Raw genomic sequence first — 115,343 nt, 5'->3', positions numbered from 1 at the left:
GTGAATGTTTTTGGTACATTAGGAGATTTAATTGAATCGAAATATAAGCGACAAGCTGATGTAAAAGATAGTGGTGTGATAATGCCTGGACATGGTGGATTGTTAGATCGTTTAGATAGTATTATTTTTGCGGCACCATTTATTTATTTATTCTTAAGAATTTTAAAATATGTTTCATAAAGAAGGCTATAAAATAATACTCATAAGTTTTACTCTAGTAGTCGTTTCTGTTTTACTAGTAGACCGCTATATTTCTATTTCATGGCTCAAAATTCTATTAGAAATTGGACTATTAGTCTTTTTAGTACTTATCCTTCAATTTTTTAGAAATCCAAAACGCCACTCAGCTTTAAATGATAAGCATGTTTTATCTCCAGTTGATGGAAAAGTAGTAGTTATTGAAGAAGTGGAAGAAACCGAATACTTTAAAGACAAGCGCATACAAGTAAGTGTATTTATGTCTCCAATAAATGTGCACGTTACACGTTATCCTATTGGTGGAAATGTACTGTACAGTAAATACCATCCTGGAAAATATTTAGTAGCGTGGCATCCAAAATCAAGTACAGAAAACGAACGTACAACTATTGTTGTTGAAAACGCAAAATATGGTAGAGTTCTTTTTAGACAAATTGCTGGAGCATTAGCAAAACGGATAGTTAACTATGCAAAGGAAGGTGAAAGTGCAAAGCAAGGATCAGATCAAGGATTTATTAAATTTGGCTCCAGAGTTGATTTATTTTTACCTTTAGACACCAATATTAAAGTAACACTAAATCAAAAAGTTCGTGGTGGCGAAAGTATAATTGCTGAAATGTAATGACTTCTAAAGAGTTACATATTAAATTTGAAGACGCTGTTAATCGCATCAATGCGCATAAAGAGCCTTTTCCTGCCGATATTTTATTAAAACTTTATGCATATTATAAAAAGGCTACCAATGATTACAGCAGACCAAAAAGCAGAGAACCTCTAATTAATGCGTTTAAAACAAACGCACTTTTTCAAGCGGAAAACATAAGCCAAGACCAAGCTAAACAACAATATATTGACTTGGTTAACAATTACTTTTTGTATAGAAAATAAATATATAACTAAGTGTTTTACTTTATAGGATTGCCACATCGTAAACACCTTGCACTAACGATTTTTTATTTAACTTTAATAACATGGAATTTCAAATAAAATCAATTAGAGCATTTATAGGTGCCAAAAACTTTGAAGAGTCCAGAAACTTCTATTTGGATTTTGGTTTTGAAGAAATAAAAACCTCTCCTAAAATGTCTTACTTTAAGCTAGGTGCCTTTGGGTTTTATTTACAAGACGCTTATGTAAAAGATTGGGTAGATAACTCCATGCTATTTTTAGAAGTTGACAATCTACAACAACACCTTGATAAGATAACAAGTTTACAACTAGACAAAAAACAGAAAAATGTACGTGTAACCAATATTAGCTATAACGATTGGGGTAATGAGTTTTTTATGTACGACCCTTCTGGTGTGTTATGGCACATTGGTGAGTTTAAGAAGTAATCCGTCTTGACTTTCTCAAAAAAATAGTCGAAATTCGTTTAACAAAGAACTGAGTTAAAAAACAAGCAGTTTTAAACTAATTTAGAAACAAAATTTTCATCATAAGGCAATCCGCTTTTTGCAATTGCAAAAGCCTGTTTTAGTAACTTATTTGCAACAGCTATTAGTGCTAACTTTTTACTCTTCCCCTTTGCTACAATTCGTTCATACATTGCTCTACATGCCTTGTTATGTTTGCAAGCCAAAAAAGCACATAGAAATAATAAATTCCTGAGTTTTTTATTGCCTACTTTACTTATCCTACTGCGTCCTCTAACACTGCTCCCTGATTCCCGTATTGTTGGTGTAATACCTACATAACTGCAAAGCTGTGAGGCGCTTCAAACTTTTTAAAACCTTCGGTTACAACGATTAAAAACAAGGCGGTCTTTGTGCCCATTCCTGGAATGCTCTTTAGCAAGGTTAATTGCTGTTGCTGATCTTGTTTTACCAGTTCCAGTAATATTAACTCTATTCCTTTAATCTCCTTATCCAAGTGTTTTAAATCACGCTGCAATGACTTATAGGCATACTTTGATGGAATCCCTAATGTCTCTTCCCCATGAAGCTTGTTCTTGGTCTGTGTACGCTGTTTTATGTAATTGTCTAACAATCTAAAAAGCTGTAAGCATTCTGCATGAACATCTGTAAAGGCTGCGTACATTGGTAATTCGTTCATCGTGACATACTCACAAATGGACTTGGCATCACTCTTATCTGTTTTTACTTTTGCTAGTTTCATCTGGATGAAGCGTTTTACTGACAAGGGATTTACTACGGATACTGATACACCCTTTTTATATAAAAACTGTGACAATCGATAATGGTAATAGCCTGTAGCTTCCATGACTACCAAAACATCATTTGATAGACTTTTTAAAAAAGTCTAGGAATCCTTGCTCGTCATTTTTAAACTGAGCATGTCCACTTAATGAACCGTAAACATCAAAGACATCTTTACTAATGTCAACTCCATAAATTTCTTTATATTTATTCATAAGAACTGATTTTTGGAAAGAACAGGCTACTGACGTTTCAACAACTTAAAATCGAGATCTATAGTCTCACAGAACTGAACGAAATCTTAGTAGAAAAAGAGAGAGGATTACCAATGTTGTCGAAGTCTAGGCTTCACCGTGTATACTAATCTTATTTCTCTCTTTTGTTCTTTCTGATTTTAAACTCTAAAATTAATAGATTGTAAACTTAAGACCTGTATAAAACATTAAAACGATTCCATACACACCATTATGCCCAATTAAAAAATGAACAGACTAACACGAATTACTTCAATTTTAATTCATTTACAATCTAAAAAGATAGTAACTGCAAAGGAAATTGCAGATAGATTTGAAATTAGTTTAAGAACCGTTTACCGAGATATTAAAACACTACAAGAATCGGGAGTTCCAATTGGTTCAGAAAATGGTATAGGATATTTTATTGTTGAAGGATATTCACTACCTCCAATAATGATAACAGAAGAAGAAGCAAATGCCTTAATTGTATCTGAAAAATTAATCTTAAACCAAGGAGATTCTTCGCTTAAAAAAGATTTCAATTCATTACTCTTCAAGATAAAGTCCGTACTAAGAAACGCTGAAAAAGACAATATTACTAAACTCGATAACCGAGTGATACCATCTACCACAAAAGAAACGTTTGAAAGCAACTCATTATCAGTAATTCAAAAAGCAATTACAAATACCTTAGTTGTACAAATTAAATATCACTCTTTTTATAAAGATGAAATTACCCTAAGAGAAATAGAGCCATTAGGAATTTATTTTACAGAAAAAGCATGGGTTGTAGTTGCGTACTGTAGATTAAGGAACGAAGTCAGAGAGTTTAGGTTAGACCGAGTTATAGAATCAAACACAACCTCACAAAACTTTGATTATCAGGAAGATTTTAATCTTTCAAATTATTTTAGTGAATTAACCAACCTTAGTTGACATAGGGCTGTCACTCTCCTTATTTACTTTTGTCTCAAATTAAAATTAACAAACGATATGAGACAATTATTAATCATGCTAACGCTAATCCTATTAATTAGTTGCGGCAGTCAAAACAAAGTAAAAATGAGTGAAAAGACAGAACAAAAAACAACATCAACGTATCCATTAGCAAGTAATTATGTAAATAGTCCTTTAAGGAATCGAATGGTTTTAGAATTAAATCAGCCAACTTCGAAGGTGTATGATTTAGTTGGCGACCCTGCTAATATGCCTAAGTTTAGTGCTGGTTTAGAAAAAGTAGAAACCGAAGTAAAAAACGAGAAATGCATTTCATACACTTGCCACTTTAAACCAATGGCAGAAGGTGAAAAAGGTATAATTCATACCGAAAAAGTAGTTTGGCAAGAAACAGATTTAGGTTGGGCTTCAACAAAAAAAGAGGCAACCGAATTTGGATTTACTGAAAGTTTTTCTCTAACCACGCTAGAAGCAAAAGGTGATAAAACAATACTAACTTGGGATATGCATTTTAATCATGAAAATCAAGAAATGTTAGAAATGAATAAAACTACTTTAGTAGATGTTTTTGGCGATATGGCGAAACAATTAATCGCAAAATTTGATGGAAAAATTATTGAGAATTACATGGAAAAATCAAAGCAAGAATAAATGAGTATGGCTCTTAAAAATATATATTCTAAAGAGTTTTTTAACAACCTCTCCGATTGCCTCGGAGAGGTTGTTCCTAATTTTAATAAGACCGTATTTTTGAATCAAATTTTCAGTACCGAATGGGATAAAATGGAACTGAAACAAAGAATGCGACATATCGCTCTCGTTCTTGGTGATTTTTTTCCGAAAAAGTTTCACAAATCTGCTAGATATATAAAATTACTGATTAATAAGTTAGAACAAAAAGGTTTTAAGGAGACAAGTATAGAATTTATGTTTCTTCCTGATTTTATAGAAATATATGGCATAAATGATTTCGATACATCGATTGCACTTATTGAAACAGTTACACAGTTTACAAGTTGTGAATTTGCTGTCAGACCTTTTATTATTAAACATCAAAATGAAATGTTAAAACAAATGCTTGATTGGTCTAATCATAAGAACCATAAGGTTAGACGACTTGCCTCTGAAGGGTGTAGACCTAGGCTTCCTTGGGCAATGACAATTCCTTCTCTAAAGAAAAATCCAGTACCCATAATATCCATTCTTGAAAACCTAAAAAACGATGATTCTGAATATGTAAGGAGAAGTGTAGCAAACAACCTAAACGACATTTCAAAAGACAATCCTCAAACTGTAATTGACCTTGTAAAAAAGTGGAAAGGAAAAACAAAAGAAACCGATGCTTTAACAAAGCACGCTTCTCGTACTCTTTTAAAACAAGGGAATTCGGAACTAATGGAACTATTTGGTTTTGGAGCTATTGATAAAATCAAAATAATTGACTTTAGGCTTCTCACTCCAATAGTTAAAGTCGGAAAATATTTAGAGTTTTCTTTCCAACTTATAAATACTGATAAGGAAAATTCAACAATCAGACTTGAATATGGGGTATATTATCAAAAAGCTAATGGCTCGTTATCAAAAAAAGTATTTAAAATTACTGAGAAAAAATATTTAACGAAATCAACATCCATAATAAATAGAAAACAATCATTTAAAATAATTACCACTCGTAAATTTCATCTTGGAAAACATCAAGTATCCCTTATTGTAAACGGAAAGGAATTTGAAAAAATAGATTTCAAACTAACAGAATAAAAAATAAAAGGGCATAACAAAGAACTGAGTTAAAAAACAAGCAATTTTAAGCTAATTTAGAAACAAAGTTTTCATCATAAGGCAAGCCATTTTTTGGAAAGTCGCCAAATTTTTAAATTTGACGATTTCCAATAAAAAAGATAATTAGTAAAATTTAAAAATTTGGCTTGTGTTTCATCCGAAAACTTATCGCTTATTTTCAGCGCTACTTTTCATATACGAGACCGTTAAACGAACTCATTAATTCAAACTAGCCAAACTCGCTTTAATCGTTTCAATTTTGGCTAAAGCATCTGCTTCTTTTTTCTTTTCACTCGCGACAACTTGTTCTGGTGCTCCAGCAACAAAGCGCTCATTAGAAAGCTTCTTTTGTACAGATTTTAAAAAGCCCTCGGTATAATTAAGTTCTTCTGTAAGTTTTGCTTTTTCAGCTTCAACATCAATACTTCCTTGCATTGGCACAAAATATTCATTAGATTTTGCTCTAAAGGTCAATGCGCCATCAATTGCCGTATCTGTATAATTTAATGCAGAAATATTACCGAGTTTACTTATTACCACATCAAAGCTAGTAGCTGCTTTTTCGTTATTCAATACAAACAGTTCAATCGCATCTTTAAACGCAATATTTTTTTGCTTTCTAATGGTACGAATACCCGAAATAACTTCTGATGCAAAATCAAACTCTTCTATTATCTTATTATTTACAGGCTTACTTTTTGGCCATGTAGCAACTATTAATGCTTCCTCTGGAGAACGCTTAGCAATAAACTGCCAAATTTCTTCCGTTAAGAAAGGCATAAATGGATGCAATATTTTTAAGTTATTTTCTAAAATAGCAATTACTGCATCAAATGTTGTTTTATCGATTGGTTGTTGGTAAGCTGGTTTTACCATTTCCAATAACCACGAACAGAAATCGTTCCAGATAAGTTTATAGGTTTCCATTAAAGCATCACTTAAACGATATTTGCTAAAGTGGTCTTCAATAACAGCTAGTGTTTGTTGAAATTTATTTTTGTACCAATCAATTGCTATTTTAGCATATTCTGGTTGCTCAATATCTGCTACTTCCCAACCATCTATTAATCTAAAAGCATTCCATATCTTATTTGCAAAGGCTTTACCTTGTTGGCATTTTTCTTCGTCAAACAATAAATCGTTCCCAGCCCCTGAACTTAATAACAACATGCCAACTCTTATACCATCTGCGCCATAGGTTTCAATAAGTTTTAAAGCATCAGGAGAGTTTCCTAACTGCTTAGACATTTTACGTCCTTGCTTATCGCGCACAATTCCTGTAAAATAGACATTATTGAAAGGCTTTTCGTTTTTATATTCGTAACCAGAAATAATCATACGTGCTACCCAAAAGAAAATAATATCTGGACCTGTTACCAGGTCGTTTGTTGGGTAGTAATAATTTATGTCTTTGTTATCCGGATTTCTAATACCATCAAACACACTTATTGGCCATAACCATGATGAAAACCAAGTGTCTAATGCGTCTTTCTCTTGAGTTAAATCGTTTAAAGAAAGTGCTTTGTTTCCAGATTTTTCTTGTGCTAGCTGTAATGCCTCTTCTTTAGACTCAGCAACTACAAAATCTTCTTGACCATCTCCAAAATAATATGCTGGAATTTGTTGTCCCCAAAGTAATTGACGAGAAATATTCCAATCGCGAATATTTGTCATCCAATGTCTATACGTATTTTCAATTTTCTTTGGAAAAAACTTAATATCTCCAGTTTCTAATACTGCTGAAATCGCAGGTTTTACAAGGTCTTCCATTTTTAAGAACCATTGGTCGCTTAAGCGTGGTTCTATAATAGCTTTTGTACGTTCACTAATCCCAATTCTATTGTTGTAGTCTTCAATTTTTGTTAAACAACCTAAGCTTTCTAATTCCTTAACAATCTCCTTTCTTGCTTCAAAACGATCTTTACCTTCGTAATGCAATCCATAGCTATTAAGCGTAGCATCTTCATTAAAAATATCAATAACCTCTAGATTATGCTTATCACCTATTTCTTTATCATTTACATCATGAGCAGGTGTAACTTTTAAACATCCAGTACCAAATTCAATATCAACATAATCATCTTCAATTATTGGAATTTCTCTATTACAAATTGGTACAATTACCTTTTTCCCTTTAAGATGTATATATCTTTCATCGTTTGGATTAATACAAATTGCTGTATCACCTAAGATTGTTTCTGGACGTGTTGTAGCAATAGTAACAACATCGTTAGAATCTTTTATCTTATAAGCAACTTGATATAATTTTCCTTGCTTTTCGATATACTCAACTTCTTCATCGGACAAAGTTGTTTTAGCTTCAGGGTCCCAATTTACCATTCGGTAACCACGATAAATTAAGCCTTTATTAAACAAATCAACAAAAACCTTAATAACGGCTTCGCTCATATCATCATCCATCGTAAACTTTGTACGATCCCAATCACAAGAGCATCCTAATTTTTTAAGCTGCTCTAATATAACGCCTCCATATTCATGTGTCCAATCCCAAGCATGCTTTAAAAATTCATCTCGTGATAAATCATTTTTATCAATTCCTTGTTCCTTAAGTTTTGCAACAACTTTTGCTTCGGTTGCAATAGACGCGTGGTCTGTACCAGGAATCCAACAGGCATTTTTTCCTAATAAACGTGCACGTCTAATTAATACATCTTGCAATGTATTATTAAGCATATGTCCCATATGCAATACTCCAGTAACATTTGGTGGAGGAATTACAATAGTATATGGCTCTCTTTCATCTGGTTCTGAATGAAAATAATTGTGTTTCATCCAGTAATCGTACCACTTATTTTCTACATTATTTGCATCATATTGCGATGGTATAGACATACTTTGGAATAATTTTTGAATACTAATGTGCAAAAGTACTTATATTTTGTTTTCTGAGAAATTAAATGCCTTAATAAAATCTTTAAGGATAGGTAGAATGCATAACCAAGAATGCATTACATCTAATATTTTTGTAGATTTCTCAAAATGTATGTAAGTTTACAATGATTAAAAACTCAAATAATGAAAAAATTAATAGTCTTATTATTCGTAGGAATGATTGGTTTTGCAGTATCTGCACAGGAAAAAGTTGCTAAAATCAAGTTTAAAACTGAAACCATAGATTATGGTACAATTGAAAAAGGAGCAGATGGTGTTCGTGTATTTGAATTTACAAATACTGGAGATGCACCACTAGTTATAACGAAAGTTAAATCTACTTGTGGTTGTACCGTACCAAAAAAACCTGAAGCACCAATTATGCCAGGAGAAACTGGTGAAATTGAAGTGAAATATGACACAAAAAGATTAGGTGTTATCATGAAAACTATTTTAGTTACTTCTAATGCTGAAACATCAAGTGTTGCTTTAAAAATTAAAGGAAACGTTATAGACCCTAGTAAAAGCAGTGTTCTTGAGAAAAAAAGTAAAAGTGTTCTAGAGCAAGAATAATAAAATCTTTAAATATATATTAAAAAATCCTCCATTTTGGGGGATTTTTTTTAGAACATACTTTCTAATTGAAACGAAAACTTCATTTGCACACCAGCTCTATCAATAATTAATTTTATACGCTTACCATTTGGACCATAAAAAAGTTGCATTATTTCTTGAATAGAATAAAGATGCGCGTCTTTATTATTGATTCTTAATATTATATCGTCTAACTTTAAACCTACTTTTTCTGCAGGAGAATCTTTTCGCAACTCAATTATAGCAAATGACGGTGCCAACGCATATTTGTATGAACTAGAAAAATTGATAATACTTCCTCCAGCACTATTATTAGTTGTTCCATAAGGCATTTTAGCTTGATTCGATTTCAACTCCTTTACAACTCTAACACCACTATGTTCAAGTGAAATCCCGCTTTTATTATAATTAAAAGAATCTTTAAAGTTACTATTCTTACGCAAAGTTATTTTCCTGTTTGGGTAATCAAATATCACATTAAAACGCTTTAAAATCTCACCTCCCAAACTCCCATTTCTTTCTTTAAATTTTCTAGCGACACTAATTGAAGTAGAATCTGGAAAAGCAGTATTCACCCCTTCTAAAGTAAAGGTACCAATAGAGAATTTATTGATTTTTGTGCGTTTACCATAAACGCTTCCACTAAGGCCTCTTCCCAAGAAATCATGAAAAAACTTTTCAGGTATTTTTATGTTTTCCTCAGTATCATCAAACAACCAAAGAGCATCACTACCTCCAGAATCTATTAAAAGTTTAACTGGAACAGGCTTACTATTTCCGTTAATAGTTACACTACCATCAATAAATGGCTTATTACTTGAAAACTCTAAATTAAAAGTTTGACAGGATTTACACTTTTTAGGAATATAAAATTCAGGGTTATGAAGAATTATATGTTTTTTTGTGTAGTTTATTTCTACTATAAAATCTTTAAACAAATCGTACCCAATAATACCATGAATTGGTATTCCAAGCTGAGGCGTAAAATTTAGCGAAGGATCGAAAATTGCATACACATCCTGCCCAATACTAACTGCTTCTCCTATTCTAAAAATATTATCTTTTGATTTAAGTGCCTCAACAGAATTGCCTTCACCTAATCCTCTTAAAAAAAATTGCTCCGTTTGATTAATCTTCAATTCATCCGAAAGGTTTACAAAATTGAAAATAATAGGCTTACTAACACCTGTGTCTAACAAAAAAGATAACTTAACTCCATTAACTTCTACAGGGATAATGATAAGGTTGCTTATCATTTTAAAGCTAATCTTATCCTTCACTATATCTTGTAATACAAATTTACCTTGGGCATACCCAGATAAATTTAATATAAACAATATTAAAAATATTAAACCCCTTTTTTTCATGCAATTTATTATAGGCTACTTACAATTTACGAATCTTTTTCACAAAATACTTTCTAAAGCTCTATTTTTTAAATAAACTTTAGGATTATTTTTTGCAACTTTACAGCTCCATAAAAACACACATAATGCCAAGTATATCTAACAAAGGAAAAAAAATGCCTCAATCACCAATTAGAAAATTGGTGCCATTTGCCGAAAATGCATATAAACAAGGAAAAACTGTCTATCATTTAAATATTGGACAACCAGATATTAAAACACCTCAAGTAGCTTTAGATGCTGTAAAAGTACATTCATTAGATATTTTAGCTTATACACGTTCTGAAGGCTCTGAAGGTTATAGAATAAAAATAGCAGATTACTATGCAAAAAATAATATTTATGTAAATCATGATGACATTATAGTAACTACTGGAGGAAGTGAAGCTTTGCTTTTTGCTTTTGGAAGTATTATGGATACTGACGACGAAATTATTATACCTGAGCCTTTTTATGCCAATTATAATGGCTTTTCTACTGCTTCTGGAGTAAAAGTTGTTCCTGTGATTTCAAAAATTGAAGATAATTTTGCATTACCTCCAATTGAAGAATTTGAGAAGCTTATCACACCAAAAACAAAAGCAATTTTAATTTGCAACCCTGGAAATCCAACAGGTTATTTATATTCTAAAGAAGAAATTAAAAAACTAGCTGCAATAGTAAAAAAACACGATTTATTTTTAATTGCAGACGAAGTATATCGTGAATTTGCTTATGATGGTGCAACGCACTATTCTATTTTGCAAGAAAACGATCTTGATCAACATGCAATTGTAATTGACTCTGTCTCTAAACGCTACAGTATGTGTGGTGCAAGAATAGGCTGTCTTGTTTCAAAAAACAAGGAGGTTGTGCAAACCGCTTTAAAGTTTGCTCAAGCTCGTTTATCTCCTCCAACTTTAGCTCAAATTGCTAGCGAGGCTGCTTTATCAACACCTCAAAGTTATTTTGATGAAGTTATTAGCGAATATGTAGAAAGACGTAACACCCTAATTGAAGAGTTACAAAAAATAGAAGGTGTGAAAGTTGCAAGACCAAAAGGTGCTTTTTATTGTATTGCTGAATTACCAATAAATGATGCCGATGCTTTTGCACAATGGCTTTTAGAAAAATTTGACGTTAATGGTGAAACTGTTATGGTTGCTCCAGCGCCAGGGTTTTACTCAACTCCTGGAGTTGGTCTTAATCAAATAAGAATTGCTTACGTTTTAAATAAAGAAAGCTTAATTAAAGCAGTAAATATTTTAAAAGAGGCTTTAAAGGTTTACAAAAATTAGTGAACATACAAAAAAACATATCACTAAAACCATACAATACCTTTGGTATAGATGTTTGTTCAAAACACTTTATTTCGATAAATAATATTGAAGAGTTACTAGAAGTTTTAAAGTCACAAGACTATCAAAGCAGATTAATTTTAGGAGGTGGAAGCAATATGCTACTTACCGAGGATATTGAATCTCTAGTGCTTCATATAAATTTAAAAGGAATTGATTTAGTTTCTAAAACAGAATCTACGGTTCTTGTTAAGGCATATGCTGGAGAAAATTGGCATGAATTTGTTCTTTGGTGTATTGATAATGATTTTGGTGGTATTGAAAATTTGTCATTAATACCAGGAAATGTTGGTACGGCTCCCATCCAAAATATTGGTGCTTATGGTGTGGAGTTAAAAGATGTTTTTGAGTCTTGCGAAGCTTTACACATCGCATCTGGTAAAATAAAAACGTTTACAAAAGAAGACTGCCAATTTGATTATAGAAATTCTGTATTTAAAAATGAACTAAAAGGGCAATACATTATTTTGAGTGTAACCTTTAAACTTAGCACTCAAAATCATGCTATTAAAACCGATTATGGTGCGATAGGTAACGAATTAGAAAAACAAAACATTACCAAACCAACCATAAAAGATGTCTCTAAGGCTGTTATTGCAATAAGGTCATCTAAACTTCCAGACCCAAAAGAAATTGGAAATAGTGGTAGTTTTTTTAAAAACCCAATAGTTTCAAAAACTCAGTTTGACATACTTAAACAAAATTTTCCTGAAATACCAAGTTATAGTGTTTCGGCGGAGTTAGTTAAAATTCCTGCAGGATGGTTAATAGAACAGGCTGGCTTTAAAGGTAAAACGTTTGAGAATTATGGTGTTCATAAAAATCAAGCATTAGTTTTGGTAAATTATGGTAATGCTAATGGAAATGACATATTAAACTTATCTAAACTCATTCAAAAAACTATAAAACGTATTTTTGACATTAATTTAGAAGCTGAAGTAAATATTTTTTAACATTTAGCGTTACACAAAATAGAGTTTCAAGAAAACAGTTTACACTTTTAATTAACCAGTATAATTGCTATCTTGTTTTTATAAATATATTTTCCACATTTGGTTTCACAATTAGAACTACATATTGTTAGTCTTTTAAAGGAAGGAGATAAAAGAGCCATTCCTATTATTTATGAGAATTATTCAGGTTCTTTACTTGGTGTGATTCAAAAAATAATAAAGGATGAAGCCATGGCACAGGACGTTCTTCAAGAAACGTTCATAAAAGTTTGGAGGTACGCAAAAAAATATGATGAAAAAAAAGCCAAATTGTTTACTTGGCTTTATCGTATTGCTAGAAACACAGCTATTGATAAATTACGAAGTCATAATCTAAAATTTGAAAAAGAAATCCAAATTGCCGATTCGAACGTATATAAGATATCAACAGCAGGATTAAATCAAGATGCAATTGATTTACAAAAGCATGTTGCAACATTGGATACAAAGTACCAAATAGTGTTAAAAGCCTTATTTTTTGAAGGTATGACACAGCAGGAAGCAAGCAATGAGCTAGATATTCCGTTAGGCACTATAAAATCCAGATTAAAAATTGGATTAAGAGAGTTAAAAAAAATCTATAGTCCATAAATTATTACAGTCATGGAAAAAAAAGTACAAAAATTTTTAGCATCTGGTTTACTGGATAAGTACTTGATTGGAGCCACTACAGCTTCAGAAACTGTAGCAGTAGAATCATTTATACTTAAACATCCTGAGGTTAAAGAAGAGTATGATTTGTTGCAAGAACGACTAGAACTAGCAGCAAAAACTCAAGCTGTTAGACCTCCTTCATATACATTAGATGTTATTTTAGATGCCATTAACGAAAAACCTGTAATTCATTTACAGCCTCAACGTAAAGTATCTGCATGGTTTAGTATAGCTGCAAGTGTCGCTGCGCTAATATTTGCTGGAACTGCTTACAAACTTTATGATAAAAATCAGGATTTGTTAAACGAGAATAATACTATTGCTGAAGAAATTTTCGATTTAAGAGACGACATTCAAGAAAACAACAGCAAGCTTGATGATGTTATGAGACAATTCATGAAGCTAAACAATCCTGAAACCGAGAAGTATGTATTAAGAGGAAATGATAGAGCTGAAGACTTAAAAACAGTAGCATACATCAACCCTATTGAGAAATCATCTTTGATAGATGTTGTGTCACTTCCAGAAATTTCGCAAGAGCAATCATACCAGTTATGGGCGCAAATGCAAGACAAAATGGTGAATTTAGGTATTCTTGATATTGAAGACCGTAAACTTAAATCGGTACCTTATATTGAGGATGCATTGAGTTTAAATATTACTATTGAACCTAAAGGTGGAAATAGCAATGCTTCTTTAGAAAATTCAGTAGCCGAAATTTCTCTAAAACAAAAAAACAACAATTAACACTTATAGTACACTTAGTAATAAAAAAGAGCCTTTATAATAAAGGCTCTTTTTTATGTTTTAATTGTCGTTAGTTGCAATTCCGTATTTCCAAATTAATGTACCTAAAATACCACCAGCAATTGGCGCTACTATAAAAAGCCAAAGCTGTTGTAATGCCATTCCACCTGCAAAAATTGCTGGTCCTAAACTACGAGCAGGATTCACAGAAGTACCTGTAATTGGAATCACTACCATGTGTATTAAAACCAATGTTAAACCAATGGCTAAACCTGCCATTGTTGCATTACCAAGCTTAGATGTAACCGCGTGAATTACAATTAAGAAAATAGCTGTAAAAACAAGTTCTGCAATAAATGCTGCTTGCATCGAATAGTTACCTAGATAACCTTCTCCCCAGCCATTTGAACCAAAAGCCCATTCACCTGCTTCAAACCCAGATTGTCCATTTAGCAAAGTAGATAATACTAGAATCGCTAAAACAGCTCCAATACACTGCCCAATAACATAACCAACAGTATCTTTTACCGAAAGTTTCCCAGCAACCATCATTCCAACCGAAATAGCTGGATTAATATGGCATCCAGATATAGGCCCAATGGCATAAGCCATAACAACCACTGCTAAACCAAAAGCGAGAGAAATTCCTAATAATCCAAGCCCAGAAACAGCTCCAACAGAGCCTCCTGCTATAGCTGCTGCACCGCAACCAAATAAGGTGAGACAAAACGTTCCAAATAATTCTGAAATAATGTTTTTCATAATAGTTAATTTAATTAGTTAGTTAACAATAAATATAAGCAATTAAAAATAAGACACTTAACTATAATATTTGTCACATTTAAACACTAATCACTTGTTTTTTATAATAATTTACTAGAATGAATTATCTTTGCACAAACATTTTTATTCATGAAACTTCTTTTAATCACATTAGTCTTACTAGGCATAGCAATTGCTGGAATTGCCATTAAACTTTGGGCAAAAAAAGATGGAGAATTTGCAGGAACTTGCGCGAGCCAAAACCCTATGCTAAATAAAGATGGAGAAGCTTGTGGTTTTTGTGGAAAAACGCCTGATCAGTTTAAAGATTGTAATGAAACTACGCACTCTTAAGCAATAATGATTGTGTTAGATGTCTTATTTTACACATTTATTATTGTAGTTCTTATTCAGTTGTTTTTTTATGGTGTATTATTTTCTAAATTTTCTTTTCACAAATATCAAAACAAAAAACAAAAAAATATTGCTGTTTCTATATTAGTTTGCGCTAAAAATGAAGCAGAAAACCTAAAAGAATTTATTCCTTTAATTTTAAAACAAAATTATCCAACATTTGAACTTGTATTAATTAATGACAATTCAAATGATGACACCTTAGACATCATGAAGTCTTTTCAATTGGTTCATGATAATATTAAGATTGTAGATGTAAAACCTATTGAGGCTTTCTGGGGAAATAAAAAGTACGCGCTAACCCTTGGTATAAAAGCTTCATCTAACAACTTTCTTCTTTTTACTGATGCCGATTGCAAGCCACTTTCTAATAACTGGATAAAAGAAATGAGCAGTCATTTCACTAATAAAAAAACAATTGTATTAGGGTATGGTGCTTATAATAAAACAAAAGGCCTTGTTAATAAGCTTATTCGATTTGAGACCTTGTTAACAGCTATTCAGTATTTTTCTTATACAAAAATAGGTATGCCATATATGGCAGTTGGAAGGAATTTGGCGTACAGAAAAGAAACATTTTTTGAAGCTAGAGGGTTTATGAATCACATGAGTGTTCGTTCTGGTGATGATGATTTGTTTGTAAATCAAGTTGCAAATGCTTCAAACACTGCAATATGCATTTCAAAAGATAGTTTTACTGAATCTATCCCTGAAAGTTCTTTATCTGAATGGTTTGTACAAAAAAAGCGACATGTTTCTACATCGAAATTTTATAAACTAAAACACAAATTTCTTTTAGGTTTATTTTATCTGTCGCAATTTCTTTTTTGGCTACTAAGCATAATTCTTCTAATAATCCTTTTTAAGTGGAAAGTTGTTTTGAGCTTATTTATATTAAGATTTATTGTACAGTTTGTAGTTGTGGGATTATCAGCAAAAAAGCTTAACGAAAAAGACCTCGTGATTTTACTTCCCTTTCTTGAATTATTTTTAATTGTCTCACAATTAATTATCTTTATATCTAATATCACATCAAAACAAGGTCGTTGGAAATAAAAGATGCTATTAAAAAAGCAAAAGAAAACAATCAAGTAGCTTTCAATTTTTTGTTAGACACGTTTTGGAATGACGTTTATGGGTTTTTGCTCAAACGAACTCAAAACGAAAATGATGCCGAAGATATTACTATCCAAACTTTCTCGAAAGCCTTCGACAAAATAGGCACTTTTAATGAAAAATATAAGTTTAAAACATGGCTTATAACAATTGCCAAAAACATTCATATAGATTTTCTTAGAGTAAAAAAAACATCTATTATTAATGAAAGAAGTCATGACCATAATGATCGTGTTAAAGATATTATTGATGAATCACCTACTCCAGAAGATAATATTATTACAGAACAAAACTTGGCAAAATTACTTCGTGATATAAAAAAATTAAAACCTCATTACCAAGAAGTTATTAATTTACGATATTTTCAAGAACTTAGTTATCAAGAAATATCCAATACGCTTAATGAGCCTATGAACAATATAAAAGTTAAACTACTTAGAGCTAAAAAATTATTAGCAGAAATTATTCAGAAGAAAAAATGAAATTTAGTATTAAAAACCTAGGCCCTGGGTTGTTATTCGCAGGAGCTGCTATTGGTGTATCTCATTTAGTACAATCTACTAGAGCTGGTGCCGATTTTGGTTTAGGCTTACTTTGGGCTTTATTGTTGGTAAATCTTTTCAAATATCCTTTCTTTCAATTTGGCCCTAGATATGCTGCGGCAACTGGAGAAAGTCTTCTTGATGGTTACAAAAAAATGGGGAATGGAATTTTGATAGCCTATTTTATTTTAACGTTTGCTACAATGTTTACAATACAAACAGCTGTAACTATTGTAACAGCAGGATTGGCTTCTTCCCTATTTGGCGAACTTGGTTTTGATTCTGAATTTGCCGTAAAAATATGGACTATCGTTGTTCTTATTGTTTGTTTGGCATTACTCATTTTTGGAAAATACAAACTACTAGATAGACTAATAAAGATTATTATTATTATCTTATCCATTAGTACAATTGCTGCTGTTATAGTTGCCCTATCAAGTAACCAAGCTCCAATTTCATTTACACAAATATTACCAGAAGGTACAATTGAAAAATTGTTCTTAATTGCATTTATGGGTTGGATGCCAGCACCTTTAGATATTTCGGTTTGGCATTCTCTTTGGGCTGTAGAAAAAAGAAAAGATGATAAAGAATTTAATGCTAAATCTGCTTTGTTCGATTTTAATGTAGGTTATATTGGCACTGTTATATTAGGCATTTGCTTTGTGTTATTAGGTTGCTTGGTAATGTTTGGCTCAGGAGAATCATTTAGTAACGCAGCTGGCGTATTTTCAGGACAGTTAATAGATATGTACACCTCAAGCCTAGGTGAATGGGCTTATATAATTATTGGCATTGCTGCTTTTACTACCATGTTTAGTACCACACTTACATGTCTAGACGCCTCTCCTCGAGCTATGGATAGAACTATAGAACTATTATTTAATAGAAACTTTAAACTTGGCTATATCATCTGGATATTCATTCTTGCTGTTGGCACCATAGTCATATTTTTTGTTTTTGCTTCTGAAATGGGCTTGCTGGTAGAAGTTGCAACCGTTTTGTCGTTTTTAACGGCTCCTTTTTATGCCATTGTCAACTATAAACTTATTAGCAGCAAGTATACTCCTGAAGCATCAAGGCCTTCATTAAAAATGCATATATTAAGCTGGCTTGGAATTATCTTTTTAATTGGTTTTAGCATTTATTATCTAACAACTTTATAAACTGTTTTTAAATCAATACTTCGTATCTTTGCAATCATATTTATTAAAACATGAGTACCGAATCAATTACTACTGAACGTCAACCAAAACCAAAATGGCTTAGGGTTAAATTACCTACAGGTAAAAAATACGCCGAATTAAGAGGGCTAGTAGATAAGTATAAATTAAATACTATTTGTACTTCAGGAAGCTGTCCAAATATGGGAGAATGCTGGGGAGAAGGCACTGCAACCTTTATGATTCTTGGTAATATTTGTACACGCTCCTGTGGTTTTTGTGGTGTAAAAACTGGAAGACCAGAATCTGTTGATTGGGATGAACCCGAAAAAGTGGCTCGTTCTATAAAAATTATGAACATTAAGCATGCTGTTTTAACAAGTGTAGATCGAGATGACTTAAAAGATATGGGAAGCATCATGTGGGCCGAAACTGTAAAAGCTGTAAGACGCATGAACCCAGAAACAACAATAGAAACGTTAATTCCAGATTTTCAAGGCATTGATCAACATTTAGATAGAATTCTAGAAGTATCTCCTGAAGTTATTTCGCATAATATGGAAACTGTTCGTCGCTTAACTAGAGAGGTTCGTATTCAGGCAAAATATGATAGAAGCCTAAGTGTTTTAAAATATTTAAAAGACAACGGACAACGAAGAACAAAAACTGGAATTATGCTTGGTCTTGGTGAAGAGCGTGACGAAGTTATAGAAACTCTTCATGAATTGAAAGAAGCAAAAGTAGATGTTGTCACCATTGGACAATACTTACAGCCTAGTAAAAAACATTTACCAGTAAAACAATTTATTACCCCTGATCAATTTCAAGAATATAAAGAAATAGGATTAAACCTCGGTTTTCGTCATGTAGAGAGCAGTGCTTTGGTTAGATCTTCCTACAAAGCTCAAAAACACATTAATTAAACATGATTAACATTGCCATAAACGGTTTTGGTAGAATTGGAAGACGTGTTTTTAGATTACTGCTAAACAATCCTAACATCCAAATAGTTGCAATTAATGATCTTGCTGATAGCAAAACACTTAGTCATTTGCTTAAATATGATAGTATACATGGTGTTTTACCAAATAGCATTTCTTCGGATAATCAAAATATTATTATAGATGGCAAAAAAGTAAATTTACAAAACCATAATCACCCAAAACTTATTAATTGGAAACCTTTTGACGTTGATTTTGTTATTGAAGCTACAGGGAAATTTAAATCTTTAAACGATTTAAACCATCATATTTATAATGGTGCTTCAAAAGTTATTTTATCTGTTCCTCCAACTGACGATTCCATCAAAACAGTAGTTTTAGGTGTTAATGAAGATATTCTATGCAAAAATGATGTGATAATTTCTAATGCATCATGTACTACTAATAATGCAGCTCCAATGATTGACATCATTAATAAGCTATGTGGTATTAAGCAAGCTTACATTACTACTATACACTCTTATACCACAGACCAAAGTCTACACGATCAACCTCATAGGGATTTAAGACGTGCTAGAGCAGCTGGACAATCCATTGTACCTACTACAACTGGAGCTGCAAAAGCTTTAACTAAAATTTTTCCGGATTTATCCGAAGTTATTGGAGGTTGTGGTATTAGAGTGCCAGTTGCAAATGGCTCATTAACCGATATAACCTTTAATGTGAAAAATAATGTTACTGTAGATCAAGTTAATAATACCTTTAAAAAAGCTTCTGAATCTAACTACAAAGGTATTTTAGAATATACTGAAGACCCAATTGTATCAATAGATATAGTAGGCAATCCTTATTCTTGTATTTTTGATTCTCAAATGACTTCTGTAATAGGAAATATGGTTAAAATCATTGGTTGGTACGATAATGAGACTGGATATTCAAGCAGAATTATTGATTTAATTTCTAAATTAGAAGAAAGTTAGTTTATCGTCTAAAAGCATATTTTTTCACAAAAAGTGTATTTTATCGAATAAAATGTTATATTTGTCGATAAAATGATCTAAAAATGTCCCAAATCAAATATTACATATTTGTTTTTTTAGTCTTATTAATAACAAGTTCTCATTCTCAAGATAGAATAGAGGACGATGTTGCTTTAGATCAAAATAGAATTGATTTTTTCATAAATGAAGCTGATAAAGAAACTCAGCAATCTAATTATTATAAAGCCATTACCACTCTTCAAAAAGGGCTAGTTATTGCAGAAAAAATAGAGAGTGAAAAAGATCAAGGCATTATACAATCTAAGATAGCAAACTTACAATATAATTTAGAAAACTACCAAGAAGCGGGATTTACCATTATCAAGGCAATGAATATTCAAAGTAGGATAGATGATAAGGTCAATCTTGCCGTTTCTAGATATACCTGCGGTATTATTTACTTAGCTCAAAAAGATTACACGAATGCTTTAGATTATTTTAAATCTGCTAAAACAATTTTTGAAGAAGAAAATATTAATGAGCTAGTAGCAAAAGTTACTTTAAATGAAGCAAAAACCTATATGGCTCAAAATAATTTAACCGAAGCCAATGCTTTGGTTGATAAAGCAATTATTTTATCAAAAAAATATAACTTACCAGTTATACAAAGTTCTGCTTTAATAAAAAGTGGAAATATTGCTTATAAAGAAGGTAAATACCAGAGAGCTTTAGCACAAACTATTGAAGGCTCAAATCTTGCTAAAACCACAGGGAATTTGAGCGTTTTAAACGAAAGCTATAAGGCTTTAAGTGATATTTATGAAAAAACTGGTAATTACAAATTAGCAAATACAAACCTGCATCTTTTTATAAAACTTAGCGACTCAATCTTAAGTATTAAAGAAGAACACCTCACAGCAGAAAAAGAAACTCTTGATGCAGATAAGGACACCTTAATACAAACACAAGCTGATCAAATTAAAGAAAAGAATGAATCAGATAGCTTAAACAAGCTAACTACTATTTTAAGTGTTGGTTTGATTACAATACTGTCATTACTTACTTTATCACTATACAAAAACAACAATATTAGATTAAAAACTAATAACATGTTGTATCGTAAAAATGAAGAATTATTAACAGAAAAAGAAAGAGCTGAAATTGCAGCAAAAACCAAAACAAATTTCTTATCTACTGTAACACATGAGTTAAGAACGCCTCTATATGCTGTTACAGGTTTGACAAATATGCTGTTGGAAGAAAACCCAAGAAAAGAGCAAATACAACATTTAAAGTCGCTTAAATTTTCTGGTGATTATTTATTAACCTTTATTAATGATATTCTTCAAATAAATAAAATTGAAGCCAACAAAGTAGAGTTAGATCCTGAAGTTTTCAATCTAAAAAATAAAGTAGAAAATGTTATTGCTGCATTAAATAATTCGGCTCTAGACAACAATATATTTATTCATTTTGAGTATGACAAAAAGCTACCTGAAATATATAATGGCGACCAATTAAAAATCTCTCAAATCCTTATTAATCTTATTGGTAATGCTATCAAATTCACTAAAGATGGAGATATATGGGTAAGATTAACACAATTAGGTGTTAAAGGTAAAACCCATTCTATTCGCCTTGAAATAGAAGATAACGGAATTGGAATCACTAAAGAAAAGCAAGACAGTATGTTTGAAAGTTTCTCTCAAGGATCTGTTCAAATTAATAGAAAATATGGAGGAACCGGACTTGGTCTTTCAATTGTAAAAGGTTTAGTTAAAATATTAAAAGGTAAAATTTATTTAAAAAGCGAACTGGGGAAAGGAACAAGCTTTTTTGTAGAAATACCTTTAGAAGAAAGTAAAGAAGTAACAAATGTTAAAAGTAAAGATTACGCAAAAGATTTAAATAACTTAGATTTAGAAAACGTGAGAATTTTAGTAGTAGAAGACAACAAAATTAACCAAATGATTACTAAAAAAATCTTGAATAAGATGAATTTAGTTTGTGATTTGGTTGACAACGGTGAAGACGCTGTTGAAAAAGTAAAGGAAGTGAATTACAATGTCGTTCTTATGGACATTCACATGCCAGGAATTAGTGGTTTAGAAGCCACCAAACAAATACGTGAGTTTGACAAAGAGCTTACCATTTTTGCCCTTACAGCTGTAACGCTAGAGGACAAAATGCAGGAATTTGAAGAAGCAGGTTTTGACGATATTATATCAAAGCCATTTAAGCAAGAAGATTTTGAGAAAAAATTATATGAAGCGTTAAAAGAAAACGAAACGTCTGCTTCAGCTTAATATTCTGAGCAAAAATCCAATAGTATTTTATTGAATTTTTCGTGCTCAAAAATCTTGGTTTCAATTGGTAGGTAATAAAGTCTATTTCCAGACAATTTATCTCCAAGTTTCGTAAAATCTTTTTCTGTAGTAACAATTATTTCTTTTTCATTTAAAGTTTCAATATCTACATTAGTAAATACATGATGATCTTTAAAGTTAATATGCTCAAACCTGTAAGCCTCGTCATTTAAGAAATTAACCAACGGAACTGCATTCGCAATCCCAGTTACAAGAGTAAAACTAACATCTTTCAATCCATCCAAATTTATACTCTCATTGCTAGAATAGATAACACTAGAGTAATCAATAGTGCTAAAAAAGACATCTTGAGCAGGTCTTTTTAGGCTACTAATAATATTACTTCGCTCCTCAATAGTTATATCATTTGGGCATTTTGTGACTACGATAATATCGGCTCTATTAGCTCCAGATTTTGGCTCTCGCAAATCGCCAGTTGGCAAAGAGATATCATCAATATATAATTTATAATAAGAAGTTAATAAAATATTAAATCCAGCTTTAACTTTTCTATGCTGAAACGCATCATCCAATAGGATAATATCAGGTTTCTTTAAACTTCTTAATTTTGAAATACCTTGCTGTCTATTAGCATCAACACTTACTATAATATCCTTAAATTTCGAATAAAATTGATATGGCTCATCACCTATTGTTTCCACTGTAGAAGTTTTGTCAGCAATTAAGAATCCATTAGTTGAACGCTTGTAACCTCTACTTAAGGTTGCTAGCTGATATTTATTCTTTAAAAGTCTTACTAAATATTCTATCATTGGTGTTTTTCCTGTACCACCAACACTCAAATTTCCAACACAAATTATTGGAAAATCGTAACTTTTAGATTTAAAAACACCTTTATCGTACAAAACATTTCGCAACCATGTAACTCCATAGTAAACAGGAACAATTGGTAATAATATGTTTCTTAATATTTTCACGATAACCTAATCAAAATGATTTACAAAAGAGTGCCAAGATAATAATTAAATCATTGAAGATTACACAAGACTATTTGAAAACAATGAAAGTCAACTTGTGAAAGTAATTATTTATCTTTGAACTAAACATAATTTTTTATGATTGTACAAGACGTTATTAATCACTTAGAAGAATTAGCTCCTTTATCTTATGCCGAAGATTTTGACAATGTTGGCTTATTGGTTGGTGATAAAAATAATAAAGTTTCAGGCATTCTTGTAACATTAGACGCTCTTGAAACAGTAATAGATGAAGCTATTGAAAAAAACTGCAACCTTATTGTGAGCTTTCATCCTATAATTTTTAAAGGGTTAAAAACACTAACAGGAAAATCCTATGTAGAACGTGTTGTGATTAAAGCCATAAAAAATAACATTTCAATTTTTGCAACTCATACAGCTTTAGACAATGCATTACAGGGAGTAAACGATAAAATTTGTGAGCAACTTGGGCTTATAAATAGAGAAATACTTATACCTCAAGTAGGCACCATAAAAAAACTAACCACGTATGTCCCAAAAAATAATGTTGGAAAAGTAAGAGAAGCGTTATTTAATGTTGGAGCTGGTGCAATTGGTAATTATAACAATTGTAGTTTTAATGTTAGCGGTATTGGTACCTTTAATGGAAATGAAAACTCCAATCCAACAATTGGAGAAAAAGGAGTTACTCAGCAGGAAGAAGAAATAAAACTCACAGTTACTTTTCAAAAACATCTAGAATCAAAAGTTTTACAAACGCTTTTTAAAAATCACCCATACGAAGAAGTTGCTTATGAAGTAACAACGCTGGAAAATAAAAATCAACATATTGGTATGGGAATGATAGGCGAATTCGAAAATGCTATGACAGAAACTAGCTTTCTGGAGCATTTAAAATCAACAATGCAAACAGAATGTGTTCGTCATTCTTCCTTATTAAATAAACCCATAAAAAAAGTGGCTGTACTAGGAGGCTCAGGAAGTTTTGCTATTAGTGCAGCAAAGTCAGCAGGTGCAGACGCTTTTGTGACAGCCGATTTAAAATATCATGACTTTTTTACTGCCGAAAACATGCTGCTTTTAACAGATATTGGACACTACGAAAGTGAACAATACACAAAAAACCTTTTAGTAGCGTATCTTACAAAAAAAATTCCTAATTTTGCAATCGTTTTATCAAACACAAATACCAATCCTGTAAAGTATTTATAAGCATGGCTAAAAAGAAAGAAGTTACTGTAGAAGAGCGATTAAGAGCGCTATACGATTTACAATTAATCGATTCTCGCGTTGACGAAATTAGAAATGTAAGAGGAGAACTTCCTTTAGAAGTACGTGATTTAGAAGATGAAGTTGAAGGATTAAAAACTAGACTTCAAAAATTAGATGACAGTCTTTTGGATATAAGTGAGCAAATTAAGTCTAAAAAGAACTTAATTGAAGAAGCAAAAGCACTTATAAAAAAGTACTCTGAACAACAAAAAAATGTTAGAAATAACAGAGAATATAATTCTTTAACTAAAGAAACTGAATTTCAAGAATTAGAAATTCAATTGGCTGAAAAGCATATTAAAGAATTTAATGCTCAAATTGAGCAGAAAAAAGAAGTTATAGACGAAACTAAATCTCGTTTAAAAGAAAGAGAAACACATTTAAAACACAAAAAAGGTGAATTAGATGCCATTCTTTCTGAAACTGAAAAAGAAGAGCAAGCACTTTTAAAGAAAAGTGAAGAATACAAAACTTCAATTGAAGAAAGATTAGTTCTTGCGTATTCAAGAATTCGTGAAAATGTAAAAAACGGATTAGCTGTTGTTGCCATTGAAAGAGGTGCCTCAGGAGGTTCTTTCTTTACAATTCCGCCTCAAGTTCAAGCAGAAATTGCTTCTCGCAAAAAAATAATCACGGACGAACATAGTGGTCGTATTCTAGTTGACGAAGTTTTAGCAAATGAGCAAAAAGCAAAAATGGAAAAAATGTTTTCTAAATTATAATTAGAATTCAAAAAAACATAGAAAAAGCCTTTAACAGATTGTTAAAGGCTTTTTTATTGTGTAATTATTTTAGTTACTTAACGACATAGTTAAAAACAAAAAAAATGAAATCATTAATTCTCTCGTTTTCAATTGCATTATTATTTAGTTGCCAGAATAATGCGCAGCAAAAAACAGTAGCAACATCTAATAAAAGTAAAATAGAACAAGGGTTAATGACAGCTGACCCTATAGAAGTTCCTTTACAAGATGGTTTAGCAAGAGCCTATTTTGCTAGTGGCTGTTTTTGGTGTGTTGAAGCAGTTTATGAAAGCGTAAAAGGAGTTAAAGAATCTATTTCTGGTTATTCTGGTGGACACACATTAAATCCAACGTATGAGTCCAGTAATACAGGAAAAACTGGTCATGCCGAAGCTGTTGAGATTATTTACGACCCAAAAATTGTAAGTTTTGCTATATTAGTTGATGTGTATTTTGGCTCTCAAAATGTCACTCAAGTTAATGGACAAGGACCAGATATTGGCTCACAATATCGTTCCATTATTTTTTATCAAAATGAAGATCAAAAGCAAGTTATTATTCAAAAGAAAGAAGCTTTAGCAAAAAAACTCGATAAACGCATTGCTGCCGAAATTATGCCTTTTCAAAAATTTTGGGTTGGCGAAGATTATCATCAAGATTACGAACGTCTAAATCCAGACAACCCCTATATACAACGTATTTCTATACCAAGATTAAATCGTTTTAAGCAAAAGTTTCCTCACTTATTAAAAGAGAAACATTAAATTCCTTTGGAAACAGGAACCTTTTTCAACTATTGCGGAAGCTATTTTAAACATTGACTTTCTCATAAAAAAACGATAACTTCGTTTAACGTCGGATATAAGTCATTAAAACGGCGCATATCCGTAAAAACAATGGTATGTAATTGCCTGCGGCACGTAGAATCGCGTTTTGCAAACGCTTCCTTTCTACTAATTACATACCATCGTCCACTGTTAATTGCACCTCGCCAAATTAATTGTATATTTATTCGAGTCTACGAGAACTCCTCACGAAACTACACACATCAGCGTGTATAGCGAATGAGGCGCAATTATGGCTCTCCGTGAGGCGCGCCTCACTACGCCATACACAGTGGACGTTAAACGAACTTCTCAAATTTTTCTCGCCTTTAACTCAAAAATTAAAGGATATAATTGGTCTTTAGTGGTATACATTCCTGATTCGGTTTTAACCAAATCTGGTAATACATTATATGGACTTTCATTGTATTCGTTTAAATGGTCTATATGTAAGCCAGCTTCTGTAAGCACATTAATGACCTCACTCAATCCATGATTCCATCCATATTCTTTACTAATCATTTTTGAATCCTGATTAGCATAAGTACCTTCATACTCTTCATAAATCACCTCATCTTGCATGTAGCCATATTTCATTTCTTGTTTACCATTTGCGTAATCAAACATCCACACAATTGGGTGAAATTCTACCATATAAAAAACGCCTCCTGGTTTAAGTCTTTCGGCAATCATTTTACCCCAAGGTTTTAAATCTGGCAGCCAACCAATAACACCATAGCTTGTAAAAACGATATCAAAAGTTTCCTTGACGTATATATATGTTTCCAAAACATTACAGCAAATAAATTCAGCGTCTAAGTTTAATTCACCATTAAGTTGTTTCGCCAATTTTATGCCTTCATCACTTAAATCCACTCCAACACACTTCGCTCCTAACCTACTCCAACTTAAGGTGTCTTGACCAAAATGACATTGTAAATGCAACATAGATTTATTTTTCACATCTCCCAAAGCATTTAATTCATAAGGCATTAAAGAAGAATTCCCTTTTTTAAAGGCCTCTATATCATACATAGCACTTTTAGCATGAACTTTAACCTTTTCATTCCACGTATCTTTATTAACTTCGAAATATTTTTTATAAGTTGTCATTAGCCAAAATTGAGCTTCTAAAATAAGATTTCTAAATTAATTGTGTTTAGTTTCTTATTTTTGATGAAAATCCAACCACATGAAACATCTATACTAAATTTCTAATATTTAATAAAAATATTATAGATGTTACATGTGACCGTTGAAAAACAATAAATACTATCACATGAAAAAGTTATTCCTCCTTTCGTTTCTAATTATATTTTCTTCCTGCAAACAAGCTGAAGAAAAAAAAGAACCTGTTGCTAAAAAATTAACCGTCGCAGAAAAAATTGCCAATGCGCATGGCTATGAAAACTGGGATAGTGTAAAAACCTTCGCATTTACCTTTGGAGGTACTTTAGAGGATCCAAACAGTGGTCGTTCATGGGTATGGAATCCTAAAACGAATGATATTAAATTAACTCGTAATGATGAAGTTTTAGAGTACAATAGAAGTAATATGGATTCTGTGGCCTTAAAAGCCGATAGAGGGTTTATTAATGATAAGTTTTGGGCTTTAATTCCATTTCAATTGATTTGGGATGAAGGCACAACAATTTCGGAGCCTGAAAAAGCTACATCTCCTGTAAAACAAGAAGAGCTTAATAAATTGATAATTACCTATTCCAGCGAAGGTGGTTATACACCTGGAGATGCGTACGACATTTATTTTGACGACGATTATATTATTAGAGAGTGGAGTTTTAGGAGAGGTAACGCTCCAGAACCAACCATTTCAAATACTTTTGAAAACTATAGTGATTATAATGGTATTAAAGTCGCTCAAGACCATAAAAGAAGCGCAAGTGATAGAAATCTTTTAATCAGAAATGTTAAGGTCGAATTAGACGAATAATTAACGCTATAACCAAGTGAAAAATCTTTCAAATTTTCCTATTTTTGGGTAAAACCAAAATATTTTACTTTGTTCAACTATAAACTAGGTCTTGAATATGCTAAGCAACAAGATCAAAATGATTCACTTGCTTCTTATAGAAATCAATTTCACGTTCCTAAAGATAAAGAAGGGAATAATTGGTTGTATTTTACCGGAAATTCTCTCGGTTTACAGCCAAAATCAACAAAAAAATATATAAATCAAGAGCTAGAAGATTGGGCGAATTTAGGTGTAGAAGGTCACTTTGAAGCAAAAAATCCTTGGATGCCATATCATGAGTATTTAACCAATTCTATGGCAAAAATTGTCGGTGCGAAACCAATTGAAGTGGTCATTATGAATACCCTTACCACAAATCTCCATTTGTTAATGGTATCCTTTTATCAACCAACAAAAACCAAATACAAAATAGTGATTGAAAGTGATGCATTTCCATCAGATAGGTATGCTGTACAAACACAATTAGAGTTTCATGGTTTTGATGCTAACGAAGGATTGATTGAATGGAAACCCAGACAAGGTGAAGAATTATTACGAATAGAAGATTTAGAAAATATTCTTGAAGACCAAGGAGATGAAATAGCATTGCTTTTAATTGGAGGTGTCAACTATTATACAGGACAATATCTTAACTTAAAACGCATTGCAGAACTTGGTCATTCTAAAAACTGTATGGTTGGAATTGACCTCGCTCATGGTGCTGGAAATATTCAACCTGAGTTACATGATTCAGGTGTTGATTTTGCTGCTTGGTGCACTTATAAATACTTAAACTCTGGTCCTGGAAGCTTAGCTGGTTTATTTGTACATGAAAAACATGCACATAATAAAAATTTAAAGCGCTTTGCAGGTTGGTGGAGCCATAACAAATCGACACGATTTAATATGCGTCAACCACTCGATATTATTCCTGGTGCCGAAGGTTGGCAATTAAGTAATCCTCCTATTCTATCTATGGCTGCTATTAAAGCATCGCTAGATATGTTTAATGATGTTGGAATGGATGCTTTAAGAGAAAAGTCTAAAAAGCTTACTGGTTATTTTGAGTTCTTGATTAATGAACTGAAAAATGATAAAATAAAGATTATTACGCCTTCAAATCCAGACGAACGAGGTTGTCAATTATCAATACAAGTTAAAGATGCTGATAAAAGTTTACATCAAAAACTAACTGATACTCATATCATTACAGATTGGCGAGAACCAAATGTGATAAGATGTGCTCCAGTACCTTTATACAATAGTTTTGAAGATGTTTACAGAATGGTTGAAAAATTAAAGAAAATATTAAACTGAGTTGTCATTCCGCACTTGATGCGGAATCCATCATAATTAAAAACTAAAAGTAGATTCCTGCCTTCGCAGGAATGACAAAAATGAAAGAAAAAAAACAAAACATACTCATTATTGGAGCTGGACTATGCGGAAGTTTACTAGCACTTCGTTTAGGTCAAAGAGGTTATAATGTAACCGTTTACGAAATGCGTCCAGATTTACGAAAAGTAGACATCTCTGCGGGACGTTCGATTAATTTAGCGTTTTCAGATCGTGGTAATAAAGCTATGAAATTGGTAGGTATTGAAAATAAAGTAAAAGCACTCTGCATTCCAATGAATGGTCGTATGCTTCACGATAAAGAAGGCAATACTTTCATGTCTAATTATAGTGGTAGAGATCATGAATACATCAATTCCATCTCTCGAGGAGAACTCAATGGTTTATTGCTCACTGAAGCCGAAAAACATAAAAATGTCACTATCCATTTTAATAGAAAATGTAAATCGGTTGATTTTGAAAAAACCACAGCGTTGTTTAAAGATTATGATGGTAATTCAGAATTTGTAGAAGATGCTGATATCATCATTGCAACAGATGGTGCTGGTTCAGCAATGCGCAAAAGTTACTACTTAGGTAAAAAGTTTTTATTTAGTTTTTCGCAAGACTATCTAACACATGGTTACAAAGAGTTAAGTATTCTACCAGCAAAAGAAGGCGGTTATAAAACTTATAAAAATGCATTGCATATTTGGCCAAGAGGCGATTTTATGCTTATTGCCTTGCCTAATTTAGATGGAAGTTTTACAGTCACGCTATTTTTGAGCCATGATGAAGGTGCGTATAATTTCAACAATCTCACAACTCATAAAATCGTAACAGAATTCTTTAAAAAAGAATTTCCAGATGCTTTAGAACTCATGCCTAATTTAGTTGACGACTTCTTTGAAAACCCAACAGCAGCCTTAGGCACTGTAAAATGTTCGCCTTGGCATTATAAAGGAAATACTCTTTTAATGGGAGATGCAGCACATGCCATTGTGCCTTTTTATGGTCAAGGTATGAATGCCTCATTTGAAGACGTCGTAGAATTTGACAAAGTGCTTGACCAAGGTCTAGATAATTGGGAAGACATTTTTACGACCTACGAAAAATCACGTAAAAAAGATACTGATGCCATTGCAGATTTAGCCATCGATAATTTTCATGAAATGAAAGACCATGTATCCAACGCAATATTTCAAGAAAAACGTAAATTAGAAATGGCTTTAGAAAAGAATTTTCCTAATGAATATTCTTCAAAGTATTCATTAGTGACTTTTAATGAAGATATAAACTACAGAGACGCTTTGTTAAGAGGTCGTGCACAAGATAAAGCCATATTGAATATGCTTTCAGATGGTGAGATTGATACTAATGGTGATTTAAAAAGTATATTAGAAAAAGTAAAACAACAAACCGAAGCAATTCTAGAAGATGATAGAATTGCTGGATTAAAATAAAAACTATGAGTGACAAAGTAACACCAAGAGGGGCCTATCCACATAATAGAAGAGCTGGAGATTTTATTTTCATATCAGGCACAAGCTCTCGTCGTGCAGACAACACTATTGCAGGAGTTGATATTATTGACGACATGGGAACAAAACGCTTGAATATTGAAGTTCAAACTCGTGAAGTTTTGCAAAATATTGAAAAGAACTTAAAAAGTGCTGGTGCATCCATGAGTGATGTAGTAGATGTAACTTCTTTTCTTGTTAATATGAATGACTTTGCAGGTTACAATAAAGCCTATGCTGAATTTTTTAATGCTGAAACTGGACCAGCTAGAACTACGGTTGCGGTACACCAATTACCTCATCCCGACTTAGTGGTTGAGATTAAGGTAATGGCATATAAAAAAGACTAATGAACATCCAAAACTACATAAACGGCAATTTTCACAATCCAATACAAAATGATTGGTTAGACAACTACAATCCGTCAAATGGAGAAGTGTATAGTCAAATTCCAAATTCAACCAAAGAGGACATTGAACTAGCTTATCAAAGTGCCAAAACTGCTTTTAAGCAGTGGAGTCAAACCACTCTGGAAGAACGAAGTAGAATCATGCTCAAAATTTCAGAGCTTATCGAAACTAATCTTGATAGATTAGCTGAAGCAGAAAGCAAAGACAATGGGAAACCTATTTGGTTAGCCAGAGCAATAGATATACCAAGAGCATCAAGTAATTTTCGTTTTTTTGCTAATGCCATAACGCAATTTGCTAGTGAAAGTCATGAAAGTGTTGGTCACCAAGCCATAAATTACACCTTACGTCAACCCATTGGTGTCGTAGGTTGTATTAGTCCTTGGAACCTACCACTCTATTTATTTACTTGGAAAATCGCACCAGCTATTGCAGCAGGAAACTGTGTGGTTGCCAAACCTAGTGAAGTCACACCAATGACAGCTTATTTATTAGGTAAAATTTGTAATGAGGCAGGCTTACCAAAAGGTGTATTGAACATTGTTCATGGTTTAGGAACATCTACAGGGCAAGCTATTGTGGAACATCCAGACATTAAAGCCATTAGTTTTACAGGTGGCACTACAACTGGTGCGCATATTGCAAAAGTCGCAGCTCCAATGTTTAAAAAACTATCTCTAGAGCTTGGTGGTAAAAATCCAAACATCATATTTGCCGATTGCGATTATGACAATATGCTTAAAACAACTGTTCGCTCTTCGTTTGCTAATCAAGGACAAATCTGCTTGTGTGGCAGCCGAATTTTTGTTGAAAAATCTATTTATGAACAATTTAAAGCCGATTTTGTTCAGCGAGTTAAAAACATGAACGTTGGGCATCCATCAAATGAAAAAACAAAAATCGGAGCATTGGTTTCTAAAGCTCATTTGGATAAAGTGTTGAGTTATGTTGACATTGCAAAAGAAGAAGGTGGAACAGTATTATGTGGTGGAAACAAAGTAACCGTTGAAGGTTATGAAAATGGTTACTATATGGAGCCAACAATTATTGAAATTCAAACTAATGAATGTCGTGTGAATCAGGAAGAAATATTTGGTCCTGTTGTTACCATAATGCCTTTTAATAACGAAGACGAAGTATTGCAAATGGCAAATAAAGTCAAGTATGGTTTGTCGGCCACATTATGGAGTAATGATCTAAAGCGAACTATGAGAATGACCAATCAATTACAAGTAGGAATCGTTTGGGTAAACACGTGGCTGATGCGAGATTTACGTACACCTTTTGGTGGTGTAAAAGATTCTGGAGTTGGTCGTGAAGGTGGTTTTGAAGCGCTTCGGTTTTTTACTGAGGCTAAGAATGTTTGTATAAAATATTAAAAGCCCACCCCAACCCTCCCTAAGGGAGGGAGTAGTGAGCTAAAATTAAAATAAAGTCTAATAAACTCATTAACCCTGTTAAGAGTTCCTCCCCTTTGGGGAGGTTAGGAGGGGCTTATTATGAATCTAGAACTCAACAATAAATACGCTTTAGTATGCGGTAGCACAGCAGGAATTGGTAAAGCAACTGCTTTGGCTTTAGCTGCTGAAGGTGTTCAAGTAACACTAGTTGCTAGGAACGAAAACAAACTTAAATTAGTTCTTGCTGAATTACCTAAGCAACGATCTCACGATTATATCGTCGCCGATTTTTCAAATCCAGATGAATTAAAAAGCAAAGTTTCAGAATATATAATTAATAATCATGGTTTTCATATATTGGTAAACAATACTGGAGGACCTAAAGGAGGGCCTGTATTTTCAGCAGATCTATCTGAGTTTGAATCGGCCTTTACACAACACTTAAAGTGTAATCATATATTAGCACAAGCAGTCGTTCCATTTATGAAAAGTGAAGGCTTTGGGCGCATTATTAATGTCATATCAACTTCTGTAAAACAGCCTTTAGATGGTCTTGGTGTAAGTAATACAATTCGTGGTGCTGTAGCCAATTGGAGTAAAACACTTGCCAACGAATTGGGTCAATATGGAATAACAGTAAACAATGTGCTTCCAGGAGCCACTGGAACTGAACGATTAACAGAAATTATTAAAAATAAATCTGCTAAAACTGGCAACACTGAAGAAGCTGCCGCCAGCACTATGAAAAATGCTATTCCAGCAAAACGATTTGCAAAACCTGAAGAATTAGCAGATGCCATTACTTTTTTAGCAAGTGAACGTGCTGCTTATATAAATGGAATTAACCTTCCTGTTGATGGTGGACGAACAAAATCTTTGTAACTTTATATCATTCTTTTTAAAATCATAAAATCATGAGTAAATTATATCCTCCAATAAATTTTAAAGCATGGATTGATGAAAATAGACATCTTTTAAAACCACCAGTTGGAAACAAAGTCGTTTGGAAAGATGGCGATTTCATAGTTATGGTAGTTGGTGGACCTAATAGCAGAAAAGATTACCATTATAATGAAACACCAGAATTTTTCTACCAAGTTGAAGGTGACATTACCTTAAAGGTTATTGATAAAGGCACACCCAAAGATATTCATATTAAAGAAGGGGAAATATTCTTGCTACCTCCAAAAATTCCGCATTCACCTCAACGAGGAGCTAATACTGTTGGATTAGTCATTGAATATCCAAGAGAAAAAGGCATGCAAGATGCTCTACTTTGGTTTTGTGAAAATTGCACGACTAAACTTTATGAAGAAGATTTCACACTCGATAATATTGAAACTGATATGCCTGCTATTTTTGATAAATATTATGGTGATAAAGACAAAAGGTCTTGCCCTAATTGTGGAGAGGTAATGCAGCCTCCAAAAAAAGTACAGATAGAAGAATAATTTATGAAACGTAAACTTCGCATAAACGGTCATTCTCACCTTCTTCCATATCCTGAAGAAATTCCTCAGTTTATGAAAGACAAAGGTATTTTCTGGGTAGATAAAGACCGAAAATTTATGCTTCAAAAAGATTGGAATCGCCCAATAACAGATTCTAGTTTCTTTCTAAATGAGAAACTTGCTTGGATGGAGCGTTTTAAAATTGATCATGCAGTAGTACTTAACTTATCACAATTATATGGTAATGGTTTGCGTGTGGAAGAAATGAAACAAGCTTTACGTTTTCAAAATGATTTTAACGCAAGGATACAACATGAAAATCCAAGCAAATTTACTTGTGGTTTTGTAGTACATCCTGGTTTTGTTAAAGGGGCTTGTTGGGAAATTGAACGTTGCGTTGAAGAGTTGGGTATGCAACTCTTATGCTTACCAACCCACTATATGGATACCATTGGTACTTGGCGTTGTATTTTCGATGAAGAAAATGAGCCTATTTTTGAATTAGCAAGCAAATACAATCTTGCTGTAGAAATTCATCCTTATGATGGTGAAAAATTTATAAAACTAGAAAACACCTCTTGGCGTTTTCATTTAATTTGGATGTTAGCTCAATGTGCCGATGCCTATCATTTTTTAACATTAAATGGCTACCAAGACAAATTTCCAAACATGCGTACTTGTTTTGCTCATGGTGGACAATTAGCACAAATTAATTTAGGAAGACGTATTCAAGGTTTTGATGGCAGACCAGATTTATTTGAAGGCAAAAGTCACCCAAGAAAAGCTGTAGGTCATAAAAATATCTTTTTTGACACTTTAGTACATGATACTGGAGGACTTGAATTATTGATAAAAAATCAAGGCTCTAAACAAGTCCTTATGGGATTAGATGATCCTTATCCTTTAGGTGAAATGGAAAGTGAGAAACAATCATCCTACCCTGGGAAAATATTAGATTTAGCAATTCAACAGGATATTATTAATGAAAATGAGCGTGATGCTATTTGGGAAGACAATGTTGTACAATGGTTGTGTGGTGATGATGAAGCTGCCAAACAAAAGTTATTAAATAGAATATTAAGTTAATGAATTTCTTACCAGATAAGATTGATGACTATGTAGTAGCTCATAGTCAAGATGAGCCAGAATTATTACAAGAACTTAGTCGAGAAACATACCAAAAAATATTGCAACCACGAATGTTAAGTGGACATTATCAAGGTCGTGTATTAAGTATGATTTCAAAGTTAGTGAATCCAAAAAACATACTAGAAATAGGCACTTATACTGGTTATTCTGCTTTATGTTTGGCAGAAGGCATGCAAGATTCTGGAGAGTTACACACAATTGATATAAATGAAGAATTATTTGATTTTCAGCGTAAATATTTTGACAAATCTGGATATGGCTCTCAAATTCATCAACACTTAGGTGATGCGCTTGAAGTTATCCCTACACTAAACAAAACATTTGATTTAGTTTTTATTGATGCAGATAAAGAAAACTACACGAATTATTTTCACACCATTATTGACAAAATAAACATTGGAGGAATCATACTTTCTGATAATGTCCTTTGGAGTGGTAAAGTTTTAGACACAGTATTCAAAAAAGAAGACACCTCTACTCCAGCTCTAATAGACTACAATAAGGTTTTAAGGAAAGATTCTAGAGTAGAAACAGTAATGCTACCTATACGAGATGGTTTAACAATCAGTAGAAAAAAATGATAGTTGAATAGTAATTGTATTTAAATTCAAAAAAAAATATCAAAGACTGTAACATTCTTTTTAAAAGGTGCTCATTATATAAAACCAACAATTTGTATAATGAAAAAATCTATATTTTCTCTTTTCACTTTTCTACTTATAGCTTGCAATAATAGTAATGATAGTATAGTAGAAAAAAAGACCCATAATTCACTTAAACCAGCTTCAGAGTTTTATTCAAAAGAGCGTGCTCAAGTATTAGTCGTTGGTACTTTTCATTTTAACTATCCAGGTTTAGATAAAATTAAAACTGAAGAAAGTGATAAAATTGATGTGCTAAAAGAACCTAAAAAAACAGAGGTTACCGAACTTGTTGAATACATTAAAAAGTTTAAACCTACTAAAATTGCTATTGAGGCGCATCCTGGATATAATTGGAATACTAAATTTAAAGAATATAAATCAGGAAAGCATAGAGAAAAGCGTGATGAACGATATCAGCTTGCAATGCGTATAGCAAATGATGTAAATATTGATACTCTTTATACTGTAGATGCCACTGCACTTAGTAACGATTTATGGAAACAAGACTCAACTTACTATAAATCATTAACTAATAAAATTGACAGAGATCTTGAGGATCCTTATTGGGAAATGGCTAAGCAATATTTTGACTATAGAGAAAAGCAAATGAAGAAAACTAAAATATTGGATGTTATAAAAAACATGAACACTCGAGAAGGTCATAATACTAATTTTGGTTTGTATTTAACTGGTTCTTTTGCAACAGGAGAAGGACAAGGTGCAGATAATTTTTCAATGTGGTGGTACAATCGCAATGCACGAATATTTGCAAATATTGTTAATATAACTGAGAGTCCAAATGATAGGATTTTAGTAATTTTTGGAAATGGACATGCTGCTATATTGCGTCAGTTTTTTGAGGCTTCTCCGCAATATGATTTTGTTGAACTTAGTAGTTTGGAAGAAAACTAAAGTTTGCGTTTTACAGAACCTGTAAAATCATCAATACCTTCTTTTACTTTGGTAATTTCCTCATTAATACTACTAGCTACATCGGTATCAATACCATGTTTATCTGCACTTTTAGCAATTTCATGTTTAATATCGTTAGTAGCATCTTTAAGAGTACGCATACCTTTACCAAGACCTCGTGCAATTTCAGGAATTTTATCAGCACCAAATACCATCACCACTATAAATAGGATGAATGCAATTTCAGCTCCACTAATAAATAAAAAGGTTGCTTGTTGTAACATGGTACAAATATAATGAGTATGTATAAAAAAACCGACTTAAAAAAGTCGGTTTTAATATTATATTAAAAACTTTAACTAGTTTTTGCTCTTAAATTGATCAAACTTACTTTGCTTCACTTCTTTAGGCCAAGAGTTATTAGACGTATCAATATCCGCAGTTTCTAAATCTGGATCTACTTTAATAGATACTATTTCTTTCTCAGAAGCTATAGATTTACTTACTTCTTTATCGTTATGTCTCCAAATTTCAGCAGGATATGTTTCTCGTTTAGATGTTCCATCAGCATATTCATATTCAACAATAATTGGCATTACTAAGCCTCCTGGTTTATTAAAAGTTACATTATAAATGTACTTAGGAGATTTAATTTTTTTACGTTCTTCAGCAGTAAAATTATCCATTAAGTACTCTTTTAAAGTTGGTGCATTCTCTAAAGTAGATTTATTTTTTAAAGCTTCGTTAAATTCTTCACTTCCTTCTTCAACCATATATACTAATGGTGGTAAATCTTCTACCTTCATACCATTTCTACTAGCAATATTTTCAACAATATTTTTTGGTGCATCGGTAACATACATTTTTTTAACCTCTTTAATACCAATATCTGTATAATCTGTAGTATAGAACCAACCTCTCCAGAACCAATCTAGATCCATTGCAGATGCATCTTCCATTGTTCTAAAGAAATCTTCAGGTGTTGGGTGCTTAAACTTCCAACGGTTTGAATATTCTTTAAATGCATAATCAAACAACTCACGTCCCATAATAGTTTCACGCAAAATATTTAATCCTGTCGCAGGTTTAGCATAAGCATTATTACCAAACTGATAAGTATTTAATCCTTTACTCATAATAGGCGCCAAATAATCTTGATCTGTACTCATATAAGGTACAATTTTATCTGCAGGACCACGTCTTGCTGGAAAATCAGTATCACCTTCAGCTAGTGCATCTGGATATAATTTAGCAAAATCACGTTCTGCAACATACTGTACAAAAGTATTTAAGCCTTCGTCCATCCATGTCCATTGACGCTCATCACTATTAACAATCATAGGAAAAAAGTTATGACCTACTTCATGTATAATTACTCCTTGCATACCATATCTTACTCTCTTAGGAATATTTCCATCTGCATCAGGACGTCCAAAATTGTAACAAATCATAGGATACTCCATTCCCATAGGCGCACTTACCGAAATTGCTTTATGATAAGGATAATCAAAGGTCATTCTTGAATAAGAAATTAGCGTACTAGCAACAGTTTTAGTTGACCAATCTCCCCAAAGAGGGTTTGCTTCTGGTGGATAAAGTGATACTGCCATTACATTTTTATTCCCAATTTTAACAGCCATCATATCCCAAATATGCAGACGAGAAGAAGTCCAACCAAAATCACGTACATTTTCAGCATATAATTTCCAAGTCTTTGTTTCTTTGCTTTTCTTTTTTGCTGCAGCTTCAGCTTCTTTTTGAGTGACAATTTCTACTGGTTCATCAAAAGATTTTTTTGCTTTTTCAAAACGGCTCAACATGTCTTTACTAAACACTTCATTTCTATTCATTAATCTACCAGTACCATCTAAAATATGGTCAGCAGGAACAGTAATATTTACTTCAAAATTCCCGAATGGTAATGCAAATTCATCACGTCCAAAAAACTGAGAATTTTGCCAACCTTCAACATCATTATATACAGCCATTCTAGGATAGAATTGTGCCATTACATAAATTCTGTTATCTGTTTCAGGAAAATACTCATATCCCGAACGTCCACCGTCCTTTGTATGATCATTAATATTGTACCACCATTTTATTTGGAAAGAAAATTTATCTCCAGTATTCATTGCTTTTGGCAATTCTACACGCATCATAGTACCATTTATCATATGTGGCAATGGCTTACCATTAACATCACTAACCTGTTCTATATTAAAACCTCCATCAAAAGATTCTTCCATATAGTTTTTAGAAAAATTAGCAGCTGGCTGAAGTTTTTGAGTGCCACCACTTTCAATTAAAGGTGTTTTTGAATCTTTAGCCCTCATGTTTTGGTCTAATTGTACCCATAAAAACTTTAATTGATCTGGCGAATTATTTGTGTAAGTAATCGTTTCGAAACCTGATAATTTAGCGTTATCATCATCCAATTTAATATTCATTTTATAATCAGCTTGTTGCTGATAATACGCAGGACCTGGAGCTCCAGATCCTGTTCTGAACATATTAGGAGTCGCAAATTCATCATACAATTGTCTAAATTTGTTGATGTTCACGTGACCTGGTTTACGCTCAGGTTTTTCTTGTTCTTGCTCTTGCGCAAAAGCTCCTACAGATACGAATAAAGCAGAAAGTAGGAAACATTTAAGTTTTTTCATTAGTAAATATTTAATTATTTTAAAAAGATTAGAAATTATAAACCCTTAGTCTAGTTGTAGAAAACATGTACTTGATATGGCATTATAAATTACTATAGTTGGTTACAAATTCTAATTGCTGAAATTAACAAATTTTAAGTAATTTTTAACCTTTTAATTAAAGTTTAACACTCCTTTATCATTTTGCTGTATGAGTATAAAACTCTTATTTTTAGAATTGATTTTTGTCTTGACCAAATTTTGTTGTTCATCGAAAACATCAAAGAGAACTTGGTTAACAATTTCGAAATTGCTTATAGCAGAAACGTCTGTTATTTCTAAATAGCAAAATAGAATATCATCATCATATTCTTTCCCTATAAATTCAAATTGTTGCAACTTGTTGTTTATTGTTATTTGTAGCTTACTACTTAAATATTTTTTAATATGAATATCAATTTGAGTCTCATCTTTACCTATATCTAACGTAATGTTTTCGTCATACCTTTCACGTAACATTTTTTCAAAATCGTCAATAAAAATTCTTGTTACTATTTGTACAGATTGTTGATCTTTCACATATTCAACTTCAGTTACACTTACATAATACTTATGCGTTACTGTAAATGACATTAAAGGTATTATTATTAAAAAAACCAATAATCTATTTATTTTCATAGCTATTTTCTTTTGAGTGTAGTTAACAAATGTACTTATTTTGTTTTATCATTTGTTAGTATTTGCAGTTCAAAAAGTGTTCCAAAAAGGAATTACTCGTCTTTTGTTTTTAAATTGGCTTTATAGCTAACTATTTTTTCTGCCAAAAATTCAAAAACTTCAATATCGCTTTTGTCTTTACAACGTTTTTCAAAATTTTCATCATCTGAACAGAAATAGAAAAAGTCTGCTCGCAAAGATTCGTCTAAAGGATAAGTCACAAAAAAATCTTTTGATAAATTCGCTTTTATTTTTTCTAAAAGAACATCACTATACTCTTTTCTTACACGCTCTTTAAGTTTTTTTGTTCTTCCAGTAATGCCGTTTAAAATTTTATTTAGGTTTAATCCAACACCTAAACCTATAGTTACATATTTTCCCGCATCAGCTTCGTGTAGCCTACGTTCACTTTGAGTTTTTGGTTTTCCAGTATAACCAGGTATTCCTAGATCATAAAAATTTAGTGGTCTTTCTGCATCCGAATTTTTTATATCAGAATCCAAACTTCCTGTAAGTATTTTGCCTACAAGAACTTCCCCCAGTTCATTAACCTTATCTTCTAAAAAAACCATCACTCTTTTTTTAGTAATAATTTCTGGTGATATAAAGACCGCTTTTAAATTATACTGTACTGATGAAAATACTAAAGTGTCTGATAATCTTACTTCAATAGTAAATGCTCCAAGTTTATTTGTAGTAGCAAATTTATTTGCTGATTTATTTATTACATGAATATTTTCCACATCAGAACCTCCTGCAACAACGCCTTCTATTTCAACTGTTTGCGAATATATTGAAAAAGAAATGAGACCAAATAAAACAACTAAAAAACTGACTTTAGTTTTTACCATATTTAACTTTTAAAAACTGTTTCTCTTGTTCTTTCATAAAGGTTATAAACTCAAGTTCTTTATTTGAATTAAGTAAAGAGTAGTCAAAACTATTCTCTTCAACATAGTAGACAAATTCTATTATATCTTTATCCTTAAGACTAAGCATATCAGCAAGATGTTCCTTAGAATAAATCTCTAGAATTCTTCTCTTTTTATAATTAGGAACTTCTTCTTTAGTTTTTTTTGATTTAAAAATTGGTATTAATAGCTTACCAAAAACATTTACAACATCAATTCCATTAACAAGTTTGTTTTCGTTCATGGCTATATTTTCAATTTCACTAAGGTGGTCGGCTGTAAATTCAAATTTATCAAGATTCCCCAAACCAAAATACAATGCATCTAAGTTAGGATTCATTAATTCAATATTACTAGTATCAAAAGCTAAATCACCTGTTAAATTATATGGCAAAATAAGGACTTGATCAAGTTTATTAATCTGTTCAATCAAAAACACACTAATCTGATTTGCATCAATCATTTGTTGAGTTATTACAACCGCAAAATCTTTAAATTGTAATGCTGAAAACTCAATACGATCATTTAAAGCTACTTCAATAGTAAACTTTCCTTCCTTATCCGTAACCGTTCCTTTTCCTGAAGAACTATTAAACACTGTTACGCCTTCTTTATCATTTCTATCAACATAAATAGTGCCTTTTACCTCAATACGATTGTCATTTTGAGAAAAAACAACTGTGCTTGTTAAGCATATTAGCAGTAAGACAATTAGGTTAGTTTTCATGTGTTAAAGGAAGTGATTACTTATCTTAATTAAATGTAAATAGCTTTTAAACTTTTGTTAAATAATGCATTTACATAAATTTACGACATTATTTAGCCAAATGAAAAAAATTCTTATAGCCAGCACTTCAACCGTACATGGAAGCGGTTTTTTAGATTATTTATTGTCAGATTTAAAAGAGCTTTTTAAAGACACTACCGAAATACTATTTATTCCGTATGCAAGACCAGGTGGTGTTTCTCATAAAGATTATACTAGAAAAGCTCAAGATGCTTTTGTCAAAATAAATAAAACCGTAAAAGGTATACATGAGTTTGCAAACCCTGAGGATGCTATAAATAATGCAAAAGGTATTTTTGTTGGTGGTGGTAATACATTTGTATTAGTTAATCAGCTATATAAAAATAGCTTAATAACACCGCTCCAAAAAGCAGTTATAAATGGCACACCTTACTTAGGAACTAGCGCAGGAAGCAATATTTGTGGCTTAACTATAAATACCACTAATGATATGCCTATTGTATATCCTCCAAGCTTCAAAGCATTAGGATTAGTGCCTTTTAATATAAATCCGCACTATTTAGATCCTGATCCATCAAGTACTCACATGGGAGAAACTAGAGAAACAAGGATTCAAGAGTTTCATCAATTCAATACACAACCTGTTATTGGTTTAAGAGAAGGTAGCTTTTTAAAAGTTACAAATGAAGATATTATTTTAAAAGGGAATTTATCGGCAAGAATATTTTTGCATGAAAAACTACCTTACGAAATAGCTACAAATTCTAGTCTTAATTTTTTGAAGTAAATAAATCTATAAAAAAAGCTTCACATAATTGTGAAGCTTTTTTGAGCGGGAGACCGGGTTCGAACCGGCGACATTCAGCTTGGAAGGCTGACGCTCTACCAACTGAGCTACTCCCGCAATATTGAGGTCAAATATATATAATCTATTTGTTTAGTTAAAGCAAAAATTACAATTTCTTCGTAAAATGATATCCTAAAATTTTAAACCCTAAATTGTAATAAAATTTATGAGAAGGATGATTAGTTACATAGGTATTTAGCTCTATTTCTTCACATCCTTTGTTTTTTACATACTTATAAATCCATTTAAAAAATAAATCTCCAAGACCTTTACCTCTATACTTTTCGTCAATAAAAAGATGATCTATCTCAACACTTTTACCCGAATAATGCCTTGTACAAAACCACATACCACATATGCCAATTAACTCATTACCATTATAAATTCCAGCGCACTCATAATTTTGTGTAAACATTTCCGAAAAACGTTTTTGTAAAACGTCATTTGTAAACTTTCTATTAGTAAATTTTTGCATCAATGGTAGTATAGCATGAATATTATTCGCCGATACCAATTTAAAATCGTAAGACATGATTTGATTTATTTAAAAGTCAATCAAATATAATTTTAAAAACGTGACATTTTTTAATTTATGTGTCAATTAATTATAGAGCATTAGACTAATTATTTAAATTTCTATAAACTTTTGTAAATTTAAAACACTAAAAAAAAACACTAACATGAGAGGAGGAAATCGTAAAGTAAGATTATTAATTGGAGCAGGAATAGTACTGTTTGCTGTCATCAAATATTGTTCAAGTGCTGAGACTAATCCTTATACTGGCGAAAAACAACATATTGCTTTAAATGAAGAACAAGAAATAGCCATGGGTTTACAAGCAGCTCCACAAATGGCACAACAACACGGAGGTTTATATCCAAACGAGAACTACCAAGCATTTGTAGACCAAGTTGGAAACCGTTTAGTAGATAATAGTATTGCTAAACAAACTGGTTATAAGTACGACTTCCATTTATTAGCCGACAAAAACACCATTAATGCTTTTGCCCTTCCTGGAGGTCAAATCTTTATTACTTATGCTCTTTTTTCTAAGCTTGAAAATGAAGACCAATTGGCTGGTGTTTTAGGTCATGAAATTGGTCATGTAGTTGGTAGGCATTCTGCAGAAAGAATGGCAAACCAAGGCTTAATGCAAGGTATTCTAAATGGTGTTGCAGTAGGCATAGATCCAAATACAGCGCAAGGTGCTGCTGCTATCGCACAAATGGTTAACATGAGTTATGGTAGAGATGATGAATTACAAAGCGATGATCTAGGTGTGAAATTTATGATGAAATCTAACTATAACCCTGAAGAAATGATAGGCGTTATGGAAATACTAAAAGCAGCCGCAGGACCAAATAGAACTCCAGAGCGTATGAGTACTCATCCTGACCCAGAAAATCGCGTAGAAAAAATTAAGGAAGCGATTGAAAAATACAAAAATCAATAGCACAAATGTTATAGCATTTTATTAATAAATCCTGCTAATTAGCAGGATTTTGTTTTTATCTTTGACTTGTAATTTTCGCGAAATGAACAAAAAAGTAATCTTGATGATTTTGGATGGTTGGGGAAAATCCCCAGATCCAAAAGTATCAGCCATTGAACATGCCGACACACCCTTTATAGATAATCTTTATACAAAATATCCAAGTGCAAGTTTACGTACTGACGGATTACATGTTGGTTTACCAGAAGGTCAAATGGGAAATAGCGAAGTAGGACATATGAATCTTGGCGCTGGACGTATTGTATATCAAGATTTAGTTAAAGTAAATCTAGCTGTAAAAAACAAAACACTACAAAACGAACCAACTCTAGTTGAAGCTTTTAATTATGCAAAAAAACATAATAAAAAAGTTCATTTTTTAGGACTTGTTAGTGATGGAGGTGTACATTCTCATATTAATCATTTATTTGGACTTATAGATGCTGCCAATGAATTTGGTTTAGAGAATACATTTGTTCATGCTTTTACTGATGGTCGTGATGTAGACCCAAAATCTGGTTATGGTTTTATTACTGAACTAGAAAAACATATTGAGAATACACCAACCAAACTTGCATCTGTCACTGGGCGTTATTATGCCATGGATAGAGACAAACGTTGGGAACGTATTAAACTGGCTTACGATGCTTTAGTTAACGGAAAAGGAGAACATTCAGAAAATATTCCTAAGTCAATTCGTAAAAGTTATGAAAACGATATTACTGATGAATTTCTAAGACCAATTATTAAAGTAGATAATAACAACGAGCCAATTTCTACTATTTCAGAAAAGGATGTTATTATTTTCTTTAATTTCAGAACTGATCGTGGCAGACAACTTACACAAGCTTTGACACAGGAAGATTTTCATGAGTATAATATGCATAAATTACAACTACATTATGTGACACTTACTAACTATGATGAAACTTTTAAAGGTATTTATGTGATTTTCAACAAAGATAATCTTAAAGACACCTTAGGAGAAGTATTAGAAAAGCATAACAAAACCCAGATTAGAATTGCTGAAACCGAAAAATACCCACATGTTACTTTTTTCTTTTCTGGAGGAAGAGAAGAGCCTTTTAAAGGTGAGCAACGAATTTTATGTAATTCGCCTAAAGTAGCAACCTACGATTTAAAACCAGAAATGAGCGCCTATGAACTAACGGATGTTTTAGTTCCAGAATTAAAAAAAGGGAAGACTGATTTTGTCTGCTTAAATTTTGCAAATGGAGACATGGTAGGTCATACAGGTGTTATGGAAGCTGCTATTAAAGCTTGTGAAGCTGTAGACACATGTGTTGAAAGAATTATTACAACAGCCTTAGAAAATAATTATACAACCATCCTTATTGCCGATCATGGGAATTGCGAAACAATGATTAATCCTGATGGCTCACCACATACAGCTCATACGACCAACCCTGTTCCAATTATTTTAATTGACAAAAACATAAAAACTATAAAAAATGGTATTTTAGGTGACATTGCTCCTACTATTTTAGAACTTATCGGCATCGAAAAACCTAAAGTAATGACACAAAATTCATTACTTTAGTGAAAATTTTTAGTGTTAATGAAACTATATAATCGCTTAACAATTGCTATAGATTTTGATGGAACCATCGTTGATGATGATTACCCAGGAATTGGTAAACCAAGAATTTTTGCATTCGAAACCTTAAAAAAATTGCAAGAAGATGGTCATCGATTAATTTTATGGACTTATAGAAGTAGTTTAAAATTAGAAGATGCCGTTAAGTTTTGTAAAGAAAACGGTATTGAGTTTTATGCAGTAAATAAAAGTTTCCCTGAAGAGCAATTCGATTATACCAAAAGCCGTAAAATCCATGCTGATGTTTTTATTGATGATCGTAATCTTGGAGGCATATTAGGTTGGGGCGAGATTTACCAAAAACTTACTAATAAATCCCCAGAATTTCCAAATTCTAAAAAGAGAAAAGGTTTTTTTGACTTTTTCAGATAATTAGTCTCTTATTAGATCAAAATATTGTTTATCAATTGATTCTCTATGGTCTGGGTGTGCAATATTCACTAGTGCTTTAACACGTTCTTTTATAGTTCTTCCGTAAAGATTAGCAATACCATATTCAGTCACAACATAATGCACATGAGATCTGGTAGTTACAACTCCAGCACCAGGTTTTAAAGATGGTACAATTCGGCTTACTCCCTTTTTTGTTGCTGATGGCAAAGCGATTATAGCTTTTCCTCCTTCACTTAAAGATGCTCCACGAATAAAGTCCATTTGACCGCCAACACCAGAATACATTTTTGCTCCAATAGAATCTGCACAAACTTGACCAGTAACATCTACTTCAATCGCAGAGTTTATAGCTACCATTTTAGGGTTTTGCTTGATAATAGAAACATCATTTACATAATCTGATGTTCGCATTTCGATATATGGATTGTCATCAACATAATCATATAGTCGTTGAGACCCCATTAAAAAAGTAGCCAAAGCACGACCCGGATTTATACCTTTATGATTCCCATTAATAACATCTTTCAAGATTAAATCTATAACACCATCCGAAAACATTTCGGTATGCAGCCCTAAGTTTTTATGGTTAGTTAATCTTGACAATACAGCATTTGGAATATTTCCAATTCCCATTTGCAGTGTACTTTTATCATCTATTAAACTCGCAACATGGTTTCCAATTTTGCTTTCAATTTCTGTAGGTTCAACAACTGGATGTGTTGGTAATGGTTCATCACATTCTACAAAAGCATCAACCTCAGATACATGAATAATACCATCTCCAAAAGTACGTGGCATTTGCTTATTTACTTGAGCAATAACATAATCGGCATTTTCAATAGCTGCTAAAGTAGCTTCAACCGAAACTCCCAACGAACAATAACCATGATTATCTGGCACAGACACATGGATTAACGCCACTTGTAAATCCACAATATTACGCTTAAACAACAAAGGTAATTCGCTTAAAAAAACTGGCGTATAAGATCCATTCCCAGCTTTAAGTGTATGGCGAACATTTTTTCCAATAAAAAAAGAGTTCACATGAAAACTTTCCCTAAGCTCAGGATTTGCATAAGGTGCTTCTCCTTCTGTATGTAATTGACAAATTTCTACACCTCGTAATTCTTCGTGCCTTGCAGTTAAAGCTCTAATTAAAACTTGTGGAACAGCTGCTGCTGCTTGTATGTATACTTTATCTTTAGATTTAACAATTTTTACAGCTTCTTCAGCCGTTACTGATTTATACTTCATAACTAATTTTATTAAGACAAAAATATTGATAAGCTATCTTAAATAACCTGTCAAATGTCATAAAAAGAGAAAAAATAATTACATCTTAATTTTAAGTATCTTTGCCATTATTTTTTAAATATGATTGTAGTAAAAACAAGAGAAGAAATAGAGTTAATGCGTGAAAGTGCTTTGGTTGTTTCTAAAACCTTAGGAATGTTAGCCAAAGAAGTTAAGCCAGGTGTTACTACCTTACAACTAGATAAATTAGCCGAAGACTATATTCGTTCGCAAGATGCTATTCCGGGGTTTTTAGGGTTGTATGATTTTCCAAACACCTTATGCATGAGTCCTAACGAACAAGTGGTTCATGGCTTTCCTACAAATGAACCGTTAAAAGAAGGTGATATTATTTCAATTGATTGTGGCGCCATTAAAAATGACTTTTATGGTGATCATGCATACACATTTGCTGTTGGTGAAATAGAGCCTGAAACTGAAAAATTACTTAAAGTCACAAAGGAATCTCTTTATGTTGGCATAAGAGAGTTTAAAATAAACAATAGAATTGGTGATGTTGGCTATGCTATTCAAAAATATTGTGAAGATCATGGTTATGGAGTAGTACGAGAATTAGTTGGTCATGGTTTAGGACGCAAAATGCATGAAGATCCAGAAATGCCAAATTATGGTAAACGAGGTCGTGGTAAGAAATTCATTGAAGGAATGGTCGTTGCTATTGAACCTATGATTAATATGGGAACACATCGTATTAAACAACATAGAGACGGTTGGACAATTACTACATTAGACGGAAAACCTAGTGCACACTTCGAGCATGATGTTGCAATTATAGATGGAAAACCCGAATTACTGTCGACATTTGCATACATATATGAAGCTCTTGGAATTGAAAGCAATGAAGAAAATGAATTTAGGCAAAAGGCTTTAGTACTTTAGAGTTATTACATAGAGATTCGTAGAGCAGCAGCCGAGTTACACAGAGAAAAAATGAATACCAAACTAACTGAAAATATTATTGGAGCAGCTATTACTGTTCATCGTGCTTTAGGTCCTGGATTATTAGAATCTGCTTACCAAGAATGTTTGTTATTTGAGTTAGAAGCTTTAGGTTTAAATGTAAAAAAAGAAATCGCTCTCCCAATAGTCTATAAAGATCTTAAATTAGATCATGGCTACAGAATTAATTTATTAATAGAAAATCAAGTTGTTATAGAACTAAAAACTGTAGAAGCATTCACTGATGTGCATTCTGCACAAACACTGACTTATATGAAACTTGGTAATTATCCATTGGGTTTACTTATTAACTTTCATACAAAACTTTTAAAAAACGGAATTAAACGATTTATAAATACACCTCAGTGAATCTATAATTAATTTTCTCTGAGAGTCTCTGTGAAACTTTGTGCATCTCAGTGTAATAGCTTATGAAAAACCTTTTTAAATTTTTTCTCAACTTTTTACCAAGACCTTTTCTAATTAGGTTAAGTTACACTTTACGTCCATTTTTAGCTTTTTTCTTAAAAGGAGATACTTATACCGACCCAATAGATAATAAAAGTTTCAAAACGTTTTTACCCTATGGCTATGGTAATCAGCGTAATAATGCATTATCGCCTTCTACATTATCATTAGAGCGTCATAGATTGCTTTGGCTCTATTTAAAAAATGAAACTGATTTCTTTTCAGCTCAAAAAAAGGTATTGCATTTTGCTCCTGAACAATGCTTCTTAAAACGTTTTAGAGATTTAAAAAATATAGATTATACCACCACAGATTTAGAATCTCCTATTGCGGATGTGAAAGCTGATATTTGTAACCTTCCTTTTGAAGATAATAGCTACGATGTTATTTTATGTAATCATGTTTTAGAGCATATTCCAAATGACACCAAAGCAATGCAAGAATTGTATCGTGTACTAAAACCTGAAGGTATGGGAATATTTCAAATTCCGCAGGATTTAAATCGAGATACAACTTTTGAAGATGATTCAATTACAAATAAAGAAGAACGCGCTAAAATATTTGGTCAATATGACCACGTACGCATCTATGGACGTGATTATTTCGATAAACTCCGTTCTATTGGATTTAAAGTTGAGGAAGTAGATTATACAGTGAATATTTCTGAAGAAGAAATAATAAAATACTGTTTAGCAAAAGGAGAAATTATTCCAGTTGTAACAAAATAATCGTTTATTCTTCGGGAAAATCGTTTAAAGACAAGGTTTCTAATTGCCTGCTATCATTCTCGAAAATAACAAATAACTTAAGTTCAGTATGGTTTTTAGAAAAACTCTTTATTTCATCAACTGTCATGGTCATTAAAGCAGTAGCATAGGCATCTGCAATCATACATTCTTTAGCAATTACTGATACACTTAACACATTGTTTTTACTTGAATAACCTGTCTTAGGGTCAATAATATGTGCATATTTATTACCATTTTCATCTACTCTAAATTTTCTATAAGTTCCAGAAGTTGCCATGGCTTCATCAGTTAACGAAATAGCTTTCATAACGGTTTGCGTGCCATCAAAATTTGGATTTTCCACGCCTATTTTCCAAGGATTTCCGCTTCCTAAATTAAGTCCTTTAGTTCTTATTTCACCTCCTATTTCAACCAAATAACTCTCTACTTTTTGAGTTTCTAAAAAATTAGCAATAACGTCTACTCCATAACCTTTAGCGATAGCACTAAAATCAATAATTGTTCCTTCATGTTCCTTAATAATTTTATCATTCTCTCGCGAAACTTTATTAAAACCAACCGTTTGCATTAAACTATCAATAACTGTTTTATCTAAATTTTCAATACCATCATCCGATCCAAAATTCCAAGCATTAACCATTACACCAATAGTTGGATCGAAAGCGCCATTTGTTTCAGAATAAATTTCTTTTGCAGCATCAAAAACCTTTCTAAAATGGGAATCAATAGAGACTCCTTCATTTCTATTTATTTTAGAAATAATAGAATTGGCTTGATACGTTGACATCGATTTGTTAATGATATAAAACAACTTGTCGAATTGTTCTTGAAAATCAACTTCGGTTGCTGGTGCTTCATATTGCACTGAGTAAGAAGTACCAAAAACATTTCCTACAAGACGCTTATTTTGCACCTCATCTTTACAAGAAGTGATTACTAATACTAATACTAATACTAAATACTTAAATATGTTTTTCATCTTAATTAAGATTAGTTTCTATAAATTGTATCCCATTGTACTCGCACAAGTACTCCTCATTTAAATAAACTGGTAATTCTTCACCATCAGGGTTTCCTAGTGCAACTCCTGCATATAATACTTTTGCAGCCTTTTCACGTGCATGCTTCTTAAATGTTTCCATCCATACCACATCGTAATTATTAGGATTTTCAGGAAGTTTTACTGTACGAACAATTACAAAAAAGTACTGACTAGTTTTATCAATACAAACAAATTGCGGATGCTTTTTAAGTTTGCTATTAACAGCTATAAACTCAAAACCACGTTTTTCTAAATCTTTGCCTACAATATTCATTGCTAAATTATGTAGTTCCTGTTCGCTAAGCGGTGTACTCATCTTGCAAAATTACTACTATTATTTTCTAAGATAAAATTGTTTAACTTTAAATGCTATAACCAACCAAACTACTCGTTAACAAAACACTACTTACAAACTTTGCAAGTGAATAAATAAGTGCCTTATTAGCCTTATCAAATCACTACTTATAATAAGACTAGTAAAACAAATACATGAAACCATGGGAATATTTTGGGATTTGATCCAACAAGACGAATTACAAAAACAAGAAGCTAAAGCCAATAATTTAGAAGATCGCGTAGAACAACTCGAACAAGAATTAAAAGCAACTCGAACTTTGCTTAAAAAAACCTTAGTTGCACTCGAAACTCATTTAGTACAAGATATTGATGGCGATGGCAAAATGGGATAATACAAACAAATAAAATTGAAACAACAAAAACACTTTATTAAAAATGAAAAAATTAGCATTACTATTTACGCTTGCAAGCGTTTTTACACTTACAGCACAAACAGAAATTGAAAAAGTAACCGAAACAGTTAGTAAAAGTGATATAGAGGGTCATATCTACTTTCTAGCTGACGATTTATTAAAAGGTCGAGAAACTGGTACACCAGAGCTCAAAATAGCAGCGTCTTATTTAGCAAATGCATTTAGAGGTTATGGCGTAAAGCCTAACCCTAAAACAGGCACTTATTATCAAGAAGTAAATTTTAAAAAAGTATCTCCTCCAGAAGAAGTTTCCATTCAAGTGAATAATGAAACAATAGAAGATTTTGCTTTTATCTTTCCTTCGCCAGTAAATACAAATGCCGATGCAGTGTTTTTAAATCATGGTTTAGAAAACGATTACACTGGAAAAAATGTAAAAGGAAAAGTTATTATTATTAAATCTGGTAGTTCAAAAAATAGTGATTTTAGAGCTGCTTATGGCTTGCGTCGCCAAAAGCAAAAATTAGCAAAAAATAATGGTGTAGTAGCTATTATTGAGCTTTTAAATATGGGAGATGATATGTGGGAAAATGTAAGCCATAATTTTAATAGATCTCAACTAACAGTTGCTAAAGATAATGAAGACAATGATGACAAAAGTTATAACGATCAAGTTGCTCATGTTTGGGCGTTAGATAAAGATGATAATATGCTTAACCAACTTAAAGCGTCTAAAACCATTAGCACTAAAATTTCTATAAGTAAAAAGAAAGAAGAACCTGTAAAATCACAAAATGTTATAGGTGTTGTTGAAGGGACTGATCCAGTACTAAAAAACGAATATATTATCTACTCTGCACATTATGACCATGTTGGTATTGGTAGTCCTGATGAAACAGGTGATGTTATTTATAATGGTGCTAGAGACAACGCTGTTGGTACAACTACGGTATTAGCGATGGCAAAAAATTTAGCTAAATACCCAACCAAGCGTTCAGCATTATTTATTCTATTTACAGGAGAAGAAAAAGGCTTGTTAGGGAGTCGCTTTTATGTAGAGAATCCAGTGCTACCATTAGAACAAATGGTATACTGCTTTAATAGTGATAATGGTGGTTATAATGATACGTCTTTAGCAACTATTGTTGGACTTACTAGAACAACTGCAGAGAAAAATATTTTTAATGCCGTTAAAACATTTGGACTTACTGCCATTGAAGATCCTGCAAAAGAACAAGGTTTATTTGATAGAAGTGATAATGTAAACTTTGCAAAAAAAGGAATTCCAGCACCAACCTTTTCTCTAGGATTTAGATCTTTTGACGGTGAAGTAACCAAATACTATCACAGACCTGGAGACGAAGCACACACCCTAGACTACGATTATCTTTTAAAATTCTTTAGAGCCTATGTTCTTTCTGGTCGTAACATCGCTAACGATGATGCTACTCCTGTTTGGAATTCAGGTGATAAGTATGAAGAAGCATCTAAAAAGCTATATAAAACTAAAGCTGTAAAAAATTAGTAATATGATTATAGTAAGTGCAACGTGGTAATCTTATAAATTTAGAATATAAATAAACATATTACCATGTTGCTTTTACTCCTTTTATTGACAAACAACCTATAATGATTAAATCATTTAGACATATAAACAAATTACTCTTTATAGAAAACAAAACAGGTAAATACTTTAAATACGCTATTGGTAAAATTGCACTAGTCTTAATTGGTATTAAAAGTCAATAATTAAAATAAACAAAAAAAATCGCAAACCCGAGAATTAAATCTAGCCAACCAATGAAACAATTTTTAGTTATCCTAAGTATCTGTTTTTTGTCCTTAAGTTGCAATACTGAAGAAAAAAAAGAAAGTACAGCAAATAATAAAACAGAATTACAAGTATACCAAACCAATAGTTATGAAGATTTAGTCACTTTATTTAAAGAATGGCGAACTTTTGAAAACCCTCCAAAACTAGACGGTGCACCAGATTATACAAAAGAAACTTTTGAAAAACGTTGGACAACGTTTAAAGAACTTCAAAACCAATTAAAAGCAATTGATACGTCTAGTTGGTCTGTTGAAAATCAAGTAGATTGGATGATTGTTTGGGCCGAAATGAATGGTTACGACTTTAATCATAATATTTTAAAACCTTGGGTTCGCGATCCTGCATATTACAAAGTAGTTTGGGAATACAAAAGTGATGTGCCTGCGCATGAAGGACCAACAAATCATGGCACAACCGAATTGTGGACTTATGAGTTCCCATTATCTACAGAAGAACGAATACGATTTATTAAAGATTTAAGCATAATTCCTCCCTTTTATACACAAGCAAAGCAAAACCTAACTGGTAATGCTAAAGATTTATGGATTACAGGAATTCGAGATATTCAATATCAAAGTTTGGTACTTAACAATCTAAGATCAAAACCTGAACTTAAAAATGATACTGAAATTGTATCGGTAATTGATGCAGCTATTACTTCAACAGATGAGTTGGCTTCATGGTTAAAAAAAGAATCAAAATCTAAAACTGGTGCTTCAGGAATTGGCAAAGATAATTACACATGGTATTTACAAAACGTGCATTTAGTACCACTAACATGGGATGACGAAGTTATGATTTTAAAGCGAGAATTAGCAAGGTCTTGGACAGCTTTAAAACTAGAAGAACATAGAAATAGAAGCCTTCCACAGTTAGTGGATGCTAATTCACCTGAAGCATATAATAAAATGGCCGACGAAGCAGCAAAAAGCTTAATTAGCTTTTTAGACCAACAAGATATTGTTACTGTAAAACCTTATTTCGATATTGCTTTAAGAGAACATTTAGGGGAATTCGTACCAAAAGAAAAACGTAATTTTTTCTTAATTGGCGAGCATTACGACCCTAGACCATTGTATTCTCATTTTTATCATTGGTTTGAGTTAGCAAGAATGGATTTAGAACCACATAAAAGCGAGATTAGAAAAGGACCGTTATTATACAATATATTCGATTCTCGTAATGAAGGTACTGCCACAGCAGTTGAAGAAATGTTTATGCAAGCAGGTTTGTATAACGACAGTCCTAGAACAAAGGAGATAGTATATATCATGATTGCCCAACGTGCTGCAAGAGGATTAGGCTCATTATATGCGCACTCTAACGAGATGACTATGGAAGAAGCTGGAAGTATTCATAGCGAATACACACCTCGAGGTTGGATGAAAACTGAAAAAGAGCTTCTAATTTTCGAGCAACATTTGTATTTACGTCAACCAGGTTATGGTACAAGTTATATTACTGGCAAATATTTATTAGAAGCTGCTCTAGCAGATTATGCACGCATACAGGAACTAGAAGGAAACCAATTTAAAACAAAAAACTTTTTTGATACGCTAAACAGCATAGGTAATATACCAACATCACTAGGTCATTGGGAAATGACTGGAGAGAAGAAGCACTTAGAATCTATAATCAATGATTAAGTTTTTTAGACATATTCGTAAATCACTTCTTATGGAAAATAAAACAGGTACATATCTAAAATATGCCATTGGCGAAATTATACTTGTAGTAATAGGCATTTTAATTGCTTTACAAATAAACACATGGCAGCAACAATCTAAAGATAGAACTTTAGAAAAAAGATATTTAGCAAATATTACAGAAGAGTTAAAAAAAGATTCAGTTGCATTACGTGAGAATTATTTAAAACTTGAAAGACAGGCTGAAACTAAGAACCCTTTTTTAGATATGCTTATTGAAGGCAAAAAAAAAGACTCACTCATCGCATACTTCAACTTACAATGGCGTCCTATTTACCCATATACGCCAATGAAATCTACTTTTGAGGAAATGACTAGTAGTTCACATTTAAACATCATTAAGTCTAACTCATTAAGAGGCGCTATAGTTAAAATGTATAACAGCTATGAAGATTTAGAAAAAGACGAAGATTTTTTAATTGAATACTTTAAAAACTTAGTTAATGAGTTATCTAGAAATATACCAAGTATTTACAACCCTAACATTGATGATATTTTAGCTCTAGGTAAAGACAACTATGTTATGAATAGTATGCGCCTAAATGGTGCTTATACCAGACTTAGTAATTACAAAGAAAAACTAGAAGAATGTAGCGCATTATTAGAACAAATCAAGAATTATCAAATGTCGGTTAAATGATAAAGTTCTTCAGACATATACGTAAATCACTCATTATCAAAAACAAAACTGGTAAATACTTTAAATACGCCATTGGCGAAATTGCGCTAGTAATGATAGGAATTCTCCTAGCATTACAAATAAATAATTGGAATGAAGATAAAAAAACAGCTAAGATTATTGAAAAAACTTTAGAACGAATTGAAATAGAAATAAAAACAAATCAAAAACAAATTAATGATGTATACCAATATCATATTATGGTAAGTGATACCTTAAATAAGATTAGTATGCCAACAACTGAGGAAGAAGCTGGAGAAACGCTTAAATTTTGGAAAGGATTACAAATACCAAGACTACAAGAGGCAGCATTTCAAACAGCGATACAAAATGGTATTGGCAAAGACATAAATATTGAACTACTGGAGTCTTTAAACGCATTATATACATCACAAACAACTTATAATGAGTTCTCTAAAACAGCATCTCTAGGTCTTTACAACATGGATTTTTCGAACTTAAAAAACTTTAAACAAATTGTTACATTTTTAAATATGATTATGGTAGACCTTTATTATTTTGAAACCGACTTGAAACAAAGGTTTAATGACTGTTTAAAAGAAATTTAAAATTGCTCTTTTAAGTTTGTTAGTAAAAACATAAGTTTTTCTTTTAAGTTGAGTTACTTTAACAAACTACTACTTAAACCTAACAAATTTCGAACTATTGAAAGTATAGTTAGAAACGGAGATAATAGTATCCTTTTTTAGATTATACCATGGAGAAATTGAAGAGTTTTCAAGATTTTTTACCAAATGTACACTTTGCGCTGGTGTATTTCCTTGAAATAGCAAGAATATTTTTTCTCCTTTTTCATTTATTGCTTCATCGCAAATCATGACGATATGTCCTGGTGTCCCGCCTTTAATAAGCATATCTCCTATTTTTAAATCTTTTACCGATTCAATTTTAGGTAATTCATTATAAAGTGACAAGGTTCCAGAGTAAATATAAATCAAATTCAAATACTTATAAAAATTCTCCTTAGAATGATCTTTGATTGCTGTTTTAATAAAGCTTACCTTATTTCCATTAATTTTTGGGCGATAACCCTCAGCGTATTTTAACCAAGAACAATAATGACCGGAGGTGAAATTAAAACCTATTTCGTCTTTTTTATTATTATCCCAAAGGTATTCGCTTCTTATTCTAATTAATGCATCTGCACATTGTTGTAGTCCATTTTTAGGCACAGAGATGTCTAGAATTCCTATATGCCCATGTTGCCAATAATATTCAGAATCATCATAGTTGATGATTTTTGAACCAAATTTTTTGAGTTTATAATGTCTAAGATACTCCTCAAAAGAACCTTTTGGATAAACTACACGTTTATACCCATCAGGAATTATTACGCGTTTGCTAATAGTAGTACCTTCTTTATTTATATAACTTGGGGATACTATTACTGCATTAGCAATATGTTTTACTGGCTTAAATTGATAAGCCACAACACTAATAGTAATTAATAAAAGAGATAAGAGTAAGAGTTTCTTCATAGTTTACAAACGAAAAAAGTCAACACTTTCGTGTTGACTTTTAAATATTTATAATAAGATTAACAAAGGTTATCCACCAAAATCATCAAATCTAATATGTTCATCAGGAATACCAAAGTCTTCACCCATTTTTTGAACCGCTTGGTTCATTAATGGAGGTCCACAGAAGTATAATTCAATATCTTCTGGTGACTCATGATGATTTAAATAATTATCTATTACACAATTGTGAATAAAGCCTACAAAACCATCTCCCTCACCATCAATACCATCTTTAACTTTCCAGTTATCTTCTTCTAATGGTTCGGACAATGCTAAGTAAAACTTAAAGTTTGGAAAATCTTTCTCTAATTTTTCAAAATGCTCTAAGTAGAATAACTCACGTTTTGAACGTCCTCCATACCAATAAGTAACTTTACGACCTGTTTTTAAAGTTCTGAATAAGTGATATAAATGTGAACGCATTGGTGCCATACCTGCTCCACCACCAACGTATAACATTTCACTGTCGGACTCATTAATAAAGAATTCTCCATAAGGTCCAGAAATTGTTACTTTATCTCCTGGTTTTTGGTTAAAAATGTATGATGATGCAATTCCAGGATTAACATCCATCCATCCATTTTTAGCACGATCCCAAGGTGGTGTTGCAATACGAACATTAAGCATAATTTCACGTCCTTCAGCTGGGTAAGAAGCCATAGAATAGGCTCTTTCTACTGTTTCAGTATTTTTCATTACCAATGGCCAAAGACCAAATTTATCCCATTCTGCTTGAAACTTATCTGGTGTTTCATGTTCTTCTGGGTGCGCAGTAATATCCATTTCAGAATATTTAATTTCACATGGTGGAATTTCAATTTGAATATATCCTCCAGCTTTATACCCCATATCTTCAGGAATTTCAACTACAAATTCCTTGATAAAAGATGCTACGTTATAGTTACGTACAACAGTAGCTTCCCATTTTTTAATTCCGAATACTTCTTCTGGAATTGTGATTTCCATGTCTTGCTTTACTTTTACTTGACAAGACAAACGTGCACCATGAGCTAATTCTTTACGTGTAAAATGTGGTGTTTCTGTAGGTAAAGCTTCTCCTCCACCAGACAATACATGACACTCACATTGTATACATGTTCCACCACCACCACAGGCAGATGGTAAGAATATTTTTTCACTACCTAAAGTAGTTAATAAACTATCTCCAGAACTAACTTCTATTTCACGCTCACCATTTATTAAGATCTTCACAGGACCTGATGGTGATAATTTTTGTTTCACAAATAATAACAACGTAACCAATAGTAATGTTACAACCAAAAATGCAGCGACCGTTGCTAATATTGTTCCTAGTGTACTTGCGGCTAATATCATGTTATTCCTCTTCTTTTAAAGTGTTATTAGCTAACTCTTCTTTAGTATCTTCTTTTACAGTTTCAACTTGAGCTGTTGTTTCTTCTTTTACTTCTTCATCTCCTCCAGTTAGCATACCTCCAAAACTCATAAAACCAATTGCCATTAAACCAGTAATGATGAATGTAATTCCTAAACCTCTTAAAGGCCCTGGTACGTTTGAGTATCTAATTTTTTCACGAATGGCTGCTATTGCAAGAATTGCTAAAAACCAACCTATTCCCGAAGAAATGCCATAATTAAATGCTAAACCTAAAGTTGCAATTTCACGAGATTGCATAAATAGCGAACCTCCTAAAATAGCACAGTTTACTGCAATTAATGGTAAGAAAATACCAAGTGAATTATATAATGATGGTGAGAACTTCTCTACAACAATCTCTACCAATTGTACCATGGTAGCAATAGTTGCGATAAACATGATGAATGATAAGAAACTTAAATCGTAACTAGCATATTCTTCACCTAACCATGCTAAAGCACCTTCTTGTAAAATGTATTGATCTAACAACCAGTTTAAAGGTACAGTAATGGCTAATACAAATATTACTGCTGCTCCAAGTCCAACTGCCGTTGATACTTTTTTAGATACTGCAAGGTATGAACACATCCCAAGGAACGTGGCAAATACCATGTTATCTATAAATATTGATTTGAAAAATAATTCTATATGTTCCATAATGCTATATTCTAGTTGTCTTCAATTAATGCTGGATTCCTACTACGCTGAACCCAAATTATAATACCTACAACAATTAATGCCATTGGTGCTAATAACATAAATCCGTTATTTTCATAACCAATGCTATACAATCCTGTTTTTGCAATTGGGTCTCCCAGTACTGGAAAACCTAATAATGTTCCTGACCCTAATAATTCTCTAAAGAATCCAACTATAATCAGAATTAATCCATATCCTAATGCATTTCCAATTCCATCAAGAAATGATCGCCATGGTCCATTCGCTAAAGCAAAAGCTTCAAAGCGTCCCATAATAATACAGTTGGTTATAATAAGTCCGATAAATGCTCCTAGCTCTTTACTTAATTGATATGAATAGGCTTTTAAAACTTGGTCTACAATAATTACTAAAGCAGCTACAACCGTAAGCTGTACAATAATTCTAATTTTTGATGGAATTATATTTCTAATTAAAGAGATAACTACATTACCTGCTCCCATTACAAAAAGTACTGAGATGGTCATTACAATTGATGCTTTCAATTCTGCTGTAATCGCTAAAGCAGAACAGATACCAAGAACTTGAATTGTAATCGGGTTATCGTCTCCTAAGGGATCTAATATTAATCTACTATCTTTTGCCATGATTACTTCTTTAATGTTTTAAAATAAGGTACATATAATCTTAGATCATTTCGTAACATTGCTGCTACACCATCACCTGTAATTGTAGCTCCAGCAATTGCATCAACTTCATTATCTGTTTTATCTTCGTTTAGAGGATCACCATTACTTTTTGAAATATTAATTCCAACAAAGTTTCCAGAAGCATCCAATAAATGTTCTCCTACAAAGTCATCCATAAAAAAACGTTGCTTAATGTTAGCTCCAAGACCAGCAGTTTCAGCTTGATGGTCAAAATACGCTCCTTGCACAACCATATTCTCATCCATAGCAACATAAGCCCAAACAGCATCCCAAAGTCCTTTACCTCTAATTGGTGCTACGTAAAAAGTTTTACCGTCCTTCTCACCTACAAATAGTGGTAAACGTCTTTCTTCACCATCCTTCGCTTTAGACTGCTCTTTTTTAATATCGATTAAATATGCTTCATTATCTTCTTTTACCTCAGTTCCATTTGTAATGACTAACTGACTTGTAATATATTTTGTAAACTCATCTCCTACTTTATCATCAGCAATAAAAATAGCGCTACTCTCGTCATTTTCATTTACACCCATTGCATACAAAATATTTTGTTGCTTTTCTATACGTTTGTTTTCATCAATTTTTGGTCTAAGTGATGACGCTACAAAGGCCAATAAAGATCCTACAACTATTACCATACCTGTGGCAAATAGCATTGTATATAAATTTTTATCCGTTTTCTTTTCCATCGTTAAGCCGTTTTTGTTTTTACACGTTTAAGTCTACGTTTAACATTACCTTGAACCACATAATGGTCAATAGTTGGTGCAAAGACATTCATTAATAAAATAGCCAACATAACACCCTCAGGATATGCAGGATTAAATACACGTATCATTATAGAAATGAAACCAATTAAGAATCCATAAATCCATTTTCCTTTATTTGTTTGAGAGGCTGTAACTGGGTCTGTAGCCATAAATACAACACCAAAGGCAAAACCACCAATTAATAGATGATGCCACCAAGTTGTACTCATTAATCCGAAGAATTTACTACTTTCAGTAATCCATCCTAAATCTACTACAAGATTAAAAATCAAGCCCATAACTATCGCTCCTAACACAGAGGATAACATGATTCTCAAACTTCCAATTTTTGTAAAGATTAAAAATAAACCTCCTAATAATATTAATAGGGTTGATGTTTCTCCTACCGAACCAGGAATCATTCCGTAAAACATATCCCAAACTGAATAAAGCTCATTAGCTCTTTCTCCATATGTTGTAACAATATCAGCAGCCCCATTTACACCTTTAATTGTTAATTCTTGACCATATTTTGCATAATACCCTAAAACAGTTTCTCCAGAGATAGCATCAGGCGTTCCAGCCCTTTCAACTGCACCTTCAACCCAAACTTTATCTCCAGACATCCAAGTCGGATAGGCAAAGAATAAGAATGCACGAATCGTTAACGCAGGATTAAGAATATTCATTCCAGTTCCTCCAAACACTTCTTTTCCAATTACTACTCCAAATACTACTGCAACAGCAAGCATCCAAAGCGGAATATCTATTGGTACAATTAATGGTACAAGCATTCCAGTTACTAGATAACCTTCTTCAACTTCATGTCCTTTAATAACAGCAAAAATGAATTCTACTGCTAAACCAACACCATAAGATATTGCTACTAAAGGCAGTACTTTCCAAAGACCAATAACTAAATTGTCCCATGACCAAAAAATCGAATCGAAAAACCCACTAGCATTTTCAATTACTCCAGCAGCTAAATGATGCTGATAACCAGCGTTAAACATACCAAAAATTAAACATGGTACTAAAGCCATGATAACTGTATTCATTGTACGCTTTAAATCGTCGGCTGCTTTAATATGAGTTCCATTATGAGTGGTCTCGTTTGGCATAAATAAAAACGTATGGATTGCAGAAAATGCTGGCAACCATTTTTTGTCTTTATTCTTTACTTTAAAATTATGTAAACTATTTTTTAAACCCATTATCCTATCTCTTTTAGCATTAAGTCTAAACCTTCTCGTATAATTTTTTGATGCGGCTGTTTAGACACACATACAAATTCTGTTAACGCAAAATCTTCAGGAGCAACCTCATACATACCAAGTGCTTCCATTTCATCTAAATCCTTATACAAACATGACTTTAAGATTTGCATTGGAAAAATATCTAACGGAAAAACTTCCTCATAAGTTCCAGTCGTAACAAAAGCACGATGCTCACCATTTGTATTTGTATTTAAATCGAATTTTTTCTTTGGAGTTAACCAAGAAAAAGTTAATGCTCTCGAAGTAGATATTTTATTAAAAATTGGCTTGTTCCAACCAAATAATTCGTAATCATCACCTTCAGGAATTATAGTAATTACATTACTGTAATAGTCTAAATAACCATCTGGTTTTATTTGCTTTCCACTTAAAACATTTCCTGAAATGATACGTACATTAGCATCCTTTTCAATACCATGATCATAAATCATTGTTGCTACTTCACTACCAAGTTTTGTTGTAAAATATCTTGGTTTTTGAACTGATGAACCAACTAAAGCAACAACACGTTCTGCATTGAATTTTCCAGTCAATAACAACTCTCCAATAATCACAAGGTCTTGTGCATTCACTATCCAAACTACTTCGCCTTTATTAATTGGATCTACTTTATTGATTAAAGTACCTACATTCCCTGAAGGATGTGGGCCTGAAACCTTATGAATGGTCGCACCTGAAAGATTAGCTAATGGTGAATTGGCATTTTTCCCAACAGAAATATGCACTTTCCCTTCAGTTAATTTTCCCAATGCTGATATAGCTGCTTGTAATTCTGCCTCTTTGCCTTGAAGTGTAAAATCTAAATCAGCAGCTAAAGGCGCACTAGCATAACCAGAAATAAAAATGGCTTTTGGAGATTTGTTAGGGTTTGCAATTACATCGTAAGGACGTTGTTTTACAAATGGCCAACAACCAGCAGTTAATAATTTTGATTTTACCTCATCAGCAGATGTATTGTCAACATTTAACGATCCAAAATCGTGATATGTTTGTTCTTTATCAGCTTGAATTTTAATAGATAAAATTCTACGTTTTTCTCCACGTGTAATTTCAATAACCTCTCCAGAAACTGGAGACGCAAATTTTATAGCTTCATTAGATTTATCATAAAAAATGGCTTCACCAGCTTTTACTTTAGCACCTTCTTTAGCAACAAGTTTTGGAATAACACTATGGAAGTCTTCAGGTCTAATGGTGTAAAAGTTGCTAATAATTGCAGCTTCCTTAGCCTTTTCGGCTTCACCTTTAAGATTAATGTCTAGACCTTTTTTGATTCGAATGTCGTTTGACATATTTAATTTTTTGAGATTAGTTGTCTAAAAATCCGTGCAAATTTACGGATTAAATAAACAATTTTCATAATAAATTACTCAAAATTTAGTAATCACTTTTAGCAGAATTTTTTAGGCATAGAATTTGCTTATCTTTACGCAAATAACTCAAATATTCATGACAAAGTATAGGTTTTCATTCTTATTGCTAATGTGTTGTTCTCTTGGTTTTTCTCAAGTAGAAGAAGAGGTTAATCCTCCAAACTATATTAAGACCATTAATTTTAAGGGACATACAAACGAAAGTGAATTACCAATTATTAAACTTAACGAACGAGTACAACTTTCGTTTGATGCTATTAACGGTAATGAGGACGATTTTTATTATGTGATTGATCATTATAATTTCGACTGGACACCTTCACAGCTCATGAAATCTGAATATTTACAAGGTTTTGATAATATTCGTATTACGGATTATGAAAATTCATTTAATACGTACCAAATTTATTCTCATTACCGCCTGCAAATACCAAATCAGCAGACCAGAATAAAAAAATCTGGAAATTATATTCTTAAAATATTAGATGATAATGGTGACATTATATTTAGTAGAAAATTTATGATTTATGAAAATCTGGCTAATGTAGGTGTGTCTATTAAACGTTCTCGTAATGTAAAATATATTAAAGAAAAACAATCGGTAGATTTCAAAATTTCATCTCCAACAATATTGTTTAATAATCCAAAGCAAACAGTAAAAGTTGCAGTTATTCAAAACAATAACCTAAATACAGCCATTACCAATTTAAAACCACAATACACACTTGGTCGCGAACTTATTTATAAATATGATGACGAGTCGAGTTTTTGGGGAGGCAATGAATATTTATATTTTGAAAATAAAAATGTTAGAGCTGCAAATATCGGTGTTCAATATGTCGATTTAAAAGACATCTATGAGCATTACTTGTTTACAGATATTATAAGAGCAGACAGACCTTACACCTATGCTCCAGATATTAATGGAAACTATTTAATTACAGCTGTTGACACTGATAATTTAGATATTGAAGCCGATTATACCGTCATCCATTTTTCACTACAACACCCCGAAATATTTAATAAAAATATTCATGTATATGGTAGCTTTAATAATTACGCTATTACTGAAGACACAAAAATGTCTTTTAATCCATCTTCTGGTTACTATGAGACGTCTCTAATTTTAAAACAAGGATTCTATAATTATAAATATGTAATTACTAATGAAAATGGAGATTTAGATGAAGGTGCTATTAGCGGAAATTTTGATGTTACAGAAAATAATTATAAAGTTTTGGTCTATTATAGAAACCTAGGTGCAAGATATGACAGACTTATTGGTGTTGGCGAAGGCTCGTCAACGACTATTACCAACTGATCATCCATTATATTGTTAAAATTATCGTAGAAATAAGAATTTTGACATTCTAACACTATTATTTAGTATTTTTACTAAGGTTTAATTGTGTTTGCTCACCTAAAAATTAAGATGGTACAACAAGTAACAAAAGGCATAAAAATTTCAGTTGAAACAAACTTTGAAGGTACTTTTTATAAAAATTATAAAGTACACTTTGCTTTTGGTTATAAAGTTACCATTGAAAATCAAAGCAAAGACTCTGTTCAATTAAATTCTAGACACTGGAAAATCTTAGATGCTTTAAATAACGAAGAAATAGTTGAAGGCGAAGGTGTTATAGGAAAAAAGCCAATTATAAAACCTGGAGAATCTCATACTTATAATTCAGGATGCTTATTAGCATCTCCTTTTGGAGCTATGCAAGGCCATTATAATATGGTGAATTTTACAGATACTAAAAAGTTTAGAGTTGTAATCCCTACCTTTAAATTAAGTGCTCCTTTCGCACTTAACTAAGTCTTTTTATTAGGTCAAATCTATAGATTACATCAAACTGCAATATGTGATAAAATGCACAATTTGAATAGTGCACAAAACTATAAGTTTCTTGATAATTAAAGTTTTCGTTATCGACTTTATATAACCCATCTACATCAATATTACCATAAGGAGATACACGCCTAAACCTATACTCATGCATAACATCAGTCATATACAATTCAAACCAAGCTCCAGCAGCTATGCCATCTAACCATTGCGCATGATGACTTTTGTCTTCAATATGTTTTGGTTCTAATGTCCCAATAAAATTTGGGTTATGTTCTTTTAAACGGTCTAAAAAATAACGTCTATTATCTTTTTTAACTGAAGATTGATATTCTGAAATTTCGCCCTTTTCGTTAACTTCATAAACAAATCTTTCAGTATCAGCAATTACCACATTACCAATGGTGCTTGGTGTAAACCATTTTGATTTTTTTAAACGCTTTTTAATATTAAAATCTGTTACTGAAGCTATCAAGCTATCAGTTACAAATCTTGCACAATTACAAGCATCTTTAATAAATGCTGCGTATCTAATAAAATGACGGTTTTGCATTCTACTTATATGACTTCTTGCTTTATCATAGTCAATCGCATTACATACAGACGCTATTAACTTTCCGTCTCCATGAGTCAGCTTTGGGTGTGTTGCAAGAAATTCTAAAATTTCGTTTAAATTAATTATGGTGTTATTATCTATTTGAGCCTTAATTGGGAATTCTAATTCGTGATCTGTATCTCTTCCTCTTACTCTTCCATTTGGTATTGGAGTAATATAACGTCCAAAATCGTGGTATTCTAAAATTCCTGTAGACTTATTAATAAGAACTAATGCAGCATGTCCAGCTCTAACATAATTTTTTTTTCCTACTCCAAGATACCTCAAATAAGGTGAGTACCATTCATCTGCAACCATGACAATAGTTTCAGGATACGCTAATGTTAAAATAATTCCTGAATTAGTCATTTATTGATATCGGGATTTGAAAATTATGCTCAGTTTTAATATTAGTTTGAAGGTTTTCAAAACTCATGAATATTTCATTGTCATTCTTTTTTATTTGAGTAATGCTAGTTGTTTTTACAAAAAAACGATCCATGATTACACCATAATTGTCATTTCCTTTTCCAGCGGTTGTATGGAATTTCATTATAGAATTTGACGAGAGTTTATTTCCTTTTTTAAAATCTTTAAACCATTGTAAACGTTCTTTTTTCATTTCATTATTATACAATGAAGAAGAAGACCATATTTTTGGCTCTAATGGCAGTCTTTTAAAAAATTTATCTTTTCCATCCCAAACAAATTCTTTAAATACCATCTCTGATTTCCACTCTACTATTACCAAAGTAAAAGGCTCTACACCTTCTAAATTGTAATCTTCAATAGCTTTATCAAGGCTTTTAGTAACAAGTAAATCTTTCATTACTACACCTCTACTCAATCTATAAGAAACCTTACGTTCATGCATTTCAAACCCACCATTTAGCACACATAACACACGTTGTTTTTCACTTACACCAATCCACGAACCACCAGCAACTTCATCTTTAGGGAATAATAATTTAGTATTATTTACCTCATAAAAATCTGGAGATAGCGTTGTTCTATCAGGTGCTTCATCTCTGTTTGAAGTCAACACAAAATCGTTTGTTCCTCTAGGAATAAGGGTTACTGTACACATGATTTTTTAAGTCTGTAAACCATTGAGCAACTTACAAAATATCATCAAAAAAATCGTAACTTTGCAATCATTTTTAATAATTACAAAAACAAAAATATATTATGGGAAAAGGTTTCTTTAACGTACCAATTGCAGTCAACGAACCTGTAAAAGGCTATGCTCCAGGATCTCCAGAACGTGATGCTGTTTTAAAAGCATACAAAGCAATGTTTAATAGCCAAACTGATGTCCCAATGTACATTAATGGTAAAGATGTGACAACTGGGAACACAAGAACAATGTCTCCTCCTCACGATCATCAACATATTGTTGGTCAATATCATGTTGCAGAGCAATCTCATATTGAAGAAGCTATCGCCACAGCTTTAGAGGCAAGAAAAGCTTGGGCGGAAATGCCTTGGGAACAACGTGCTGGCATCTTTTTAAAAGCTGCTGAATTAATTGCTGGTCCATATAGAGCAAAAATAAATGCTGCAACTATGATTGCGCAATCTAAAACAGTTCATCAAGCTGAAATTGATGCTGCTTGTGAGCTGATAGATTTCTTGCGTTTTAATGTTCAGTTCATGACAGACATTTACATGGAGCAACCTGAAAGTACTAGTGATGCATGGAACCGTATTGAATATAGACCTCTTGAGGGTTTTACCTATGCTGTAACACCTTTTAACTTTACTGCCATTGCTGGAAATTTACCTGCTTGTATGGCGTTAATGGGAAATGTGGTAGTTTGGAAGCCAAGTGACAGTCAAGTGTTTTCTGCTAAAGTAATAATGGATGTGTTTAAAGAAGCTGGCGTTCCAGCTGGAGTTATTAATGTTGTTTTTGGTGATCCAGTGATGATTACTAACACTGTTATGGCTAGCCCTGACTTTTCAGGATTACATTTTACTGGTTCTACATTTATCTTTAAGGAACTTTGGAAACAAATAGGAAATAACATTAATAACTATAAAACGTATCCTAGAATCGTAGGTGAAACTGGTGGAAAAGATTTTATTGTTGCTCATAAAACTGCCAATGCAAAACAAGTGGCAACTGCAATTTCACGTGGAGCTTTTGAATTTCAAGGACAAAAATGTAGTGCAGCTTCAAGAGCTTATATCCCTAGTAATTTATGGAGTGATGTTAAAAAATATCTTTTAGATGATATTAAATCGTTTAAAATGGGTTCCCCTGAAGATTTAGGCAACTTTATCACAGCTGTGATCCATGAAGGGTCTTTTGATAAATTAGCAAAATTTATAGACCAAGCTAAAGCAGACGCTGATGCAGAAGTTATTGCTGGTGGTGGCTACGATAAGAGTAAAGGTTATTTTATTGAACCAACTGTTATCGTTACTAAAGACCCAAAATACACAACGATGTGTACTGAGTTATTTGGACCTGTTATGACTATTTATGTATATGATGAAAATGAGTATGCTGAAACTTTAAAATTAGTAGACGAAACAAGTGAATATGCATTAACTGGTGCTATTTTAGCAACTGATAGATATGCCGTTGAACAAGCTACTAAAGCACTTCAAAATTGTGCTGGAAATTTCTATATTAACGACAAACCAACAGGAGCTGTTGTAGGCCAACAACCATTTGGTGGTGCGAGAGCATCTGGAACAAATGACAAAGCAGGATCTGCTCAAAACTTATTGCGTTGGGTGTCACCAAGAATGATTAAAGAAACATTTGTAACTCCAACAGATTACAGATATCCGTTTTTAGGAGAATAGCTGATACTGTTATAAATAAAAAAAACCTGCAATTGCAGGTTTTTTTTATTTGCTAATTTATCCTTTATACTTCAAAGGTAAGTGTACCACTTTTTTAGTATCAAAAAAGTCTTCATCAAAATAATTACTAAGATTATATAATGTCGCTTTTGGAAAGTCCTTTAGCTCTTCGGTTAAATCTCCTCCTTTTAAATACAAAATACCGTTTTTTAGGTTGTGTTTGCTTTTTTTACTAACCTTATTCTTAACCCAAGTAACAAAGCTAGGCATAGCAGTTACTGCACGACTTACAATAAAATCGAAAGTGTCGTCTATATCTTCAGCACGTTTGTGCGAAGTTTTTACGTTCGTTAAACCTAAACTTTCTGCAACAGCATCAACAACCTTTAATTTTTTACTAATACTATCAACCAAATGAAAAGAACATTCTGGATATAGTATTGCTAATGGAATTCCTGGAAACCCACCTCCTGTGCCAACATCCATAATTTTAGTTTCTGCTTTAAATTCTATCACTTTTGCTATCCCAAGAGAATGCAATACATGTCGCAAATACAATTCTTCAATGTCTTTTCTAGAAACTACATTAATCATAGCGTTCCAATTAGAATAAAGTTCAAAAAGCTGATTAAATTGTTCTTTTTGAATATCAGAAAGTTGAGGGAAATATTTTTGTATTAATTCCATTAATTAATATTTTTAGACAAAATTAACTATTTAGATGAATAAAAAATCTTTTGTAAAAGATTATCGATTTAATAATTAATATATTTGCAACTTATTATATAAAAACGAAAAACAGCACGTTATTATATGGATAACAAACAACACATGAATACACAAACACTTACTTTTTCAAGAACTGACTCAGCCAAATTTTTCAGAACTTTAAACAAACGTGTAAACAATTATTTTAAAGAGAATGATATTAAAAAAACAGGCAACTGGAAACTATACATTAAGGCTATTGTAATGTTTACATTATTGCTTGGGCCATTAGTATTATTGCTAACTGTTAACTTACCAACTTGGGCACTAATATTATGTATGGTAATCATAGGTATTGGTATGGCTGGTGTTGGAATGAACGTCATGCATGATGCTAATCATGGGTCTTTTTCTAGTAAAAAATGGGTAAACAAATTAATGGGAAGTAGCATCCATATACTTGCAGGAAATGACTATAATTGGAAAGTACAACACAATGTGTTACACCATACATATACAAATATTCAAGGTCACGATGAAGATATTGATGCTGGTAGAGTTATTCGTTTCTCAAAGCACTCAAAGTGGTTGAAAATTCATCAATACCAAAAATATTATGCGTTCTTTTTATATGGTTTACTAACGGTAAACTGGGCTATCACGACAGATTTTAAACAAACATATCTATACTTGAAAAGAAAATTGTCCTATGGCAAATTTCCTAATCCTGCTACACAATGGACAAAGTTGATTATTGGAAAGATACTTTATTATGCTATTTGGGTTGTTTTGCCTTTATCTCTAGGATATGCTTGGTATCAAGTATTGATAGGTTTTCTAATTATGCATTATACAGCTGGAATCATTTTAAGTATTATTTTTCAGTTAGCTCATGTTATGCCTAATACCGAAATGCCTTTACCTGATGAAGATGGAAACATGAAAAACACTTGGGCAGTACACCAATTGTTTACAACATCTAACTTTTCACCTAAAAGTTGGTTAGTAGAATTTTATACTGGTGGTTTAAACAGACAAGTAGAACATCATTTATTTTCACACATTAGTCATATTCACTATAGAAAAATAGCTAAAATTGTAAAAGAAACTGCTAAGGAATGTAGTTTACCATACAACGAATACAACACGATTTGGAAAGCTATTGCAGAACATTATAGACAACTAAAAGTTTTAGGACAAAATCCAGCTTTAGCTTAGTCACTTTTCACACTACTAACAATATATTATAATGAACCTACTTTCTGAGAGAGTTTTAAAAATGTCTACTTCGGCAACTTTAGCTATGGCAGCTAAAGCAAGAGAATTAAAAGCAGAAGGAAAAGATATTATTAGTTTAAGTTTAGGAGAACCAGACTTTAACACACCCGATTTTATTAAAGAGGCAGCCATTAAAGCTATTAATGAAAACTATAATTCTTATACGCCTGTTGATGGCTATGTAGAGTTAAAACAAGCTATCATTACAAAATTTAAGCGCGACAATAACTTAACGTATACCTTGCCTCAAATTGTAGTTTCTACTGGTGCTAAACAATGTTTAGCCAATATTGCTGCTACAATGATTAATCCAGGAGACGAAGTCATTTTACCCTGTCCTTATTGGGTAAGCTACAATGATATTGTTAAGTTAAATGAAGGTGTTCCTGTAGAAGTACAGACAGTGATTGATAATGATTTTAAAATGACTGCTAGCCAATTGGAAGCAGCCATAACACCTAAAACAAAAATGCTTTGGTTTAGCTCACCATGCAACCCTAGTGGTTCTGTGTATAGTAAGGAAGAACTTAGAGCTTTAGCTGATGTTTTAAAAAACTACCCGGACATTTATATAGTCTCTGACGAAATTTATGAGCATATCAATTTTGTAGGTGGTCATGCAAGTATGGCACAATTTGATGATATGTACAATAGAACCATTACTGTAAATGGTGTCTCCAAAGCATTTGCAATGACTGGTTGGAGAATTGGTTTTATTGGAGCACCAACCGAAATTGCTAGAGCCTGTAATAAAATGCAAGGTCAAATAACAAGTGGTGCCAACTGTATTGCACAACGTGCTGTAATTACTGCTATGGAAGCTGACTCAAGTAGTGTAAAATATATGATTGACGAGTTTAAAATTCGTCGTGATTTAGTCTTAGATCTTTTAAAAGACATAGAAGGATTTAAAACCAATATTCCTGAAGGTGCTTTCTATGTCTTACCAGATATTTCAAGTTACTTCGGAAAAACACTACGAGGAAAAACTATCAATAATGCTACCGATTTCTCATTGTATTTACTAGAGGAAGCTTTTGTAGCTACTGTAACAGGTGAAGCTTTTGGAAATGCTAATACTATTAGAATATCGTATGCTGCATCGCAAGAAGAATTAAAAGAAGCCTTAAAACGTATTAAAGAAGCTGTTAGTTAAAATTTTTAACTAACAAATAAAAAAAAAGCCACATTCTATAAAGATGTGGCTTTTTAGCATAGCCCTACCTAAGACTACTAAACTAAATAAAATATATGTTGATGATTATTTTTAATTAAAAACAACTATTAAAGCGATTGCAAAAACAGAAATTTTTAAAATTGTATCTATAGCAGAAGTGTATTGATATTGAAAACTCTTAATACGTTGCTTAGCTCCAAAAACAGACTTTGGACTTGATTGAAAGAAGTTGTTACGTGTTTCTTCTTTATAAGCTGAACTCAATATACCTTCATTATTAAAAACAAAATGTTCTCTTTTATGTTTGGGTAACGGTTCAAATTCTTGATGTGATAATACTAATTCCATGATTTGATTTTTTGATTGATTTATACATATAAGACGATGATTAAATTAAAATGTTACACGACATAACCAAAACAGTGATTAAAAAGAACGCATGAAATCACAAAAAATATTACAAATAGTAAGAAAAACAGACACTTAAAAAATAAAAATTATCTATTTCTCCAGAAAAAAGGTGTCAACAAAATAAGAACTGTAAACAATTCTAAACGACCAATAAGCATTAAGAAAGAAGCCCACCATTTGCCAATTGCTGGCATATCATAAAAGTTATTTACTGGACCAAAGTCACCAAGTGCAGGACCAACATTTCCTAAACTTGAAGCAGCCACTCCAATAGCAGATTTAAAATCCAAGCCTAACATAGAAAACACCAATGCGCCAACTATAAATGACAGCATGTAAAGAATAAAAAATGCTAAAATGTTAAATATGATTTTCTCATTAATAGACTTTTTGTTATAACGTACAGGTAGAATAGCATTTGGATGTAATGTTCGTTTAAACTCCATAAAGCCATTTCGAATCATTAATAAATGTCTAACAACTTTCACCCCTCCAGAAGTACTTCCAGCTGAACCACCCAAAAACATCAATCCAAAAAAGAATACGGTTAAAAATGGTGTCCAAAGTGTAAAATCGGCAGTAACGAAACCTGTTGTGGTTATAATTGCTAATACTTGAAATAATGCATGTCTTACAGCACTCTCCCCTTCTCCCCAAACCATTGGATGCGCAATGGAAGATGCTGTAATATCTGTATTAAAGTAAATGATTAGAGACGCTATGAAAGTAAAAATTACAATGAATTTAAAATACAATTTAAACTCTTCATCTTGAATAATTTTTTGAACACGTCCTTTAAATGCAAAATAGCTTAACACAAAATTGGTACCTGCTAAAAACATAAATAAAATAACTATGTATTGTATAATTGGTTGTCCATTCCAATATGCCAAACTTGCATTTTTTGTTGAGAATCCACCTGTGGACAAAGTACACATAGAATGATTAATAGCATCAAAAAACGACATTCCAGCAACTTGTAATAATATAGTTTCAGCTGCTGTATAACCAAAGTATATTAACCATAAACGCTTTGCTGTATCGGTAATTCTTGGGTGTAATTTATCGGCACTTGGTCCAGGTGCTTCAGCTGCAAATAATTGCATACCACCAATTCCTAACAATGGCAATATAGCTATCGCTAGGACAATAATTCCCATACCACCAATCCAATGTGTTAAACTTCTCCAAAATAAGATACCTTCTGGCAAGGACTCTATATCATTTAAAATGGTTGAACCTGTTGTTGTATACCCCGAAATGGTTTCAAAAAAAGCATTGGTAAAACTTGGGATAGAATCTGTTAAAACATATGGTAACGTACCTGAAAGCGCCATTATAATCCAACCAAAAGTCACTACAATGTAACCTTCGCGCTTATTCATCTCCTTCTCATGGTTTTTGGTAACAAGCATAACAATAACACCAATAACCATAACCAAAATTCCAGATAGTGAAATACTAAGTGTTGCCCCATCATTATAAGCGTAACTCATAATAGCAGCGAGCAACATAAAACCACCATTAAATAACAGTAGTAATCCAAGAAAATGAAAAATTATTTTATAGTTAAGTCTCATTAACGATACTCATTTCTTTCACTAATAGAAAAAGCTTTCAACTTTTTTAATTGATTGAGGTAAGCAACACACCACTACTCTGTCTCCTGCTTCTACTTTAAAATCTCCTAAAGCTATTACGCCTTCGTCATTTCTAATTACACCTCCAATAATTGCAGAACGTGGAAACTTTATCTCCTTTATGAGCTTATCGCAAATCTTTGATTCTGGTTTTACAATAAACTCTAACAGTTCAGCATCCATATTATTAAGCTTGGTCATTGCTACAACTTCACCTTTACGTATGTATCTAAATATATTGTTTGCCGCTAAGAGTTTTTTGTTTATAAGTGTATCTATTCCAATGGAATGAGACAACTCAAAATAATCCATATTTTCAACAAGAGCTATTGTTTTCTTAACACCTCTAGAATGTGCTACTAGACATGACATAATATTTGTTTCGGAGTTTCCAGTAACCGAAATAAAAGCGTCCATGTCTTCTATATTTTCTTCATCAAGAAGCTCTACATTTCGCCCATCCCCATTAATTACTAAAGTGTTTGGAAGTTCATCAGCAAGATCCATGGCAACCTCTCTATTCTTCTCTATTAACTTTATATTGAATTTGTTATCGGTTAAATCTCTTGCTGTTTTCGATCCAATTTTTCCACCTCCAAGAATCATTACATTCTTAATTTCGGTTTTAAATTTCCCTGTGAGTTTACAAATTTCTTCATCACCACCTTTTGAGGTCATAAACACTACATGATCGCCTTCTTTTAAAAGCGTATCTCCTCTTGGAATAATAGTTAAATGTGAGCCAAAGCGTTGGATAGCGATAGGCATAAAATGAATTTCAGGTATCAACTTTGCAGCATCCTTAACTGACTTTCCAACAATAGATGCTGTCCTTGAAAGGTTGAGTCCGAGCATCGTTAAAGCACCATTTTCAAACTCATAGGTATCACTAAAAACAGATTGATTGAGAAGTAATTCAATCTCGGCTGCTGCCAAAGATTCTGGCGAAATCAATTCATCTATTCCAAACTTGGTAAACCCTACTTCATCTTTTAAATCTATAAACTCTGTATTCGAAATTCTTGAAATAGTTTGTTTTGCCCCCAATTGTTTTGCCAAAACACTAGCAGTGATATTTGTGGTTTCCGAAGATGTTACTGCTATAAATAAATCGGCATTATCAACTCTACAATCTTTTAAAATAGCAATAGATGTTGCATCACCTTTAACAACCTTAATATCTAAATGCGTATCTGCATAAATAAGGCTATCTTTTTTTGAGTCTATTAATGTAATTTCTTGAGATTCGTAAGATAAAAGTTTTGCTAAATGAAATCCCACTTCACCAGCTCCAGCAATAATAATCTTCATCTGTTATTATTAAATATAAAGATGTGCAAATATAATTTATTTTTAGGGATTTGTATACGAATTGTATTTCTTTGCACTAAATATCACTTAACAACAAATTTTTCTAACACCTCCATGTCTAAAAAAGTAAACCCATATAAAAATAGCGATTTAAGCAAGAAAGAGCAGGTTACAAAAATGTTTGACACCATTTCTAAAGAATATGATGGCTTAAATCGTGTAATTTCTTTTGGCATAGATGTAAAGTGGCGTAAAAAAGTAGTAGCAATTGTTGCTGAAAAACAACCTAATATAATACTAGATATTGCTACAGGAACTGGAGATTTGGCAATAAACTTAACTAAAACTAATGCTTCAAAAATAATTGGGCTAGATATTAGCGATGGCATGCTGGAGGTTGGTAGGCAAAAAATCACAAAAAAAGAATTAAATAATACTATTGAAATGGTATTAGGTGATTCCGAGAATTTACCTTTTGATGATGATACTTTCGATGCTATAACTGTTGCTTTTGGAGTACGAAACTTCGAGAATTTAGAAAAAGGATTATCCGAAATTCTTCGAGTATTGAAACCTCAGGGTACTTTTGTGATTTTAGAAACATCGGTTCCTACCAAATTCCCTTTTAAACAAGGATACAACATTTACACTAAAGGAATTATGCCTTTAATTGGTAAATTATTTTCTAGAGACAAAGTTGCTTATTCCTATTTAAGCGAATCGGCATCAGTTTTCCCTTATGGTGAAGCGTTAAACAATATTTTACGTAAAATTGGGTTTATTAATGCGGAAGCACTGCCTCAAACATTTGGTGTGGCAACTATATATAAAGCATCTAAGCAGTAACTATGAAGAAAATACTTTTAGTTTTAATATTACTAATAATTACGCAAACAGCTTCGGCACAACTCTTTAGTAAAAATAAAATTCAAAATAACCAAAATATGGATAAGCCTAAATGGTCTTACGGTTATTTTTTAGGATTTAATAGTTATGATTTTAATTTTGACTATCATGAAGATTTACCAGACATTCAAGTTTTAAAAACTGTAGGTTTTAGTGTTGGACTTGTTGGCAATATGCGTATTAACGATTACTTAGACGTCCGTATGGAACCTGGTTTATTTATCACCAAACGTGAACTACATTACCATAGTAGCTATTTTAATGGTTTATCTTACAATGATTCTGATCTTTTAAGAGAAGTGAATTCAACTTATATACATATTCCTCTGCTTTTAAAAATATCAACAAAACGCGTCAACAATATTAAACCGTTTATTGTTGGTGGTTTTTCTACTGCTATAAATTTATCAAGCAATGAAAGTAATCCTGACGACAATAGCAATGGGCAATTTAGAACAAAAAACGGTATGCTATTTTATGAAGTTGGTGGTGGAATTGACATTTATTTACCTTGGTTTAAATTTACTCCTTCCATTAGAGGTGTTTTTGCTTTAAATGATGAATTAGTAAGGGACGTAGATCCAGATAGTCCTTGGACAAGCAACATAGCAACTATGAAATCTAGAGGATTGTTTATTAACTTTACATTCCAGTAAACCTTCGCTTAAACTCACTTAATAAAATAGCTGTAGCATTTGCAACATTTAAACTTTCGGTTGCTTGCAACTCTCCAAAACGAGGAATAGAAACACGTTTACTTACAAGTTTTTCGATAGCACCACAAATGCCATTGGCTTCATTACCTAAAACTAAAATTCCCGAATCAGTCAATTTGGTATCATAGATGTTTTCGCCATCCATAAATGCACCAAAAACATCAACTTCTTGTTTTTCTAAAACCTGTTTTAAATCTACATAACTCACATTTACCCTTGTAATGGAACCCATTGTGGCTTGTATTACTTTTGGATTATAACAATCTACTGTTTCAAGACTACACAAAAGATCTTTTACACCAAACCAATCACACAAACGTATTATTGTTCCTAAATTTCCAGGATCTCTAACATTATCTAAAGCTACTATTAATGTACTAAAATCGATAGGTGATTCGTTTGGAATTTTAAAAACTGCTAAAGCTGTATTTGGTGTTTTTAAAAAGCTGATTTTTTTAAGCTCATTATCTGAAATACCTGTTATCAAATCATCCAAAACATCAAATTCTAACGTAGTTGTATATAGCTGATGTAATTGTAAATTAGATTGTAAAAGTTCTATAATCGTTTTTTTCCCTTCAGCTACAAATAATTTGTATTGCTGACGGTACTTTTTTTGTTTTAAGCTTGTTATAAGCTTTATTTCACTTTTACTTAGCATTCCAACAAATATTGAGTTTTAGCGTTTTAAATTTATATAAAGAAACAGATTAATTACAAACAATAATAACCTCTTAGCTAATTATTTTTTTTCAATGGAAATAATGTATTTTTGAAGCTATCAAGGTTTTGCTTTTTACAAACTTTTAATTTTTCCTTTTTAATTGAAACACATCTTTACAAAAATATTATTCCTAGTGATTTTTATTAGCAGTATTGTGTCTTGCAATGTAGTAAAAAGAGTTGGTGAAGATGAGCATTTGCTTACCAAAACCTCAGTAATAGTTAATGACAAAACAACAGCTTCAGAAGAAATAAATAATCGCGTTAATCAAAGAGCAAATAACAAGCTCCTTGGTTTTCCTTTAAGGTTACATATATATAATTTAGCTCGTCCTAACATAGATTCAATATTAAATGAAAAAATATATGATAATCCAAAAAAGCTAGCTCGTAAAATTAAAAAACTCTCTAAAAAGCAATTAGAAAAAGACATTGAGACTAGAAAAAACCTAAACAATTGGTTAAAAAAAACTGGTGAACCTCCAGTAATTTTAGATAGTTTAAAAACAGAAAAATCAAAAAATAATTTAGGTAATTATTACTATTGGAATGGTTGGTTTGATAGTGAAGTTACTTATACAATTAATAAAAAAGAAAATAAACGAGCTACAGTTGATTATTATGTAAAAACTGGCAAACCTTATCTTTTAGATTCAATTTATAGTTCCAACTCATCAAAATTAATAGACTCACTTTACCAAAATGCTAAGCCAAATAGTGTATTAAAAAAAGGAGAACAATTTAAAAGAGTAGATATTGATAATGAAAGAGATAGACTTACAGAATCATTTAGAAACTCTGGATTGTATCATTTTTCTCAAGATTATATAGAGTTTGATGTTATAAATGATGAAAGCATAAAAAGAGTAGATGTAGATGTAAAAATTAGAAATCGTGTTATTCGTAATGAAGATTCGGTTACAGTAGTCCCCTTTAAACCTTTTACAATTAGAAATGTAAATATTATCACTGACGATTCTTATGAAAATGATGGAGGCGTATATCAAGATAGTGCTAAGTATGGTAATGCAAGATTTTACAGTTATGAAAAATTACGTTATCGTCCAAAAGCACTGCAGCAAGCCATATTCATTAATAGAGGTGATTTATATAGCGACATAGATAGAACCAGAACATTTAGGTACTTAAATAAATTTGGAGTTTTTAAATACCCTAGCATTAGATATGATATACATGAGCAAGATTCTACATTAACTGCAAATATTAAGTTGTCTCCAAGAAAAAAATACGGTCTTAGCTTTGATGTTAATGTATCACAAAGCAATATTCAATCTGTAGGACTATCCTTTAACACTGGTTTAGTTATACGCAATATTTTTAGAGGTGCCGAAACGTTGGAAATTTCTGCTTTAGGAGCCATTGGAGCGTCTAAAAATGGTGCAAATAATGATCAATTTTTTGATATTAATGAGTATGGCGTAAATACAAAGCTAACGATTCCTAGGTTTTTCTTTCCTGTTAATACAGAAGGAATCATTCCTAAATATATGTCTCCAATTACTAGATTAAGTTTAGGTTTTACAAGTCAAACCAATATTGGTTTAGATAAACAAACAGTAAATGGTATTCTAAATTATAATTGGAATCATTCAGAATCTGTTACTAATAACTTAGATTTATTTAATGCTCAATATGTTAGAAATTTAAACTCTGGAAATTATTTTAGAGTTTATCAAAATTCGTTTAACCGTCTAGAAAACATTGCTTTAAACACGTATAATACGCCACCTGAATTTATTACAAATAACAATGGCATAGATGAATTAAATAAAAATAAAGCCGATGAGTTTATCGATTTGGTTTTACAGGACTCAGGTTTTGAAACCACCAATAATGACGAATACAAAACCGTAAATAACATTAAAGAACGTAAAGAAAGACTTACCGAAGACAACCTGATTTTTTCTACTAGCTTTAGTTACGTAAAAAATAGACGTGAAAGCTTAGTTGATGAAACTTTTTCTATATTCCGATTTAAATTAGAATCCGCAGGGAATTTATTAACTACTACATCAAAACTATTAGGATTAAATAAAAATAATGACAACAAATATGAGTTGTTTGGAGTACCTTACTCTCAATATATTAAAACCGAATTTGATTACATAAAACATTGGGATATTGGCAGAAACAATGTTATTGCTATAAGAAGTTTCTTTGGTATTGCAATACCCTATGGTAATTCTAACAGCATTCCATTTTCTAAAAGTTTTTTTGCTGGTGGGGCAAATGATAACAGAGCTTGGACAGCATACAATCTAGGACCTGGAAGTTCGGATAGCAATAACGAATTTAATGAAGCTAATATGAAAATTGCACTTAGCTTAGAACACCGTTTTAATTTATTTGGAAACCTAAATGGCGCCCTTTTTATAGACGCAGGAAATATTTGGAATGTACTAGATAATGAGAATGACCCAAATGCTACATTTACAAACTTTAACTCTTTTAAAGATATTGCTATAGGCTCAGGATTTGGGTTAAGATATGATTTCGGGTTCTTTGTTTTTAGAGGCGATATTGGTTTTAAAACCTACGATCCATCATACAAAACAGCAAATCGGTGGTTTAATGACTATAATTTCGGAAATGCTGTATATAACATAGGAATTAACTATCCTTTTTAACATAATTCTTCAATATTCATCTATAACGTTTGCGTAGTATTTTTAGTTTTTTGACTCTTTTTGTAAACTAATTTTGATTAAAATTTATGTATTTTTGAATTTTAAAAATCATCTACAAAAACAATACAAAATGGGACATAATATTAAAGCTGGTGTAGCAACAGGAAAAGAGGTTCAAGAAATTTTCAAACTTGCCAAAGAAAAGGGATTTGCATTACCTGCTGTAAATGTTGTTGGTTCAAATAGTATTAACGCTGTTTTAGAAACAGCAAGAGATTTAAATGCTCCTGTAATTATACAATTCTCTAATAGTGGCGCACATTTTAATGCAGGAAAAGGACTATCAAACGATAATCAAAAAGCTGCTATTGCAGGCTCAGTAGCTGGTGCAAAACATGTGCACTTATTGGCAAAAGAATATGGTGTTCCTGTAATTTTGCATACCGATCACTGTGCTAAAAAACTTTTACCATGGATTGATGGACTTCTTAACGCAAGTGAACAGTATTTTACAGAAACTGGTAAGCCTCTTTATAGTTCACACATGATTGACCTATCGGAAGAACCTATTGAAGAAAACATAGAAATATGTAAACAATATCTTCAACGTATGAGTAAAATGGGAATGACGCTAGAAATTGAATTGGGTATTACTGGAGGAGAAGAAGATGGTGTTGACAATACAGATGTTGACGATTCTAAACTTTACACACAACCAGAAGAAGTAGCTTACGCTTACGAAGAATTAAGTAAAGTTAGTGACCAATTTACAATAGCAGCTGCTTTTGGTAATGTACACGGTGTTTACAAACCTGGAAATGTAAAATTAACACCAAAAATCTTGAAAAATTCTCAAGAGTTTGTATCTAAAAAATATAATCTTGGTCATAACCATATTGATTTTGTATTTCATGGTGGTTCAGGTTCAACCGTTGAAGAAATAAGAGAAGCTATTGGTTACGGCGTTATAAAAATGAACATTGACACAGACATGCAATATGCTTTTATGTGTGGTATTCGTGACTATTTTAAAACTAATGAAGCATATTTACAATCACAAATTGGAAATCCTGATGGCGATGATGTTCCTAACAAGAAATATTACGACCCAAGAAAATGGCTGCGTGAAGCAGAAAATAGCTTTGTTGAACGTTTAAAGAAAGCTTTTGAAGATTTAAATAATGTAAATACATTATAAAATTTATGTAGTTTTGCATTCTAACTAACTTATAAAATTGGATGAGTAAAATGGCTTGGTTTAAACGTAAGGATAAAGGAATACAAACACCTACAGAAGCAAAGAAAGATACTCCTAAAGGACTATGGTATAAATCTCCTACTGGAAAAGTGATTGATACCGAAGAATTAGAAAAAAACTATTATGTAAGTCCGGAAGATGGTTATCACGTTAAAATTGGTAGTAAAGAATATTTTGAAATCCTTTTTGACGATAATAAATTTAAGGAACTAGATGAGAAACTAGAATCTAAAGATCCTCTAAAGTTTGTCGATAACAAAAAGTACACAGACCGTTTAAAAGCTGCCAAAGAAAAAACAAATCTTAAAGACGCTGTACGTACAGCTGTTGGAAAATCTAAAGGAAAAGATCTTGTTATTGCCTGCATGGATTTTAGTTTTATTGGTGGCTCTATGGGAAGTGTTGTTGGTGAAAAAATAGCACGTGCTGCAGATTATGCTTTAAAAAAGAAATTACCTTTCATGATTATTTCTAAATCTGGTGGAGCCCGTATGATGGAAGCGGTTTTATCATTAATGCAGTTAGCAAAAACTTCAGCTAAATTAGCACAATTAGCAGATGCCAAAATACCTTACATTTCTTTATGTACAGATCCAACAACAGGAGGAACAACTGCATCATTCGCTATGTTAGGTGATATTAACATTAGTGAACCAGGAGCTTTAATTGGGTTTGCTGGACCTCGTGTTGTAAGAGATACTACAGGAAAAGAATTACCTGAGGGTTTTCAAACAGCTGAGTTTTTACAAGAACATGGCTTTTTAGATTTTATATCTCATAGAAAAGATTTAAAAAATAAAATAAACTTATATATTGATTTAATTACAAATCAACCTTTAAGAGCATAAAAGAAAAGCGAGCCAATTGGCTCGCTTTTCTTTTACAATCACATAATCAAAACCTACTTATCTAAGTGTAATGTTTCTTACGGTGCCATCTTCAAAAGTAAAGGTAGCTTGATTATCACAATCGCCATCTCCATAATCGAAAATACCTGCAAAATTTGTACGCTCTACATTCACAGAACCACTCACAAAAAATCTACATACAACTTCTCTTCTTAATGGATTTGTTACTTCGTACGAATGTGTATTTCCATTTCTAAAAGTAGACATCCAGTTTCCAGTAACTTCAAATACATTATCACTCCACACACCGCTTCCATGTCCTTCTATCCATTCTCGAGTTTTTGTTCCAGTTCTTGAAGCTTCAATTCCATCTGGCCAAACAACTGTTATATCAACGGTTTTAGTAAATTGAGGGTTACCATTATCATTAGAACGCTCTTTTAAGATTGTTTTACCTCCAATAATGTTTTTATCATTAAAGTAGAAATCTTCAAGGTTTTTTGTTATTAAAATCTCTCTAGCTTCAAGGTTCCTAGTATAGGAGATTATCATTTTACCTTTTAGTATATTTCCTCTTATCTCACAGCCTTCAGTTCCAAAATCTATAGTTAACTCTCTATAGTTTTGTTGAGCAACTACAGTAATTGTCACACAATCTGGAAGTGTAAAAAATTCATTACCATTGGTAGTTCTAGTTCTACCAGAAGTATCCTCGTTTACTTCTTGATCTTCATAGGCATCAATAGCAATATCATCCATCGTCTCTAATGCTACATCAATTTCAACAGATAAAGCCACCTCATTAGAGTCTAAATTCTTTTCAAAATTATCAATAGGCTCATTCTCACTACAGCCAAAAAAGACTAGAGATAAACCTAACGATACCATTAACATTTGTCTTGTTACATTTAATTTTTTCATCATTGCAAATTTTAAGTTAATATATGTTAAGACTTTCTTAAAATGAAATAGTTTAATTTCTCTATAACTCCCTAATACCAAATATTCCTTTTTAATAAGTAAAAACAGTATTAAATAAATTGTAAATCCCTATTTTTTACTATCTTTGCGGCTTGAATACGAAAACCGTAATCAAGTACATAAAAATCATTTACAATAATATTAGCATGTATTTAACAAAAGAAGCAAAAGAGAAACTCTTTAAAAAGCATGGTAAAGATGCAAAAAACACAGGTTCTGCTGAAGGGCAAATTGCATTATTTACACACAGAATTAACCACTTAACAGAACACTTAAAAAATAATCGTAAAGATTTTAACACTGAGCGTTCTCTAGTAAAATTAGTAGGTAAGCGACGTGCTTTACTAGATTATTTAACTAAAAAAGATATTTTAAGATATCGTGCCATAGTTAAAGAATTAGGATTAAGAAAATAATTTAAAAGAGGCTTTTACGCCTCTTTTTTGTTTTTAATATAACTCGAGCGCAAGAGTTTAAACTGCGCATTGAAGAAGCTAATTACAGTTTTTCATTGGTCAAGACATTATTATGTCATTTACAACAACTACAACAACACAACGACCATTGTTTAACCTGTTTTCCGACGCTTAAATTGTCGGTAACTAGAATTAAAAAAATTTATGATTCCACAAGTTTTTAGAGAGGTCATTGACCTAGGAGACGGTAGAGAAATTTCTATCGAAACCGGAAAATTAGCAAAACAAGCGCATGGTAGCGTTGTTGTGCAATCTGGAAAATGTATGTTATTATGTACAGTTGTTTCCAATTACAAACAAAGTCCAGTAGACTTTTTACCACTTACAGTAGATTATAGAGAAAAATTTGCTGCTGCAGGACGTTACCCTGGAGGTTTCTTTAAAAGAGAAGCAAGACCAAGTGATGGTGAAGTATTAACCATGCGTTTAGTAGATCGCGTTTTACGTCCGTTATTCCCAAAAGATTATCATTCTGAAACTCAGGTGATGATTCAATTAATGTCTCATGATGATGATGTAATGCCAGATGCTATGGCAGGATTAGCGGCTTCTGCTGCGATTCAATTATCAGATTTCCCTTTTGAGTGCCCAATCTCTGAAGCAAGAGTTGGTCGAATTAATGGAGAATTTATCATTAACCCAACTTTTGCACAATTAGCAGAATCTGACATCGATATGATGATTGGAGCTTCAGCTGATTCTGTGATGATGGTTGAAGGTGAAATGGATGAAATTTCAGAAGAAGAAATGGCTGAAGCCATAAAATTTGCTCACGAAGCAATTAAAGTTCAGTGCGCTGCTCAAGTAAGACTAGCTGAAGCATTTGGGAAAAAAGAAACTCGTGAATATGAGCCTGAAAGAGAAGATGAAGATTTAGCAAAGAAAATACATGATTTAGCTTATGATAAAGTGTATACCATTGCAAAAGCTGGATCTGCTAAACATGAAAGAAGTGCTGCATTCGAGGTTATTAAAGAAGAAATTAAAGCAACTTTTACTGAAGAAGAGTTAGAAGATTTTGGTGACTTAGTTTCTAAATATTATTACAAAGCTGAAAAAGCTGCAATTAGAGATTTAACCTTAAATGAAGGCTTACGTTTAGATGGTAGAAAAACTGATGAAATTAGACCAATTTGGTGTGAGATTGACTATTTACCATCAACTCACGGTTCAGCAATTTTTACTCGAGGAGAAACACAAGCATTAGCCACTGTAACTTTAGGAACATCAAGAGATGCTAATCAAATAGATATGCCATCTCAGGAAGGCGAAGAGCGTTTCTATTTACACTATAACTTCCCTCCTTTTTCAACTGGTGAAGCGAGGCCAATTCGTGGAACTTCGCGTAGAGAAGTTGGACATGGTAACTTAGCACAACGCGCGTTAAAAGGAATGGTTCCTGACGATTGTCCTTATACGGTTCGTATCGTTTCAGAAGTATTAGAATCTAACGGTTCATCTTCTATGGCAACAGTTTGTTCTGGTACAATGGCATTGATGGATGCTGGTGTGCAAATGAAAAAACCTGTTTCTGGTATAGCTATGGGATTAATTTCTGATGCGGATTCAGGAAAATATGCTGTTTTATCTGATATTTTAGGAGATGAAGATCACTTAGGAGATATGGATTTTAAAGTAACTGGTACTGCTGATGGTATTACCGCTTGCCAAATGGATATTAAAGTAAAAGGTTTATCTTACGAAATCTTAGTAAATGCACTAAAGCAAGCTCGTGATGGTCGTTTACATATCCTAGAGAAATTGACCGATACTATTGCTACACCTAATGCAGATGTTAAAGGTCATGCTCCTAAAATGATAACAAGACGTATTCCTAATGAATTTATTGGTGCCTTAATTGGTCCTGGTGGGAAAGTAATACAAGAGATGCAAAAAGAAACTGGAACCACTATTGTAATTAATGAGGATCCAGTAACTGAAGAAGGTATCGTAGAAATTTTAGGTGTTGGCAATGAAGGTATTGATGCAGTAATGGCAAAAATAGACGCTATACTATTTAAGCCTGAAGTTGGTAGCATTTATGAAGTAAAAGTAATCAAGATGCTAGATTTTGGTGCTGTTGTAGAATATACGGAAGCTCCAGGCAACGAAGTATTATTACACGTAAGTGAATTAGCTTGGGAACGTACAGAAAATGTATCTGATGTTGTAAACATGGGAGATGTATTTGATGTGAAGTACTTTGGAGTAGATTCTAGAACTCGTAAAGAGAAAGTATCTCGTAAAGCAATTTTGCCAAAACCTGAAGGTTATGTCGCTAGACCACCAAGAGATGATAAACGTTCAGGTGGACGTGATAATAACAGAGGAAGAGATAATCGTGGACGTGATAACCGTCGTGATGACCGCAAGCCTAGAGAAGATAAGAAAGAAGAATAACCCTTCTATCTACTATAACTTTAAAACCTCTCAATTAATTTTGAGAGGTTTTTTTAGTTTAAAGAATATGATAAAACATTAAAGCATCAACAAAATTTGTAAATCCAATAAATTTCGTTATATTATAAGCTATGACATTCAACGACAAAGAAGAATATTCAGATTTTTTAGAAACCTCGGTAAATTACTTACAAAATTTAGGCTATCAAAACATCAAAGCAGATATGAAGGGCTATGAAACACCTAAATCATATCATAAAAAAGGAAGTGATATTACAATAACGCCAGATATTGTAGCCGAAAAAGAAGGTAGAAAGCATATATTCGATATTAGTTTAAAAACCTCAAAAACCAATTTATTGAAATCAAAATGGTTATTTCTAAATACATTAAGTGCTATAAAATCTCATCATTTTAGGTTAATTACTACTCGTGGTCATTACAAATTTACTGACGAAATGCTTAGCGATATTAATTTAACAGATAAAAAATTAATTAAAATTTAATATTTTTTGTAACATTTAAGTAACATTTCACGTATAACTATATGACAAGAGTATTAATCCCAATAAATAAAACAGAAGACCTTTAGATGAGACAACTTAAAATTACGAAGCAGGTTACCAATAGAGAAACTGCATCGTTAGATAAATACCTACAAGAGATTGGAAAAGTTGACTTAATTACAGCAGACGAAGAAGTAGAATTAGCACAACGTATTAAAGCAGGAGATCAAATTGCTTTAGAAAAATTAACTAAAGCTAACTTACGTTTTGTTGTTTCTGTAGCTAAGCAATATCAAAATCAAGGACTTACTTTACCAGATTTAATTAATGAAGGTAATTTAGGACTTATAAAAGCTGCTCAACGATTTGATGAAACCAGAGGTTTCAAATTTATATCGTACGCAGTATGGTGGATTCGTCAATCGATTCTTCAAGCATTAGCTGAACAATCACGAATTGTACGTTTGCCACTTAACAAAATTGGTTCTATTAATAAAATTAATAAAACCTATGCATTCTTAGAGCAGTCTCACGAACGCCCGCCAAGTGCTGAAGAAATTGCTAAAGAATTAGACATGACAATTAACGACGTAAAAGAGTCAATGAAAAACTCTGGACGTCATGTATCAATGGATGCTCCTTTAGTAGAAGGGGAAGATTCTAACCTATACGATGTACTTCGTAGTGGTGAATCTCCAAATCCAGATAGAGATTTATTACACGAATCGTTACGTACAGAGATTGAAAGAGCTCTGGAAACATTAACTCCTCGTGAAGCAGATGTAATTCGTTTATACTTTGGCTTAGGTAATCAACATCCAATGACTTTAGAAGAAATTGGTGAGACTTTTGACCTAACTAGAGAACGTGTTCGTCAAATTAAAGAAAAGGCAATACGTAGATTAAAACATACTTCTCGTAGTAAAATTTTAAAAACTTACTTAGGATAGTTATATTTATATCCTAATAAACGCAACAAACAGTTACATAACTGTTCGTTTTTTGATTGATGAAAGAACCCAGAGCTGATTACTCTGGGTTCACTTTTTTATTATTTAAAAGTAAAATCTCTAAAAATTTAAGTATGCCGCATACACTATGTTATGTTAGTAGCGCTAAAAACTTATTATCTAATCTAGATATAGAACATTTATTTCGCGTTAATAAAAGAAACAATACGGAGCTCAATATTTCAGGTATCTTAGTATATAATCATGGTAATTTTCTTCAAATATTAGAAGGAGACGAGCAAATGGTTAATATGATTTTTAAAAAAATTAGCCAAGATCAAAGACATACTAACATCATAAAATTAATCGACACAACTATTGAAGAACGTATATTTGTCGACTATGTTTCTGGGTTTGTCATTGTTGAAAACTCTAAAACTCTAGATCAATTAAAGAAATATTTAAAATGGATAAAGAAAGCTGAGCTTAACTCTGTTGACAAAATCATCAATATCGTCGAGAACTTTATTGCAAAAAAATAAAATAAACCTATAATTAAATTATTTTTGTCAAAACAAAATAATCACTAAATACAATGTCTTCAAAATTAATAGCACCTTCAATCTTAGCAGCAGATTTTGCAAACCTACAGTATGATATAGAAATGGTTAACAATAGTGAAGCTGATTGGTTTCATATTGATATCATGGATGGTGTTTTTGTACCAAATATTTCTTTTGGAATGCCTGTTTTAGATGCTATTTCAAAGCATGCAAAAAAAACCATTGATGTACATTTAATGATTGTAGATCCTGATCGTTATATTAAAACATTTGCAGAATTAGGAAGCAATATACTTACCGTACACTACGAAGCATGCACACATTTACATAGAACACTTCAAGCCATAAAAGCTGAAGGAATGAAAGCTGGTGTCGCTCTAAATCCGCATACGAATGTGAATCTTTTAGAAGATACAATTAATGACATTGATCTTGTTTGCTTAATGAGTGTTAATCCAGGTTTTGGAGGCCAAAGCTTTATTGAAAACACTTACAGTAAAGTTGAACAATTAAAAGAATTAATTATACGAAAAGGCGCTTCAACTTTAATTGAAATAGATGGAGGAGTAACCAATAAAAATGCTAAAGCACTTGTAGATGCTGGCGCAGATGTTTTGGTAGCTGGCAGCTATGTATTTAAAAGTTCTAATCAAATAGAAACGATTAAAGACTTAAAAGCTTTAGCAAATTCTTAATAGAGAAAATCTACTCATCAAACTGTGCCAACAAATAGTTAATTAAATCAGTAGTTGTTACTATACCTACCAACTTATTATTATCTACAACTGGTATTGCATGAAACTCTTTTTTTGCTAAAATTTCCGCAACTTCCTTAATGGTCGTTTTTGATGTTACGCTTATTAAGTTTTTGGCCATAACTTGTTCTATAGTAAACATATTATAAACTATAGCATCAACATAATCTTCTGTTTCATCTACTGCATCAGCAAAACTGATGCGTAGCAAATCTGTAAGGCTTAACATTCCTTTTATGCTTTTTCCACTAACAACTGGAATATGTCTAATATGATTTTGTTTGAATAAACGCTCAGCTGTTTCTAAATTATCAGATGTATTTAATGTAATGACATTTTTAGTCATTATTGCCGAAATTGGTGTTCCTCTTTTCATGTCTCAGGTTTTAAATTCAACATTAAAGTTAACCAAGAACAGTCAGTTAAATTATGATAAAAGTCATACCTAAAACAAATAAAAGTTATTATTTAATACTTAGCGTAACCGAAGTTTAGCATTTGCTTTACTTTACTATATATTTTTGGAAACTGGTTTTTAAACTCAATTGGAGACTCAAAAAAATACTCAATTAACACAGCAACAAACTCAAATTGATTGGTATAAGCATACTCTCTAAAATATCTAGAAGAAATTAACCTGTCTCTCATGGATTTACTATTAGACAAAAGTTCTGTTAATTCTTTAAATGAATCTTTAAATATTGTTGAGCTAACATCACGCTCCTTAATACTATTTAAATGAATAGCATGTGCAAATTCATGAATACCTAAATTTAAATTATCATCACCTATGTTGTATCCATATTCAAAATCTTTCCATGAAAATACTAAAGATTTTAATTTAGGGTTAAATTCTCCTTTATGATAATCATCATTCGTTTTAGAATAAAAGGGTTTTGGATAAACAAATATCTTATCTATTAAGCCAATATAAAAATCTCTAAAACCAAAAGTAAGCATAACTGCTGTTGAAGAAATTAAAACTTTAATTTCATCATTTATTATTAAATCGTCTCTTCCAATAAAAGTTTTATCTTCTATAAAACAAGCTACTCTATGCTCAAAAAAACCTTGCTCTCTTTTAGATAATCTCCTATAAAATGAAAAATTTCTTAATGTTGATTTTTGAGATGGTGAAAGTTTTTTTAATTTAAAATAAACATGATTGTAAAGCGGCTTTTTATTGCGCATTACATAAACCATTTCTATCATTCTAAATCCGAAATAAAAAATCATAATAGAAAGAGCCAATAAAAAGACTGCAATAATACTATTAGTAGGTGAATTTTGAATTATTAAATAGTTAATCATCATCCTGCAAAATAAAACAAATAAATAATTAATCGTTCCATTATTTTATATAAAAGACATCAAAGCATTGACTAATAATATTTTACAAATACATTAATAATTTTCATTGAATTTTTATACACATTATTCATGTAAAATAATGGCAACATAAATTATTTAGTACGCAACCTATTCAATAAGACCTCATCTATAAATAAAAACAAATAACGCTATGAAAAAAACAATTAACTTATTTTTAATTATCACCTTACTTATTTTTACTGTATCATGTGATGATTTTTCTACAGATTTGAATGTAGATAACTTAGAAAATCCAAATGATGACATTTTAACATCTGATCCTGTTGCTTTATCAGCTACAGCAGATGGGTTAACAAGAAACCTGTTTATGACTTCTCACAGTACAAATTCTCCGGCAGCAGCATTTGCTACAATGGCAGATATCACTAGTTGCTCTTGGGGTAACTTTGGTATGAGAGATTTATCTAGTGAGCCTAGAGTAGCATTTAACAATTCACCTGCTTACGGTAACAATGTAACAAATTCATATTTTAATTCTCTATATTCAATTCTATCTGATGCAAATACATTAGCATTAGCCGTTGAAAATGGTACTGAGTTTGATGATCCAAATAAAATAATGACAATTGCAAGGTTTGGACAAGCTTCTGCTATTGCGCAATTAGCTTTAGTTTTTGATCAAGTATGGTTATCTGATGAAACTGGTGTTGTAGCTGGAACTGGTCTTGAAGGTGCTTCAGACTATGCTACAGCTATGACCTTTGCTTTAGAAAAGTTAGACGATGCGATATCTATTGCTTCTGTTAATGGAATTACTTTTGATGAAGCTATCATCCCTGGTGGTGCTGGTGTAAATGCTGTTAAATACATGAACAGTCTTGGTGCTCGTTGGCTAGTTAGTAATGTTAGAAATAGTGCCCAAAAAGCTACTATAGATTGGGATAGAGTTTTAGATTATACTCAAGATGGTATTACTGAAGATTTTGAAATCTATATGGATAATATTACTTGGTGGGATAATGTTCCTAAAACATATTTAGTATACCCGGGTTGGGCAAGAGTTGATATGAGAGTTATTAATATGATGGATCCTTCTACTCCTGCTTATTGGGAAGATGGTGTAACATTCCAAGCTGAATCTACATCTGATGATGCGCGTTTAGCAACTGATTATGGTTACTTATCTTCTAATAACTTCCGTCCTGAAAGAGGTCAATATCACTACAGTAGCTATCGCTATAGTAGATATGATGACTATATCACGTATTGGACTATGAACGTAGTTGAATATTCAAAATCTGAGAATGATATGTACATGGCAGAAGCTATGGCTCACTTAGGAGACGTTCCGGGAGCTGCTGCGGTTATTAATGCAGGTACAAGAGTTACTAGAGGAGGTTTAGCTCCTGTTGCTGAAAATTTAGATGCAGTAAAAGATGCTATTCACTATGAAAGAATGGTTGAGTTTGCATACACAGCGCCTTATATTGGGTTCTGTGAAATGAGAAAAGAAGATCTTTTACAAGCTGGTACTTTATTACATTTCCCTGTGCCTGGAAGAGCTTTGGAAGCTATCCCAGCTGAGTATTATACTTTAGGAGGAACTGAAGGTATTGCTGGAGAAGATTATTCAACTGGTGGTTGGAGATAAGTAATAAAATATATTTCATATAATTCAAAAACTCTTCTAAACAATGTTTAGAAGAGTTTTTGAATTATTAATTTATGTTAGGATAATTATATAAATTTAGGAACTATTCTAACTTTCCTCTTTGTTAGGTTCCAAAATAACACATAGTATTATATAAACAGGATGTCGGTTAAAATGACACTTAGATTCTTCATAAAACCATCACTTATTAAGCTTACAAAAAATAAAACCAAACGTTGATTTACGCTTGGTTTATTTATTTTAATGCATGTGACTGCGACAGGAGTCGAACCTACAACCGCTGGAGCCGAAATCCAGTGCTCTATCCAATTGAGCTACGCAGCCAATATCGTTATATTAATTTAGACTTAACTATTTTAGAGATAGTTTTACCATCGGCTTGACCAGCTACTTGCTTACTTACAACTCCCATTACTTTTCCCATATCTTTCATTCCGTTAGCTCCAAGATCTTCTATAGCTTTTATTACAATTCTTTCAACCTCTTCATCGCTCATGGCTTCTGGAAGGAATTGTGAAATTATTTCTGCTTCAGCTAACTCTGGTGCAGCCAAATCTTCACGCCCTTGCTCTAAAAATATTGCAGCACTATCTTTACGCTGTTTTACTTGCTTTTGAAGTAATTTTAGTTCTTGCTCTTCAGTAAGTTCACTTGCGGCTCCACTTTCAGTCTGAGCCATTAAAATAGCCGATTTCACTGCTCTTAAAGCTGTTAGTGCTGTTTGGTCTTTTGCTTTCATAGCTACTTTCATCGCAGTCATGATTCCATCTTGTAAACTCATAGAATAATTTTTTTATGCTGCGAAGATACTAAAAAGTATGCTTTAGTATCTTTAAGAGATAAATAAAAGGAAACCCTAAAAATTCGAGGAAAATTTTTAGGGTTTTGATTAGATAAGTACTAAAACTCTGCTATTAATTAATCTACATTATCGTGTAAAAAAGAATTATTACTTCTCAACTGAACATCGTCATTATCATCTAAACCAATAGACATTCTTGAGGCACTAGTTTCAGAAGAATGCTGTGCATCGTCTAAATTAACTCCTTGTCTTTTATATGCTGGTTCTTTTTCTATATCATCAATTTTTGCATTATTGAACTTATAATTAAACTCTTTCATTTTTTGACGACGCTCATTAGCTCTTTCTTTTAGAAGCTGGGATATTGGACTATTTATAGGGTCTAAATCATCTCCTAAACCTTCTTCCACCTCCTCTTGAATAACTTTTTTCTCAAAAACTATATCTTCTTCTTCAACTTCTAAAGCTACTTCTTGCTTTTCTTCTTTTTCATTAATTGCAGACTCTAAGACAATATAATCGTCAAGTGCATATTTGGTTTCGCCATCTTTGTTTGCTTCAGTAACTGGAATTAGTTCTATATAATCATTTACTGACATATCTTTTATCTCATCATCTAACTCAAAAGTTATTTTTTGACTAATTGTTTCTTCTTCTTCCTTTTGGGTTGATAGTGGCAAATCAAAGGTTAGCATGATTTGTTCTTCTTGAACTGACTCTTCTTCAATAGTTTCCTCGATAGTAATTTCATTTATAATAAATTCTGTATCATCAACATTTGCAAGAACCTCATCATACACAACATTAATATTTCTAATAATTTCAGTCGTAGGAATCAAATTCATATTTGGGTGCTCTTCTTCTTCCTCCTCTTCAATCAATGTATGAATCACTTTTTCTTCAGTAGCTTCTTTTTCTAAAATAATATCAGGTGTTATGATAGCAGGCTCCTTATCTGTAGATAAATCCTGTTCCATATTTTGATCTTCTTCTAAAGAATGAACTACTTTTTTTGTTTCTGTATTAGAAATTTCATTCTGTTGTTCAACATTAAAACCAGTAGCAATAATAGTCACAGAAATAGCTTCACCCAAAGCCTCGTCTTCTCCCACTCCCATAATAATATTCGCACCATAACCAGCTTCGGCTTGAATATGATCATTAATTTCACCTATTTCATCAATAGTAATTTCCTGTGACCCAGAAACGATAAGCAACAATACATTTTTGGCTCCTGTAATTTTATTATCATTTAATAATGGAGAGTCAAGAGCTTTCATTATTGCTTCTTGAGCACGATTAGAACCCGAAGCGTTTGAAGACCCCATAATAGCAGTTCCACTATTACTTAAGACTGTTTTCGCATCACGCAAATCAATATTTTGAGTATAATGATGTGTGATTACTTCAGCAATACCTCTAGATGCTGTTGAAAGTACTTCATCTGCTTTAGAGAAACCAGCTTTAAAACCTAAATTACCATATACTTCTCTTAATTTATTGTTATTAATAACAACTAAAGAATCTACATGACTTCGAAGGGTTTCAATTCCTTTTTGAGCTTGAGCATTACGAATTTTTCCTTCAAACTGAAAAGGCATCGTTACAATACCAACAGTTAAAATGTCTAACTCTTTTGCCATTTTTGCAATGATTGGAGCAGCACCAGTACCTGTTCCTCCTCCCATTCCAGCAGTGATAAATACCATTTTGGTATTGGTATCTAACATACGCTTAATATCTTCAAGGCTTTCTACAGCTGCTTGCTCACCAATTTCTGGATTTGCTCCTGCGCCTAACCCTTCGGTAAGGCTTACACCTAATTGAATTTTATTTGGGACACCACTATTGTGAAGTGCTTGCGCATCTGTGTTACAGATTACAAAATCCACTCCTTTAATACCTTGTTGGAACATGTGATTGATAGCATTGCTACCTCCACCCCCAACACCAATTACTTTAATGACGTTGGATTGATTTTTAGGTAAATCGAATGTAATATTACCAATGTCTTTGTTGCTACTCATAAAATTAGTTTTACTGGTTCTGTATATTTTGTTTACTCAGCGTTATCTAAAAAATCTTTAACGCGTTCGGTTAATTTATCTAGAAAAGATTTTCGTTCTTTTCTAGGTTGTTCAATGGCTTGTTCTTCTTCGTTATCTTGTAGTGTTTCGTTTGCTTCAAGGGTAGCTTGCACAACACTTTCTATTCTTCTTTTTTCTTGGCGCTTTAATCCGTCCATTACTAGTCCTACAGCTGTAGCAAATAATGGGCTCGTTACATCATCATCACTATCGCCTGCTAAATGCTCATTAGGATACCCTATTCTTGTATCCATTCCTGTAATGTACTCTACTAGTTGCTTTAAATGTTTTAATTGGCTTCCTCCACCTGTTAAAACAATTCCAGCTATTAATTTCTTTTTTTGTTCTTCATGACCGTAGTTTTTAATTTCAACATACACTTGCTCAATTATTTCTACGACTCTAGCATGAATAATCTTTGATAGATTCTTTAAGGTAATTTCTTTTGGTTCTCTTCCTCTTAATCCTGGAATAGACACAATCTCGTTATCTTTATTTTCTCCAGGCCACGCAGAACCAAATTTTATTTTAAGTAATTCGGCTTGTTTCTCAATAATTGAACATCCTTCCTTAATATCTTCCGTTATAACATTTCCTCCGAAAGGAATTACAGCAGTATGACGAATGATACCATCTCTAAAAATGGCCAAATCGGTTGTTCCTCCACCTATGTCTATAAGCGCTACACCAGCATCTTTTTCATCTTCACTTAAAACTGCATTCGCAGAAGCTAGAGGCTCTAAAGTAATCCCTTCAAGCTCTAATCCTGCACTCTTAACACATCTCCCAATATTTCTAATGGAAGATACTTGACCAACCACTACATGGAAATTAGCTTCAAGTCTCCCTCCGTACATGCCAATAGGCTCCTTCACCTCAGCTTGACCATCAACTTTATATTCTTGTGGTAATACATGAATAATTTCTTCTCCAGGTAACATTACCAATTTGTGCACTTGATTGATGAGTCTATCTATATCATCCTCATCAATAACTACTTCGGAGTTTGATCTTGTTATATAATCGCTATGCTGAAGACTTCTTATATGTTGCCCAGCAATACCGACAGTTACTTCTTCAATTTTTACACCTGAAGCAGCTTCAGCTTCTTGAACAGCTTGTTGAATTGATTGTATGGTTTGCGTAATATTATTCACTACACCTCTATGAACACCCAGACTCTTAGATTTTCCAATACCAAGAATTTCTGCCTTTCCGTATTCATTTTTACGTCCTATCATCGCCACAATTTTTGTGGTTCCGATATCTAGTCCAACTGAAATATTATTACTCTCCATAATTTATTTTTTAGTGCATACAACTTGATTATCAAACTGTAAATTCACTTTACTATACTTACTTAGCATGTCATCTTTTTTCGCTTTTTGATAAAATGCTTTTAAATTGCTTATTTTATTATCTAGATTATCCAAATTCCCTAACCATATTTCAAAATCGAAAACTCTTGTTTTTAAAACAAATGTTTCGTCTTCGTTTTGATAAATCTCTATAACATGTGTTTTTAAAAATTGGTCAGTAAAAATTTTATTAGCAATTAAGTACACATTACTTAATTTGTTTTTCTTAACATGACCAGTTACTAAAGGCACACGCGCTGTATGAAACGCAGATAAAGGCATATACGCACCTTCATCATCTATATAATATGACGCATTTGTGCTTACTCTAGCTATTGGTTTTCGCTGTAAAATATCAGCTCGAACCACGCCATTAACAGTAAGATGCACTTCTGCGGTTTTGATCATTGGATTAGATTTTAGGACATTTTCTATATCATTCAAATCTAAAATTTCTTTAGTCATGTTTGGAAGCTTTTCATTATTTAGTATTAACAATTTATTAACCGATGCTTCTGTCATGAATAAATTATTTTCGCCTAAAAAATTCACTTTAATTTCTGTTATTTTTCTTACATTATTTCTAAAAGAAGAAAACACAAAAACAAAGCTCACTAAAGCAATTAAACTTAGTCCTTTTATGTAGTTCCAATTAACTCGCAATACTCAATTGTTCTTTAATATTATCAACCTCGACTCCTATATCTCCAGCTCCAAGTGTGATTATTACTTGTGCGTTGCTATTTTTGATTTCTGAAACAATATTTGCTTTTTTAATCAAAGCTTTATTTGGGTTTTTAATTTTACTCAACAACCAACTTGAATTTACACCATCAATTGGCAGTTCTCTAGCTGGATAAATCTCTAACAACAAAACGTTATCAAATTGTGATAAACTTGATGCAAACTCCTCAATAAAATCTCTTGTTCTACTAAACAGATGTGGTTGAAAAACCACTAACACTTCTTTAGTTGGATACATTTCTCTTACAGCCTGATGTACTGCATTAATTTCTTCGGGATGATGTGCATAATCATCTATAAACACCAATTCTTCTGTTTTAATTTGATAAGTAAATCTACGTTTTACACCTTTATAAGATGCTAATGCGCTGGCAAGGCTATAAGGAGCGCAACCTAATTCTATAGCCATTGCAAGCGCTATTAATGCATTCGACAAATTATGTCTACCTGGTAGGTTAAATAAAATATCTTTAATATGCTGACTAGGTGTTTTTACATCAAACACATAGCTCCCTTCTTTAACTCTAATATTTGTTGCAGAATAATCTGCTGGTTCATCTACTGCATAAGTAATTCCACTTATAGGAAGTCCCTTTTTTACAAACAGTTTTCCGTTAGGCTTTAACCTTCTTGCAAAGTCTTTGAACGATTCTTCTAAAACCTCTTTCTTTCCATAGATATCTAAATGGTCGGCATCCATAGAAGTAATGCACGCTAAATCTGGTGATAATGTTAAAAATGAACGATCAAACTCATCAGCTTCAACCACTGATACTTTACTGCCTTTTAATATGAGATTTGAATTGTAATTTTCTGTAATTCCTCCTAAAAATGCAGTCATTTCTATACCACATTCTGCTAACAAATGACCTAAAATGCTTGAGGTAGTTGTTTTTCCGTGAGTACCAGCAACTGCTAAACAATATGTGTTTTCAGTAATTAAACCTAATACTTCCGAACGTTTTAAAACTTGAAAATTGTTATTTTTAAAATAGTTTAGTTCACTATGATTTTTTGGTATCGCAGGCGTAAAAACTACTAGTGTCTGCTCAGGGTTTAAAAAGTTGTTAGGTATTTTACTAATACTATCTTCAAAATGAATGTCTAGCCCTAAGGTTTCCAACTCGTCCGTAAGATTTGTTTTAGTTTTATCGTAACCAGCAACTTGTTTTCCTTCAGCTACAAAATATCTTGCAAGCGCACTCATACCAATACCTCCAATGCCAATAAAATAGATATTATGTATACTATTTAAATTCATTTGCTTTTCAAAAGTTTTTCTACTTGGTCTGCTATATCTTTAGTTGCATTTGCCAATGCTAATTTTTTAATATTATTACTTAATAACTCTTGTTTTTCTTTGGAACTATTCAACAGTGAAAACTTGTTTTCGAAATCGACATCTAAATCTGCTTCTTTAATCAAAATTGCACCATCTTTATTAACAATTGCATTAGCATTTTTTGTTTGATGATCTTCGGCAACATTTGGTGAAGGAATAAAAATAACAGGTTTACCTACTATACATAATTCAGATACTGAGCTCGCTCCTGCTCTGGATATTATAATATCTGAAGCTGCATAAGCCATGTCCATTCTATTTAAAAACGCATGAACTTGTACATCTTTAATATCTCCATTAATCTTATAATCTTGATAGTATAGTTTACCACATTGCCAAATGATTTGCGCATTTTGCTCTTGAAAAAAATCAAGTTTCTTTACTATCAGTTCATTAATTCGTCTAGCTCCTAAACTCCCTCCCAAAACAAGTAGTGTGACTTTATTATGCTTTAACCCAAAAAAGTCTTTCGCTTCATTTGCTTTGTTCTCTATACAGAGTAAATCTTGTCTTACAGGGTTTCCTGTTTTTACAATTTTATCTTTAGGAAAAAAACGCTCTAAACCGTCATAAGCAACACATACTATATTTGCCTTTTTTGATAATATTTTATTGGTAATTCCAGGATACGAATTCTGCTCTTGTATAAGACTAGGAATACCTTTTGAAGTTGCTACTTGCAACAATGGACCACTAGCAAAACCTCCAGTACCAATTACCACGTCTGGCTTAAATTGCTTTATTATTTTCCTAGATCTCAACAAACTACTAATGAGTTTAAACGGAAAGGATATGTTTTTTAAGGTTAGTTTTCTTTGAATACCTGAAATCCATAACCCTTCAATATTATATCCTGCTTGTGGCACTTTTTCCATTTCCATTTTATCTTTTGCACCAACAAATAAAAACTCAGCATTTGGATGACGCTGTTTTAATTCGTTTGCAATAGATATTGCAGGATAAATATGTCCTCCTGTACCTCCTCCAGATAATATGATTTTATAGTTACTCATTTATATTGTCTCACTTAAAATTTCAAGCGGATTGTCTTCTCGTTCTTCCTGTTCTTTTATTTCTTGTCTTCTTGCACTTACGCTAAGAATTATTCCAATAGCTAAACAGGTAATCCAAATAGATGTCCCTCCACTACTTATTAATGGTAATGTTTGTCCAGTTACCGGAAACAGCTCTACAGCCACTGCCATATTTATTAATGCTTGAAATACTATTGGAACTCCCACTCCTATCACTAAAAGCTTCCCAAAAATAGTATCTGCCTTATGTGAAGCTATTACTATTCTAAATAGTAACAACAAGTATAATGTCATTAAAAACAACCCTCCTATTAAACCATACTCTTCTATGATGATAGCAAAAATAAAATCGGATGATGACTGAGGTAAAAAATTCTTTTGAGTGCTTTTTCCAGGCCCCAAACCTTGAACTCCTCCAGAGGCAATCGCCATTTTAGCCTTTTCTATTTGGTAATCTGCTTCTGTATCTTCTCCATTTGAAAAATTTTCAATTCGACTCATCCAAGTATCTACACGATTTGGCATCACATCAGGAAATGCTTTAGCTGCTAAAATGAATAATGAAAAAGCAACAACTCCTGTTAGTAGGATTAGAGCCAAGTATTTAATAGGATATCCTCCCATAAAAGCCAAAGCTATAATCATTGTGAAAATAATGGCTGTAGTTGAAAAGTTAGCAGGCAATATTAATATAAGCACTAAAAATACAGGAAACCAAAGTGGTAAAATGGTTTCTTTAAATGTAACTGTTTTATCCTTGATTTTTGATAAATAACGAGCTACATACACCATTAAAACCACAGAAGCCAATGTTGATGGCTGAAACGTAAAACCAACTATTGGCATTTTTATCCAACGCTTTGCATTTGTTAGACTCTCTGAAGTCTCTGGTTGAAACATTGTAGCTGCTAACAATACAAGTACTACAGGAATCATCACCATAGATAAGCCACGAAAATACCTATAAGGCACTTTGTGAACACCATACATAATTGCAAAACCAAGGAATAAATGCACAAAATGTTTAACAAAATAATTAAAGGTGTTACCGTCTCCGCTTATATATGCCAAATTACTGGCAGCACTATAAACGGGAAGGAATGAGAATATTGCAAGCAACGCTGCAATAGCCCAAATTAACCGATCTCCTTTTAAATTGTTAAATACTAATTGCATTATAGTTTTCTTACAGCATTTTTAAATTGGCGTCCTCTATCTTCATAATTCTCAAATAAATCGAAACTTGCACATGCTGGTGACAATAATACATTATCTCCAGCTTCGGCTATTTTATAGGCAATTTTCACAGCTTCACTCATAAATTGAGTTTCAACAATTACTTCAACCATATTTCCAAATGCCTCATAAAGTTTCTTATTATCAGCACCCAAACAAATGATGGCTTTTACTTTTTCATTTACAAAAGGAAAAAGTTGCTTATAATCATTCCCTTTATCTACACCTCCAACAATCCAAACTGTTGGTGCTTCCATGCTCTCTAAAGCAAAATATGTAGCATTAACATTTGTAGCTTTTGAATCGTTTATGTATTGTACTTTATTAATACGCAATACATTTTCTAAGCGATGTTCTGCGCCTTGAAAATTCTCTAGACTTTCACGTAACGTATGGCTTCTAATTTTCAACAAATGTGCAACCGTTGAGGCTGCCATTGCATTTTTAATATTGTGTTTTCCCTCTAAAGCTAAGTTTGCTGTTGGCATAATTGTTTGGCTATTATCAATTGTTATTTTTATATTGTTATCTTCTAAATAAGCTCCTTGTTCCAGTTTCTTTATTAATGAAAATGGCAATAATGTTGATTGAACTGGATGTGATTTTAAATAGTTTGTAATCTCTTCATCATCGGCATCATAAATCAAGTAATCATCTTTTGTTTGATTCATCGCTATTCTAAACTTAGAAGTGATATAGTTTTCAAACTTGTAATCATATCTATCTAAATGGTCTGGAGAAATGTTTGTAATAATAGCAATGTGCGGTTTAAATGTTTTTATTCCATCCAGTTGAAAACTACTAAGCTCAAGTACAAAATGCTCATGGCTTGTATTTAACACTTGCTTTGCAAAACTATCACCTATATTCCCTGCCATAGCTACTTTTAAACCACCTTGTTTAAGGATATGATGTATCCACATAGTCGTAGTTGTTTTGCCATTACTTCCAGTAATTCCAATGCTATTAGCATTAGTAAATTGCGAAGCGAATTCAATTTCAGAAATAACTGAAATGTTACTAGCTATTAACTTTTGAACTAAAGCAACCTTATCTGGAATTCCAGGGCTTTTCATTACGACATTAGCATTTAAAATCTTAGATTCTGTATGCTTTTCCTCTTCCCATTCAATCTCATTATGTATAAGAACTTCTTTATATTTTTTTTTAATTTTCCCCTTATCAGAAACAAACACTTCATATCCTTTTTCCTTTCCCAATAGTGCTGTTCCAACACCGCTTTCTCCTGCTCCTAATATTACCAGCCTTTTCATTAGCGAATTTTCAAGGTCACTATTGAAAGGATAGCTAACAGAATACCAACAATCCAAAATCGTGTTACAATTTTGCTTTCATGATATCCTGATTTTTGATAATGATGATGCAAAGGCGACATTTTAAAAATCCGCTTTCCTTCACCAAACTTTTTCTTTGTGTATTTGAAATAACTTACTTGCATTACAACCGATAAATTTTCAGCCAAAAAGATGCCACACAATAATGGAATAAGCCATTCTTTACGAACTGCAATAGCAATTACAGCTATAATTCCGCCAATTGTTAAGCTTCCTGTATCACCCATAAACACTTGTGCTGGGTAGGTGTTGTACCATAAAAAACCTATAAGTGCTCCAACAAACGCAGCAATGTAAATGGTAATTTCTTCAACACGAGGTATGTACATAATGTTGAGATAATCCGAGAAAATAATATTACCTGAGACCCAAGCAAAAATCCCTAATGTTAAGACTATAATTGCTGATGTTCCTGCTGCAAGCCCATCAATACCATCGGTTAAATTTGCTCCATTTGATACTGCTGTTATTATAAAAATTGCCGCAAGAATAAAAATTATCCAAGCGTATGGTTTTAAGCTTGGACTTATCCAAGTTATTAAACTAGTGTAATCAAACTCATTTCCTTTTACAAAAGGAATGGTTGTTTTAGTTGATTTTATTTCATCTTCAAATAATTTTGCCTGAGATATACTAGGGTTTTCAGCAAGCAATTCTTGTTGTTGAGCAATAGGTAATTTTTCCTTAATGGTAACATCATTATTAAAATATAAAGTAGCCCCTACGATAATTCCAAGGCCTACTTGACCTAGTATTTTAAATCGTCCTTTAAGCCCTTCTTTATTATTTTTGAATTTTTTAATATAATCATCAATAAACCCAATAATCCCCATCCATACTGTGGTAATTAATAACAAGATGATATAAATATTGTTCAGCTTTGCTAATAACAGTACTGGGATAAGGGTTGCGAAAATAATAATTATGCCTCCCATTGTTGGTGTTCCAGCCTTTTCAGCTTGTCCATCAAGACCTAAATCCCTAACAGTTTCTCCAACTTGCTTTTTTTGCAAAAATCTAATGATGCGCTTACCATAAATAGTAGAAATTAACAATGACAAAATAATTGCTATAGCTGCCCTAAAAGACAAATACCCAAACAAGGAAGCTCCTGGAAACTGAAATTCTTTTTCTAAATATTCAAATAAGTAATACAGCATCTATTTTTGCAATTGTTTTAAAAGTTCTTCTACTATTTTATAATCATCAAAATTGGTTCTTACACCATTTATTTCTTGATACGTCTCATGTCCTTTACCCGCTATTAGAATAATATCATTTGTATTAGCTAGTTGGCAAGCTGTTTTAATGGCTTGATTTCTATCTACTATCGACATTGTTTTTTTGAAGTTTTGAGGTTGAACACCAACTTCCATGTCTTTAATAATTTCTTCAGGATTTTCAGTTCGTGGGTTATCGCTTGTAAAAATGACTTTATCACTTAAAGCCGATGCTATATGTGCCATTTTTGGGCGCTTGGTCTTATCTCTGTCTCCTCCACAACCAACTACAGTAATAAGGTTTTCGTTTTTAGTGCGAATACTATTAATAGTCTCTAGCACATTTTTTAAAGCATCTGGTGTATGCGCATAATCTACAATAGCAGTGATTTTTTCATCAGAAATTAAATATTGAAATCTTCCACTAACACTATCCAATTCACTCATTAAACGTAATACCTCAACACTCTCTAAACCCAATAAATCTGCAGTCCCATAAATGGCTAATAAATTATAAGCGTTAAAGTTCCCTATTAATTTAGTCCAAATCTCATTATCGTTAATTTTTAAAAACAAGCCATTCAATTGGTTCTCCAATATTTGCGCTCTATAATCAGCATAGCTTTTTAAAGCATAAGTATACTTTTTGGAAGCTGTATTTTGTAGCATTACCGAACCGTTCTTATCATCAACATTCACTAATGAAAATGCAGATTTTGGAAGATTATCGAAGAATGATTTTTTCACATCTCGATATTCCGCGAATGTTTCATGATAATCTAAATGATCGTGCGTAAGATTTGTGAAAATTCCGCCTTCAAAACAAAGCCCTTCGGTACGTGATTGATGTATCCCATGAGAACTTACTTCCATGAAGCAAAATTCAACACCCTCATCATTCATTTCACTTAAATACTTATTTATAGTTAATGAATCTGGAGTGGTATGTGTTGCATGATATTCTTTTTCGTCAACTAAAACTTTAACTGTCGATAACAATCCAACCTTATAACCAGCTTTCTTAAAAAGCTGATACAATAAAGACGCAATAGTTGTTTTACCATTGGTTCCAGTAACACCAATTAATCTTAAATTTTCTGAAGGCACTCCATAATAATTGGACGCCATTATTGCCAATGCTTTAGATGTATTATCTACCTTAACATAGGTTACACCTTCTATAGTAATATCAGGAATCTGTTCGCAAATAATAGTATTTACTCCTTTCTCTATGACTTGTTCAATAAAATCGTGACCATCTACCAAAGTTCCTTTTATCGCTACAAATGCATCATTTTTAGATACTTTTCTAGAATCAAATTGAATCTCATTAATAGACACACTTGTGTCACCCACAACAGCATCGAGAGTAACTTTATACAATATGTTTTTTAATTCTATCACGATAATTCTAAGATTATGGTTTGCTTTGGTTTTAATTTCACTCCAGATGTAACAGATTGTTTTACTACTTTTCCAGTACCCTGCATTCGCACTTTCATTCCCATATTCTCAAGTAGTACAAGTGCATCCATTGCTGGCATTCCTTTTAAATTTGGCATGATTGTTTTATAGGTTTTAGCCACATCGAAGTATGCCTCATAACTTTTGTCTACTGCAACATGTTTTTCTTCTAAATTTTCAACAGCATCAATAATTGGTGTGTCTGTATATATTTTTTGAGCTATTTTTTTGAATACAGGTCCAGACACATCTGCTCCGTAATAACCTACCTCTTTATCTGGTTCATGAATTACCACTATGCATGAATACTCAGGATTTTCAACTGGAAAATAACCTGCAAATGTTGAGATGTAATTCAGCTTATCCTTATCAACATAATCCTTTTGGCAGGTGCCAGTTTTTCCAGCCATTGAAAAGTTTTCAGTATACAAACCATTACCAGTTCCATGTTTCTTTTCAACGACATTAGTCAAAAGCTTTTGTAATTTATTAACTGTTTCTTTAGAGCATATTTGCTTATTGATAACTTCTTTATCAAACGTTTCAATAGTATTACCGTACTCTTTTACTTCTTTAAGAAATCTAGGTCGTACCATTTCGCCATCATTAGCAATTGCGTTATAAAATGCTAATGTTTGTAAAGGCGTAAAAGACACTCCATATCCATAAGCCATCCATTCTAAGGCAATACCACTCCATCTATCATTTTTAATTCTAGGATCAGGAATTATAGGCTTACCCTCACCAATTATTGGTAGATCTAGAGTGTTTTGAAGATTCATATCGTATAATCCATCGACAAATTTCTTAGGATTATCTTTATAGCTATTATGAATTGCCTTTACAATTCCTGTATTTGATGACACTTCAAACGCTTTAGCTACAGAAATCTTACCATAACCTCCGTTTTTAGAATCTCTAACCTTTTCCCCATAAAATGTTAATATTCCATTCTCAGTATCAACTACTGTTGATGTATCAATTACCTTATCATCTAAAGCAACAGCTAACGCCATTAACTTAAATGTCGATCCTGGTTCATGTGATTCGCCAACAGCATAATTCAAACGTTCGTAATAATTTCCTTCTTTACTCCTTCCTAAATTTGATATAGCTTTAATCTCACCTGTTTTCGTTTCCATAACCACTACTGTACCATGATCTGCTTTATACTTTTCTAGCTGCTCTAATAAAGCATGATGAGCTATATCTTGAATATTTACATCAATAGTCGTGTACACATCATACCCATCTTGTGGCTCAACCTCGTTAGCATCACTTACAGGTTTCCATTGGCCTTTACCAATTTGCTGTTTTAATCTTCTACCATTTGTGCCTCGTAAATATTGCTCTCCAAAGGCACCATCTATTCCTGGGCGCGTTACATTACCCTGATCATCCCATTTTTCGTACCCAATAGTACGTTCAGCTATCCCTCCCATTGGATGCTCCCGTTTTGTGGTTTGCTCAACAATCAATCCTCCTTTAAAAGCTCCTAATTTGAGTAATGGAAAATTTCTAAATTTTAAATAATCTGAATATCCAAGATTTCGAGCCAAGAGAAAATACCTATTCTTATCTTGTCTAGCTTTTGCAATAGCTTTCTGGTAATACCCTGATGTTTTTCCATGAAACTTTGCTAACGAATCACACAAAGGTTTTAAATATTTCTTGAAGTTTTTAGCTGAAGGTGTTATAGCATCAATACGAATATCATATTTAGGAACTGAAGTTGCCAATAAACTACCATCAGCTGAATACACATTTCCTCTATTAGCTGGTATCTCAACTGTTTTTAAAGCTCTTTTTTCAGCTAAACCTCTATACTGCTCCCCTTGTACAAATTGAATATTGATTAACTTGAACACAACTAGAAGAGCGAAGATAAACATACATCCTGCTACAAAATATAATCGTTTTAATATGTTCTTCTCACTTACTGCCAAAGTTGAACTTTAATTTTGTGATTTAACTTTTATCTTTTTTGGTGGCTCTATGGAAGGCAACACTTCTCTAGCTGCTAATTTTTCTCTAATTCTTGATTCCATTTTCAACTTCATTAATGTGGAACGACCATCTATAAAGGCCGAACGGTACTCCTTAACCTCTTCTCCAAGTCGGGCTATTTCATGTACTTTTTTATCAGCACTATGTGAACTTGCAATCATTACAATTGCTAGGAATGACAAAAAGATGATCATTCTCCAATTTTTAAAAGAATCATCGCTTACCAAAAAGGTGCCTTTTAAAACATTATGAAATTTCTTTTTTACCATTCCCATCTGTCTCTACGAGACATCTTCCCCAAGGGAAGAATTGATTAGTTGTTATTATTTCTTTCTGCTATTCTTAGTTTAGCACTTCTTGCTCTATTATTTACTTTTATTTCTTCTTGCGAAGGAATAATGAGTTTTCCAATTCGTTTTAAAGGCACCTCAAAATTTCCAAATACATCTTTCTCTGGCTCTCCTTCAAACATACCACTTCTAACAAATCGCTTTACCAACCTATCTTCAAGCGAATGATAGGATATAAAACTTAAACGCCCTTCTGGGTTTAATAATTCTGGAACTTGTGTTAAAAATTCCTTTAATGCTTCAATTTCTTGATTCACTTCTATCCTTATAGCTTGATAGATTTGGGCTAGAATCTTGTTTTCTTTTCTTGGTGGTAAATACTTTTTTAATACGCTTTTTAATTGCTCTGTTGTTTCGATGTGTCCTTCTTCTCTTTCAGCAACAATTGTCCTTGCCAATGCTGGCGATTGTCTTAACTCACCATATTCCCAGAACATTTTTCTTAATGCACTTTCGTCATATTCGTTAATAACATGAAATGCTGATAATTGATCTTGTTGGTTCATTCTCATATCTAACTTTGCATCAAATCGAATTGAGAAACCACGATCCGCCTCATCAAATTGATGAGAAGACACACCAAAATCGGCTAAAATTCCATCCACCTTCTTTACGCCATGAAACCTCAGAAATCTCTTAAGATATCTGAAGTTTTCATTTATAAGCGTAAATCTGCTATCAACTATTGTATTTAAAAGAGCGTCTTGATCTTGATCAAATGCTATTAACTTACCTTTTTCTCCTAAACGTTTTAAAATTTCACGACTATGTCCTCCTCCTCCAAAAGTGACGTCTACATAAACACCATCTTCTTTAATATTTAAACCGTCAACTGTTTCTTTAAGTAAAACTGGGTTATGATATTCCATCTTCATCTTGTCCCATAACATCTTCAGCTAGATCAGCAAAATCCACAACAGCATCATCAATAGCCTTTTCGTAATTATCCTTATCCCAAATTTCCAATATATCTCCTACCGAAGTCACCACAATGTCTTTTGACATACCTGCGAAGGCAATTAAATCTTTCGCCACTAATAATCTTCCTGAAGCATCTAATTCAATAAACTTCACTCCTGCTGTAAAACGACGAATGAAATCATTGTTCTTCTTCTTAAAACGATTCAACTTATTAATCTTTTGCATTAAAACCTCCCATTTATCCATTGGATACAACTCTATACAAGATTGAAAAACAGCACGTTTCAAGACAAAACCATTTTGCATCACTGAAGACAACTGCTTCTTAAAAGCCGATGGCAACATCAATCTCCCTTTAGAGTCAATCTTACATTCGTATGTTCCAATGAGTGAATTCAAGTCTTTTTTCTCCTTTTTATATATAAGTTTCAAATCTAATAAAAATTTCTCCACTTTTTACCACTTTATGACACTTTGTTAATAAATTTCTATCAAACACTAAAAAATTAGTTAAAAACTTAAAAAATCGCATCAAGGAGTTTCTGAAAATCAAACGATTATAGCATAGAAAATATCTAGCCTACATTGTCCATTTATAAACAAACACAAAGCCTTTTTAGAGACGGACATTGTTTATTGGGTTTTATCTATCTTAAAATAAATTTATGTAGATTTGCCATTAAGAGAAACCACAACTATAACATGACTCACGCTTTAAAAAAGGAAGGCAATTATAGCTATATTGAAGTAGGAGAAGGCACTCCAATTATCATTTTACACGGATTAATGGGTGGCTTAAGTAATTTTGATGGCGTTACAGATTTTTTTAGTCAAAATGGCTATAAAATTGTAATTCCTGAACTTCCAATTTATACCATGTCATTACTCAAAACCAACGTTAAGAGTTTTGCAAAATATTTAAAAGACTTTATTGATTTTAAAGGTTATAAAGAAGTAATACTACTAGGAAACTCTTTAGGTGGACATATTGGTTTATATCACACCAAACTTTATCACGAAAAAGTAAAAGCTCTGGTTATTACTGGGAGCTCTGGATTGTACGAAAGTGCAATGGGAGGCGGCTATACTAAACGTAGTGACTATGAGGTTATTAAGAAAAAGGCGCAAGATGTTTTTTATGATCCTGCCGTTGCAACTAAAGAAATTGTTGACGAAGTTTACGCTACAGTAAATGATAGAAATAAACTTATAAAAACACTAGCTATTGCTAAAAGTGCTATACGACATAACATGGCAAAAGATTTGCCAAAAATGCATACACCAACCTGCATTATTTGGGGTAAAAACGATAATGTAACTCCACCTGAAGTTGCTGTAGAATTTAATGATTTACTACCAGATTCTGATTTGTTTTGGATTGATAAATGTGGGCATGCAGCAATGATGGAACATCCAAACACTTTTAACAAACTTCTTTTTGATTGGTTAAAGAAAAGAGAATTTTAAATTTTCTCGCATGCAAATAAAATCCGCAGAATTTGTTGTTAGCAATCAAGATGTTGCTAAATGTCCAAATAACAATATTCCAGAATATGCTTTTATTGGAAGAAGTAATGTTGGTAAATCTTCTTTAATAAACATGCTTACTGAAAGAAAAAGTTTAGCAAAAACATCTGGAAGGCCAGGAAAAACACAATTAATTAATCATTTTATTATTAATAGCAATTGGTATTTAGTTGATTTACCTGGATACGGCTATGCTAGAGTTTCAAAATCAACCAAAAAAGTATTTCAGAAATTTATTACTGCGTATTTTGAAAAACGCGAACAACTAGTATCTGCTTTTGTTCTTGTAGATATAAGACACACTCCGCAACCTATTGATTTAGAGTTTATGCAGTGGTTAGGAGAAAACACAATTCCATTTTCAATTATTTTCACTAAAGCAGATAAACTAAAACCAAAAGCTATTGAAAAGCATATTGAAGACTATAAAAACATTCTTCTAGAAACATGGGAAGAGATGCCAAATTATTTTGTTACCTCAGCCTCTAAGAAAATTGGAAGAGATTCCCTTTTAGAATACATTGATTCTATTAATAAAGAATTAAACCAGAACAAAAATTAGTCTTGCTCTAGAACAGATTGAATTGGCAATCCAATATTTCCATTTGGAAAGCTAATCCCTAATAAAGAGGATATTGTTGGTGCAATATCTACTATTCTAGTTCGCTCTACAGTATTACCATTTTTAATTCCATTTCCATAGAATAACAATGGTACATGAGTATCATAACTCATTCCACTACCATGAGTAGAGCCAGTAAGCATATAAGAAATTGTTGCAGGATCGTAAACATAAATTACGTCACCAGAGCGTTTTTGACTAAATCCGTTTTGAATTAGCTTCTCAATACCACTACCATATGATGTATTAGACATAGCATAAGCTGTATATGCTTTATCAATGTTTTTATAATTGATTATCTCATTTACAATAGCATCTTGAACTTCATGCAAATCTAAATTGAGTTCTTTTACTTTTTCTCTATTTAAAAACACCTGCATATTACTTACATTTTCAATCAAATTATCAGAATTATATTTGCTCTTTAAAAAAGTTTCAAACCTTACTTTTGTTTCCTTAGAACTCACATACCCAGCTGGTATTTTTACGCTTTTCAAATAAGAAGGCACATGAACTGCACCATGATCTGCCGTTAAAAATACTGTGTAATTTCCTTTCCCCACTTTGGTATCCAATGCATTAAATAAGCGTTCCAAATCTTTATCTAATCGAAGATATGTGTCTTGAACTTCTTTAGAGTTTGCTCCAAAATTATGACCAACATAATCTGGACTAGAAAAACTTACTGCAAGCACATCAGTTATGTTATCTTGTCCTAATTGCTCGCCATCAATTGCAGCAATCGCAAAATCAGCTACAATACTATTACCAAAAGGTGTAGATTTAAGAATATCATACCCTCCATTTTTAGCACTTAGCATTTTTAAATCATAAGGAAATGTAGCAGTTTCTTTGCCTTTAAATCCTTCTTCAAACTCATTTAAATCACTTCCACTTTCAACATAACTTTCAATATCATATAAGGTATTCCATTCTTTCATATACTTTGAAACACTTTTGCTTTCATTATATATTTTCACCCAATTAGGTAATTCAGTCATATAATGAGTACTTGTAATAAATTTCCCTTCTAGTTTTCCTTGAAACCAATATGCTCCATTAGCTGTATGTCCTGCAGGTAAGACTGCGCCTCTATCTTTAATAGAAATACCTATAGTTTTACCTCTCATTTGCGTAAACAATCTGTTTTCATCAGCAAAAGTGGTTGTTTTCATTCTATGAGGCGACATTTGTCCTGCGTCACTTTCTGTTCCAACTGAAGCTACTGAATCATCACCTGCACAATACACACTTTTCTTAACCTCTTTATCGTACCAGTTGTTTCCAATAACACCATGATATTTTGGTGTAGTACCAGTGTAAATAGAAGCATGACCAGGTCCTGTATAAGTTGGCACATAGTTATAATGATTATTCTTGCAGTTAAATCCTTCGTTAATCATTCTCATAAATCCACCTTCTCCAAATTTTTCTTGAAATCTTGTTAAATATTCATAACGCATTTGATCTACTACAATACCAACAACCAATTTAGTTTTTACACTATCCGTTGTCGACTTATTAACATTAGCCGTTTGTTTTTGTGCTACACAAGAAAAACTAAACGAGACACATATAATAAATAACAAGAAATTCTTCATCATAATTATTTTTTATCTTATAAATCAAAAATACGTTTTTTAATAATTCTTATGTTGTTTAGACGTTAAATAATAATTGTATTTTTTACTTTAGCGGTAACAAAATTAAATATGACATATCTAAGTAATATTGGTCTCTATTTTTTAATGATAAAGGAAATGTTTCGTAAACCAACAAAGTGGTCGGTTATGAAAGGTTTAATTTTAAAAGATATTGACGACCTTGTTATTGGATCATTAGGTATTGTCGCATTTATATCGTTTTTTGTTGGAGGTGTTATTACCATACAAACAGCTTTAAATATCACCAATCCATTGATTCCAAAATACTTGGTAGGTTTTGCTACCAGACAATCAGTAATATTAGAGTTTGCACCAACATTTACTTCTATTATTATGGCTGGAAAAGTTGGCTCATTTATTACTTCAAGCATAGGAACCATGAGAGTTACAGAGCAAATTGATGCTCTTGAAGTAATGGGAATTAATTCTTTAAACTATTTAGTTTTTCCAAAAACGATTGCCATGATGTTATATCCATTTGCAATAGCTATTGGTATGTTTTTAGGTATTTTAGGTGGTATGGCTGCATGTGTTTACGGAGGATATACAACTTTAGAAGATTATATTACTGGTGTTCAAATGGACTTTGATGGATTCCATATGACCTATTCATTTCTAAAAACTTTTGTGTTTGCATTTATTCTAGCAACAATCCCTTCATTTCATGGGTATTACATGAAAGGTGGCGCTTTAGAGGTTGGAAAGGCAAGTACTACATCGTTTGTTTGGACAAGTGTTGTGATTATTTTAATAAACTATATACTAACTGATATGCTCTTAGGATAATGATAGAAGTAAAAGGCTTACATAAATCGTTTGGTGATGCACATATTTTAAAAGGTATAGATGCGTATTTCGAAAAAGGAGAAACCAGTTTGGTTATTGGGCAAAGTGGCTCTGGAAAAACAGTATTTATAAAGTGTCTTTTAGGTTTATTCCTTTATGATGAAGGCACTATATCGTATGATGGAAAAATTTATTCTAAATTATCTGAAGATCAAAAAAGAGATTTGAGAGCAGAAATTGGTATGGTTTTTCAAGGCAGTGCTTTATTTGATTCTATGACTATACAGGAAAATGTTATGTTTCCATTACGCATGTTTACAAAAATGAGTGAAAGTGAAATGAAAGATCGCGCAGATGTCGTTTTAAAACGGGTAAATCTAGATGATGCTCATAACAAAATGCCAAGTGAAGCTTCGGGAGGTATGCAAAAGCGTGTAGCTATTGCTAGAGCTATTGTAAACAATCCTAAATACTTGTTTTGTGATGAACCCAACTCTGGCTTAGATCCAAAAACAGCTATAGTTATAGACAACCTTATTCAAGAGATTACAGATGAGTATCAAATAGTTACTGTAATTAATTCTCACGATATGAATTCTGTTATGGAAATTGGTGAGAAAATAGTGTTTCTACAACACGGTCATAAAGAATGGGAAGGTTCTAGAGAAACCATCTTTAAAACCGACAACAAAGCTGTTACAGATTTTGTTTACTCATCAGAACTATTTAAAAAAGTACGTAAAATGTATTTAGAAGAAAAACAGTAATCTAATTTCTTTTAATTACCACATTTTGCAATTTTAATTCTTGTTTTAACCAATTACTCAACTCAATTTCTTTTACTCCCATTATACTATCTGTAAGCGACGTGTTCCATTTAACATTTGCAATAGCTATGGTATCGGCTTTTCTAAAATCAGACGATGTTAACATTTTTGCATATCCAAAATATTGTAAATCTGTAAATTGAATTTTGGCATCTTTAGCTAAAGATGTAAAATCATTAGCATCAAGAATATTACTTTTTTTAGTAAATTGCATCTTAATACTATCTATTTCTTTTTGTCTCAAAATTAACAAACTATCACGCTCTTCAATTGTAATAAGTGCTTTGTCGTATAAATCCATTAATCGTTCTGCACTAACATTTTTGTTACCGTTAATAACAAGATCAAAATCTTTAATATTACTATATTTATTTAATTCATTACGCAAATCAGATTCTGTTGCATCTGCAATTTCGCCATTAAAATATAGTGTAATTCTTTTATTATCTGAATCAAGTTTTTCTCGCTGTAACCAGAGTGATTCGTTAGATTCCACTTCATTAGTAATGAATTGTTTATAATCATTTTGCAATTTACTTTCTCCCCAAACATTATAAAATGTCCATCCAGCAGGAACCATTGCAATGAGCGCAAGTAAACCTGCAAACTTAGCAATCCGTCTTCTTTTTGCTGAATTAGCATATCGAAGCATTGGGAAACGCAATAATTTCAAGACCAAAAATGTAGCTAAGGCAATAAATACAGTATTAATACTAAACAAATACATGGCACCACCAAAGTAGCTCCAATTTCCTTTTGCAAGTCCATAACCAGCAGTACATAATGGTGGCATTAAAGCAGTTGCAATAGCTACACCAAAAATTACTGAAGCTATAGTTCCTTTTTTAGTTCGTGCAATAATTAATGCTAAACCACCAAAAAAAGCAATTAATACATCTCGAATATCTGGACGTGTTCTACCTAGTAATTCAGAAGTGTCTTCACTAAGTGGAAACAACCAAAAAAACAAAAATGCAGTCAATAAACTCAACACAATCATGACTGCCAAATTTATAAGTGATTTACGAAGTGTATCAATATCATTAATAGCAATAGACATTCCAACTCCCAAAATAGGGCCCATTAATGGTGAAATTAACATCGCTCCAATTACAACAGCAGTTGAGTTAGCATTAAGACCAACTGACGCCACCATAATAGAACATATTAAAATCCAAGACGTTGCTCCTTTTAAAGGTATATCTGCCTTTATAGCATTAATAGTTGCATCTCGATCGGTATCATTCCTGAAACTAAAAATTCCATATAAGAATTGTTTAGAACTACTAACTAACCCTTTAGCATCTTTTACAATGGCTTCTTTTTGTTCTTCTACAACTTTATTTTGAGCAGCTTGCTCATCTTCAGTAAAATTGAACTTATTTTCTTCCATACCTACACGTACTTATTTCCAAATTTTTCACCTACACTTTTACGCAAAGTTTTAATATCTTGCTCTCTCTCTTTTGGAAAGATAAGCAAAACTTCATCTTTATCAACAATTATGAAATCCTTTAGATCTTCAATAACTACAATTTTTTCTTTTTCGGAATAAATCATATTCCCAGAGGCATCTTTACTTAACACCTTTGAATTAACAACTGCATTTTTACCTTTCCCTGCATCAATTTTGTCATACAAACTTCCCCAAGTACCAAGATCATTCCAATCGAAAACTGCTGGTAATACATATACATTATTGCTTTTTTCCATGATTGCATAGTCTACCGAAATATTTTCGGCTTTCCCATAATTGTCTCTTACAAAATCATCTTCAAAATCGGTGTTATACACATCTATTCCTTTTTCAAATAAGCTAAATAATTCTGGTTGGTTATTTTGAAAAGCTTCCACCACACTATTGACACTCCACATAAAAATACCTGCATTCCATAAGAAATTTCCTTGTTCTAAAAAGGACTTTGCAGTTTCATAATCAGGTTTCTCCCTAAATTGATTAACACTTTTTATTTCTTCATTTGAAGATTTATCAAACTCTATATAACCATAGCCAGTATTAGGAAAGGTTGGTTTTATGCCTAAGGTCATTAATGCGTTTTTCTGTGAACAAAAATCAAATGCTTGTTGTACATTTTCTGTAAAAGCGGCTTCATCTTCAATCCAATGGTCGCTCGGTG

At 32.3% G+C, this 115,343-nt stretch carries 113 protein-coding genes, 2 tRNA genes and 1 pseudogene (2 of these 116 only partly in view); 65 read left to right on the top strand and 51 right to left on the bottom strand.

Annotation, left to right across the window (positions count from 1 at the left end):
• The 4 genes from ABGB03_RS02720 to ABGB03_RS02705 all read left to right on the top strand — a co-directional run.
• On the top strand, window positions 1–180 hold the end of the coding sequence (locus ABGB03_RS02720) for a phosphatidate cytidylyltransferase (protein ID WP_347924630.1). The gene continues 642 nt to the left of window position 1, outside the view; only the last 180 of its 822 coding nucleotides appear in the window; its start codon lies beyond the left edge, outside the window; its stop codon occupies window positions 178–180.
• Complete coding sequence (locus ABGB03_RS02715) at window positions 170–820, top strand: phosphatidylserine decarboxylase family protein (protein WP_347924629.1); 651 nt, start codon at window positions 170–172, stop codon at window positions 818–820. The genes ABGB03_RS02720 and ABGB03_RS02715 overlap by 11 nt, the downstream gene beginning before the upstream one ends.
• Window positions 820–1,086 (top strand): acyl-CoA-binding protein, encoded by a 267-nt coding sequence (locus ABGB03_RS02710; protein ID WP_347924627.1) that lies wholly within the window; start codon window positions 820–822, stop codon window positions 1,084–1,086. Before ABGB03_RS02715 ends, ABGB03_RS02710 begins: the two co-directional genes overlap by 1 nt.
• 83 nt (window positions 1,087–1,169) lie before the next feature.
• Window positions 1,170–1,535, top strand: coding sequence for a glyoxalase (locus ABGB03_RS02705; protein ID WP_347924626.1), 366 nt, complete (start codon window positions 1,170–1,172; stop codon window positions 1,533–1,535).
• Between the two features lie 71 nt (window positions 1,536–1,606).
• Here ABGB03_RS02705 and ABGB03_RS02700 read toward each other — a convergent pair.
• Window positions 1,607–2,572: pseudogene (locus ABGB03_RS02700) on the bottom strand (IS110 family transposase).
• A gap of 267 nt (window positions 2,573–2,839) precedes the next feature.
• Between ABGB03_RS02700 and ABGB03_RS02695 the strand changes: the two are divergent.
• The 3 genes from ABGB03_RS02695 (at window position 2,840) to ABGB03_RS02685 (ending at window position 5,308) form a co-directional block, all read left to right on the top strand.
• Window positions 2,840–3,529 carry a YafY family protein gene (locus ABGB03_RS02695; RefSeq protein WP_347924624.1) on the top strand — a complete coding sequence of 230 codons (690 nt, stop codon included), beginning with the start codon at window positions 2,840–2,842 and terminating at the stop codon, window positions 3,527–3,529.
• Window positions 3,530–3,655: 126 nt separating this feature from the next.
• Window positions 3,656–4,201: an SRPBCC family protein gene (locus ABGB03_RS02690; RefSeq protein ID WP_347924622.1), complete on the top strand. Its 546-nt coding sequence runs from the start codon at window positions 3,656–3,658 to the stop codon at window positions 4,199–4,201.
• A gap of 6 nt (window positions 4,202–4,207) precedes the next feature.
• Window positions 4,208–5,308 carry a DNA alkylation repair protein gene (locus tag ABGB03_RS02685; protein ID WP_347924621.1) on the top strand — a complete coding sequence of 367 codons (1,101 nt, stop codon included), beginning with the start codon at window positions 4,208–4,210 and terminating at the stop codon, window positions 5,306–5,308.
• A gap of 240 nt (window positions 5,309–5,548) precedes the next feature.
• Here the strand turns inward: ABGB03_RS02685 and ABGB03_RS02680 are convergent, their stop codons facing one another.
• Window positions 5,549–8,182 (bottom strand): valine--tRNA ligase, encoded by a 2,634-nt coding sequence (locus tag ABGB03_RS02680; protein ID WP_347924619.1) that lies wholly within the window; start codon window positions 8,180–8,182, stop codon window positions 5,549–5,551.
• Window positions 8,183–8,365: 183 nt separating this feature from the next.
• Here ABGB03_RS02680 and ABGB03_RS02675 point away from each other — a divergent pair, with 183 nt between their 5' ends.
• Window positions 8,366–8,794, top strand: a complete 429-nt coding sequence (locus ABGB03_RS02675) for a DUF1573 domain-containing protein (protein WP_347924618.1) — start codon at window positions 8,366–8,368, stop codon at window positions 8,792–8,794.
• Between the two features lie 50 nt (window positions 8,795–8,844).
• Here ABGB03_RS02675 and ABGB03_RS02670 read toward each other — a convergent pair whose 3' ends face one another.
• Window positions 8,845–10,182, bottom strand: a complete 1,338-nt coding sequence (locus ABGB03_RS02670) for an aspartyl protease family protein (protein WP_347924616.1) — start codon at window positions 10,180–10,182, stop codon at window positions 8,845–8,847.
• A 125-nt stretch (window positions 10,183–10,307) separates the two neighbouring features.
• Between ABGB03_RS02670 and ABGB03_RS02665 the strand changes: the two genes are divergently transcribed.
• From ABGB03_RS02665 to ABGB03_RS02650, 4 genes are all read left to right on the top strand, one after another.
• Window positions 10,308–11,498, top strand: a complete 1,191-nt coding sequence (locus tag ABGB03_RS02665; protein ID WP_347924614.1) for a pyridoxal phosphate-dependent aminotransferase — start codon at window positions 10,308–10,310, stop codon at window positions 11,496–11,498.
• Window positions 11,498–12,511, top strand: coding sequence for a UDP-N-acetylmuramate dehydrogenase (gene murB / locus ABGB03_RS02660; RefSeq protein ID WP_347924613.1), 1,014 nt, complete (start codon window positions 11,498–11,500; stop codon window positions 12,509–12,511). Before ABGB03_RS02665 ends, murB begins: the two co-directional genes overlap by 1 nt.
• Window positions 12,512–12,610: 99 nt before the next feature.
• A complete protein-coding gene (locus ABGB03_RS02655; RefSeq protein ID WP_347924612.1) occupies window positions 12,611–13,141 on the top strand; it encodes a sigma-70 family RNA polymerase sigma factor in 531 nt (176 codons plus the stop codon).
• Window positions 13,142–13,153: 12 nt separating this feature from the next.
• On the top strand, window positions 13,154–13,951 hold the full coding sequence (locus ABGB03_RS02650; protein ID WP_347924610.1) for an anti-sigma factor: 798 nt from the start codon (window positions 13,154–13,156) through the stop codon (window positions 13,949–13,951).
• A gap of 60 nt (window positions 13,952–14,011) precedes the next feature.
• On the opposite strand, the gene aqpZ is transcribed toward ABGB03_RS02650, so the two are convergent.
• Window positions 14,012–14,713 carry an aquaporin Z gene (aqpZ, locus tag ABGB03_RS02645; protein WP_347924608.1) on the bottom strand — a complete coding sequence of 234 codons (702 nt, stop codon included), beginning with the start codon at window positions 14,711–14,713 and terminating at the stop codon, window positions 14,012–14,014.
• A gap of 150 nt (window positions 14,714–14,863) precedes the next feature.
• Between aqpZ and ABGB03_RS02640 the strand changes: the two genes are divergently transcribed.
• The 7 genes from ABGB03_RS02640 (at window position 14,864) to ABGB03_RS02610 (ending at window position 22,175) form a co-directional block, all read left to right on the top strand.
• A complete protein-coding gene (locus tag ABGB03_RS02640; protein ID WP_347924607.1) occupies window positions 14,864–15,067 on the top strand; it encodes a membrane or secreted protein in 204 nt (67 codons plus the stop codon).
• 6 nt (window positions 15,068–15,073) lie between these two features.
• Complete coding sequence (locus ABGB03_RS02635; RefSeq protein WP_347924606.1) at window positions 15,074–16,183, top strand: glycosyltransferase; 1,110 nt, start codon at window positions 15,074–15,076, stop codon at window positions 16,181–16,183.
• Window positions 16,174–16,725 (top strand): sigma-70 family RNA polymerase sigma factor, encoded by a 552-nt coding sequence (locus ABGB03_RS02630; RefSeq protein ID WP_347924604.1) that lies wholly within the window; start codon window positions 16,174–16,176, stop codon window positions 16,723–16,725. Before ABGB03_RS02635 ends, ABGB03_RS02630 begins: the two co-directional genes overlap by 10 nt.
• Window positions 16,722–17,951, top strand: coding sequence for an Nramp family divalent metal transporter (locus tag ABGB03_RS02625; protein WP_347924603.1), 1,230 nt, complete (start codon window positions 16,722–16,724; stop codon window positions 17,949–17,951). Before ABGB03_RS02630 ends, ABGB03_RS02625 begins: the two co-directional genes overlap by 4 nt.
• Before the next feature lie 50 nt (window positions 17,952–18,001).
• Window positions 18,002–18,871 carry a lipoyl synthase gene (gene lipA, locus ABGB03_RS02620; protein WP_347924601.1) on the top strand — a complete coding sequence of 290 codons (870 nt, stop codon included), beginning with the start codon at window positions 18,002–18,004 and terminating at the stop codon, window positions 18,869–18,871.
• Window positions 18,872–18,873: 2 nt separating this feature from the next.
• Window positions 18,874–19,869: a type I glyceraldehyde-3-phosphate dehydrogenase gene (gap, locus tag ABGB03_RS02615; protein ID WP_347924599.1), complete on the top strand. Its 996-nt coding sequence runs from the start codon at window positions 18,874–18,876 to the stop codon at window positions 19,867–19,869.
• Window positions 19,870–19,952: 83 nt separating this feature from the next.
• A complete protein-coding gene (locus ABGB03_RS02610) occupies window positions 19,953–22,175 on the top strand; it encodes an ATP-binding protein (protein WP_347924598.1) in 2,223 nt (740 codons plus the stop codon).
• Here the strand turns inward: ABGB03_RS02610 and lpxK are convergent.
• The gene (lpxK, locus tag ABGB03_RS02605; protein ID WP_347924596.1) at window positions 22,172–23,173 is read right to left on the bottom strand and encodes a tetraacyldisaccharide 4'-kinase; all 1,002 of its coding nucleotides are present in this window, start codon (window positions 23,171–23,173) and stop codon (window positions 22,172–22,174) included. The genes ABGB03_RS02610 and lpxK overlap by 4 nt on opposite strands.
• A 138-nt stretch (window positions 23,174–23,311) precedes the next feature.
• On the opposite strand from lpxK, the gene ABGB03_RS02600 reads away from it, so the two are divergent.
• From ABGB03_RS02600 to msrA, 3 genes are all read left to right on the top strand, one after another.
• A complete protein-coding gene (locus ABGB03_RS02600) occupies window positions 23,312–24,406 on the top strand; it encodes a Nif3-like dinuclear metal center hexameric protein (protein WP_347924594.1) in 1,095 nt (364 codons plus the stop codon).
• A 2-nt stretch (window positions 24,407–24,408) separates the two neighbouring features.
• Window positions 24,409–25,188, top strand: coding sequence for a C4-type zinc ribbon domain-containing protein (locus ABGB03_RS02595; protein WP_347924592.1), 780 nt, complete (start codon window positions 24,409–24,411; stop codon window positions 25,186–25,188).
• 104 nt (window positions 25,189–25,292) lie between these two features.
• Window positions 25,293–25,973 carry a peptide-methionine (S)-S-oxide reductase MsrA gene (gene msrA / locus ABGB03_RS02590; RefSeq protein ID WP_347924591.1) on the top strand — a complete coding sequence of 227 codons (681 nt, stop codon included), beginning with the start codon at window positions 25,293–25,295 and terminating at the stop codon, window positions 25,971–25,973.
• A 372-nt stretch (window positions 25,974–26,345) separates the two neighbouring features.
• Here the strand turns inward: msrA and ABGB03_RS02585 are convergent, their stop codons facing one another.
• Window positions 26,346–27,146 carry a class I SAM-dependent methyltransferase gene (locus tag ABGB03_RS02585; RefSeq protein ID WP_347924590.1) on the bottom strand — a complete coding sequence of 267 codons (801 nt, stop codon included), beginning with the start codon at window positions 27,144–27,146 and terminating at the stop codon, window positions 26,346–26,348.
• Window positions 27,147–27,312: 166 nt separating this feature from the next.
• On the opposite strand from ABGB03_RS02585, the gene ABGB03_RS02580 reads away from it, so the two are divergent.
• The 10 genes from ABGB03_RS02580 to ABGB03_RS02535 all read left to right on the top strand — a co-directional run bounded on the left by ABGB03_RS02580 (window position 27,313) and on the right by ABGB03_RS02535 (window position 36,826).
• Complete coding sequence (locus tag ABGB03_RS02580) at window positions 27,313–27,984, top strand: hypothetical protein (protein WP_347924588.1); 672 nt, start codon at window positions 27,313–27,315, stop codon at window positions 27,982–27,984.
• A 69-nt stretch (window positions 27,985–28,053) separates the two neighbouring features.
• Complete coding sequence (gene kynU / locus ABGB03_RS02575; RefSeq protein ID WP_347924586.1) at window positions 28,054–29,322, top strand: kynureninase; 1,269 nt, start codon at window positions 28,054–28,056, stop codon at window positions 29,320–29,322.
• 80 nt (window positions 29,323–29,402) lie between these two features.
• Window positions 29,403–30,803: an NAD(P)/FAD-dependent oxidoreductase gene (locus ABGB03_RS02570; RefSeq protein WP_347924585.1), complete on the top strand. Its 1,401-nt coding sequence runs from the start codon at window positions 29,403–29,405 to the stop codon at window positions 30,801–30,803.
• Between the two features lie 5 nt (window positions 30,804–30,808).
• Window positions 30,809–31,210, top strand: coding sequence for a RidA family protein (locus ABGB03_RS02565; RefSeq protein WP_347924583.1), 402 nt, complete (start codon window positions 30,809–30,811; stop codon window positions 31,208–31,210).
• A complete protein-coding gene (locus ABGB03_RS02560; RefSeq protein WP_347924581.1) occupies window positions 31,210–32,649 on the top strand; it encodes an aldehyde dehydrogenase in 1,440 nt (479 codons plus the stop codon). The genes ABGB03_RS02565 and ABGB03_RS02560 overlap by 1 nt, the downstream gene beginning before the upstream one ends.
• Window positions 32,650–32,769: 120 nt before the next feature.
• Window positions 32,770–33,552, top strand: a complete 783-nt coding sequence (locus ABGB03_RS02555) for an SDR family oxidoreductase (protein ID WP_347924579.1) — start codon at window positions 32,770–32,772, stop codon at window positions 33,550–33,552.
• 32 nt (window positions 33,553–33,584) lie between these two features.
• Window positions 33,585–34,121: a 3-hydroxyanthranilate 3,4-dioxygenase gene (locus ABGB03_RS02550; protein WP_347924577.1), complete on the top strand. Its 537-nt coding sequence runs from the start codon at window positions 33,585–33,587 to the stop codon at window positions 34,119–34,121.
• Window positions 34,122–34,124: 3 nt separating this feature from the next.
• Entirely contained in the window at window positions 34,125–35,207 is a 1,083-nt protein-coding gene (locus ABGB03_RS02545; protein ID WP_347924576.1) for an amidohydrolase family protein, read from the top strand.
• Window positions 35,207–35,851, top strand: a complete 645-nt coding sequence (locus ABGB03_RS02540) for an O-methyltransferase (RefSeq protein ID WP_347924574.1) — start codon at window positions 35,207–35,209, stop codon at window positions 35,849–35,851. Before ABGB03_RS02545 ends, ABGB03_RS02540 begins: the two co-directional genes overlap by 1 nt.
• 99 nt (window positions 35,852–35,950) lie before the next feature.
• Entirely contained in the window at window positions 35,951–36,826 is an 876-nt protein-coding gene (locus ABGB03_RS02535; RefSeq protein ID WP_347924572.1) for a DUF5694 domain-containing protein, read from the top strand.
• Here ABGB03_RS02535 and ABGB03_RS02530 read toward each other — a convergent pair.
• From ABGB03_RS02530 to ABGB03_RS02510, 5 genes are all read right to left on the bottom strand, one after another.
• A complete protein-coding gene (locus tag ABGB03_RS02530) occupies window positions 36,823–37,110 on the bottom strand; it encodes a twin-arginine translocase TatA/TatE family subunit (RefSeq protein ID WP_347924571.1) in 288 nt (95 codons plus the stop codon). The genes ABGB03_RS02535 and ABGB03_RS02530 overlap by 4 nt on opposite strands.
• A gap of 75 nt (window positions 37,111–37,185) precedes the next feature.
• Window positions 37,186–39,489, bottom strand: a complete 2,304-nt coding sequence (locus ABGB03_RS02525; RefSeq protein ID WP_347924570.1) for a M1 family metallopeptidase — start codon at window positions 39,487–39,489, stop codon at window positions 37,186–37,188.
• 153 nt (window positions 39,490–39,642) lie between these two features.
• Window positions 39,643–40,146, bottom strand: a complete 504-nt coding sequence (locus ABGB03_RS02520; protein ID WP_347924568.1) for a DUF6702 family protein — start codon at window positions 40,144–40,146, stop codon at window positions 39,643–39,645.
• 92 nt (window positions 40,147–40,238) lie between these two features.
• Entirely contained in the window at window positions 40,239–41,036 is a 798-nt protein-coding gene (locus ABGB03_RS02515) for a hypothetical protein (RefSeq protein ID WP_347924567.1), read from the bottom strand.
• A complete protein-coding gene (locus tag ABGB03_RS02510) occupies window positions 41,023–41,823 on the bottom strand; it encodes a carboxypeptidase-like regulatory domain-containing protein (RefSeq protein WP_347924565.1) in 801 nt (266 codons plus the stop codon). The genes ABGB03_RS02515 and ABGB03_RS02510 overlap by 14 nt, the downstream gene beginning before the upstream one ends.
• 100 nt (window positions 41,824–41,923) lie before the next feature.
• Here ABGB03_RS02510 and pepE point away from each other — a divergent pair, with 100 nt between their 5' ends.
• Window positions 41,924–42,631, top strand: a complete 708-nt coding sequence (gene pepE / locus ABGB03_RS02505; RefSeq protein WP_347924563.1) for a dipeptidase PepE — start codon at window positions 41,924–41,926, stop codon at window positions 42,629–42,631.
• Window positions 42,632–42,675: 44 nt separating this feature from the next.
• On the opposite strand, the gene ABGB03_RS02500 is transcribed toward pepE, so the two are convergent.
• Together ABGB03_RS02500 and ABGB03_RS02495 are read right to left on the bottom strand one after the other, a co-directional pair.
• Window positions 42,676–42,748 (bottom strand) — tRNA-Gly (locus ABGB03_RS02500).
• Window positions 42,749–42,797: 49 nt separating this feature from the next.
• Complete coding sequence (locus ABGB03_RS02495) at window positions 42,798–43,223, bottom strand: GNAT family N-acetyltransferase (protein WP_347924562.1); 426 nt, start codon at window positions 43,221–43,223, stop codon at window positions 42,798–42,800.
• 148 nt (window positions 43,224–43,371) lie between these two features.
• Between ABGB03_RS02495 and ABGB03_RS02490 the strand changes: the two genes are divergently transcribed.
• The 3 genes from ABGB03_RS02490 (at window position 43,372) to ABGB03_RS02480 (ending at window position 46,174) form a co-directional block, all read left to right on the top strand.
• On the top strand, window positions 43,372–44,145 hold the full coding sequence (locus ABGB03_RS02490) for a M48 family metalloprotease (RefSeq protein WP_347924560.1): 774 nt from the start codon (window positions 43,372–43,374) through the stop codon (window positions 44,143–44,145).
• A gap of 82 nt (window positions 44,146–44,227) precedes the next feature.
• Entirely contained in the window at window positions 44,228–45,745 is a 1,518-nt protein-coding gene (gene gpmI / locus ABGB03_RS02485; protein ID WP_347924558.1) for a 2,3-bisphosphoglycerate-independent phosphoglycerate mutase, read from the top strand.
• An 18-nt stretch (window positions 45,746–45,763) separates the two neighbouring features.
• The gene (locus ABGB03_RS02480; protein WP_347924557.1) at window positions 45,764–46,174 is read left to right on the top strand and encodes a hydrolase; all 411 of its coding nucleotides are present in this window, start codon (window positions 45,764–45,766) and stop codon (window positions 46,172–46,174) included.
• On the opposite strand, the gene ABGB03_RS02475 is transcribed toward ABGB03_RS02480, so the two are convergent.
• Window positions 46,175–47,449 (bottom strand): acetyl-CoA hydrolase/transferase C-terminal domain-containing protein, encoded by a 1,275-nt coding sequence (locus ABGB03_RS02475; RefSeq protein WP_347924555.1) that lies wholly within the window; start codon window positions 47,447–47,449, stop codon window positions 46,175–46,177.
• Window positions 47,450–47,569: 120 nt separating this feature from the next.
• Here ABGB03_RS02475 and map point away from each other — a divergent pair, with 120 nt between their 5' ends.
• The 3 genes from map (at window position 47,570) to ABGB03_RS02460 (ending at window position 49,644) form a co-directional block, all read left to right on the top strand.
• The gene (gene map, locus ABGB03_RS02470; RefSeq protein WP_347924553.1) at window positions 47,570–48,388 is read left to right on the top strand and encodes a type I methionyl aminopeptidase; all 819 of its coding nucleotides are present in this window, start codon (window positions 47,570–47,572) and stop codon (window positions 48,386–48,388) included.
• Window positions 48,389–48,439: 51 nt separating this feature from the next.
• Window positions 48,440–48,817, top strand: coding sequence for a GxxExxY protein (locus tag ABGB03_RS02465; protein ID WP_347924551.1), 378 nt, complete (start codon window positions 48,440–48,442; stop codon window positions 48,815–48,817).
• 62 nt (window positions 48,818–48,879) lie between these two features.
• Window positions 48,880–49,644 carry a methyltransferase domain-containing protein gene (locus tag ABGB03_RS02460; protein WP_347924550.1) on the top strand — a complete coding sequence of 255 codons (765 nt, stop codon included), beginning with the start codon at window positions 48,880–48,882 and terminating at the stop codon, window positions 49,642–49,644.
• A 4-nt stretch (window positions 49,645–49,648) separates the two neighbouring features.
• Here ABGB03_RS02460 and ABGB03_RS02455 read toward each other — a convergent pair whose 3' ends face one another.
• Both ABGB03_RS02455 and ABGB03_RS02450 read right to left on the bottom strand, forming a co-directional pair.
• Window positions 49,649–50,644 carry an FAD:protein FMN transferase gene (locus ABGB03_RS02455; RefSeq protein ID WP_347924548.1) on the bottom strand — a complete coding sequence of 332 codons (996 nt, stop codon included), beginning with the start codon at window positions 50,642–50,644 and terminating at the stop codon, window positions 49,649–49,651.
• Window position 50,645: 1 nt separating this feature from the next.
• Window positions 50,646–51,023, bottom strand: a complete 378-nt coding sequence (locus ABGB03_RS02450) for a Na(+)-translocating NADH-quinone reductase subunit F (RefSeq protein ID WP_347924546.1) — start codon at window positions 51,021–51,023, stop codon at window positions 50,646–50,648.
• Between the two features lie 181 nt (window positions 51,024–51,204).
• On the opposite strand from ABGB03_RS02450, the gene ABGB03_RS02445 reads away from it, so the two are divergent.
• The 5 genes from ABGB03_RS02445 (at window position 51,205) to ABGB03_RS02425 (ending at window position 56,205) form a co-directional block, all read left to right on the top strand.
• Complete coding sequence (locus ABGB03_RS02445) at window positions 51,205–51,396, top strand: hypothetical protein (RefSeq protein WP_347924545.1); 192 nt, start codon at window positions 51,205–51,207, stop codon at window positions 51,394–51,396.
• Window positions 51,397–51,439: 43 nt separating this feature from the next.
• Window positions 51,440–52,942 (top strand): M28 family peptidase, encoded by a 1,503-nt coding sequence (locus tag ABGB03_RS02440; protein ID WP_347924544.1) that lies wholly within the window; start codon window positions 51,440–51,442, stop codon window positions 52,940–52,942.
• Between the two features lie 275 nt (window positions 52,943–53,217).
• Complete coding sequence (locus ABGB03_RS02435; protein WP_347924543.1) at window positions 53,218–54,897, top strand: hypothetical protein; 1,680 nt, start codon at window positions 53,218–53,220, stop codon at window positions 54,895–54,897.
• Between the two features lie 31 nt (window positions 54,898–54,928).
• Window positions 54,929–55,597, top strand: a complete 669-nt coding sequence (locus tag ABGB03_RS02430) for a DUF6090 family protein (protein ID WP_347924542.1) — start codon at window positions 54,929–54,931, stop codon at window positions 55,595–55,597.
• Complete coding sequence (locus ABGB03_RS02425) at window positions 55,594–56,205, top strand: hypothetical protein (protein ID WP_347924540.1); 612 nt, start codon at window positions 55,594–55,596, stop codon at window positions 56,203–56,205. Before ABGB03_RS02430 ends, ABGB03_RS02425 begins: the two co-directional genes overlap by 4 nt.
• A 69-nt stretch (window positions 56,206–56,274) precedes the next feature.
• Here the strand turns inward: ABGB03_RS02425 and ABGB03_RS02420 are convergent, their stop codons facing one another.
• From ABGB03_RS02420 to ABGB03_RS02390, 7 genes are all read right to left on the bottom strand, one after another.
• Window positions 56,275–57,135, bottom strand: coding sequence for a DUF4846 domain-containing protein (locus ABGB03_RS02420; RefSeq protein ID WP_347924538.1), 861 nt, complete (start codon window positions 57,133–57,135; stop codon window positions 56,275–56,277).
• Window positions 57,136–57,204: 69 nt separating this feature from the next.
• Window positions 57,205–58,512, bottom strand: a complete 1,308-nt coding sequence (gene nqrF / locus ABGB03_RS02415) for an NADH:ubiquinone reductase (Na(+)-transporting) subunit F (protein WP_347924537.1) — start codon at window positions 58,510–58,512, stop codon at window positions 57,205–57,207.
• A 1-nt stretch (window position 58,513) separates the two neighbouring features.
• Window positions 58,514–59,230: an NADH:ubiquinone reductase (Na(+)-transporting) subunit E gene (nqrE, locus tag ABGB03_RS02410; protein WP_347924535.1), complete on the bottom strand. Its 717-nt coding sequence runs from the start codon at window positions 59,228–59,230 to the stop codon at window positions 58,514–58,516.
• Window positions 59,231–59,241: 11 nt separating this feature from the next.
• Complete coding sequence (locus ABGB03_RS02405; RefSeq protein ID WP_167770113.1) at window positions 59,242–59,877, bottom strand: NADH:ubiquinone reductase (Na(+)-transporting) subunit D; 636 nt, start codon at window positions 59,875–59,877, stop codon at window positions 59,242–59,244.
• Window positions 59,878–59,879: 2 nt separating this feature from the next.
• A complete protein-coding gene (locus tag ABGB03_RS02400; RefSeq protein WP_347924533.1) occupies window positions 59,880–60,629 on the bottom strand; it encodes a Na(+)-translocating NADH-quinone reductase subunit C in 750 nt (249 codons plus the stop codon).
• Window positions 60,630–60,631: 2 nt separating this feature from the next.
• A complete protein-coding gene (locus ABGB03_RS02395) occupies window positions 60,632–61,903 on the bottom strand; it encodes an NADH:ubiquinone reductase (Na(+)-transporting) subunit B (protein ID WP_347924531.1) in 1,272 nt (423 codons plus the stop codon).
• Complete coding sequence (locus tag ABGB03_RS02390) at window positions 61,903–63,258, bottom strand: Na(+)-translocating NADH-quinone reductase subunit A (protein WP_347924529.1); 1,356 nt, start codon at window positions 63,256–63,258, stop codon at window positions 61,903–61,905. The genes ABGB03_RS02395 and ABGB03_RS02390 overlap by 1 nt, the downstream gene beginning before the upstream one ends.
• A gap of 157 nt (window positions 63,259–63,415) precedes the next feature.
• On the opposite strand from ABGB03_RS02390, the gene ABGB03_RS02385 reads away from it, so the two are divergent.
• Both ABGB03_RS02385 and apaG read left to right on the top strand, forming a co-directional pair.
• A complete protein-coding gene (locus ABGB03_RS02385; protein ID WP_347924527.1) occupies window positions 63,416–64,660 on the top strand; it encodes a type IX secretion system plug protein domain-containing protein in 1,245 nt (414 codons plus the stop codon).
• Between the two features lie 111 nt (window positions 64,661–64,771).
• The gene (gene apaG / locus ABGB03_RS02380) at window positions 64,772–65,158 is read left to right on the top strand and encodes a Co2+/Mg2+ efflux protein ApaG (RefSeq protein WP_347924525.1); all 387 of its coding nucleotides are present in this window, start codon (window positions 64,772–64,774) and stop codon (window positions 65,156–65,158) included.
• Here apaG and ABGB03_RS02375 read toward each other — a convergent pair.
• Together ABGB03_RS02375 and ABGB03_RS02370 are read right to left on the bottom strand one after the other, a co-directional pair.
• Window positions 65,151–66,152 carry a DUF6695 family protein gene (locus ABGB03_RS02375; RefSeq protein ID WP_347924524.1) on the bottom strand — a complete coding sequence of 334 codons (1,002 nt, stop codon included), beginning with the start codon at window positions 66,150–66,152 and terminating at the stop codon, window positions 65,151–65,153. The genes apaG and ABGB03_RS02375 overlap by 8 nt on opposite strands.
• On the bottom strand, window positions 66,145–66,870 hold the full coding sequence (locus ABGB03_RS02370) for an NRDE family protein (protein ID WP_347924522.1): 726 nt from the start codon (window positions 66,868–66,870) through the stop codon (window positions 66,145–66,147). The genes ABGB03_RS02375 and ABGB03_RS02370 overlap by 8 nt, the downstream gene beginning before the upstream one ends.
• A 101-nt stretch (window positions 66,871–66,971) precedes the next feature.
• Between ABGB03_RS02370 and pruA the strand changes: the two genes are divergently transcribed.
• Window positions 66,972–68,600, top strand: a complete 1,629-nt coding sequence (gene pruA / locus ABGB03_RS02365; RefSeq protein ID WP_347924520.1) for an L-glutamate gamma-semialdehyde dehydrogenase — start codon at window positions 66,972–66,974, stop codon at window positions 68,598–68,600.
• A 57-nt stretch (window positions 68,601–68,657) separates the two neighbouring features.
• Here the strand turns inward: pruA and rsmG are convergent, their stop codons facing one another.
• Entirely contained in the window at window positions 68,658–69,287 is a 630-nt protein-coding gene (gene rsmG / locus ABGB03_RS02360) for a 16S rRNA (guanine(527)-N(7))-methyltransferase RsmG (protein WP_347924518.1), read from the bottom strand.
• Window positions 69,288–69,431: 144 nt separating this feature from the next.
• Between rsmG and ABGB03_RS02355 the strand changes: the two genes are divergently transcribed.
• Together ABGB03_RS02355 and ABGB03_RS02350 are read left to right on the top strand one after the other, a co-directional pair.
• Complete coding sequence (locus tag ABGB03_RS02355; protein ID WP_347924516.1) at window positions 69,432–70,526, top strand: acyl-CoA desaturase; 1,095 nt, start codon at window positions 69,432–69,434, stop codon at window positions 70,524–70,526.
• Window positions 70,527–70,557: 31 nt separating this feature from the next.
• Entirely contained in the window at window positions 70,558–71,742 is a 1,185-nt protein-coding gene (locus ABGB03_RS02350; RefSeq protein WP_347924514.1) for a pyridoxal phosphate-dependent aminotransferase, read from the top strand.
• Between the two features lie 111 nt (window positions 71,743–71,853).
• On the opposite strand, the gene ABGB03_RS02345 is transcribed toward ABGB03_RS02350, so the two are convergent.
• From ABGB03_RS02345 to trkA, 3 genes are all read right to left on the bottom strand, one after another.
• The gene (locus ABGB03_RS02345) at window positions 71,854–72,111 is read right to left on the bottom strand and encodes a hypothetical protein (RefSeq protein ID WP_347924512.1); all 258 of its coding nucleotides are present in this window, start codon (window positions 72,109–72,111) and stop codon (window positions 71,854–71,856) included.
• A 149-nt stretch (window positions 72,112–72,260) separates the two neighbouring features.
• Window positions 72,261–73,754: a potassium transporter TrkG gene (locus ABGB03_RS02340; RefSeq protein WP_347924510.1), complete on the bottom strand. Its 1,494-nt coding sequence runs from the start codon at window positions 73,752–73,754 to the stop codon at window positions 72,261–72,263.
• A 21-nt stretch (window positions 73,755–73,775) separates the two neighbouring features.
• Entirely contained in the window at window positions 73,776–75,125 is a 1,350-nt protein-coding gene (gene trkA, locus ABGB03_RS02335) for a Trk system potassium transporter TrkA (protein ID WP_347924509.1), read from the bottom strand.
• A 114-nt stretch (window positions 75,126–75,239) separates the two neighbouring features.
• Between trkA and ubiE the strand changes: the two genes are divergently transcribed.
• Both ubiE and ABGB03_RS02325 read left to right on the top strand, forming a co-directional pair.
• Window positions 75,240–75,971, top strand: a complete 732-nt coding sequence (gene ubiE, locus ABGB03_RS02330) for a bifunctional demethylmenaquinone methyltransferase/2-methoxy-6-polyprenyl-1,4-benzoquinol methylase UbiE (protein WP_347924507.1) — start codon at window positions 75,240–75,242, stop codon at window positions 75,969–75,971.
• Window positions 75,972–75,973: 2 nt separating this feature from the next.
• A complete protein-coding gene (locus ABGB03_RS02325) occupies window positions 75,974–76,687 on the top strand; it encodes a porin family protein (protein WP_347924506.1) in 714 nt (237 codons plus the stop codon).
• On the opposite strand, the gene ABGB03_RS02320 is transcribed toward ABGB03_RS02325, so the two are convergent.
• Window positions 76,674–77,408, bottom strand: coding sequence for an RNA methyltransferase (locus ABGB03_RS02320; RefSeq protein ID WP_347924505.1), 735 nt, complete (start codon window positions 77,406–77,408; stop codon window positions 76,674–76,676). The genes ABGB03_RS02325 and ABGB03_RS02320 overlap by 14 nt on opposite strands.
• 196 nt (window positions 77,409–77,604) lie before the next feature.
• On the opposite strand from ABGB03_RS02320, the gene ABGB03_RS02315 reads away from it, so the two are divergent.
• From ABGB03_RS02315 to accD, 3 genes are all read left to right on the top strand, one after another.
• A complete protein-coding gene (locus tag ABGB03_RS02315; RefSeq protein WP_347924503.1) occupies window positions 77,605–80,118 on the top strand; it encodes a BamA/TamA family outer membrane protein in 2,514 nt (837 codons plus the stop codon).
• Between the two features lie 130 nt (window positions 80,119–80,248).
• The gene (fbaA, locus tag ABGB03_RS02310; protein WP_347924501.1) at window positions 80,249–81,316 is read left to right on the top strand and encodes a class II fructose-bisphosphate aldolase; all 1,068 of its coding nucleotides are present in this window, start codon (window positions 80,249–80,251) and stop codon (window positions 81,314–81,316) included.
• A 50-nt stretch (window positions 81,317–81,366) separates the two neighbouring features.
• Complete coding sequence (gene accD / locus ABGB03_RS02305) at window positions 81,367–82,224, top strand: acetyl-CoA carboxylase, carboxyltransferase subunit beta (RefSeq protein WP_347924499.1); 858 nt, start codon at window positions 81,367–81,369, stop codon at window positions 82,222–82,224.
• A 57-nt stretch (window positions 82,225–82,281) separates the two neighbouring features.
• On the opposite strand, the gene ABGB03_RS02300 is transcribed toward accD, so the two are convergent.
• Window positions 82,282–83,145, bottom strand: a complete 864-nt coding sequence (locus ABGB03_RS02300) for a hypothetical protein (protein WP_347924497.1) — start codon at window positions 83,143–83,145, stop codon at window positions 82,282–82,284.
• A 206-nt stretch (window positions 83,146–83,351) separates the two neighbouring features.
• Between ABGB03_RS02300 and rpsO the strand changes: the two genes are divergently transcribed.
• From rpsO to rpe, 6 genes are all read left to right on the top strand, one after another.
• Window positions 83,352–83,621 (top strand): 30S ribosomal protein S15, encoded by a 270-nt coding sequence (gene rpsO, locus ABGB03_RS02295; protein ID WP_167770135.1) that lies wholly within the window; start codon window positions 83,352–83,354, stop codon window positions 83,619–83,621.
• A gap of 204 nt (window positions 83,622–83,825) precedes the next feature.
• Window positions 83,826–86,081, top strand: a complete 2,256-nt coding sequence (locus tag ABGB03_RS02290; RefSeq protein WP_347924496.1) for a polyribonucleotide nucleotidyltransferase — start codon at window positions 83,826–83,828, stop codon at window positions 86,079–86,081.
• Between the two features lie 131 nt (window positions 86,082–86,212).
• Window positions 86,213–86,587, top strand: a complete 375-nt coding sequence (locus tag ABGB03_RS02285; RefSeq protein ID WP_347924494.1) for a hypothetical protein — start codon at window positions 86,213–86,215, stop codon at window positions 86,585–86,587.
• 86 nt (window positions 86,588–86,673) lie between these two features.
• Complete coding sequence (locus ABGB03_RS02280; protein WP_069676062.1) at window positions 86,674–87,537, top strand: sigma-70 family RNA polymerase sigma factor; 864 nt, start codon at window positions 86,674–86,676, stop codon at window positions 87,535–87,537.
• 134 nt (window positions 87,538–87,671) lie between these two features.
• Window positions 87,672–88,079 (top strand): BLUF domain-containing protein, encoded by a 408-nt coding sequence (locus ABGB03_RS02275; RefSeq protein WP_347924492.1) that lies wholly within the window; start codon window positions 87,672–87,674, stop codon window positions 88,077–88,079.
• 53 nt (window positions 88,080–88,132) lie between these two features.
• On the top strand, window positions 88,133–88,795 hold the full coding sequence (gene rpe / locus ABGB03_RS02270) for a ribulose-phosphate 3-epimerase (RefSeq protein ID WP_347924490.1): 663 nt from the start codon (window positions 88,133–88,135) through the stop codon (window positions 88,793–88,795).
• 10 nt (window positions 88,796–88,805) lie between these two features.
• Here rpe and ABGB03_RS02265 read toward each other — a convergent pair whose 3' ends face one another.
• Window positions 88,806–89,231 carry a CBS domain-containing protein gene (locus ABGB03_RS02265; protein WP_347924488.1) on the bottom strand — a complete coding sequence of 142 codons (426 nt, stop codon included), beginning with the start codon at window positions 89,229–89,231 and terminating at the stop codon, window positions 88,806–88,808.
• A gap of 92 nt (window positions 89,232–89,323) precedes the next feature.
• Window positions 89,324–90,169, bottom strand: a complete 846-nt coding sequence (locus ABGB03_RS02260; protein ID WP_347924486.1) for a zinc-dependent peptidase — start codon at window positions 90,167–90,169, stop codon at window positions 89,324–89,326.
• A gap of 208 nt (window positions 90,170–90,377) precedes the next feature.
• On the opposite strand from ABGB03_RS02260, the gene ABGB03_RS02255 reads away from it, so the two are divergent.
• On the top strand, window positions 90,378–91,838 hold the full coding sequence (locus ABGB03_RS02255; protein ID WP_347924484.1) for a hypothetical protein: 1,461 nt from the start codon (window positions 90,378–90,380) through the stop codon (window positions 91,836–91,838).
• 271 nt (window positions 91,839–92,109) lie between these two features.
• Here ABGB03_RS02255 and ABGB03_RS02250 read toward each other — a convergent pair.
• The 15 genes from ABGB03_RS02250 to mraZ all read right to left on the bottom strand — a co-directional run bounded on the left by ABGB03_RS02250 (window position 92,110) and on the right by mraZ (window position 108,178).
• A tRNA-Arg gene (locus ABGB03_RS02250) sits at window positions 92,110–92,183 on the bottom strand.
• Window positions 92,184–92,190: 7 nt separating this feature from the next.
• The gene (locus tag ABGB03_RS02245; protein ID WP_347924482.1) at window positions 92,191–92,640 is read right to left on the bottom strand and encodes a GatB/YqeY domain-containing protein; all 450 of its coding nucleotides are present in this window, start codon (window positions 92,638–92,640) and stop codon (window positions 92,191–92,193) included.
• A 137-nt stretch (window positions 92,641–92,777) separates the two neighbouring features.
• The gene (ftsZ, locus tag ABGB03_RS02240; RefSeq protein WP_347924480.1) at window positions 92,778–94,688 is read right to left on the bottom strand and encodes a cell division protein FtsZ; all 1,911 of its coding nucleotides are present in this window, start codon (window positions 94,686–94,688) and stop codon (window positions 92,778–92,780) included.
• Between the two features lie 32 nt (window positions 94,689–94,720).
• Complete coding sequence (gene ftsA / locus ABGB03_RS02235; RefSeq protein ID WP_347924478.1) at window positions 94,721–96,046, bottom strand: cell division protein FtsA; 1,326 nt, start codon at window positions 96,044–96,046, stop codon at window positions 94,721–94,723.
• Window positions 96,047–96,049: 3 nt separating this feature from the next.
• Window positions 96,050–96,628 carry a hypothetical protein gene (locus tag ABGB03_RS02230; RefSeq protein WP_347924476.1) on the bottom strand — a complete coding sequence of 193 codons (579 nt, stop codon included), beginning with the start codon at window positions 96,626–96,628 and terminating at the stop codon, window positions 96,050–96,052.
• A 130-nt stretch (window positions 96,629–96,758) separates the two neighbouring features.
• Entirely contained in the window at window positions 96,759–98,111 is a 1,353-nt protein-coding gene (gene murC / locus ABGB03_RS02225; protein WP_347924475.1) for a UDP-N-acetylmuramate--L-alanine ligase, read from the bottom strand.
• Window positions 98,108–99,205: an undecaprenyldiphospho-muramoylpentapeptide beta-N-acetylglucosaminyltransferase gene (gene murG / locus ABGB03_RS02220; RefSeq protein ID WP_347924473.1), complete on the bottom strand. Its 1,098-nt coding sequence runs from the start codon at window positions 99,203–99,205 to the stop codon at window positions 98,108–98,110. Before murG ends, murC begins: the two co-directional genes overlap by 4 nt.
• Window positions 99,206–100,402, bottom strand: coding sequence for an FtsW/RodA/SpoVE family cell cycle protein (locus tag ABGB03_RS02215; protein WP_347924471.1), 1,197 nt, complete (start codon window positions 100,400–100,402; stop codon window positions 99,206–99,208).
• Window positions 100,402–101,736, bottom strand: coding sequence for a UDP-N-acetylmuramoyl-L-alanine--D-glutamate ligase (gene murD / locus ABGB03_RS02210; RefSeq protein WP_347924469.1), 1,335 nt, complete (start codon window positions 101,734–101,736; stop codon window positions 100,402–100,404). The genes ABGB03_RS02215 and murD overlap by 1 nt, the downstream gene beginning before the upstream one ends.
• Complete coding sequence (gene mraY, locus ABGB03_RS02205; protein WP_347924468.1) at window positions 101,736–102,977, bottom strand: phospho-N-acetylmuramoyl-pentapeptide-transferase; 1,242 nt, start codon at window positions 102,975–102,977, stop codon at window positions 101,736–101,738. Before mraY ends, murD begins: the two co-directional genes overlap by 1 nt.
• Window positions 102,978–104,441 carry a UDP-N-acetylmuramoyl-L-alanyl-D-glutamate--2,6-diaminopimelate ligase gene (locus ABGB03_RS02200; RefSeq protein WP_347924466.1) on the bottom strand — a complete coding sequence of 488 codons (1,464 nt, stop codon included), beginning with the start codon at window positions 104,439–104,441 and terminating at the stop codon, window positions 102,978–102,980. It lies immediately after the preceding gene.
• The gene (locus tag ABGB03_RS02195) at window positions 104,438–106,393 is read right to left on the bottom strand and encodes a penicillin-binding protein (RefSeq protein ID WP_347926364.1); all 1,956 of its coding nucleotides are present in this window, start codon (window positions 106,391–106,393) and stop codon (window positions 104,438–104,440) included. Before ABGB03_RS02195 ends, ABGB03_RS02200 begins: the two co-directional genes overlap by 4 nt.
• Window positions 106,394–106,456: 63 nt before the next feature.
• The gene (locus ABGB03_RS02190; RefSeq protein ID WP_347924465.1) at window positions 106,457–106,777 is read right to left on the bottom strand and encodes an FtsL-like putative cell division protein; all 321 of its coding nucleotides are present in this window, start codon (window positions 106,775–106,777) and stop codon (window positions 106,457–106,459) included.
• A gap of 44 nt (window positions 106,778–106,821) precedes the next feature.
• Window positions 106,822–107,727, bottom strand: a complete 906-nt coding sequence (rsmH, locus tag ABGB03_RS02185; RefSeq protein WP_347924463.1) for a 16S rRNA (cytosine(1402)-N(4))-methyltransferase RsmH — start codon at window positions 107,725–107,727, stop codon at window positions 106,822–106,824.
• The gene (mraZ, locus tag ABGB03_RS02180) at window positions 107,714–108,178 is read right to left on the bottom strand and encodes a division/cell wall cluster transcriptional repressor MraZ (RefSeq protein ID WP_347926363.1); all 465 of its coding nucleotides are present in this window, start codon (window positions 108,176–108,178) and stop codon (window positions 107,714–107,716) included. The genes rsmH and mraZ overlap by 14 nt, the downstream gene beginning before the upstream one ends.
• Before the next feature lie 303 nt (window positions 108,179–108,481).
• Here mraZ and ABGB03_RS02175 point away from each other — a divergent pair, with 303 nt between their 5' ends.
• Both ABGB03_RS02175 and yihA read left to right on the top strand, forming a co-directional pair.
• A complete protein-coding gene (locus ABGB03_RS02175) occupies window positions 108,482–109,246 on the top strand; it encodes an alpha/beta hydrolase (RefSeq protein ID WP_347924461.1) in 765 nt (254 codons plus the stop codon).
• Window positions 109,247–109,256: 10 nt separating this feature from the next.
• Window positions 109,257–109,868: a ribosome biogenesis GTP-binding protein YihA/YsxC gene (gene yihA / locus ABGB03_RS02170; RefSeq protein WP_347924460.1), complete on the top strand. Its 612-nt coding sequence runs from the start codon at window positions 109,257–109,259 to the stop codon at window positions 109,866–109,868.
• On the opposite strand, the gene pafA is transcribed toward yihA, so the two are convergent.
• Entirely contained in the window at window positions 109,865–111,532 is a 1,668-nt protein-coding gene (gene pafA / locus ABGB03_RS02165) for an alkaline phosphatase PafA (RefSeq protein ID WP_347924458.1), read from the bottom strand. The two genes, yihA and pafA, sit on opposite strands and share 4 nt — an antisense overlap.
• A gap of 108 nt (window positions 111,533–111,640) precedes the next feature.
• On the opposite strand from pafA, the gene ABGB03_RS02160 reads away from it, so the two are divergent.
• Both ABGB03_RS02160 and ABGB03_RS02155 read left to right on the top strand, forming a co-directional pair.
• Window positions 111,641–112,378, top strand: a complete 738-nt coding sequence (locus ABGB03_RS02160; protein WP_347924456.1) for an ABC transporter permease — start codon at window positions 111,641–111,643, stop codon at window positions 112,376–112,378.
• On the top strand, window positions 112,378–113,145 hold the full coding sequence (locus ABGB03_RS02155) for an ATP-binding cassette domain-containing protein (RefSeq protein WP_347924454.1): 768 nt from the start codon (window positions 112,378–112,380) through the stop codon (window positions 113,143–113,145). The genes ABGB03_RS02160 and ABGB03_RS02155 overlap by 1 nt, the downstream gene beginning before the upstream one ends.
• A 1-nt stretch (window position 113,146) precedes the next feature.
• Here ABGB03_RS02155 and ABGB03_RS02150 read toward each other — a convergent pair whose 3' ends face one another.
• Both ABGB03_RS02150 and ABGB03_RS02145 read right to left on the bottom strand, forming a co-directional pair.
• A complete protein-coding gene (locus ABGB03_RS02150; protein WP_347924452.1) occupies window positions 113,147–114,598 on the bottom strand; it encodes a DUF389 domain-containing protein in 1,452 nt (483 codons plus the stop codon).
• A gap of 2 nt (window positions 114,599–114,600) precedes the next feature.
• Window positions 114,601–115,343, bottom strand: the 3' portion of a protein-coding gene (locus tag ABGB03_RS02145) for a mannose-1-phosphate guanylyltransferase (RefSeq protein ID WP_347924451.1). It continues 337 nt past the right edge of the window; the window shows 743 of its 1,080 coding nt (coding positions 338–1,080); its start codon lies off the right edge, out of view — the gene reads right to left on this strand; the stop codon is at window positions 114,601–114,603.

The sequence above is a fragment of the Pontimicrobium sp. SW4 genome (assembly GCF_039954625.1).
GTDB lineage: Bacteria > Bacteroidota > Bacteroidia > Flavobacteriales > Flavobacteriaceae > Pontimicrobium.
This window is presented reverse-complemented; position numbering and strand designations above follow the sequence as displayed.

Bases quoted from the DNA above. Each gene is read 5' to 3' on its own strand.
- ABGB03_RS02670 (WP_347924616.1), bottom strand. From the start codon at position 10,182: ATGAAAAAAAGGGGTTTAATATTTTTAATATTGTTTATATTAAATTTA.
- ABGB03_RS02460 (WP_347924550.1), top strand. From the start codon at position 48,880: ATGAAAAACCTTTTTAAATTTTTTCTCAACTTTTTACCAAGACCTTTT.
- pafA (WP_347924458.1), bottom strand. From the start codon at position 111,532: ATGATGAAGAATTTCTTGTTATTTATTATATGTGTCTCGTTTAGTTTT.
- rpe (WP_347924490.1), top strand. From the start codon at position 88,133: ATGTCTTCAAAATTAATAGCACCTTCAATCTTAGCAGCAGATTTTGCA.
- ABGB03_RS02695 (WP_347924624.1), top strand. From the start codon at position 2,840: ATGAACAGACTAACACGAATTACTTCAATTTTAATTCATTTACAATCT.
- ABGB03_RS02390 (WP_347924529.1), bottom strand. From the start codon at position 63,258: ATGTCAAACGACATTCGAATCAAAAAAGGTCTAGACATTAATCTTAAA.
- ABGB03_RS02535 (WP_347924572.1), top strand. From the start codon at position 35,951: ATGAAAAAATCTATATTTTCTCTTTTCACTTTTCTACTTATAGCTTGC.
- ABGB03_RS02625 (WP_347924603.1), top strand. From the start codon at position 16,722: ATGAAATTTAGTATTAAAAACCTAGGCCCTGGGTTGTTATTCGCAGGA.
- ABGB03_RS02265 (WP_347924488.1), bottom strand. From the start codon at position 89,231: ATGAAAAGAGGAACACCAATTTCGGCAATAATGACTAAAAATGTCATT.
- ABGB03_RS02610 (WP_347924598.1), top strand. From the start codon at position 19,953: ATGTCCCAAATCAAATATTACATATTTGTTTTTTTAGTCTTATTAATA.
- ABGB03_RS02385 (WP_347924527.1), top strand. From the start codon at position 63,416: ATGACAAAGTATAGGTTTTCATTCTTATTGCTAATGTGTTGTTCTCTT.
- ABGB03_RS02445 (WP_347924545.1), top strand. From the start codon at position 51,205: ATGGGAATATTTTGGGATTTGATCCAACAAGACGAATTACAAAAACAA.
- ABGB03_RS02245 (WP_347924482.1), bottom strand. From the start codon at position 92,640: ATGAGTTTACAAGATGGAATCATGACTGCGATGAAAGTAGCTATGAAA.
- ABGB03_RS02585 (WP_347924590.1), bottom strand. From the start codon at position 27,146: ATGACAACTTATAAAAAATATTTCGAAGTTAATAAAGATACGTGGAAT.
- ABGB03_RS02640 (WP_347924607.1), top strand. From the start codon at position 14,864: ATGAAACTTCTTTTAATCACATTAGTCTTACTAGGCATAGCAATTGCT.
- map (WP_347924553.1), top strand. From the start codon at position 47,570: ATGATTGTAGTAAAAACAAGAGAAGAAATAGAGTTAATGCGTGAAAGT.
- ABGB03_RS02215 (WP_347924471.1), bottom strand. From the start codon at position 100,402: ATGCAATTAGTATTTAACAATTTAAAAGGAGATCGGTTAATTTGGGCT.
- ABGB03_RS02685 (WP_347924621.1), top strand. From the start codon at position 4,208: ATGGCTCTTAAAAATATATATTCTAAAGAGTTTTTTAACAACCTCTCC.
- ABGB03_RS02565 (WP_347924583.1), top strand. From the start codon at position 30,809: ATGAGTGACAAAGTAACACCAAGAGGGGCCTATCCACATAATAGAAGA.
- ABGB03_RS02150 (WP_347924452.1), bottom strand. From the start codon at position 114,598: ATGGAAGAAAATAAGTTCAATTTTACTGAAGATGAGCAAGCTGCTCAA.
- ABGB03_RS02520 (WP_347924568.1), bottom strand. From the start codon at position 40,146: ATGAAAATAAATAGATTATTGGTTTTTTTAATAATAATACCTTTAATG.
- ABGB03_RS02355 (WP_347924516.1), top strand. From the start codon at position 69,432: ATGAATACACAAACACTTACTTTTTCAAGAACTGACTCAGCCAAATTT.
- ABGB03_RS02540 (WP_347924574.1), top strand. From the start codon at position 35,207: ATGAATTTCTTACCAGATAAGATTGATGACTATGTAGTAGCTCATAGT.
- ABGB03_RS02555 (WP_347924579.1), top strand. From the start codon at position 32,770: ATGAATCTAGAACTCAACAATAAATACGCTTTAGTATGCGGTAGCACA.
- mraY (WP_347924468.1), bottom strand. From the start codon at position 102,977: ATGCTGTATTACTTATTTGAATATTTAGAAAAAGAATTTCAGTTTCCA.
- ABGB03_RS02560 (WP_347924581.1), top strand. From the start codon at position 31,210: ATGAACATCCAAAACTACATAAACGGCAATTTTCACAATCCAATACAA.
- ABGB03_RS02550 (WP_347924577.1), top strand. From the start codon at position 33,585: ATGAGTAAATTATATCCTCCAATAAATTTTAAAGCATGGATTGATGAA.
- murG (WP_347924473.1), bottom strand. From the start codon at position 99,205: ATGAGTAACTATAAAATCATATTATCTGGAGGAGGTACAGGAGGACAT.
- fbaA (WP_347924501.1), top strand. From the start codon at position 80,249: ATGGGACATAATATTAAAGCTGGTGTAGCAACAGGAAAAGAGGTTCAA.
- ABGB03_RS02340 (WP_347924510.1), bottom strand. From the start codon at position 73,754: ATGAGACTTAACTATAAAATAATTTTTCATTTTCTTGGATTACTACTG.
- ABGB03_RS02420 (WP_347924538.1), bottom strand. From the start codon at position 57,135: ATGAAGAAACTCTTACTCTTATCTCTTTTATTAATTACTATTAGTGTT.
- ABGB03_RS02405 (WP_167770113.1), bottom strand. From the start codon at position 59,877: ATGGCAAAAGATAGTAGATTAATATTAGATCCCTTAGGAGACGATAAC.
- ABGB03_RS02300 (WP_347924497.1), bottom strand. From the start codon at position 83,145: ATGAAAAAATTAAATGTAACAAGACAAATGTTAATGGTATCGTTAGGT.
- pruA (WP_347924520.1), top strand. From the start codon at position 66,972: ATGGGAAAAGGTTTCTTTAACGTACCAATTGCAGTCAACGAACCTGTA.
- ABGB03_RS02530 (WP_347924571.1), bottom strand. From the start codon at position 37,110: ATGTTACAACAAGCAACCTTTTTATTTATTAGTGGAGCTGAAATTGCA.
- rsmG (WP_347924518.1), bottom strand. From the start codon at position 69,287: ATGGAATTAATACAAAAATATTTCCCTCAACTTTCTGATATTCAAAAA.
- ABGB03_RS02545 (WP_347924576.1), top strand. From the start codon at position 34,125: ATGAAACGTAAACTTCGCATAAACGGTCATTCTCACCTTCTTCCATAT.
- gap (WP_347924599.1), top strand. From the start codon at position 18,874: ATGATTAACATTGCCATAAACGGTTTTGGTAGAATTGGAAGACGTGTT.
- ftsZ (WP_347924480.1), bottom strand. From the start codon at position 94,688: ATGAGTAGCAACAAAGACATTGGTAATATTACATTCGATTTACCTAAA.
- accD (WP_347924499.1), top strand. From the start codon at position 81,367: ATGGCTTGGTTTAAACGTAAGGATAAAGGAATACAAACACCTACAGAA.
- ABGB03_RS02280 (WP_069676062.1), top strand. From the start codon at position 86,674: ATGAGACAACTTAAAATTACGAAGCAGGTTACCAATAGAGAAACTGCA.
- ABGB03_RS02190 (WP_347924465.1), bottom strand. From the start codon at position 106,777: ATGGTAAAAAAGAAATTTCATAATGTTTTAAAAGGCACCTTTTTGGTA.
- rsmH (WP_347924463.1), bottom strand. From the start codon at position 107,727: ATGGAATATCATAACCCAGTTTTACTTAAAGAAACAGTTGACGGTTTA.
- ABGB03_RS02440 (WP_347924544.1), top strand. From the start codon at position 51,440: ATGAAAAAATTAGCATTACTATTTACGCTTGCAAGCGTTTTTACACTT.
- ftsA (WP_347924478.1), bottom strand. From the start codon at position 96,046: ATGGAGAGTAATAATATTTCAGTTGGACTAGATATCGGAACCACAAAA.
- ABGB03_RS02480 (WP_347924557.1), top strand. From the start codon at position 45,764: ATGAAACTATATAATCGCTTAACAATTGCTATAGATTTTGATGGAACC.
- msrA (WP_347924591.1), top strand. From the start codon at position 25,293: ATGAAATCATTAATTCTCTCGTTTTCAATTGCATTATTATTTAGTTGC.
- nqrE (WP_347924535.1), bottom strand. From the start codon at position 59,230: ATGGAACATATAGAATTATTTTTCAAATCAATATTTATAGATAACATG.
- ABGB03_RS02285 (WP_347924494.1), top strand. From the start codon at position 86,213: ATGACATTCAACGACAAAGAAGAATATTCAGATTTTTTAGAAACCTCG.
- ABGB03_RS02195 (WP_347926364.1), bottom strand. From the start codon at position 106,393: ATGTTTATCTTCGCTCTTCTAGTTGTGTTCAAGTTAATCAATATTCAA.
- ABGB03_RS02435 (WP_347924543.1), top strand. From the start codon at position 53,218: ATGAAACAATTTTTAGTTATCCTAAGTATCTGTTTTTTGTCCTTAAGT.
- aqpZ (WP_347924608.1), bottom strand. From the start codon at position 14,713: ATGAAAAACATTATTTCAGAATTATTTGGAACGTTTTGTCTCACCTTA.
- ABGB03_RS02595 (WP_347924592.1), top strand. From the start codon at position 24,409: ATGGCTAAAAAGAAAGAAGTTACTGTAGAAGAGCGATTAAGAGCGCTA.
- ABGB03_RS02260 (WP_347924486.1), bottom strand. From the start codon at position 90,169: ATGATGATTAACTATTTAATAATTCAAAATTCACCTACTAATAGTATT.
- ABGB03_RS02370 (WP_347924522.1), bottom strand. From the start codon at position 66,870: ATGTGTACAGTAACCCTTATTCCTAGAGGAACAAACGATTTTGTGTTG.
- ABGB03_RS02450 (WP_347924546.1), bottom strand. From the start codon at position 51,023: ATGAGTACACCGCTTAGCGAACAGGAACTACATAATTTAGCAATGAAT.
- murC (WP_347924475.1), bottom strand. From the start codon at position 98,111: ATGAATTTAAATAGTATACATAATATCTATTTTATTGGCATTGGAGGT.
- murD (WP_347924469.1), bottom strand. From the start codon at position 101,736: ATGAAAAGGCTGGTAATATTAGGAGCAGGAGAAAGCGGTGTTGGAACA.
- ABGB03_RS02255 (WP_347924484.1), top strand. From the start codon at position 90,378: ATGAAAAAAACAATTAACTTATTTTTAATTATCACCTTACTTATTTTT.
- ABGB03_RS02290 (WP_347924496.1), top strand. From the start codon at position 83,826: ATGATTCCACAAGTTTTTAGAGAGGTCATTGACCTAGGAGACGGTAGA.
- ABGB03_RS02650 (WP_347924610.1), top strand. From the start codon at position 13,154: ATGGAAAAAAAAGTACAAAAATTTTTAGCATCTGGTTTACTGGATAAG.
- nqrF (WP_347924537.1), bottom strand. From the start codon at position 58,512: ATGATATTAGCCGCAAGTACACTAGGAACAATATTAGCAACGGTCGCT.
- ABGB03_RS02525 (WP_347924570.1), bottom strand. From the start codon at position 39,489: ATGAAAAAACTTAAATGTTTCCTACTTTCTGCTTTATTCGTATCTGTA.
- ubiE (WP_347924507.1), top strand. From the start codon at position 75,240: ATGTCTAAAAAAGTAAACCCATATAAAAATAGCGATTTAAGCAAGAAA.
- ABGB03_RS02275 (WP_347924492.1), top strand. From the start codon at position 87,672: ATGCCGCATACACTATGTTATGTTAGTAGCGCTAAAAACTTATTATCT.
- ABGB03_RS02155 (WP_347924454.1), top strand. From the start codon at position 112,378: ATGATAGAAGTAAAAGGCTTACATAAATCGTTTGGTGATGCACATATT.
- ABGB03_RS02425 (WP_347924540.1), top strand. From the start codon at position 55,594: ATGATAAAGTTCTTCAGACATATACGTAAATCACTCATTATCAAAAAC.
- ABGB03_RS02345 (WP_347924512.1), bottom strand. From the start codon at position 72,111: ATGGAATTAGTATTATCACATCAAGAATTTGAACCGTTACCCAAACAT.
- apaG (WP_347924525.1), top strand. From the start codon at position 64,772: ATGGTACAACAAGTAACAAAAGGCATAAAAATTTCAGTTGAAACAAAC.
- ABGB03_RS02710 (WP_347924627.1), top strand. From the start codon at position 820: ATGACTTCTAAAGAGTTACATATTAAATTTGAAGACGCTGTTAATCGC.
- ABGB03_RS02160 (WP_347924456.1), top strand. From the start codon at position 111,641: ATGACATATCTAAGTAATATTGGTCTCTATTTTTTAATGATAAAGGAA.
- pepE (WP_347924563.1), top strand. From the start codon at position 41,924: ATGAAAAAAATTCTTATAGCCAGCACTTCAACCGTACATGGAAGCGGT.
- ABGB03_RS02570 (WP_347924585.1), top strand. From the start codon at position 29,403: ATGAAAGAAAAAAAACAAAACATACTCATTATTGGAGCTGGACTATGC.
- ABGB03_RS02320 (WP_347924505.1), bottom strand. From the start codon at position 77,408: ATGCTAAGTAAAAGTGAAATAAAGCTTATAACAAGCTTAAAACAAAAA.
- ABGB03_RS02230 (WP_347924476.1), bottom strand. From the start codon at position 96,628: ATGACAGAAGCATCGGTTAATAAATTGTTAATACTAAATAATGAAAAG.
- yihA (WP_347924460.1), top strand. From the start codon at position 109,257: ATGCAAATAAAATCCGCAGAATTTGTTGTTAGCAATCAAGATGTTGCT.
- ABGB03_RS02510 (WP_347924565.1), bottom strand. From the start codon at position 41,823: ATGAAAACTAACCTAATTGTCTTACTGCTAATATGCTTAACAAGCACA.
- ABGB03_RS02395 (WP_347924531.1), bottom strand. From the start codon at position 61,903: ATGGGTTTAAAAAATAGTTTACATAATTTTAAAGTAAAGAATAAAGAC.
- ABGB03_RS02600 (WP_347924594.1), top strand. From the start codon at position 23,312: ATGATTGTACAAGACGTTATTAATCACTTAGAAGAATTAGCTCCTTTA.
- ABGB03_RS02325 (WP_347924506.1), top strand. From the start codon at position 75,974: ATGAAGAAAATACTTTTAGTTTTAATATTACTAATAATTACGCAAACA.
- ABGB03_RS02515 (WP_347924567.1), bottom strand. From the start codon at position 41,036: ATGGTAAAAACTAAAGTCAGTTTTTTAGTTGTTTTATTTGGTCTCATT.
- ABGB03_RS02690 (WP_347924622.1), top strand. From the start codon at position 3,656: ATGAGTGAAAAGACAGAACAAAAAACAACATCAACGTATCCATTAGCA.
- ABGB03_RS02705 (WP_347924626.1), top strand. From the start codon at position 1,170: ATGGAATTTCAAATAAAATCAATTAGAGCATTTATAGGTGCCAAAAAC.
- ABGB03_RS02455 (WP_347924548.1), bottom strand. From the start codon at position 50,644: ATGAAAAACATATTTAAGTATTTAGTATTAGTATTAGTATTAGTAATC.
- lipA (WP_347924601.1), top strand. From the start codon at position 18,002: ATGAGTACCGAATCAATTACTACTGAACGTCAACCAAAACCAAAATGG.
- trkA (WP_347924509.1), bottom strand. From the start codon at position 75,125: ATGAAGATTATTATTGCTGGAGCTGGTGAAGTGGGATTTCATTTAGCA.
- ABGB03_RS02635 (WP_347924606.1), top strand. From the start codon at position 15,074: ATGATTGTGTTAGATGTCTTATTTTACACATTTATTATTGTAGTTCTT.
- ABGB03_RS02675 (WP_347924618.1), top strand. From the start codon at position 8,366: ATGAAAAAATTAATAGTCTTATTATTCGTAGGAATGATTGGTTTTGCA.
- ABGB03_RS02495 (WP_347924562.1), bottom strand. From the start codon at position 43,223: ATGTCTTACGATTTTAAATTGGTATCGGCGAATAATATTCATGCTATA.
- ABGB03_RS02665 (WP_347924614.1), top strand. From the start codon at position 10,308: ATGCCAAGTATATCTAACAAAGGAAAAAAAATGCCTCAATCACCAATT.
- ABGB03_RS02375 (WP_347924524.1), bottom strand. From the start codon at position 66,152: ATGACTAATTCAGGAATTATTTTAACATTAGCGTATCCTGAAACTATT.
- ABGB03_RS02715 (WP_347924629.1), top strand. From the start codon at position 170: ATGTTTCATAAAGAAGGCTATAAAATAATACTCATAAGTTTTACTCTA.
- ABGB03_RS02465 (WP_347924551.1), top strand. From the start codon at position 48,440: ATGAATACCAAACTAACTGAAAATATTATTGGAGCAGCTATTACTGTT.
- ABGB03_RS02430 (WP_347924542.1), top strand. From the start codon at position 54,929: ATGGAAAATAAAACAGGTACATATCTAAAATATGCCATTGGCGAAATT.
- ABGB03_RS02175 (WP_347924461.1), top strand. From the start codon at position 108,482: ATGACTCACGCTTTAAAAAAGGAAGGCAATTATAGCTATATTGAAGTA.
- rpsO (WP_167770135.1), top strand. From the start codon at position 83,352: ATGTATTTAACAAAAGAAGCAAAAGAGAAACTCTTTAAAAAGCATGGT.
- ABGB03_RS02475 (WP_347924555.1), bottom strand. From the start codon at position 47,449: ATGAAGTATAAATCAGTAACGGCTGAAGAAGCTGTAAAAATTGTTAAA.
- ABGB03_RS02680 (WP_347924619.1), bottom strand. From the start codon at position 8,182: ATGTCTATACCATCGCAATATGATGCAAATAATGTAGAAAATAAGTGG.
- ABGB03_RS02580 (WP_347924588.1), top strand. From the start codon at position 27,313: ATGAAAAAGTTATTCCTCCTTTCGTTTCTAATTATATTTTCTTCCTGC.
- gpmI (WP_347924558.1), top strand. From the start codon at position 44,228: ATGAACAAAAAAGTAATCTTGATGATTTTGGATGGTTGGGGAAAATCC.
- ABGB03_RS02350 (WP_347924514.1), top strand. From the start codon at position 70,558: ATGAACCTACTTTCTGAGAGAGTTTTAAAAATGTCTACTTCGGCAACT.
- ABGB03_RS02490 (WP_347924560.1), top strand. From the start codon at position 43,372: ATGAGAGGAGGAAATCGTAAAGTAAGATTATTAATTGGAGCAGGAATA.
- ABGB03_RS02400 (WP_347924533.1), bottom strand. From the start codon at position 60,629: ATGGAAAAGAAAACGGATAAAAATTTATATACAATGCTATTTGCCACA.